Below are 115343 nucleotides of genomic sequence, written 5' to 3' on the forward strand. Positions count from 1 at the left end.
GCGAACGGTGAATCGGTCCCGCGCAGTACTGGTGCGTCAGGAACCGGCAACGGCGGAACCTTACTCAGGCCTGCCATCTGCGCCGAGGCTTTTCGCACCAAATCCACGACCTCCATCTCCTGGTTAGCTTTCCCTTCAACAGGGAAACCTGGCAGGTGGTAGCTGTAGTGGCCGGTATGCTCCTTGTGCCAGTAGAAGCCCCCCTCATGGCGATGCCCACGGAAGCCCCAGATGAATCCCCCGACTGCCTGCGCGCCACTGAACTCGCTATGAACAATTGACTGCATAATGTCGTTGAGTTGCGTATGGTCAAGCAGGCCAAATTCCCCGACCAGATAGGCTTTCTTACCGCCAATAGCGGTCAGGTCTTTACGCACCTGATCGGGATGATTGTTATCGGCATTGGTGTAGTAATGATTGCTGACGATATCGACGTTCGGATCGCTTAACGCAAATTCGTTAATCTTCTTGTAGGTACCATCAACGATCAGCTGATTTGGCGCCCATTTGCGGATCCACGCCGCCGTCTCATGCAGGAACGCGGCATTGGTGTCCTCCAGTTCGTTGCCTGTTTCCCAGGCCATGATCGCCTTCTCATCAGAATAAGCACGCCCCGTCACGGTGTTCGTACGGGTGATAACCTGGCGGATAACGTCCTGATAGGCTCTGTAGGTTTTGCTGTCGGTGCGGTAAAAATCTTCTGGCTTTTCATTGTAGAAGGCCGCAAGTTGCTCACGTCCTCCCCACCACCACCAGTGATCGATAAAAGGTAAAATCAGGCGTAACCCCTGTTTGTCGGCTTCGGCGATCATGTTGTCATAGACCTTCATCGCTTTTTCATTAAGCCGAGGCATACCATCCGTGCTTTGCGGGGCCAGGATGTGCGTTTCGCGTTCACAGGCAGTATCGTTTTCCTGTTGAACGGAGAGCACATAAACACGCTGCGCTTTCGCCCCTGTTGCCACCATGGCTTTGATCCAGTTCGCCTGTTCTTCCGGCGTCGGCCATTTGAAATATTGCCCCCAGCCGCGCGGGTCAGCTTTACAGACACCGCGGGCATCATCTTCGATGCGATGCAGTTCCGGTGCGTGAATGCCAGCAAAACGGAAGGTCGTTTCACCGTCCATTAGCTTCGCGCCATCACGCGTAATGAAGTGCTCGAAATGCGACTGTTCTGCCGCCATCGCTCCCGCGCAGCCCAGCGCAGAGAGCAGTGAAACTAACAATATTTTTTGGATAGGTTGAATCATTTTATTCTCTCCTTAGAACCACACTTCAGCCTGAACGCCGAAGTTCACCGTGTCACTCTCACCGCTGCGGCTATAGCCACCGGCGGAGAGAGTGTTGGTATCCCAGTTATAGTTACCGTCCAGGGCATCAGAGACGCCTTTATCCCACTTCGCGTAGGTTACAAAGAAGCGCAACTGTGGCCGATTCCAGTATCCCGATTCAAAGGTCAGCGTCGGGGCGATGGTCACTTTGGTCAGACCACCTTTGCCTTTCCCGTTGACGCCTTTATAGTTTTCGTCATCGAGATATTCGTAGCCCAGCTCATACTGCATGGCGAAGTTTTTGGTTATCTGATGATATGGACGCACTCCAGCAACCCAACTGGTACGGCCCCAACCATCAGCATCGCTGCTCCACCAACGGTAGTTTTTGTCTTTCTGGTAATAAGCAAAGGTCGATATATCGACACTGCCCAGAGAAGCCATGCTGTCCAGGATCACACGCCAGGATTGGGTATCATCCAGGTTTGCCCAGCCCCAGCCGTTTTTGCCCAGCGAGTCACCCGCCGCTAGCCCCCGGCCGTACTGCATCACCACTTTGGAATATCCCCCCGTCAGACCCCAGAAACCTTCAAAGTTGTAGACCCCTGTAACGCCATAGCCTTTTTCGGCAGAGGTAGGGTGGTTTTCATTGCGGTTCATGTGGTGGCCAATCAACTCCAGGTCAAAGCCCGTGCCGCCAATTTTCTTCAACCACAGGTTGAGAGAGTAGTCATCCGGGTACCCCTGATCGCCTTTATCTACCGGGTACGCTTTGGCTTCATCTGTAGTAGAAAAGGCGTAAACGCCCGCATCGAAACGCGCGAAGCCAAGATCGAGATTGTCAAAACCGCCGCCCGTACCGTTGTACTGAATGTACTCCCAGTCAAACTGGTGGCTGGAGGTGTTCGAGCTGCTGTAACGTTTGCCGCCCCAGAACGTCACATCTGGCGCAAAATCCAGGTTGCTTAATTCCACGTACCCTTCACGGAACTGTACCTCTTTGCCGTCATCGTCCTGACAGTTCCAGTCGGAGGTGCATTTGCTCTGATGGGTAATATTGGCCTGAATTTTGGCAACCGGACCGGCGTCAGATTTCAGCGTCACCTGCGGGATCAGTTCAATCTTCGTATCTTCTTCATTGCCGAGACGCCATTTGCCGTCCGGCATCAGGCCGACAGAGTCAGCACGGTTGCCATCGGAGTTCGCCAGAATGCCCGAACGCATATAACCGTGCAGTTTAAAGTCGTACTGCTCTGCCTGCGCGATACCGCAGACAGCCGCGTTGATGAGAAGAGCCAGAGGTATTAATCGGTTCAACCTGTTCATAAATTTCCTTTTTCTTTTTCTGAGTGAAAGAGCGTCTTATGGCGCGACTGGAAATCTACGGATCAAAAATGGAAATGTACATTCAATTATGGAAAGCGCTTTCCGTAATTGCCGGTTTAAATCACATAATCAAAAATAATGGGAAATAAATCGTGATGCTGATCACACATATTCGAAGGGGAGAATTTAAAAGCCAGCGGCTTACGCGCGCTGGCTGGAAAAGATAAGGGAAAGCGGAGGATTATTTGCTTTCTGATTCTACCAGTTGCCGTTCATAAACGTTGAAAAACGGGCGGTAAATCATCCAGGCATTGAAGAATGCGAACAAACACATAAACAGATTCTTCCAGCTGCCGTTTGCTGACCAGGCGGCACCCAGCGGGGCGGGCATCGACCAGGGTAACATCGCAACCGCGCGGTCAAGCACCCCAAGGTGAGTAAGATACCAGGCAAGACAAGCATTTATCACTGGAACACAAATAAATGGAACTAAAAACAACGGATTAAGGATGATCGGAAAGCCAAAAAGTACCGGCTCATTAATATTAAACAACGAGGGAATAAGCCCGATTTTACTGACGCTTTTTAACTGACGCGAGCGACTACGCAGGGCCATGAAGATCAGCGGCAGCGTTGAGCCAATCCCACCGATTAGCAGATAAAAATCCCAGAAACCCTGCAGATAGATATGAGGTAGAGGCGTCACGTTATTCGCCAGCGCCTGTTGGTTTTCAAAGAGATAAGTCATCCAGAAAGGGTTCATGATACCGGTGACAATCAATGCGCCATGTATGCCGATAAACCACAGTAAGTTGCAGATAACAATAGAAATAATAAGAGCGGTGAGCGTATCTGAGGCGATGATGAGCGGACGAAAAGCTTCGCTTATCATGTCCGGTAAAATCATGCCGGTGTTCTGCTTCAGAAGTGCATTAACCAGGGTAATAGAAAGCATGATGGCGAGGAGAGGCATCAGAAGCTGGAAACCATTGCGCGTCATCACCGGAACCTCCTCCGGCAGGCGGATACACCAGCCACGCCGGTAAAAGAGCCGCATTACTTCAATCGTGTAGAAGCTTGATATTAAAGCGCTAAATATCCCAATCCCACCGAGAAAAGCATTGCTGTTATCCGTCTCTTTGAAACCGATAAATACCAGAAAGGCCAGGCATCCCGTCAGGCCAGAAAGCCGTTCCGGCAGCTGATACTGCTTGCCCAGACTGGCACTGGCGCCAAACGCAATAATCAACGCTACGAGCCCAATGGTCAATTCAAACGTCGGCAGCAGCATCGGCCGAATGGCCTGATATGCCGCGCCATACCACGCACCGGGATTAACGGCAAATGGCGGAAAGATAAGGGGAACCATCACGCTACCCACTATGACAAACGGCATCGCCAGCGCAAAGCTGTCCCGCATCGCTGTTATGTGGGGGCTGCGGGTGAGTAGGTTGGCAAAAGGAGTAACGCGCTGCTCAATCAGTGTCACAGCAACATTCATAAACTGAATGCTCATGGCGAGGCCTATAGAGGACAGGAAAGTTCGGCGATCATCCCCTACATCCCGACAAAGTAAAAGCCTGCATCAGGTGATCGCGCTCACATTTAATGGATCCGCATACGGAAAGCGCTTTCCGTTTTGAATCCGTAAAGATTATAGTCCGCTCATCGTTATTACCTGGTCAGGAGTTTTTATGAAGAAAATCATGCTTTGCTGTTCCGCCGGAATGTCTACCAGCCTTCTGGTTAAAAAAATGTTGGAAGAGGCTGAAAAACGCAGCTTGTCCGTTGATATCAAAGCCTTTGGGGTCGCGGAGTTTGAACAACAGGTGGGGAATTATCAGGTGGTGCTGCTGGGACCACAGGTGAAGTACATGCAAAAAGATCTTCAGAACAAAGCCAACCCCTATGGAATCAAGGTCGAGCCCATCAACATGATGGATTACGGCATGCAAAAGGGAGGCGCAGTTTTAGATTTTGCCCTTTCACTGATTGAAAAAAATAACTAAAGGACATCAACATGAGCGCCCTGTACTCTAAATTAATCAGCGTGATAGAGCGAAAAATCACGCCTATGGCTGGTGCAATTGGCCAGCAAAAGTATGTCACTTCGATCCGTGACGGGTTTATTCTTGCCCTGCCCTTTATGATTGTCGGCTCGTTTATGCTGGTGTTTATATTCCCGCCCTTCTCACCAGATACCAGTTGGGGCTTCGCCCGCGCCTGGTTGCAGTTTTCATTAGACCATCGTGAAAACCTGATGTTGCCGTTTAACTTCAGCATGGGGATTATGACAATATTCATCTCAGTGGGTGTGGCTGCTAGCCTGGCACGTCATCATGGGCTGGACCCGCTGACGTCTGGGATGCTGTCGCTGATGGGCTTTTTACTGGTCGCTGCGCCCTTAAAAGATGGCATGGTATCAACAGCCTATTTTTCCGGGCAGGGCATTTTCACCGCACTGCTGGTGTCGATTTATACTACCGAACTGTATGCTTTTCTGCGTCGCAATAATATTACTATCCGTCTGCCGCCTGAAGTGCCGACCGGTGTAGCCCGCTCGTTTGAGATTTTAATTCCGGTGCTGGCGGTGGTACTGACGCTGCATCCGCTGAATCTGTTCATCGAAGCGCAGCTCGGGATGATTATCCCGGAAGCTATTATGTCATTGGTGAAACCGCTGGTCGCGGCTTCTGATACATTGCCTGCCATTTTGCTGTCTGTTTTGGTGTGTCAGATCCTGTGGTTTGCGGGTATCCACGGTGCGCTGATCGTTACCGGCATCATGAATCCATTCTGGATGGCAAACCTCTCTGTAAACCAGGCCGCGATGGCCGCAGGAACGGCGATCCCCCACATCTATGTGCAGGGGTTCTGGGATCACTATCTGCTGATTGGCGGTGTAGGCTCTACGCTCCCGCTGGCGCTTTTACTTATGCGCAGCAAAGCTGTACATCTTCGCACCATTGGTCGTATGGGCGTCGTTCCCGGCCTGTTTAACATTAACGAACCGATTTTGTTCGGTGCGCCTGTGATTATGAACCCGCTGTTCTTCCTTCCATTCGTCCTGGTTCCGATGGTCAATGCCACGCTGGCATGGTTTGCGCTGGATTTGGGTCTGGTCGCACGTGTGGTCTCAATGACACCCTGGACAACGCCAGCCCCAATTGGTGCCTCATGGGCCGCCAACTGGGCATTCAGTCCGGTCATCATGTGCTTAATCTGCATGGTAACGGCGGTCATTATGTATTACCCATTCCTGAAAGCTTATGAAAAACAGCTTCTTAATCAGGAGTCTGGTGAAAAAGAGCAGGCCCAGCCTGTGGGTCAATCTGAAACTGCATAAACGTATTTACTGCCAGAGGATGTTATGGAATTAGAAGAACAAATTATGGGCATCATCATTAATGCCGGACAGTCCCGCAGCCTGTGTTTCGAAGCACTTCAAAGCGCTAAAGCAGGAGACTTTGCCGATGCGGATGAAAAAATGAAACAGGCGCAACATTTCGCACGTGAAGCGCATCTGGTGCAAACCCAACTTATTGAAGCCGATGAAGGCGAAGGCAAAACCAAAATGACGCTGGTGATGGTACATGCCCAGGATCACCTGATGACCTCCATCCTCGCCAAAGAGCTCGTCACCGAGCTTATTGATATCTACAGAACTCGTCATTGAGTGTTGCGTGATTTAAGAGAGGCAATGCCTCTCTTCTTTTTTCAGGAGAAGCATTATGTACCATCTCGGCCTGGACATTGGCGGCACCAAAATGGAAGCCGTCTTGCTGGACGCTACCGGCACTGTTGTCCTGCGTGAACGCCGTCCAACTTACAAAGACAACTACCGGGGATTTCTGGATAACCTGACAGAGATGATCAATGGCATCCGGTCCGCCACGCAGGTCGGCTTTACGGTCGGCGTAGGTTTACCGGGGGCGATCGATCCTCTGAGCGGACTCATTAAAAACTGTAACTGTCTGGTGCTCAATGGCGAGAATTTAAAGCGCGACCTGACGGTGTTGCTCGATCAGCCCGTCTTTCTGGCCAATGATGCCGACTGTTTTACCTTGTCTGAGGCCGTTGATGGGGCGGGTAAAGGATACGGTACGGTGTTTGGCGTCATTGTGGGTACAGGCTGTGGTGGCGGTGTGGTGGTCAACGGCCAACTACTAAGTGGACCCAATGCGATTGTGGGCGAATGGGGTCATAATCCGCTTCCCGGCTGGCGCTACGAACTGGATGGCCCGGTGGAGCCCTGCTATTGCCAGCATGTAAACTGCGTGGAAAGCTATATCTCAGGCACTGGCTTTAGTCGTCGTTTCAATGCTCGTCATGATACAGCCTTCAGTTCGGAGGTCATTATGGCAGCGGTACACGAGAAGGAGCCTCGCGCGGTGGCGCATTATCATCACTTTATCGATGCGTTTTCCCGGAGTATTGCGGGTGTCATCAACATCCTTGACCCCCATGCCATCGTTCTGGGAGGAGGACTGTCGAACGTGGAAAGCCTGTACCAGGATCTTCCAGAGGCCGTTGGCAAATACATTTTTTCACCGACATGTCGAACTGCCATCGTTAAAGCCAGGTTTGGCGATGCCAGCGGCGTTCGCGGTGCGGCATGGTTGCCTTTACGGAGCACAGGCAACTGAACCAGGTGACTAAATCCTGCCCGTACTTATGTTATTATAGGGAGAACACCGTAATACAGACGACACCATGACAACCATTGATGATGTTTCAAAATTAGCCAATGTTTCCCGGGCTACCGTTTCGCGCGTGCTGACCGGAGCACGTGGCGTTCGTGAAGAGAGCCGCGAGGCCGTATTACGGGCGGTAGAAGAACTCAATTACCGTCCCAGCTTTGCTGCGCAAAATCTGGCGAGCAATACGTCAAATCAGGTCGGTATGGTTCTCCCCGCCCATGAGGCTGATTTTAGCGCAACTCTGTTGCCGCAACTGTCCCTGGCGGTTAAAAATCTGAATAAGTCGCTGATTATTCAATACGTTAATAACGTATCAGAACAGCAGGCCGCCATTGAAAGTCTTCAACATCAGTGTGTCGCCGTCGTGACGCTGGGGAAACCCAGCCGCGAGGTTGCCAGCAACGTAATCGCTTTTGATGATTCTTCGGCTAAAGGCACTGGCCAGGGCTACAACTACGCCTTTGCCACCGAAAGCGCCTGTCGATACGTACTGGGAAAAGGACATCGTAACATTGCCCTGCTGATGGAAGCTGAAGATGACGCTGCCAGCAAACAGATGCTGGAAGGGTATCGCAGCGTATTACAGAACTACTCTCTGCCGTTTAACCGCCAACTGCTGGTCATGGCGAACAACAATATTGAGCAGGCGCTGCTGACATTAATTAATAGCTTTACAAAATATACGGCGATCATTGCCAAACGTGACAGCTATGCCGCTGAAGCAATGCGTTTACTGCGTGATTTTAATGTTGCTATACCCCAGGAAGTATCGCTTGTGAGTCTTGAGGATTCACCGATGGCCTCTCTGCTGTATCCGCCTTTAACATGCATCGCTTATCCTGTTGAGCAGTTACTGGAAGAGTGCGTAAAACGTATTAAGGCGCTTATAGATGGGCATACGCTTTTTGTTCCGGAAGGACGCACCTTAGTAGGCAGGCTGGTTGTACGATCGTCGGTGTCAGAAGTCACCACCTGATGATGTTTTTATAAATATATCTTATTTTTAAATTTCCTTACGGGCATCAGGCAAGCGATGCCCGTAAGTTATAAACGTGTACCGCTGGCTATTTTACAGATTGGCTGAAAATCGGATGTGAAGCTTTTTGGTAAATCTGGTGCGCAATATTGCCTTCAGTTGTGATGTATCCCCTCACCTGTCCCGCCAGAATGGCGACGGGCAGCGTCATGTTTTCCGCTTCAATGGTCCGGAGCCTTTGCTCAGTCTGTCCTCACGATGCTAAGGTAACAAGCGTCGGAAACGACACTCTAAATGGCAAAAACGACATTTCGCAAAGGTAACTATGCTGGAAATTGGTTTGTATCTTTACCCCGGGGTTCAGCAGGCTGCCGTGCTTGGGCTGAACGATCTCTTTGGCGTGGCCAACATGTTTTCCCAAAAATATCAGGCAAATAAAGCGAACCTGCTGAGAGTGACACACTGGCAGCAGCCTGGCCCGAAAGACCTTCCTGTGCGCGTTTTTGATACGGAACCTGAAGCCGACCCGACGTTACCCTCCGCGATGATCGTCCCGCCGACCTTATGCGAGCCTGCCATCATTGACACGACGCCGGCGTTAACGCCATGGCTTACCGGTCTGCACAATCAGGGGGTTATCCTGAGTTCCGTATGCGCTGGCGCGTTTGTCCTGGCATCAACGGGGTTAATGAACGGGCGGAAAATGACCACGCACTGGGCCTATGCCGATTTACTGAGCCAGCGTTTTCCCGACATAGAGGTTGATGTGAATCAGCTCATTATTGATGACGGCGAGATCATCACCGCGGGCGGGCTTATGTCCTGGACAGACCTCGGCTTGCGGTTAGTGCATCGGCTGCTCGGTCCGACCGTGATGATCGACACCGCGCGCATGCTGCTTGTCGATCCACCCGGGCGCGAGCAACGCTATTACAGCGTCTTCTCGCCGCGTCTGACCCATGGCGACGCGGCGGTCCTTAAGGTGCAACACTGGCTCCAGGCAACGCAGGCAAAAGATGCCACCCTGTCGAGCCTGGCGGCGCAGGCGGGATTAGAAGAGCGAACATTTCTGCGCCGCTTTCAGAAGGCAACCGGGATGACCAGCACGGAATATTGTCAGCACCTGCGCGTTGGCCGGGCGCAGGAGCTTTTGCAGTTCAGCAGCGATTCATTCGATCGCATCGCGTGGGAAGTGGGCTACAGCGATCCCGGCGCCCTGCGTAAGATTTTCACCCGCATTGTCGGGCTCACCCCCGGAGAATATCGCCGTCGCTTTAGCGCCAGCCAGGCAAAGGAACAGATGGCATAAAATGGCGATATCACCCCTTATTATGTCGTTTACGCCACTTCAGCCCTATCCCTTTCGCTGTCAAACTTGTGCTTCAATGAGCCATAAAACAGGAATGAGATAATGAAACAACGCGGTTTAATCGTCATCGATCTGCAAAACGAATATCTGCCAGGCGGTAAATTACCCCTGACCGGCATCGAGGCGGCAGCGCATAACGCAGCGCTTGCTATTGCTGACGCACGTTCAAAAGAGATCCCCGTCTTCCATATTCGTCATGAGTTCGCTCATGGCGAAGCACCGGTGTTTGTTCCCGGGACTGAGGGTGTGGAGATCCAGCCAACCGTTAAGCCCGCAGCGGATGAAGCGGTGATCGTGAAGAATTTCGTCAACGCCTTCCGGGACACTGACTTAAAAGCGCAGCTGGATGCGAAAGGCGTTGAAGAGGTGATTATCGTGGGGGCGATGAGCCATATGTGTGTGGATGCCTGCGTGCGGGCGGCGGCAGATATGGGCTACCCGGTCACCGTCCTGCATGATGCCTGCGCCACCCTTGACCTGTCTTTTGGCGGCGTCACTGTACCGGCGGCACAGGTTCATGCTGCGATGATGGCCGCATTTGAGTTTGGCTATGGCAAAGTCCAGTCAACATCAGACTATCTGTCTGCATAATCCCGTGCCAGCGTCCCTTTTCAGGGACGCTTTTTAATAAGTGGGGTTAAAGGTTGACGGGCATCTCATAGGCATCCGCAATCAGTTCCGTCGAGCGATAAATTGCCTCCTGAGAGTGCCCCAGATTCAGCAGCATAATTTCATCAGCATCAATGCGCTGTTGCCAGACGGCCAGCTGGTCAACCACCTGGTTACCGGTGCCGCTCATGATTTTGGCATTCCACATTTTAATCAGCTGCAACTCTCCCGAAGAATAACCGTAGTTTTCGGCTTCCTGCGGCGTTGGGACGATAAATGAGCGGCCTGTGCTCATGCGCATCATCGCGTGGGAATAGGCCCATGCCTGACGCCGGGCTTCATTCTCATCATCCGCTGCCATCACACCAAAACTGGCAATAACATAAGGCCGGTCAAGATTTGCAGAAGGACGGAAGTTCTGGCGATAGACCTTGATGGCCATCATGACGTTCTGATCGGCCAGATGCGCAGCAAACGCAAACGGATACCCCATTTGCGCCGCCAGCCGGGCAGAATAGTCGGACGAACCCAGCAGCCAGACGGGGGGACGCTGATACGCGCCTGGCACCCCATTTTCTTTATCCTGCAGCGGGCCGGGAACGGCATACACGCCTGCCTTTTGCCACGGATGCCCTTTCGGGAAATCGCCTTTCAGGAAGTGCATTAACTCATCAAGTTGTTTCGGGAAACTGTCTGCCCCTACGTCACCGCGCCGCAGCGCCGACGCGGTGGCCATATCGGTTCCCGGGGCACGCCCGACGCCCAGATCAATACGGCCCGGCGCAAGGGAGGCCAGCAATCCGAACTGTTCAGCCACCACCAGCGGCGGAAAGTTAGGTAACATCATCCCGCCCGCGCCAAGCCGGATATGGGTCGTTTCACCAATTAACCGCGCCAGCAATAACGGCGGCGAAGGGGTAGTGACGCCAGGCATAGCGTGGTGCTCCGCAAGCCAGTAACGGGTAAAACCACGCTTATCAGCCAGACGGGCAAGCCGGATGCTCCCCGACAGCGCCTCATGCGCCGTTACCCCTTTTCCCGCCATAGCGAAGTCCAGCACGGAAAGTGGAACCGGAGCCCCGCCCCGGCGCGTACCAAAAATGACCTGATTCACACTGTCGTTCCTCAAAATGATAAGGCGGCTACGTCTGGATGACGTAGCGCAGAGGAGACAAATTTTGCGGAGAATAACGTCAGGGCACAATTGACCTGAATGACAATATTAGAAACTATTGGGCCAATCGCTGGGATATGTTCAGGCCTGTGTACCGCGCCGCTGACAGAAGGTACGCCGGTATTCTGAAGGCGAGGTGCCCAGATGCGCCGTAAACTGCAGACGTAAAGACATCGGCGTCCCAAATCCCACCTCAGAAGCAATGCACTCTACCGGCAGTTCGGTGATTTCCAGCAGCTGCTGGGCACGCGCCACGCGCTCGGCATTTAACCATTTAGTGACGGTCGTGCCGGTTGTGTCGCGAAAGCGACGGGTAAATGTACGGCGGCTCATTTTCGCCACGCCCGCCAGCGTATCGAGGGTTAAGGGTTCAGACAGATGTTCCCGGGCCCACTCCAGCACTTCAACCAGGCGTCCGACGCAGGGCAATTGCGGAACCGGTTGTTCAATATACTGGGCCTGCCCGCCCTGTCGGTGCGGCGGCGTGACCAGCTGGCGGGCGATCCGGTTAGCCATATCGGAGCCATGCTGCTGGCGGATCATCTCAAGGCAGCAATCAAACGCCGCAACGGTGCCAGCGGAGGTCACAATATTGCCATCCGTCACATACAGCACATCCGGTCGGAACTTCGCGTCAGGAAAACGGCGGGCAAAAATCTCCCGGGCAACCCAGTGGGTCGTCGCCTCCCGCCCGGCAAGCAACCCGGCAGCGCCAAGGACAAATGCCCCCAGGCAAAACCCGACTATCGGTTTCCCCTGCGCATTGGCGGTTTGCAGCGCCTCAATGATGTCGTCTGGCACCTCTTCTTCCGGATCTTTCCAGGCCGGAACCACGATAATATCGGCCTCCTCCATCGCCTCCAGACCGGATGAAACGCTAATTGGTAGCCCTTGATCGCTGATGATTAGCCCCGGGGACTGCGCGCAGTACTGCACATCATAGGCCGGGAAACCTGCGGGCTTATTCACAACGCCGAAGGCAACGGCAGGTACAGAAAGCTGAAACAGACTGACTCCTTCAAAAGCCAGGACCACAATACGAACCGCAGACACGGAAACCTCGCAGACAAAAAAGGGATATAAAGGACAGCAGAGCCCTGTACCAATAACATACTTCGCCGCCTGTCCGCGACCTTTCGCAAGGTGCGGACAGGGGTAGGGAGAGAGGTTTATTTACAGGCCACCAGATCGGCCATTTGTTCAGCATCAGGCAAGCCGACGATTTGTTGCAAAGCCCGCGCCTTATTCAGGTAATAAATGGCAGGCGTACCGCTGGCCCCTGTCTGCTCCATAAGCTGCTGATTCTGCTGTATCTGCTTAAACACGGCGGGCGGCGTGTTGCCTTGCAGCGCCGGTTTAATCTTTCCGTCGCTACTCTCAAGGTCATGCCAGGCTTTAGCCGGATCCTTCGCGGAGAGGATTGCCGCCGCATACTGCGCGCTGTCCGGGCGGATCACGCCAACCAGCAACGTTTTGGTGCTGATACTTTTATCTTTGATAAAAGGTTGGGCCTGATGCCAGAACTTGTTGCAGTAGGGGCAGAAGGGATCGGAAAAAACCACCACCTGGCACTTCGCGTCCGCGCTGCCTTCCGAAATCCCCGGCGCGGCGGTGAGCTGCTTCCACATTTCGCGCCCGGCGGGAATATAAATCTCATCATTGATGATTTTCTCGCTCAGGTTATTGCCTTGCGTATCATACATATAGCCTGAAACCACATGCTTTTTATCCGGGGTAAGGTAGAGCGTTACGCCCATATCCTGATATTTACCCAACCACCCTTCCACGCCTCCGGGGGCGCTAAACGGCTTAATAATTTCAATGCCCTGCTTCTCCATTTGTTTAACAGGTTCGGGCAGGTCAGCGGTCTGCGCCTGAGCGGTAGCGCTAAGCAGCAGAATTAACAGTGTCAGGATCTTGTTCATTATTTTTCCTCAGTAAAATCAGGAGACGGGGCCGGATTCGCCCTCGTCAGCGTGGTCAACAGCGCGTCTTTGCTCAAAAGGGAAGGCAGGACATGCCCCTGCGGAATGGCAGGGCCAAAAATGGCGTTAAAAGGAATGCCGCTGGCGCCGTAGCGGCGCAGGAACTGCTCGATTTCAGCAGAGGGCTGACTCCAGTTTCCCTGCAACAGCACAACGTCGTCGCGGTTTAAGGCAGCAATCACCTCAGAGCGATGAAGCACCAGGACTTCATTAACCCGGCAGTTCAGACACCAGTCGGCGGTAATATCCACCAGCACGCGCTTTCTGGCATCCAGCGCCTCACTGAGCGCCGCTTCACTGAGCGGTTGCCAGTTCAGAGGGGAGTCGGCCTTCCCCTGGGGCTGGGGAGCCAGAAAAGCATACAGTCCCGCGCCAAACAGCACGCCAAACACCAGGCTGCGCAGATTCTCTTTGTGGTTCGGCATGGCCTGCGCGCAGCGGAAAAGGAAAAACGCCACCATCAAACCGCCGCCGATCAGCACATAGCGTGCGCCCCACTCTTTCACCAGCAGCGACATCAGCCAGAGACAGGATCCCAGCATCAGGAGCACCAGCACCAGGCGCAGTTTTCCCATCCAGGGGCCGGGTTTAGGCAACCAGCGCGCCACGCCGGGGGCGATGCTGATTACCAGCCAGGGAAGACTCATCCCAACACCCAGCACCAGGAAGATGAGCCACAGCTGATGCACGGGCGCGGCTAACGCGAAGGTCACGGCAGTACCAAGGAAAGGTGCCGTGCAGGGTGTGGCAAGCAGGGTCGCAAAGGCGCCTTCAAGGAAACTCCCCCCGATGCCGTTACCACCGGCGGTAGCCAGCCGGGTGGAAAGCCCGGAAGGGAGGCGGATCTCAAGCAGACCTGCCAGGCTGAAACAGAAGATCCACGTCACCAGCACCATGGTGGCAATGAACCAGGGGCTCTGGAACTGGAAGCCCCAGCCAATCCAGGCACCGGACAGCCGCAGGCCGGTGATGACTGCCGCCAGCACCAGAAATGAGAAGATGATCCCGGCCGCGGTTGCCAGAAAACGCAGCCGCGTCTGACGGCGGCTACTCTCAGCCAGGGTCATCAGCGAAGCGAGTTTGATCCCGAGTACAGGCAGGACACAGGGCATCAGGTTCAGAATAAGCCCGCCCGCTAACGCCACAACCACGATCTGCCATAGCGTGGTGGACGGGCTGATATCGACCCCGAGCTGCTGGCTCTGCGCACCATTGCTGACCAACAGAGGGAGCTGCTGTAGCCGGGACGCATCCAGCGGGTTGCCCTGCTTATCGCTGACGCTAAACCGGGCGGTCAGCGTATCACCGAGGATCTCTGTCTGCGGTGGCGACAGATTCGCCCCGGCCGGGTTGTCAGCAAAAAGATCGGGCCGCGACCAGCCTTCCGGGGTGGTCAGTTTCACAATCAGCGTGTCATTGTCCGCGACGACAGATTTAACCGCCACCGGGCCGTTATCTGGCGGAACAGCGCGCATCGCGTTGTCCCAGGCCTCGGCAAAGTGCGCTGACGGACCGGAGGCCAGGTCGATATCCAGCGGGAAGGAATTGACCACGCAGAGATTGCTGCACAGCGAAAGCGTCAGTTTCCCGCGCAATCGCTGGCGCTCATCGATGGCAACGTCCAGCGGAAACACGACGCGGCGATCGTAGCCGACGGAACTGAAGCCAGCAGAATCAAACCGGACGGGTCGGGGCCAGTGCCACTGCGTTTTTGTCTGCGGCTCCCATGCGATCGCGGGCCGAAAGCCGCCATCGCCGGGCGTTCGCCAGTAGGTTTTCCATCCTTCATTGGGGGTCACGTCCAGCAGCAGACGTACTTTCCCCTCTGCGGGCGCATCGTGCCAGACATGAACCTGAGCATGTAAATTGTCAGGCTTTATCGGCCAGCCCGGTACCGCGGCTGAGGCCGCAGACAGGCTGAATAACAGGAACCACAGGCTCCTGAAAAAGGTTTTCATATGTTTTCTCCGTGAAAAAGTGACTAAACAGGAACGTCCGGTTCAGTCATTCACGGAAAACGCAGTTCTTAAGATGTATTCGAAGTAAGGGGGGGCGGAAAAAGATCACCGGTCTCGGCAAGACGCTGATTTTAAGCAGCACCGCTAAAACAAGAACCAGCAGACCGGGTAAGAGCAGAATGGTATCGAAATGGAGGGGCTGCGCACTAAGCAGCGAGTGGGCGCTCAGCTCACAGGGTGACAACCCTGGCGACGTAAGTTCCTGCGGGCTGGTGTCAGCAGTCAAAGAGAGCGCGGCGGCTTTGACCTGCATGTGATGCAGGATACTGGCCCGCTGGGTCAGACAGATCAGCATGACAAAACAGGCAACCACCAGAAGCGCGACCGCTTTAAGTTGCCTGTTTTTATGTTGAGTCGGACCCGTCAGGATAGTCATGGGCAATGAGAATAGTGAGCGACTCGCCAGCGGGCAAGCGGCAATTTGTAAAGTAATGCCAGCCCGGGCGTTCCGGCAGGGGTCAGTTTCACCCTTCACGCAGGATCTCTTTCACCCACTGGCTGAAGGCCACAATCCCCGGTCGGTTCAGGTTTTCACGCGGCATAATGAGATCATATCCATGCCCGGCTGGAATTTCCTGTTCAAAGGGCATAACCAGATCGCCCGCGGCAACGTACTTCTTAATCAGCCGCTTTCTGCCCATCGCCACCCCGCATCCGCTGACCGCCGCCTCAATCGCCATCTGACAATTGTTGAAGCTCATAAAATTCTCTTCCACCGGCAGGGGCTGGTTTGTGACCTGACACCATTCGCGCCACTCTGAAAAGACGTCCTGCGAATCCACTGACTCAGAAGCATGGATGAAGGGGATATCCGCAGGCCAGTCACCGTTAGCCAGGAGGCTATTTTTTAACGCCGGCGAACACACAGGAACCAGCGCCTCGTCGGCCAGGCGCTCACAATAGAGATCCGGATAGCGGAGATTGCTGTAGTAAATCGCAGCATCTACCCGTTCCAGATTGAAATCCACCAGCCCTGCCCTGACCCGGAAATTAATATTCAGCCCAGGCCACCGCGCCCGGAATTCGGCTAAACGCGGGATCAGCCACAGGAAAGCAAACGTGGGGGGAAGTCCCACAGAGAGTGTGCCGCGCAATCCCTGGACGCGAATATCTTCGATTTCATCATTAATGCGCTTAAGGGACATGGACAGGACGTTCAACAGTCGCCCCCCTTCATCGGTAAGCTGCAACTTGCGGGTCAGGCGGAGAAACAGCCTGAACCCCAGCAGGGTTTCGAGATGCCGTATGCGTTGGCTCACTGCGCCCTGGGTCAGGTTGAGCGTTTTCGCGGCCCGCGTAAAGCTGAGATGATGCGCGGCTATTTCAAAGGTATGCAATAGCGCCAGCAGATTTTCCTGAGCTAACATAGTGATAATCTCCGTCCGGTAGCCTTTATGCATTAAATGAGCTAATGCATACCCCTGAAACGATCGTTTGTCCAGCCGTGCTCGCTGCCTTTTAATCGTGGTGACAAAGACATCATAAAAAGGAGCACGAAGGTGAAAGATCTAAAAATCGTGGTTATCGGTGCCGGTTCGAGTTACACCCCGGAGTTAATGGAAGGCATCATCAAGCGACAGCATGAATTTCCGGTCCGCGAGTTGTGGCTGGTGGACATCGAAGAGGGTCGGGAGAAGATGGCTATTATCGCCGGCCTCACCCGACGAATGCTGGAAAAAAATGGTCTGGATATTCCGGTTTTTGAAACGCTGAATCGTCAGGAAGCCCTGAAGGATGCCGATTTTGTCTGCTCCCAGTTCCGGGCCGGTTGCCTGGACGCGCGTATCAGCGACGAGCGTATTTCACTGAAATACGACATGATTGGCCAGGAGACCAACGGACTGGGCGGGTTCGCTAATGCGTGCCGCACCATTCCTGTCGCCCTGGAAATTGCGGCCGAAATGGAGCGACTCTGTCCCGACGCCTGGTTGCTTAATTTCACAAATCCCTCAGGAATGGTCACCGAAGCCATTCTTAAACACAGTAAAGTGCGTACGGTTGGGCTGTGTAATGTGCCGGTCATTATGCAAAAAGGGATTGCGAGTTTACTGGGGGTCAATGACGTCAATGACTTTATTCTCCAGGTAGCCGGGCTTAACCACTTTATTTTCGCACGTCATATCTGGCATGAAGGCCGCGATAAACTGACTCAGGTAATCCAGAACATTTCCGCAGGCAACGACCCGCTGATCCCACGTAATATTCCCCCTTTCAAATGGCCGGAGGGTTTGCTGGAAAACCTGGGCATGATCCCCTGCCCTTATCTGCGCTACTACTATATGAGCGACGACATGTATCGCCAGGAGTTGGGCGAGGCGCAGGGCGAAGGAACCCGTGGCGAAGTGGTGAAAGCCCTGGAAAAACAGCTCTTCGATATCTACCGTAACCCCGAGCTGGCTGAGAAACCGAAGGCGCTGGAGGGACGTGGCGGTCAGTATTACTCAGATGCAGCATGTGAACTGATGAGTGCGATCTACAACGATAAACGTATCATTATGCACGTTAACACGCGCAATAACGGCGCCATCGCCGGCCTGCCGGATGACTGTGCCGTTGAGGTGAGTTCCCTGATCACCCGCTCTGGACCTATTCCGCTGAACGTCGAACCTTTCCCGGAGGATACGCTGCGCCTGATCCAGCTGATGAAGAGCTTTGAGGCACTGACGATCGAAGCGGCTATTACCGGCGATCGCCACACGGCGTGGCGTGCGCTGGTCATTAACCCCTTAATCAACAGCGGCCAGGTGCTTGAAAAGGCGCTGGCGGAGGTTATCGAGCATAACAAAGCGCTGATGCCTGCGTTCCACAAACACCCTTAAATTCGCAGAACCTGTAAAACGGCTGGCTGCCAGTCAGCCGTTTATTGCTTTTCATTAGCAATCTCTCTTTTTCACCTTTCCTGATACGCAGATTATTTTTATTTAAATAACTCACATCAAAAATAATAACCACAACACAATAAAGACAATCAATAAAATATCTCAGAAAGCAATTGGGCCAAATGCCGTTAATATCGGGACAATATTATTAACGTCGCCCAACAAACAGAGATCATAGTCACAAACCCACGATCGGAGAATTGTTTCACTCATCGAAATAAATGCAGAATCCCTTTACCATCCGGGCATCAACGGTGTTTTCATTCGTTATCATTCATTTACTTACAGGCAAAACGCAGGGACCAAGAAGATATATGCAAAACAACAACATGCTTTTTAAATATAAATTGCTGGCAATATTGTGCGCATCGGCGACATTAACGGCAAACGCCCAAAATATGCCTCAGCCTGGCCTCGGACATATAACGGCTCCCCTGCTGACACAGGATGGCTATCAGTTTAAAGATCTGAATCGTGACGGAAAGCTTAACCCGTATGAGGACTGGCGTTTAACTCCCGCGCAGCGGGCAGAAGATTTAACCCGGCGAATGACGCTGCAGGAAAAAGCCGGTCTGATGATGCATGGCACAGGGCCCGTAAGCGAAAATAACTTCGGCAATGGTGATGTCTACGATTTGAACGCTGCCCGGAAAATGATCGTTGATGCGCATATCAACAGCATCCTGACGCGGCTTGGCGGCAAAAACCCGCGTCGTCTTGCCGAACAGAACAACCATTTACAGGAAATTGCAGAGAGCGGCCGGCTGGGTATTCCGGTGACGGTCAGTACCGATCCACGAAACTCTTACCAGGCGCTGGCCGGTATCAGCAATCCGGCAGGTAAATTCAGCCAGTGGCCGGAACCCATCGGGATTGGTGCCGCCGGGAGCGAAAGCCTTGCCAGACAGTTTGCCAGCAGAATTGGCCAGGAGTACCGCGCTGTGGGGATCACCGAGGCCCTCTCTCCTCAGGCTGATATCGCCAGCGAACCGCGCTGGGCGCGCATCAGCGGAACGTTTGGCGAAGATCCTGAGCTGGCAAGGAAACTGGTCCGGGGTTATATCACCGGCATGCAGAACGGCAGCCAGGGGCTCAATCCGCACGGCGTAGCGGCCGTGGTTAAACACTGGATGGGTTACGGTGCCGCCGAGAACGGCTGGGATGGTCATAACGCCTATGGCAAAAACGTCGTTTTCAAAACCAATAATCTCGAAGACCATATCGTGCCTTTTAAAGGCGCTTTTGAATCCCGGGTTGCGGCAGTGATGCCCACGTATTCGGTGTTAAAAGGCGTCAACCTGAACGGTAAATCCCCGGAGCCGGTAGCCGCAGGCTACAGCCATTTTCTGTTAACCGATTTACTGCGGGGCGAGTACAAATTTAACGGCGTGATTATCAGCGACTGGTTAATCACCAACGATTGCGATGACGAATGCGTCAATGGCGCTCCCGAGGACAAAAAGCCGGTCACAGGCGGCATGCCCTGGGGTGTGGAGTCCTTAACCAAAGAGCAGCGGTTCGTTATGGCAATCGACGCGGGGATCGATCAGTTCGGCGGCGTCACGGATTCAGACATCATCACCGGGGCCGTCGAAAAAGGCCTGGTCAGTGAAAGTCGCATCAACCAGTCCGCTAAGCGCATCCTGAGGCAAAAATTTGAACTTGGCCTGTTCGAGCAGCCTTACGTCGATGCTGCAAAGGCTGACGATATTGTGGGCCGCGAGGAGACGCAGAAAGAAGCTAACGAGGCGCAGAGGCACTCTCTGGTTCTGTTACAGAACAAGAATGTCCTGCCCCTCAAACCGGGAACCCGCGTCTGGCTTTATGGCGCCGAAGCGGCTGCGGCAAAGAATGCCGGTTTGATTGTGGTCGATCGCCCGGAAGAGGCGCAGATCGCGGTAATGCGCACATCCGCACCTTTTGAACAACCCCATTACAATTACTTTTTCGGTCGCCGCCATCATGAAGGCTCCCTGGAATATAAGGCCGACAGTGAGGTCATGAAAACCCTGAACGCTGTCGCCCGCAAGGTGCCGGTCGTGATGACAATGTATATGGAAAGACCGGCGGTACTGACAGACGTCACCGATAAAACGCAGGCGTTTATTGCTAACTTTGGCCTGAGTGACGAGGTGCTGTTTTCACGCCTGACATCGGATGCCCCTTATTCAGGCCGCCTGCCCTTTGCGCTGCCTTCGTCTATGGAGGCCGTGCTGAAACAGGACCCTTCCGTACCGGGCGATCTGCACGCTCCGCTGTATGCGTTAGGTTTCGGGCTTTCACGCTGATACGCAGCGTTTAAACAGGTCTGTGATTGCCTCCTGTAGCCGTAGGCGGGAAACTGCTTACGGCTTTTTGATTGTAGGTAGCAATCTACAACGGATTCAGACGCTGCCGCCTGATAAATAGCGTTCAGGCCGCTTTGTGCCAGAAGCGGACGCTTTCTCTCAGCCTGAATCTGATCAAATGCCAGAAGTTATATTTTGTGCGCTGCAAATCGGCTTTCTGGTAATCCGGCAAAAAAAGGTGACCGAATGCTGAAAAGCGCACCGTCATAAGCGGTTGGCTCTGCGAGACCTACCCGGGCACTGGTACAATAAAGTGTGTTGAGTGACGAACCACCAAGCACCGGGCAGGTTGTCTGGAGGGCTGGAGCAGAAAGAATGCTGTGTATTTCTCCCCCCGGACTGTATCGGACAACCCGACTGCCGCCCCATTCTGCGTTCCACAGATAGCCCTGCGCATCAATGCAGGAACCATCAGGCGCGCCGCCGCCTTCGATTTTGGTGAACACGCGCTGGTTTTGCAGCGAGGGGTAATCGCAGCACATTATCCGACCCTGCATCGAGTCACAGTAATAGAGCGTGCCACCATCGGGGCTGAAACAGATGCTGTTCGGTATAGCGACATCGGGCAATGCAAACGTCTCAACAGTCAGCGTTGCCGCATTGAGTCGATGAAACTTACCGATGACTTTAACGGGATACTCGTCATCCATCGTCCCGAAGACAAAATTACCGGCACGGTCGCACCGTCCATCACCTATACGGGTGCCGGTGTCTCCCGGTGAAGCAGCCACAGGGGTAATTAATCCGCTGTTGAGATCATAGAAAGCCAGCCTTGTCGCGAATCCCATCAGCAGAATGTGATCCTGTTCAGTCAGGGCAAAGGAGCCAAGACGTTCAGGCAGCGACCAGCGCATCACAGCATCATTACCTTCTTCTATGGCAAGAAGTTCACTGGCTTCAATGTCAGTCCAGTAGAGCCTGCGGGTTCTTTCACACCACAGCGGGCATTCTCCCAGCGTATTCCTGACCTCAGCTGCAATTGAAAACATGTTAATCCTCCGGATATAAAAGATCGTACTGCACGATGGCAAAAGTGGATAACGCAGTTACTGCAGAAAACGTGCAGAGAGCCGATCGCCGAAAAGCATGACAGCAAGTCCGAGTAGCATGACAACCATTCCCCCCAGCCTGACTAACGAAACCGGGCGCTGCACAGCGCCCAGCAAGCCAAAATGGTCAATCATCTGCGAGGAAAGTAACTGTCCGACAATCGCCAGCCCGAGCAGAGCTGAAAATCCTATTTTCGGCGCCAACACGACATAGCTGAACAGGGCACATGCGCCTATCAGGCCGCCCGCAAGACTCCAGAGGGGTTGTGACGGGATCGCCGCCAGCGATGTCATTAGCCCGCCCCTGAGCAGTGCGTAAATCCCCAGACTGAATGCGCCCGCCGTAAAGGAAAACAGCGCCGCAGTGACCGGATCACCTTCCAGTCCCCTTGCCAGCTGGCTGTTCAGGGTTGTCTGCAGGGTGATCCCCAGACCTGCGGCAAACGCGATTACGTAATAAATCATGCTTTTCATCCCGGTCAGTCTGCCTGCTCCAGCGGCAGGAAGGCGTCAGCAAAAATGTCAGGCTGGTAGCCAGAGGCGGCAAACAGGTGCTCACGCGACTCATCAATCGCCGCACGCAGTCGCGCGCTGTCTACGCCTAGCACCTTACCGTTCTGTTTAACGATGCGCCCGCCGATCATGACGGTATCGATATTGCTGCGCTCGGCGGCATGTACCACCGTGCCAAAGGCATTTCCGGACGGGTACAGGTTGAGATCACTGGCGTTAATCAGCACCAGGTCAGCCTGCTTGCCTGGCGTCAGGCTGCCCACTTTGTCCTGCAGCCCTGCACAGGCCGCACCATCAAGAGTCGCGGCTTTAAGGAGTTGCGCCGCCGGAAGCGTTTTCAGCGTTTGTTCAGCATCGCAGCACGGCTGCTGATGCATGCCCATTACCCGCTGCAGGTAAAAGGCGACGCGCATCTCCATAAACATGTCGGTGCTGTACGACGTTTCATTGTCCACGCTCAGGCCAGGCTTGATGCCATGACGCTGCGCGGCCTCAATGGCGAACATCCCGCTTTCGATGCCATAGTGCGAATCTGAGCGTGGGCAGACGTTTACCCGCACACCCGCTTCCCGCAGAATTTCCCATCCCCGGTCAGGCAGCGCTGTGCAGTGATTGAAAATATTGTCCGGCCCCAGAAGCCCCTGCTGATGCAGCGACTCAAGTTCAGCCCCCATCTCAGCGCCAAAGAACTCCGTGACAATCGACAGCCCCAGCCTGCGGGCCTCGGCCCACAACTCTGGCTCCAGCTGGGCCATGACGGCGAGAGTGACCAGGCTTTCGGGGTTGTCGGTGAAATACTTCTCCTGCAGACGCTGCCAGTTTCCTGGCCAGTGCGCTTTATCCCATTCGCCGGCTACCGGTGCACCGGAGGCATGAATGGCGCGAATACCGGTATCAAGCAGGGCCTCGACGGCGGCATCTGCATGCGCTGCAGTTCGGCTGTTGTGCGAGTTATCAATCATTGTGGTGATGCCCGCATCAATAGCGCCCAGCGCCGTCAGCAGGTTGCCGACATAGATATCGGCAGGACGGTAATATTTAGCGAACGAGAAGTGTGTGGCGTTGCTGTAGTCGTCCAGGCAGGTGGCGTTTGGATTAATGCGGCGCAGCTGTCCTTCCCATGCATGACGATGAGAATCGACCATTCCCGGCATGGCAATCATGTTGGTGGCATTAATGATATGCGCACCCGGCACATCAAGGTTCTGGCCCACGGCGGTAATCGTTGAGCCGTTGATGAGAATATCACCACGCTCAATGTTACCGATGTTCTCGTCCATGCTCAGTATCGTCGCGCCACGAACCAACGTAGCCTGTGAAGTGACATTTTGATTGTTAACAATATTTCTGATGTAACCGGCCATAAACTTGTCTCTTTCCTGATCAATGGGGAAACGATACGCCACACCATTAGCCTGAAAAAGATGCGTAAAGTGTTTTCATAATTCATAATTCTCGAACAATCAGACTCACTTTTACCCGGAGCAGAACGATGGATCGGATTCAGGCTATGCAGGTTTTCACGCGGGTTGCTGAAGCTGGGAGTTTTGTTCGCGCGGCAGAAACACTTTCACTGCCTTCTTCCACCGTTACCAGCACGATTAAAAACCTGGAGAAATACCTGCAGGTGCGCCTGCTGAACCGCACGACAAGACGGGTCAGCCTTACTCCTGAAGGCCTGCAGTATCTGGCGCAGTGCCGGGAAATCCTGTCGCTGATTGAGCATAGTGAATCCAGCCTGACTGATTCCCTCAGACGCCCTCAGGGGCGGCTGCGGGTTGATATGCCTGGTGGGATCGCCCATTTCATCGTCATGCCCCACCTGAAAGACTTTTACCGGCTTTATCCGGATATTTACCTGATGATTGGTGTGAGCGATCGGCAGGTCGATCTTGTGCAGGAAGGGGTTGATTGCGTCATACGAACCGGTGAATTAACGGACTCCACACTGGTTGCCCGTCCGCTTGGCCGGTTTCGCTGGGTAACCTGCGCCTCACCGGACTATCTCAGGAAGTTCGGTGTCCCTGAGACGCCTGAAGCGTTGTCACAACATCGGGCGATTCATTACTTTTCCGGTTCTGGAAGACGCACTAATGAACTGCGTTTTACACGAGGCACTGAGGCCTTTTCTGTTCCGGTTGAGGGGGATGCAGCCGTTAACGAAACGGGACTCTACATCAGACTGTGTCTTGAAGGTTTTGGGCTGGCGCAGCTCGCTGAGAATGTGATTTCGGAGAATCTGCAGCAAGGCAAACTGATCGAGGTTCTGGCAGACTGGCAGCCCCCCTCCGTGCCGGTAACGATGCTCTATCCGCATCAGCGTTTTCTCTCTCCCGCCGTGCGTGCTTTTGCTGACTGGATCTCCGGACTTTTCAACGAAGGCTCAGGTGAGAAAGGTCTTTCCGGTAAAAGACGGCTCCGGTAAGAGGACGGCTCTTCAGTACGACAATTAATAACCCCCTCAGCAGAGGAACTGAACGTTCCCCTGCTGTGTCTGTGAATTCAGCCCGGCTGCAGTGCAGGTTCCAGGTGAGCGTTTCGTCCGGCAGCCATTCCGGTGCAGGCGCCTGCGACTGCGATTGCTGCGGTCATCAGTAATGGCACCGTCCAGCCTCCGGACAACTCCTGTACTTTGCCCAGCAACAGCGGACCCATCGCCGCCATCAGATAACCGACACTCTGCGCCATGCCTGACAAGGCGGCAGCATCACCCGCGTTTTTAGTACGCAGCCCGATGAATGTCAGACCCAGCATCATGCTGGCACCTGAGCCGAAGCCGAGAAGCGCGGCCCACAGCATCGCCATACCCGGCAGATACAGGATGCCGATAAAGGACACTGCGGTTAACAGGCTGACGCCAGCAGCAGCTAATTTCTGATCGTTGAGACGACGCAGCGTGGCCGCCAGAATCAGGCCGGGAATGGCGGTGGTCAGCTGAAGGATGCCGTGTACCTCACCAGCCTGAGCTGAGGAGAGTCCACTGTCCGTTAGAATAGCTGGCAGCCAGCCGACCGCAACATAAAACGGCATCGCATTCAGGCCCATAAACAGGGTGACCTGCCATGCCAGAGGCGAGCGCCAGACCGCGACGGTCGCTGCTTTTTTCTCACCCGCTGCTGGCAGCTGATGCTTATTCGTTAACTGGGGCAACCATAAAAGCAGCGCAAGGAACGGTGCTATAACCAGCATGGCTAACGCGATGTTCCATCCCCAGCTCTGCGTCAGAGGAATGACAATGGCTGAACCAATGGCACCCGCGGCACCCATGGTGATGGAATATGCCCCCGTCACGGAAGCCACTCTGCCAGAAAAGTCACGCTTGATAAGGCCAGGCAGCAGGACATTGCCCAGGGCAATCCCGATACCTATCAATACTGTTCCGCCATAAAGCGCCCAGACACTGCCTGTGGAGCGAAGCAGGATGCCCGTTGAAATCACGGCCAGAGCACCAAAAAGGGTGCGTTCCAGACCGTACTTGCGGGAGATGGATGCGCTCAGGGGAGAAAAGGCGGCAAAGGCCAGTAAAGGTAGCGAGTTAAGCAACCCAACGGCTGTGATACTTAGCCCAAAATCATGGCGAATAGACTCTAAAACGGGTGCGATAGCGGTAAAAGGAACACGCAGGTTAATGGCGATAAAAAGGATGCCGGTCACAAGTATGACTGAAGACCACTTGTTCGTCGTGTGGGACATAAATTTTGCTTTCTCTGGAAAAAAGAAAGACTTTAAAGAAAGCATGAGTTACAGAATATAGATAACCTGACAACATATAGCTAAATCATGCCAGTTAATAAAAAAACCGTGACCTCGCCGGAGGAGTTTAACGCCGATGCTTTCAGTCAGGCTGCTATTGCCCTGCATGTATCATCGTCAGGCGAGTATGCCGGGCAGAGTCCGCACACTCATCGCAAGGGACAACTTATTCTCTCTTTGCGCGGTGCAGTGAGCTGTGAGGTTGAGGATGCGCTGTGGCTTGTTCCACCGGGACATGCAGTCTGGGTTCCGGGTGAAATCCCTCATAGTTGCCGGATTACGAAGAATGCAGATACCTGCTTTCTGTTTATCGAACCCGGCGCGGCGGTGATGCCGGAAATCTGCTGTACTTTGGCGATTACGCCTCTGGTCCGCGAGCTTGTTCTGTATCTTGCAGAGCAGGGACAGGTTTATTCTCCTGACAGTAAAACCGCCAGGCTCGCAGCAGTGCTGCTGGAACATATTCCGGATGTGCCGGTTAAAGCGCTCCATCTTCCCGTATCGGATCATCCTAAAATCCGGAAAATGGCTGAGGCACTTTTTAATGAGCCTGATGACCGGCGAACGTTAAAGCAGTGGGCTGCTCATCTGGCCATCAGCGAGCGATCTCTGGCCAGACGGATAAAAGAGGCAACAGGAATGAGCTTTGGTCGCTGGCGTCAGCAACTGCATTTGATGATAGCCCTGAGCCATCTTGCAGAAGGTCAGTCCGTGCAGCGCGTCGCCGGAATGCTGGGATATGATTCGGTCAGCGCGTTTATTACGATGTTCAGAAAAGCACTGGGTAAATCACCGACGCAATATTTTTCGTCTCTAAACTAATGCAAAACAACACAAACCGGATTTTTATAAAGAACGCCAGGGTCCGCTTTTCGCTCATAGCTGCCTGTCCCCCATGAATCAAACATAACGCGTTACTTGACATAGCACCGGTAGAGATCCGGCTTTTGGGGTTTTCGGATCTGTGGAAGAGAAGAGAAGCACTGATGCTGGAAATGCACTAATGGAATGTGATTGTTGCTTAATGGGGATTATTGCTTTTTATAGCACTATAAATTTTTTTATTGCCGAAATTGTGTTTAACGATGCGGACAGGGAGCGCTGGCATAGCCTGTAAGTAAGCCGGTACTTTACCGCCTTCTGCTAAAGGGAATTTAAAGATCCGAGAAGAGCCGGCGCAGCAGAGCGTTCATACAGCGACGCTGACCGGGCTCATTCCGGCTGCTTTTACAGGATTAGCGCCACCACACTTCAGCCTGTATTCCCGCACTGAACTGATCGGATTTTTGCCGGGCGAAAGAAAAATCGTCGATAGCATTATCCAGTACCTTCAGATAGGTACCATAGAAGCGTATTTCGGGCCGGGATTTGAGTATGCTGGTATCCACCTTGAGAGCATGATAAAGCGTTGTCTTATAGCCTGACTCCTTATAGGACCCCGAACTCAGTTTATTATTCTGATTGAAATAGCCTAATTCCAGCCCGGTCTGATTAAATTTATCCCAGATCCATGCCGGCCGGGCAACCATTCTCAGCGAGCTGAAATCCGTATGGGCTCCCGTATCCCGGCTGTATAGGTCTTTACCGATGCCATAGACCAAGGTGTTTGCCAGAAGAATATTCTCGGACAGATAGTTTTCCCCCTGGGTAATAAAACGGATGGCTTTTCCGCCAGTGTGTTCTCCCTCATAGTTATTACCGTATGCGTACTGTACATCTCCTGTCAGCTGCATGAATGAACTGGCAAAAGAGTTATCCGCTACCTGAATGACATAATCATTGAAGCTGTTGTCACTGTACGTCTTTTTGGCTATCAGGGAGGCTATCCAGGAATCACGGGGTCTGTATTCTGGCGGGGTATCTGCTGAATCGCCTGAGTTGTTCACAAGATCGTATTTCGCGCTGAGTTCAAGATTCAGCGTTTCGTTAACCGGAATATTTCGCCAGCGAACATCGAGGCTGTTCACGTTGAAAGTATTGTAAAATGCGTGGCTGACCGGATCGATAACAGATACGTCCTTACGTAACAGGGCCAGATTAACCGCACCGGCCGACAAGGGAAAATTCTCAATTCCCGCTCCCGTAGCAGCATCAGATTTGTAGGCTTTCCAGTCCAGCATCTGGATTTCATAAGGCGGGAGCGAACGCCGTCCGGCCCAAAGACCGCTGTCCGGATACGCAGGAATAAAACCTTTCGTATCAAGGAAGAGATCAAGAAACTGCATGCGGCTGTCCCCGGACCCGAAAGGCGCCGAACTGTCTGACTGGCTGGAGTTCCCGTCAAATTTGACCACTGCCCTGGCGGTTCGCCCGTCCTGATCATAAACTTTCTGACCAAATGTGAGGGAATACCATCCTGTGTATTCATTACCGAAACGTCCCAGAGAGCCAATGGCAAATGACCTTGGCGATCCGCGATCGGATGTGCCCCAGCCTCCGCGCAGATAGCCTGTATAGGTAAAGCCAATATCATCCCTGATACGTCTGGTAAGGTCATCCAAATCATGCCCGGATTTTGAAGGCTTATTATGAGCTGAAACAGTCTTTTGCGGAGTTGATTTATCCGGCACCGTATTAGCCGTGGCGGGATTACCGTCCGGCATATTTTCAAAGCGGGATTTATAAAATTTCAATTCTGCATTACTTTTTTCAGCCTCCTTTTTATATTGATGCATCTGGGTTTCAAGAGCTGCTAACCGTTCTTCGATAGTCATGCCCGTTGCAAATCCGGTGGAACAGTAAATCATTCCTGCTACCCCGGCTAATGAATTCCTGATGAACATAATTAATTCCGGTAGGGTTGAGATAAATAAAACAAGTAAAGGCCCGTTAAATAATCACGGGCCGTGAGTGAATGATTTTACTGATTACTGTTCCAGAGAGGCCCCGTTAGTACGGATAACTTCCTTATACCACTCAAATGAATCTTTTTTCCGACGAACTCCGCTCCCGTGCCCCATGTCATCAAGATCCACATGAATAAAGCCATATCGTTTTGTGATCTGTGAGTTCGCGGCGCTTATCAAATCAATAGGACCCCAGCACGTATAGCCAATTAATTCCACGCCTGAATCAATTGCCTTTTTAGCTTCTCTCAGATGCGCCCTGAGATAATCAATCCTGTAAGAGTCATGAATGCTGCCGTCGGGCTCCACCGTATCCCGCGTTCCTAACCCGTTTTCGACCACGAAGAGCGGTTTTCTGTAACGGTCGTACAGCTCGATTAAAGAAACCCGTAAACCTATGGGATCAATCTGCCAGCCCCATTCGCTGGATTTCAGATGGGGATTTTTTACGCCAAGGGTGGTATTACCGGGAGTACGTTCGAGGTCGGGATCGTCAGATTCGCATCTCGTCATATAGTAACTGAAGGACAGAAAATCCGCCGGGTTATCAGCAAGTGTCTGCACGTCACCCTCTGCAAAGGGCAGGGTGATCCCTCTGTTAGCAAGCATTCTGAGCATCATTTCAGGATAGCGGCCGTGCATCTGCACATCAGAATAAAACATGTTATTCAGATTTTTAAGCTGTGACGCAGCAACATCCTCAGGACGGCTGGAATAGGGATATGTCATCGTTTTGGTCAGCATGCAACCGATTCTGGCGCCTTTACACATATCGTGGCACAGACGGGTTACCAGGGCGGAAGCAACAAACTGATGATGTAATGCGTTATAGCAGGCCTGTTCAAATGAAATATCACCGCAGTTATCTTCAAGCACACCGGCCGTGGTAAACGGATGGCGAATGATTGAATCAACTTCATTAAATGTCAGCCAGAGCTTGACTTTATTACCGTATTCAGAAAAGCATGTCCGACAGAATCGTGTAAAAAGACTAATGACACGACGATCCTGCCAGCCATTATATTTAAGTGAAAGCGCAGCGGGCATCTCATAATGATGCAGTGTTACCAGTGGCTCGATACCTTGCCTGATTAATTCATCGAAGAGATTATGGTAAAAATTTATACCGGCCTCATTGGGTTCGGATTCTTCACCTGTCGGGAATAATCTTGTCCATGCAATTGATACTCTGAGAACTTTAAATCCCATTTCGGCAAAAAGGGCGATATCATTTTTATACTGGTGATAAAAGTCGATGCCACGCCGCTTTGGGTAAAACTCTACACTATTGTCACTCATGGCATCCTGAACGCTCCGTGTAGTGAACTGATGATGAGAGGCAAAATTTTTGACATCTATATTTGGCTTATACGTCATCAGATCGGAAACAGATGCACCTTTACCATCAATATTCCAGGCACCTTCAACCTGATTGGCCGCGATTGCGCCTCCCCAGTAAAAATTATCAGGAAATTTAGACATAAGAACCCCGCGTTACTTGAACGTTATTGAATGAATATAATGTAAGTGAGTTTTATATTGGCACTGTCACTCTGCTGTTTTATCTTTCCACAACACCACGGCACATAACATTGAAGATATAAAAGAAATGGCAAAGCCAATACAGGCATGTACGATATTCATTGGATCGGTCGGGCTTACGAATTTCGCCATACTGGCAATACCCGGGGTGACGGCAACATGAGATGTGACCAGATTCAGTCCGACATACAGCCCTCCCGTCAGACAGCCAAAAAGCACGCTGTATAAAATCTTTTTATGCTGAATGGTAACCCCATACAGGGCCGGTTCACTGATACCACAAAGTGCCGATGTTCCTGTGGAAAATGCAATTGCCCTCATTTCCTTATCTTTCGTTTTTAAAGCTATTGCAAACATGGCGCCAGCTTCAGATATGTTGTGAGCCAGCGATGCTGCACCGTAGAATGGCTCAACACCTGTCGTACTGTACTGGTTGACAACATACGGGATCATGGGTTTGTGCATACCCAGGGTCACCATAAAGGGCAGTGCCATTGCCATAAGCGTAATCGCAGCCCAGCCAAAATGGCTGAAAAGCCACAGAACACCGCCAGATATATAGCTACCGAGCACGTAACCCGCAGGCCCAAGAACGAGAAGCGATACCGGGACTGTAGTCAAAAGTGACAACATGGGAACAAGAAAACCGCGGATGACTTTCGGTGATACTTTTGTCCATATTTTTATCATTCCTGAAAGAAAAAGAATCGTCAGGACAAAAGGAAATACTTGTGCATTATACGCTACGTTTTCAATATCAAAGCCGAAAACAGAAATACCCTCCTTTGTCATGCCCATCAGTGATGGCAGTAAAAGAGGACATACAGCGGCTATCGCCAGAATTTTATCGATATTGAGCTTAGTGGCAGTCGTTACCGCAATCATCAGTCCTAAAAAATAAAACACTGCATCAGCGACTGAGTTCAGTACCCGGAAGGTGTCTGACGATGCCTGAACCCAGCCTGCGGTAGAAAGTAATATCAGCATGGCCTTTAACATACCCGCCCCGGTAATAGCAGGGATAAGCGGCTGAAAAATACTTATAAGAAAATCGATTGCGATCTCCTGAGGCTTCGCTTTTGGTTTTTCTTCCGCCGGCGTGTCACCCACCTGTGACAAAGGTGCCTGTAAGTTTCTGGGCCTGAAAAGCATTTTTTCAATATCTGAAAAAACTTCGTTAACATTACTTCCCAGAACAACCTGGTACTGACCTCCGCTATTCACTACCGCAATAATACCTGCTCTTTTTTTCAGTGTAGCGGTATCAGCTTTCGTTGCGTCATTCAGTTTAAAACGCAGGCGCGTTGAACAATGCACGACATTTTCAATATTATCGTGACCACCAATATAATAGAATATATCAGAGGCTAATTCTTTAGTAGACATGATATTCCTTAGATAGAGTTTTTTTCTTGCAGTAACCGGTTTACATGGAGTGTTAAAAAAATTTTTTCATCATGCGTTAATTTAACCTCATAAGACATTCTGAAGTAATCATCTATTTCAACAGCGATTGAATTCGCCGTTGGCATTTTCTCCAGGATTTCGTCATAAATTGACGTGTCCTGCTCCAGTGTTTGCCCATGGCCGAAAACTCTGATGGAAAGATATTTAAGGTGAGTGACTATTCTGTTGTAATTTAGAGAATTACCCTGTTGAATATTGCAATTGTTTTTCTCAAGAATGGAGAGTACATCTTTTATCACCTTTGCACTTCGCATGGTTTCTTTCATTTGAGACTGATTGCATGCATTCGCAAAATGCAGGGCGATAAAACCGGCCTCATCAACAGGCATAGTGGTTTTCAGCCTTACATTCATCAGGGCCAGGGCTTTAAGCGCTGTGGCGTATTCTTTACCATAAAAGCACTTTATGTCATTCAGCATAAGATTTTTTATTTCTTCGCCTTTTTTATGTCGCTTCACGGCATAGTGAATATGATCGCTTAATGCGAGAAAAAGACTTTCTTCATTTTCATCGAAACGAAGTTCTTTCCTGGCAAGCTCAACAATATCTTCAGCCACAGAGAGGCATACTGGTGGAATGGACGAAAGTATATGCAAAAAGGTGTCGGTCATACTGTCGCCACGTTTTACAAACTGGTTGTCGATCAGGGAGGCGTCCAGTTCATCACCGAATTTTTTATTGAAGCCAATGCCTTTTCCTAAAGCGACACATTCCTCGCCAGTTTCGTTTCTGAACAGCACGGCATTGTTACTTAAAATCCTGATGACCTTCATACTATTTCCTGTCATTTTTTAAAGGCAAAAAAAAAAGACCTGTCGAAAAAACCAATAGATTTGGTTGTTTCGACAAGTCTCGCTCTCGCACTTATGCCAGATCACGTCCCCGTTCTGGCTACGCTATATTTATTCCGCAGGTATTGCAATGGTAATAAGTGGGTAATTGTGATTTTTATCACATGTTTTATTCTATATGTGTTATCGGCTGCGATGTAGTTTAATACTGAGACCTGGTTTACCTGGTTCGACGACCGTCCATTATGGCCCGTTCGCCGATGAAAATGATTTAGTTGATGTCTGTGGATGCGCTATCCAGCTCGAATTTCACCTGAATGTCACCCGTGTGGCTGAAATGGCCAGCGCCTGCGTGAATGCGACCTACCTTCTGCAGATTGCTGATTTTCTCACCATTCTGCTTGTACATGATGACGAAGCTGTGGCGGGGTGCCCAGTAAACAATATCGCCCAATTCATAACCGCTGGTCTGCGTTTCGTTTGCAGGCAGGGCATCCGGGAACCGGTAGCACATTTCGCGTCCGTAAAGATCTTCCATGGGCAGCGTCAGCGGAAAGCGAGAGACCAGCGCCCGGGTAGTGGCATTGTCATAAAATGTTGCCGTCATCACCTGGTCACCTGCGGTGATCTTGACCCGGATACCTTCAGCCTCAGCTCCCAAAGATGAAAATGACACGGCCGTCAGTGAAGCCAGAGCAAGCATGACTGGTTTGAACATAAAACTCTCCGTTGTTTTTATATTTTCAGGAATAACGGCACTTAAGCAGTGCCGTTCAGAAACATTATTTATCTGATTTCAGATTGGCGTTAAAGAATGAGACCAGCTTGTCCCACGGGATGAGTTCAGTGCGATCATACAGGTCGATACGGTTAGCGCCCTTAATCTCTACAAGCTCCTTCGGCTCTGCGGCCATTTTGTAAGCTGTATCGGTATAGGTGCGGGATGGTGCAGCATCACCCACGACAAAGAGTATTGGTCGCGGTGAAATGGACTCGATATCGATAAACGGATGGAAGTTCATGAATTTCGCATAGGTCGCCGGTGTTGAGCGGCGATTGTTAGATGCCACCTTACCGCGCTCCGTCAGATAAAAGTCATTGGACTCTTTACCTTCGATGAACACCGGATCGTTCTGCCCGGGACCATAAACGGGTTGCCCGGTTTCAGCGGTTTTGTAGCGTTGTTCTGCTGCAATCGCCAGGTCCTTGTTTCTCATTTCCACGGTCCGCTCATGGTTCAGACCGGTACGGAAATATTCGCCCATATCGTACATGCTGACGGTGGCAAGCGCCTTAATGCGCGGGTCTATTTTTGTCGCGGCGATGGCAAAGCCGCCGCTACCGCAGATGCCTATCACGCCAATTTTTTCACGATCCACAAATGCGCGCGTTCCGAGGAAATCAACGGCAGCGCTGAAGTTTTCTGCATAGACATCAGGCAGCACGGCCCCACGCGGCGTACCCGCACTCTCACCCCAGAAAGACTGGTCGAAGGACAGCGCAACAAAACCGGCTTCCGCCATTTTGGTTGCGTAGAGGTCAGCAGCCTGCTGTCTTACTGCGGCAAAAGGATGGCCGACAATAAGGGCATCATATTTTTTACCGGCCTCCATAGTGCGGGGAGTAAATAACGTGCCGGTGACTTCCATACCGTAAATATTTTTGAATTTAACGGTTTCAGTCTTCACCTTATCGCTTTTATAGAAATTATCCGCACCGTGGGACATATCCGCCGCGACGGCAGTGTTTGCCCCCATACCCAGAGCGACGCTGAGTATCGTCAGTGCGGCCAGGGTTTTTAATTTCCCTTTTGAATGCAATTTCATATTACCTCCTGAATTAAATAACGGTGTTAAGACAAACGGAGTGAAAAATCCGGAGAGCAATAAACCTCCGGACAGCAGGACCTGTTCAGGCCGGATTTTGTTTACTCTGGCCCGGGCGTTTTAACAGCAGGAATGCCACCACAGCGGTAGACAGCACTGCCAGCGCGCCGGCCAGAAATATCGCGTTCAGTCCCAGGTGGCTTCCTATCCAGCCGAGCGCAGGGCTGCCGATCGCCATTGCCACGTCAAGAAATGCTGTGTAGATGCCCATCACCATGCCGCGGTTCTGGGGTGTTGAACCACTGATGGCTTCAATACCGAGGCCCGGGTAAACCAGTGAGTAGCCAAAACCGGCTAAGGCAGCACCTGTCGTCGCAATCAGGGACGTACCGGCAAGCCATATCAGGAACAGCCCGGCGGCCTGTACGAGCACAAAAATCAGCGCAATACGCGCGCCACCAAAGCGATCTGGCAGATGGCCCGCAACGGTTCGGGCAGCAATCAGCGCAACGCCAAAGGCAGTGAATGCCATCCAGACGGGCTGCCAGTTCATGGCGCTGTAATACAGTGAGCTGAAGGCCAGAATGGTGCAGTACCCTGTGCTGGCCAGTGCCGCGCCCAGCCCCGGTAACCAGACGGCGTGCATGACGGAACCAAAGGTTGCCTGTGCGGCATGGGGATGGGGCGCTACCGCGGGCATGCGGGCGAGATATGCCAGTACCAGCAGCGGAAGCAGGAGCGTCAGTAGTGCGATCGCCTCAAAGCCGAAGGCATCAAACAACATCGTGCCCACCGGCCCGCCGAGTGCCATAGCAGCAAACATTGCGGTGCCCACCCAGGCGATAACCTTACCTGCGTGCTCTTTATCCACGAGGGCCAGACCCCATGCCACGGCGCCGGTAATGATGAAGCTTTCCGCCCCCCCAAGGATCGCGCGCCCGGCAAGCAGTACACCCACTGACAGTACCGGCATGCCGACCAGCCAGAGCGACACCTGGTACAGTAGCCCTGAAACGGCCGCGGCGATGAGCCCGGCCACCACGCCCTTTTTGGCGCCGCGCCTGTCTGAATAACTCCCGGACCACACCCGGGAAATCAGCGATGCCGCAAACTGTGCCCCGGCGACCAGGCCCACGATAAACGTCCCGAAGCCCAGGTCATTTTTGACATGCAGCGGCAGGACGGGAAGTGCCACACCGATAATAATAAAGCCGACCAGTACCGCAGCCATTACCGGCATCAGCGCTGCGAAAACCCGGGTACCGGAGTTATTGTGAGAATGTTTTACAGGCATTTAATGCAGCCCCTTACCTTTTAATGAACAGAATGTCGTTTACGTATTTCGTTTTTAGGGCACGATGTGGCCCGCAGAAAATTCCGGTTTGAATTTCCTGTCTACAAGGAAGCGTTAATTGATACAGCTCTTTTTATTTCTGGATGATATAAACCATCCGGAAATAATGCAGGCGTCAGCTACCCGCCTGTTGATGGTTTAATAAACCTGCACGGTCGGCCGGAAAAGTATTTCGTTAACATCCACGTCGTCAGGCTGGCTGATAGCAAATGCAACGACCCGCGCAAAAGCCTCTGCCGGGATCGCATTCTCGTAGGTTTTCGACATACCTTTCGCAATATCTTCGTCGGTGATGGTTTTAGTCAGTTCGGTATCTACCGCGCCGGGAGAAACAATAGTTGTGCGGATATTCCAGGGCTTCACTTCCTGACGCAGGCCTTCTGAAATAGCGCGGACGGCCCATTTGGTACCGGCATAGACTGCTCCGCCGGGCCCAACTTTGTGTCCGGCTACTGATGATACGTTGATAAACTGTCCGGACTTCTGCGCTTTCATATACGGCAGCGCGGCGGCAATACCGTAAAGTACACCCTTAATGTTCACGTCGATCATCCGGTCCCATTCATCCACCTTCAGCTTGTCGAGCATGGAACTCGGCATTAAGCCGGCGTTATTGATGATGACGTCAATACGGCCGTGCAACTCTACCGCCCGGTCAGCAAGGGACTGGACCTGTGTACGGTCCGTCACGTCGGTGCGGAGTATGGCTCTGGCATCCAGCCCCAGTTCGCCGGAAAGTTGCTCAAGCTTCTCCATACGGCGCGCCCCCAGGACCACCTTTGCGCCCAGTTTCGACAGGTGTCGGGCTGTTTCTGCTCCCAGGCCGCTGCTGGCACCGGTGATGACGATGATTTTGTTTTCGATACCCTGAGACATATTGTCCTCCTGTAAGGAATGGTTATTTCGACTCACGCTGCTCAAACACCGTTTTGAAAACCGGCGCGGCGGAAAAAGCATTAGGCCAGCCGGTGTAGTAGGCAAGGTGACTCAGTGCGCCTGAAGCCTGCTGCCGGGTCAGGCCGTTATTCATTGCCCGGTTAAGGTGCGGCGGAATTTGCTGTACCTGCCCGTTTGCAATCAGGGCAGACAGGGTCACCAGACTTCTGTCCCGTGGTGCAAGCCCGGGACGCAGCCACAATTCCCGGAAAAGCACGTCGGTGGTGTCGCTGACAAGCCCCGGCACCGCGCTACCGATACTCTGTTCCACGCGTGCAGCGCGAGCTGCTTCCGCTTTTTCATCGATCGGCAGCAGCGCCTCCTCCGAGCGAGGAAGCTGTTCAGCGTTAATTCCTTTTTGCAGGAATATCTCTTTCGTTACCGCAGCAGCCGCAATGGCATTGCCCCAGCCGGCATAGAACGCCAGCTGCGTGATGGTTTCGGAAAGCTCAGCCGGCTTAACACCGTTTTTCAGCGCCAGCTCCAGCTGCTCCGGTAAAAGCACGGTCTGATTCCGGGCAATAACCGCTGCAACGGTAACGAGGCTGCGATCACGTGGCGACAAATCGTTTCTTTTCCAGAGGTCTCCTGCCAGCCTGGTGCTCGCATAGCGTTCGAGTGCGGGAGATACTGCCTCTGTGTCGGTGTCTGACAGCGGGCCCCGCTGTGCCCCCGTTTCTGCAATGGCGCCAGCCGATCCGAGAGAAAGCGCCAGCGCAACTGCCGTTGAAGTTTTCATCTGACCTCCGGATTACTGATACTGTTCGTCGGAGACGGGCTCCTGCCAGTCCACGTTTTTACCGTCCACCATATACGTCATGGCCAGATGGCTCATGGGGGACGTCGCCGTGGCGCCATGCCAGTGGCGAACGGTCGCAGGGATCCAGACGACATCCCCGGGGGCTATATCCTGACGAGCCTTACCTTCTTCCTGAACCCAGCCTTTGCCTGCCGTGACGATCAGCAGCTGCCCGGCGGGATGGGTATGCCAGGCCGTGCGCGCACCCGGGGCGAAATCCACCTGGCCCAGATTGGCACGCGTGGACTCGTTTGGCGGCAACAACGGGCTGACAACTGCATGACCCGAGAAGTTATCGGCCTTGCCGACGACAGAAGGGGTCTGCCCGTTACGACGGATTTCGATACTTTCGGCAGAAACCTGGGTGGTACCCAGTACGGACATGGCTGCTGCAGCAATAATCGCTTTCATCTTTCACCTCGCTGGTTACTTTCGGCTAAATGGGTGTCTGCTTACGTAAAGTCCACAACAAAACGATAACGAATGTCTTTTGCTTTGATTCGCTCAAAGGCGCGATCTATCTGGTCGGGCTTTATCAGCTCGATATCGGCCACAATGTTACGGCGGGCACAGAAATCGATGAACTCCTGAGTTTCTGCCATGCCACCCATCAGTGATGCTGAGACCTGCCGACGCTGAAGCCACAGCCCGGAACCGCGGACGTCTTCTATCGGTTCACGGGCTCCGACGATGACGTAGGTACCATCCAGGCGAAGCATATTGGTAATCGGATGAGTGGGGACGCTCGTCGGCACTGTTGATATAAGAAAATCAAACTGGTTCGCATAAGGCTTCAGGGCGTCAGCATCGTTCCAGACAACAGCCTCCCGGGCCCCCATTTTTTTCGCGTCCGTGACTTTTCCTGGAGTGGTGGTGAATACCGTAACATCAGCCCTGCGCGCGACGGCCAGCTTGACGGCCAGATGCCCGAGCCCGCCCATGCCAATAACCCCGACCCGTTGCCCGGCTTCAACCGACCAGTGCTCAAGGGGTGAGAAGGTGGTGATGCCGGCGCACATTAACGGTGCCGCAGCGGCAAGATTCATTCCCGGTGGGATGCGAACGGTGAAACGTTCGGGGATCACCACGCGCTGGGAAAAACCGCCATAGTTATAGCCGCCCGAAATTTTATCCGGCGAGTTGAAATTCAGCGTCCAGCCTTTCAGGCAGTACTGTTCCAGATCGTTAACGCAGCTCTCGCATTCCCCGCAGGAATCAATCATGGCACCGGCACCCGCAATATCACCCGGCCGGAATTTCGTCACGGCGCTTCCGATGGCGGCGACACGCCCTATGATCTCATGCCCCGGTACACAGGGATAATTGGTGGCAGGGTAAGGCGCCCCCCATTCCTGCCTGGCGATATGGATATCTGAATGACAGATAGCACAGTACATAATGTCGATGAGGACATCGTTCGGGCGAAGTGCCCGGCGGGGAATTTCCAGGGGAACAAAGGGTCCCTCCGGATCCCTGTTGCCCCAGGCACGAACGCGCCAGGGTCCGTTACCTGCCTGAGCGGCAGATTCCTGCGCCTGTACCTTTCCCGGCATGACCGCCAGCGTCGATGCTGCAGCAAGGCCGGCCCCGGCCATCAGAACCTTTCTCCGGGTCGGGGACGCTGGCGCATCCAGATGACTATTGTCTTCACATTTTCCGCACATCATTAACCTCCGTTTATCTGCCGTCTTGTTTCATAGATTATTGGCGCATCCGCAATCGGGATTGTGGCATCGGGAATGCTGACGTTTTTATTGCATTTCAGTCATCAGGCCTGATTAATTAGTGAACGGAAGAAAGTATATCGGAGGACTTATTAAGTGATTAGAGGTTAATATGAGATTGAAATTATAAGGAGAGCTTCTTAATGTCCGATCAGAATCTCAATGACCTTGCTGCCTTTATGGTGGTTGCGAGGGAACAAAACTTTACGCGTGCGGCAAAACGGCTGGGCGTTTCACAGTCCGCGCTGAGCCAGACGGTTCGCGGGCTGGAGGCGCAGCTGGGCCTCCGGTTGCTCAACCGAACCACCCGACGGGTTGTGCCCACCGAAGCCGGAGAGCGGCTAATGGCCTCCGTCGGGCCTCAGATTGAGGATATCCAGCGCCAGTTGATGGTGCTGAGTGAGCTACGGGATAAACCTGCGGGTACGATACGGCTTACGGCAACAGAGTACGCAGCAGAGTCGGTTCTGTGGCCGGCGGTATCCCGCCTGGTAAAAGCCTATCCGGATATTAAGGTTGAAATCCTGACGGATTACGGTTTGACCGATATTGTAAGAGATCGCTTCGATGCCGGAGTGCGACCCGGTGAAACCATTGCAAAAGATATGATTGCCGTTCGTATCGCGCCTGATATGCGCATGGCGGTTGCCGGTTCTCCAGCCTATTTCATTGACAGGCCTGCTCCGGTGATACCTCAGGAACTTACCGAGCATTGCTGTATCAATCTTCGCCTCTCGGGGCATGGAGGACTGTATGCGTGGGAATTTGAGAAAGACGGGCGAGAACTGAATGTGCGGGTTGACGGCCAGCTGGTCTTCAATACCGGAAGTATGATACTCAGGGCAGCGCTAGAAGGGCGGGGTCTTGCTTATCTGCCTGAAGGGCAGCTGGAACCTTATCTGTCATCAGGACAACTGGTTCGCGTTCTGGAAGAGTGGTGTGAACCTTACTCCGGGTACCATCTATACTATCCAAGCCACCGCCAGCCAACGCCAGCTTTTAGCTTGCTGGTTGATGAATTACGCTTCTCAACCCGTAAACAGTCATAGAATGATAGAGTGCTACCTGCAGGTATAAATCTGTCCGGTAAATGAAGGCTCGCTTCTGGCAAGAAGTGGGCTGTAACCTCGTCTTAACAAACAGTTCCCCTTCGTAACTCATGACCTACCAGCGCAGTCCTGCTCACTTCAAGAGACCACCCGATGGCAAAGATCCGACTTTACTTTTTTTCGGATCTCAGGAAGAGATAAGAGAGACTGATGCGGAAGAGTCCTTACAGGAGTGGGATTATTGCCGCTGATAGATTCCTAACAAAAATGTTAAATGAAACAACGTTTATTGCTTATTCAGGGGAAATCTCTTTCAGTGATTTAGTTCACATTTTTATGGATGCTTGTTGTATTAAAAATCTATCGAATTATAGATTCGTGATGACGAAATGAATTTTACTCCTGCAGGTGAAGGGTTGCTGGAATGGCACTCAATCATCAGTGCGGGCAGAAGCAGTGGAGTTGAGTGGTATATTGTTGAGCATGATGCACCAAAAGAACCCTGGACTATCATTACGACCTCACGTCATAACCTTGAGGAAATGCTTCAAAAACATCCATAACAGATTATGAAACACAGGCTCAGGTGATTTGCGGATCCCTGAGCCTGATTCAGGCCGAGACTACATGCGTTAATTCTATTTCTTCTCGCAGAATCTCGATGAGTTCTTTTAGCCCCTGGGGAACTTGTCTATGACCTGAATAGTACAGATACATCGGCTCTTCCAGAGGCGCCCATTCCGGAAGGACAATCATGAGCCTGCCGTCACGAATATAATCACGCACCCGCTCTTCAAGGCAGTAAGCAATACCGACGCCGGACAGCGCCAGCTCAATTGCCAGCGTCGTTTCGCTCACACAGAGCTGCCCTCTGACGTCAATCACGCGATAGTCTTCTCCTTTACGGAATTCCCATTTGTAGATGACGCCCTGCCCCGTTCGCAGCTGAATGCAATCATGCAGCCGCAGGTCCTCAGGCACCGCAGGTGGGGTATGCTGATAAAGATAGCGTGGCGATGCCACCGCTACCCATCTGAGCTCTCCCCCGAGTCGGACTGCAACGAGATCTTCAGGAACGGTCCCGCCAAAGCGGATCCCGGCATCAAATCCTTCCTGGACGATATCGACCATCCTGTCATCAACGCTGATTTCGAGCTCCACTTCAGGATATTTGCTGATAAAGCGCGGAAGATGTCGCGCCATGATGAGGCGTGCTCCGTCACTCAGCACATTAAGCCTGAGCTTTCCCACGGGCCGATCGCGCATACGGTTAATTTCCTCAAGCGCATCGCCAATTTCTTTAAATCCTGTTTCAAGGCGTAATGCCAGGCTTGCGCCCGCTTCGGTCGGAGAGACCGTACGGCTTGTTCTGTTCAACAACCTGACACCCAGGCGCGTCTCGAGATTGCGTATGGTATGGCTCAGCGCAGAGGTGGTTATTCCCAGTTCTATGGCGGCCCTGGTAAAACTGCGCCTTTTCTCAGTGATAAGAAATGCATTGAGCTCGGCAAGATCGCTTCGGGTGAGCGTGGTAGACAGTCTGGAGGACATGGCGTTAAACCGTTGATTAAAATTCAATGCAATGTCAAATGACATTGAATGGAATCGTTCCTGAAGGATGGTAAGTTTAGATTCATTCAACAAAACGTTGCAACCCGATGCTACGGCAAACTAACAGTTTTTCATTCCCGGGAGATTTCCGCGTGTTTCATATCTGGACCCTCATTCCAGCGCTTTACGTGCTGTTTCGGTTTATCAGGCCGCTTCCCGCCCCGCTTTTGGCAAAAATAGCCGTCGCAGGCGCAATGATTGTGGCCTCCGAGTTTCATTTGCTCACGAAATTATTTACGGGGAATATGTTTTCTCCTGAGATACCAAAACCGCTGCTGCTGCTTACCACCTGGCTTTTCGGTATGACCGTTTTTATGGCTGCCCTGTTAGTACTGCGTGACATATTCTGGATACTGCACCGACTGGTATCAGGACGCCGGATGAAATGGCATAGGGCTTTCTGGTTTATCCTGCCTGTTCTGGCGGCCATGCTGACAACGCTGGCCCTGAAAAATGGTACAGCGGCTCCTGAAGTGAAAAAGATAGACGTCACGCTCAGGAGCCTGCCCCCCCGTTTCGAAGGTTACCGGATAGTTCAGCTGACGGATTTGCACGCCAGCAGACTGCTGCCGCGAAGCTGGATACAGGATGTTGTTACCCGCACCCGTAATCTGGATGCGGATATGATTGTGGTTACCGGGGATATGATTGATGGCTGGCCAGAAGCGCGTTTCTCCGACATTGAGCCGCTTGGCCAGCTGCGGGCTAAAGACGGCGTTTTTGCCGTAACGGGCAATCATGAATATTACTTTGGCGCTGAAAACTGGGTCCAGGCCTTTGAAAAACTGGGTCTGCATTTTCTTAATAATGCCGGTTACCGTGTAAGCCGTGGTGGGGACTCTCTGTATCTGTCGGGCGTGACGGATGCCGTTGCGCCATCATACGGCCTGCCGGGTCCTGATCTGCCCCTGGCCCTGGAGTCTTCCCGCCCGGGTGAAACCGTCATCCTTCTTGACCACAGGCCTGAAAAGGCTGACCTGGCCGCAGAAAGCGGGGTTAGCCTTCAGCTTTCCGGGCATACACACGGCGGTATGATCGCCGGACTGGACAGTCTGGTCGCATCGGCTAATAACGGTTTTGTGTCCGGGCTCTACGAAGCAGGTTCCATGAAACTTTATGTCAGTAATGGTTCCGGCATCTGGAACGGCTTTCCTTTCCGGCTTGGGAAACCTGCCGAAATAACGCTTATCACCCTGCATGGCGAAACCAGCAACTGAATTGTTGAATAATACTCATCGTTACTGACTATCTGATTCATCAATAACGGGAAGGAAGGTCTTATAGTTTACTCCAGTTCAATATACCACTGCCTGTTGCCGTTCTTTCCGGAACGTTGTGACTCATAAGCTGCATATAGCTGAGAGCCGTTACCCGACAGGTAGCGGTTCTTCTTTTTTGCATCCGGCAGTGAACGGGATCAGGAGTCATAGTCAATGTCTGAACAAACGCTTTCACGGCAGGATGAACGTATTCATCCACCTGTTGGTCTTTTTCCGGCCATGCTTGCGCTGGGCGCGGGGGGATTGTGCATCGGAACGGGCGAGTTTGCGCCCATGAGCCTCCTGCCGGATCTTGCGCGGGGAACCGGCGTTTCAATCCCTGCTGCGGGAGGCTATATCAGCGCCTATGCTGCAGGCGTGGTGGTCGGTGCCCCGGCGATTGCGGTGCTTGGCGCGCGCCAGGCCCGTAAAACTCTGCTGCTGATACTGTTAATTATTGCGCTTGCAGGTTATGCCCTGAGCGCACTGGCTACGGGCTATAACGCCATGCTGGCAGCGCGCTTCATTTCCGGTATGCCCCATGGTGCCTGGTACGGCGTATCCGCGCTTGTGGCGGCCTCAATGGTATCACCCCAGCATAAAGCCCGGTATATCGGTTACGTTATGCTGGGACTGGCCGTCGCGAACGTTGCCGGCGTTCCGCTTGTCACATGGGCGGGCCAGACGCTGGGCTGGAGAATCTCTTTCTGGATAGTGGCAGCGGGCCTGGTGCTGACGTCCATAATGGTTATGCTTTTTGTTCCATCCGTGGCGGCCGACAGGTCCGCTTCACCGCTGAAGGAACTTGGCGCGCTGAAGAGCCCCCGGATCCTGATGACGTTTGCCGTCGCGTCAGTCAGCTTTGCCAGAATGTTTGCCGTATACAGCTTTATCACCCCGGCGCTGACGGAAGTTGCCGGATTTTCAACCTCAGCCGTACCATGGATTCTGGTTCTCTGGGGTGCGGGCATGGTTGTCGGCAACATAATCGGTGGCAGGCTGGCGGACATTGCGCTGATCCCATCCATATTCGGCATCATCGCCTGGAACATCGTCTTTCTGGGTCTGTTTCCCCTTACGGGAGCGCTCCAGACCCCGGTTCTCTTCGTGCTGTTTATGCTCGGGTGCGGATTTTCCCTCGTGCCGGCGCTTCAGGCCCATATGATGAACATTGCTGGTGAGGCACAGACTCTGGCTTCGTCCCTGACGCACAGCGCGTTTAATATTTCCAATGCGCTTGGCGCAGCCGGGGGTGGGTTTGTTATCGCTTCGGGGGGAAGCTGGATCTCTACGGGTTGGGTGGGGGCTGCTTTTTCCCTGTCAGCACTTCTTCTTATGTTCTTATCGGTACGCATTACTGACGGGAGTAAATCATGAACGATAAAGTCATCAGTACAGGTAACGTTGCCGTAATAACCGGTGCGGCGAAGGGTATTGGCGCCGCTGCGGCAAAGGAGCTGGCCCGAAAAGGCATGAAGCTTTGCCTTTTCGATCGGAACAGAGAGGCGCTTGAGCAGCTGGCTGGCGAACTGGCGACTGAAACGCTGCTTGTCACTGGCGACATAACCCGTCACGAATACCAGCTGCAGCTCAAAGACACCGTTTACAGCACCTGGGGAAAGGTGAATCTGCTGTTTAACAATGCCGGCGTGAAGATAGCAGCCGGAGCCTGTGATTCCCCCAATCTCTGGCGACAGCAGATGGAGGTCAACCTGCTGTCCATGGTCGCTACACAGCATATTTTTCTGCCAGAAATGTTAAAAATGGACGAGAAAGGGGCGATCGTTAACCTCGGTTCGAAGGAGGGCATTACCACCCCGCCAGGTTTCGCAGCCTATAACGCCTCAAAGGCAGCCGTAAAGGTACTGACAGAACAGCTTTCTCATCAGCTTCTGAAGGAAACCGGCACCAGGCTCACCGCGCATCTTCTGGTACCGGGCTATACCTGGACCGACATGAACGATCCCGGCATGGACGAGCGCAGCGGCAAAAAGCCTGATGAAGCGTGGACGGCGGCGCAGGTCATTGACTATTTCCTCCCACGCTTTGAACGGGGTGACTTCTATGTCATCTGCCCTGATAACGCTGTGACCAGTAAGATGGATGCCAGACGGATTATGTGGGCCGCTCAGGATATGCTGGACAACCGCCCGGCCCTGTCGCGCTGGCACCCTGATTGGATGACGGCTTTTGAACGCTGGATGAAAAGCTGATGTGTCATCGGTAGCCTGCTCTGTGGCTGGTTGCCTAAAATATGAAATGAGGCCGTCAGCAACCATGCTTTTGGCGTTGTATTTATGCTGTTGAAAGAGGCGCCGGGCTGATGCCCGGCGCCGTGCGGATTTACTTTTTTGTGGCAGAATCTGGTTCAGAAATGATTAGGTGCAGGGTTGGGGTCTTTTAACCCACAGATACCTCGACCCGCGCGCCTAATCTCCGGGCTAGCCCCCTGGCGCCGTCGCGCATCACCCTGTCGTGGTTCCAGCGAAAAATGGGGCCTGCCAGCGGGGCAAGCACGTTCATCCAGCGAGCGTTGGTGCGGATATCCCAGTCATACCGGACGATCGTCTCCCGCCCCCGCTCGGTCAAAGACCACAGGCCACGCCCTTCCACCTCGCCGCTGGCTTCCCCTTCCAGCAGGCATAACGGCTGAATCGTTAATACATGAATATCAAAGGTGATGCGATACGGGAGCGCGCCCTTCCAGGTATAGCGATGCAGGGCCCCGATCCCCCGGACATCACCTTTCTTGATTTCGATAACCTGCACCAGACTTCCCCACCATTCGGGCCATAAATCTGGATGAGACAGGATCTCCCAGACCTCCTGGACCGAAGCCTCAACCCGCCAGACGGTGGAAAACTGATAGTCAGCCATAGCGCTCTGCTCCCGTCAGGGGGTGAAAAAATCAGGAGGGAAACCCACGTCGATCGCCATGGCCTCCATCAGCACGGTTTCCAGTAATTTGCCCCCCAGCCCGTAGCTGACCACCTTGGCAGGCAATGTGGATTGTTTATCAAACCAGACCTCATAGCGATGAACCGCATCGACGGCCTTACCTTCGGGGCCGACCACCGACAGATGCAACGTCGGTTTCCCGGCGAGGGCCTCTTCACCGACGAGGGTGTTTGTGCCGCCCTGTTGCAGACGACGAATATTATTCAGCAACACGCCAATGTCGGACCGATCCACCCGATGACCATTTTCATCCGTTATCAATGAATCCGTGGGGGACAGGTTGAGAACCGGAAAGGTCCCCGCGCCGAAGGGCCACAGCTTCACCTTGCCATTGTCCGGGTTATAGATGAGCACCGCCCCGGCATGCGGGGTAGAAAAATCCATCCGCACAGAGCCCGGTTTACGGTAGCTGTAGCGGATGACTTTGGTTTCATCCCGGGCGGAGACGGAACGCACCATTACCTGATAAGACTGGAGCTGGGCAAAACGTTGCAGGGCGCGCGCAACGGGATCGGGGGTGGTTGAGCCCTGCAAAAAGGCCGCGGCCACCACCATCCTGTCCGCGGCGTGCGCAGGCTCGTGAAAGCTGAAGAGCAGCAATGCTGTCAGCATTACTGCCACAGAGAGATAGCCGCTGATGATGGTCTCCTGAAATAACATGACCGGGAATAGGATCAGTATGTCGGATAACCGTTGAATGTGCCCAGCATCGCGCGGCGGTAAAAAATGACGGACTGGCAGAGTTCAGCTAGTCGCAGAGCAGGGATTGTTTGACCTGGGTCGCTATTTTTTGTCGGCTCTCCTCTGTCGCCGGGTTAAAAACCACCATCGCCAGATCCGGCCGCCCCTCCACCGCAAAGGTCGAAAACTCAAGGTCTATCGCCCCGGCCTGCGGATGATAAATCCGTTTTACGCCCTCAGCATGGCTGGCGACATCGTTGCTGCGCCACCAGGCATCGAATTCGGGGCTCTGACGGGAAAGCTCGGCAATCAGGTTTTCGGTTTCCGGCGATGTTCCCGCTCGCGCCACGTCAGCCCGAAAGGCGTTAACCACCAGCCGCGCTATCGCCTGCCAGTCATCCTGCGCACGGCGTACTTGCGGATCGGTGAACAGCCGGCGCAGAACATTACGTTCCGAGGCGGGCAACCGCGAATAATCGGTTAAAACGCATGCGGCAGCACGATTCCAGGCAATGACATCCCATGCGACGGTTTTGACGATCGCGGGGATGCTAAAGGCATCAAGAACCCGTTGCAAACGCGGCGTGATATCAGCAGAAATGGTGAACTGCGTATCGGGTGGATGGCCAAAGGCCAGAATAAACAGGTGCTCGCGTTCCGGTGAGGTCATGCGCAGCCCGCTGGCGATACGGTTAAGCACTTCCCGCGACGGGGCGCCGCCACGCCCCTGCTCAAGCCAGGTGTACCAGACTGGGCTGATACTGGCGAGCTGAGCAACCTCTTCACGGCGCAAGCCGGGCGTACGCCGTTTGCCCGCCATAAAGCCAAACGCGGCGGGATCGAGACGCAAACGCCGCGCCCGCAGGAAATCACCCAGTGACTGCATTGCCGTGTGCATCGTCGTCATCCTGTTAGGGTTTATACCCTGATAATGTCTCTACTTTTCTCGTCTGACTATAGCGCTACTCTGTTCCGGAACCCTAATCTGGAGGTGTGTTATGCGAATTTTCCTCACCGGCGCAAGTGGATTTATTGGCGCCCGGATCCTTACTGAACTGCTGGCGGCCGGACATCAGGTAACCGGCCTTGCCCGCACGGACAGCAGCGCGCAGGCGCTCAGCCATGCGGGTGCCGACGTTCATCGCGGTACGCTGGATGAACCCGATACGTTAGCGGCGGGAGCGCAGCACGCTGATGCCGTGATCCATACGGCTTTTGATCATGATTTTCACCGTTTCGTCGAGAACTGTGAGAAGGACCGGCGGGTTATCCGCGCCATGGGACAAGTGCTGCAAGGCAGCGATCGTCCATTAATCATCACCTCCGGAACGGGCATCGGTGATGACGACGCCGCGGCCATTGCCCGGGAAAATCAGTTTAAAGCCGGGAATCATAACCCCCGCGTAGCAACCGAACTTGAGGGCAATGCGCTGCTCGCTGAAGGCGTTAATGTCCAGGTTGTGCGGCTGCCGCAGGTTCATGACACCCGGCGTCAGGGCCTCATCACCTGGTACATTCAGCACGCGATTGAGAAAGGCGTGGTTGCCTGCATTGGTGAGGGAGATAACCGCTGGTCGGCGGCGCACGTCAGCGATGTCGCTGCGCTGTACCATCGGGTGCTGGAGCATGGCGAAAAGGGTAAGCGCTACCATGCCGTGGCTGAAGAAGGGGTGCCCCTACGGCAGATCGCGGAAACCGTTGCCCGTAAGCTCAATCTGCCCCTGATATCGCTCCCGCCCTCAGAGGCTGAGGCGCATTTTGGCTGGCTCGCTATTTTTGCCGCCTCGAACCTGCGAGCATCATCGGCCTGGACGCGTCAGCAGTTGGGCTGGCATCCCACCGGCCCCGGCCTGCTCGACGATCTTCAGAATCTGGATTACGCGCCGCTATTAACGTCCCGATAGCCGCTATCCCCAGGGTCACCGTTGCGGCGCCGGCGGCAGGATCTGGCCTCAGCGCGGAAGTAGTTGCTGCATGGCCAGACCCGCCAGCCGCACGGTTTCCTGCAGACGCGCCAGGCTATCCCCCGCCCGGGCTTTCGCGGAGAGGCCAGACATCAGCGTACTGATAAAGTCCGTCAGCCGGACGGCCTCCTGCGGGTACCGGGCGGCAATATAGTCCCGAATGCTATTTTCAGCAGCCGTATGCAAACCGCACGCCGCCTCACGCGCCTCGGGGTCGTTGCAATGGGTGCCTTCCACAACCAGGCACCCGGCAGCCGTCGGATCGGCAACGTAGCGTCTTGCCGCCTCGTTCAGGACGTCCATCAAACAGTCAGCCACCGGACGGTCGTGACGCAAAAGCGACGTAAAGGGGATCGCGCCGGTGTGGTTATAGCGCGCCAGGACGCGGGTATACAGCCCGAATTTACTGCCAAAGGCCGCATAAAAACTGGGCGGATTGATGCCGAAGGCTTTTGTCAGATCCGCAATACTGACCGCGTCATAACCCCGTGAGTGAAACAGGTATTGCGCCGTTTCAACGGCCTGCTCAGGATCGAACCGGCGGGGACGTCCTGGGGTACGACTATTTTTTGTAGTGACCACTACATTACTCCTTGACGGCACGGATGGCCGACACATATTGTAATGCTCACTACAATATCATGAGGAGCGTGTTATGGCTGCATTACAAAAGAGATCGGTACTGGTTTTGGGGGGGAGTCGTGGTATTGGGGCGGCTATAGTCCGGCGTTTTGCTTCCGAGGGCGCGTCGGTGGTTTTCAGCTACGCCGGGTCGCCAGACGCCGCCGCGCAGCTCTCCGCTGAAACCGGAAGTGTTGCGGTGCAGGCCGACAGCGCCGACCGGGATGCGGTAACAAAGCTGGTGCGTGACAGTGGGCCGCTGGATATTCTGATCGTCAACGCGGGGATCGCTCTCTTCGGCGATGCGCTGGAGCAGGACAGCGATGCCGTCGATCGTCTGTTCCGTATCAACATCCACGCGCCTTACCATGCTGCGGTCGAGGCTGCCCGGCAGATGCCGGACGGCGGACGCATTATTGTTATTGGTTCAGTCAATGGCGATCGCATGCCCGTTGCGGGGATGGCTGCCTATGCGGTCAGTAAGTCCGCTCTGCAAGGGCTGGCGCGCGGCCTGGCACGGGATTTTGGCCCACGCGGCATTACGGTCAACGTCGTGCAGCCCGGCCCCATCGACACCGATGCGAACCCGGAGAGTGGTCCGATGAAGGAGCTGATGCACAGCTTTATGGCCATTAAACGGCACGGACGTCCGGAAGAGGTGGCAGGCATGGTCGCCTGGCTGGCTGGCCCGGAAGCGTCATTCGTGACCGGAGCCATGCACACTATTGACGGCGCGTTTGGGGCGTAATCTTTCAGAGGGAGAGTCGGCGAGGCGCTTGACGAAGCGCTTTCTGACCTCCTTATAGCCATTATTTTCATAAAAATTGTGCGCCCTGACTCTTCTTTCACTGCTTGAAAGCTCAATCTGCGTACAGCCTTTATCAAGGGCGTGTTGCTCAGCGGCGAAAAGGAGTTTCTGACCAATGCCTGCCCCCCGTGCCGACTCATTGATCACCAGGGCGGAGAGCAAAGCCCACAGGCCACCCTCATGCACAGGGGTGATAAAGTTCACCACAATCACGCCGCAAACGTCCTGCTCTGCTTCAGCCACTAACACGTTGTAATCGGTCTTCGCGTCGTTAATGTGTCGTTTCAGGTTCTCAGGATCTGTCTGGTAGCCCAACTGCAGAAAAAGCGTTTGCAGGGAGGGGATGTCTTTTAACGCTGCTGCCCTTATTAAGGCCATTGCCATAAACTCCTTAAGTTAAGTTCAACGAAACTATCCGAACCTTACTCATCAACGCAAGTTCGCGCTCCAACAAACCGTTCTGGAAAACCTCATCATTCTGTGGCAGTCGCCGGGCTACGCTTGCCCAGCCTACGGACTGCATTCATTAGATTGACTTTTTTTACTACCGGTCGATATTATGAAACAAATCGGTCAATATAACACCTCATCGGCTCTCTATCATTCAGGAGAAACAGCATGTTCACCGGCTTGTGTGCTTTCCCGTTAACCCCTGTCACCGCCAGCGGCGTGGATGAAGAGGGGTTCCGTAACATTCTGGCCCGCCTGACGGCAGCCCGGGTGGATTCACTGGGCATTCTGGGGTCAACCGGAAGCTACGCCTTCCTGACCCGGGAGCAGCGCAAGCGTATCGCCACGCTGGCTAATGAGCTTGCCGGAGATATTCCCATGATGGTCTGCGTGGGCGCGGTCAGCACTGATACCGTTTTACGTCTGGCAGAAGACGCGCAGGCGGCGGGTGCGGATGCCCTGCTCCTTCCGGCGGTCAGTTACCAGCCGCTCAGGGATGACGAGGTGTTTGCCCTCTTTGAAACCGTCACCCGACATGCTTCAGTCCCGGTCTGCGTCTATGACAATCCTGGCACCACCCATTTTACCTTTACGGATGAACTGCACGGGCGCCTGTCGTCCCTGGACGGCGTGCGTTCGGTCAAAATCCCCGGCGTCCCGGATACGCCAGCCGCTGCCGTCGATCGCGTCGCGGCGTTACGCCACCGTCTTCGCCCCGGCGTGACGATCGGGATCAGCGGGGATGCGTTTGCCGGGTTGGGATTAAATGCCGGCTGCGAGGTGTGGTATTCCGTCTGCGGGGGCTTATTCCCGGAGACGGCAAAACAGATCGCCCAGGCCGCGGCGATGAACGATCCTGCCCGCGTCACGGCCCTGACCACCCGCCTGGAGCCCTTGTGGGCGCTTTACCGTAAGCATGGCGGAAGCATCCGGGTGATTGCCGCCGCCGCAGGCGTGCTGGGGCTGACCGATACCGACTGCCTGCCCCGCCCTCTGCAGCCGCTGCCAGCGGAAGATATCGCAGAGATTGCCCGGGTAATAACCGAGCTGGAACTGAAATAACCCCCCTCCGGGACCGGGTCAGAGGTTAATACGATCCTGTCGACGCCCGACGTCCCGGCATCATTACCAGCAGCGCCAGCGCTAACGGCACCAGAGAGCCCCACAACACGGCGTTCCAGCCGTACAGATTCAGCAGTACCCCTGACGAAAACGACCCGAGGATCATCACGCCAAAAACGACGAAATCATTCAGGGACTGGACCCGGGTCTTCTCCTCCGGCCGGTGATACTCAATGATTTTCGCCGACGCGCCAATAAAGCCGAAGTTCCAGCCGATCCCCAGTAAAATCAGCGACAGCCAGTAATGGACGATCTCCGTGCCACCAAGCCCGGCGAAAACCGATCCGGCGCTAATCACCAGCCCCGCAGCCGCAACCCGCATGGCGCCGAAACGGTCGATAAGCTTGCCGGTAAAAAATCCCGGTCCGTACATGGCGATCACATGCCACTGGATCCCCAGATTCGATGCCTGCTGAGAAATACCGTGCATGTGCATCGACAAGGGCGCGGCTGTCATCAGGAAGTTCATCACCATATAGGTGACAGCGGCGCTGAATACCGTTCTCAAAAAGCCGGGTTGACGCACGATCTCGCCCAGAGGACGCCCGGCGGAGGGCGCTGCCGCCGCTGCGGGCTCTGCCGGGATCACCCCCTTCAGGATGAAGGCAGACATTACTGCCACCAGCGCCTGGCGAGCCTGTTCGGCTTTGTCCTGACGGTTACAGCGCGACATGGCAGCTTTACCGGCGCCGCTCAGGAGCTGGGCGTGACGCCTGCCGCCGTAGGACAGCTTGTCCGCTCGCTTGAAGCCTGGGTCGGGCACCCGCTGCTAAACCGCACCCGCACGGGCAAAGAACGGCTTACCCTGGTGGATGACGCGCAGGAGGCGCTGCAGGATATTACGCAGGGGCTGGCTAACCTGGAGGCAGGTTTAAATAAGCTGCGAGGCCGCCGGGCGCGATCGGTGGTGGTGCTGACCGCGTCACAGGTGCTGGTGATGAACTGGCTGATGGATCGTCTCAACCGCTTTGCGGAAAGCCATGAAACTATCGATCTGCGGCTCAACGTGACCGAAAAGCTGATGGATGTCTCCCACGGCGAAGCCGATATCGGCATCCGCTGTGGTCAGGGGGACTGGCCCGGTGTGAACAAGACCTGGCTAATGGATGAAGAAGCCGTGCTGGTCTGCAGTCCACGTCTGGTGCCGCCCCAGAAAGTCGCCTGCGGTGAATGGCTCGCTACGCAAAAATTAATTCATGACGACACGCCTCATCCCGGCGCAGATTTTCCTTCCTGGGAGGCGGTGCTGAGCGCGATGAAGGCACCCGACGTCCGGGAAAGCCGGTTGCCTATTAATTCGACCTCCGCAGTGATACTGGCGGCGCTCAGCGGTCGTGGCATCGCCATTGTTCGTCGCGCTCTTGTCAGTCAGCTGATTGAGACCGGACAACTCGTCCAACTGCATCCTGACCATCGCTGGCCGCTGAAATGGTCCTATTACGTGGTTACCCCCCAGCAGTCTGTCATGCGCAGCGAAGTAAAACGCTTTCATGACTGGCTGGTGCAGGACGTGATTGCCAGTAGTGCGCAGTCCCGGACGGTTTAAATCAGAGCGTCATCATCATTTCATGCCACGCCATTCCGCCGTGATCGGACGCCGAGGGCTTGATATAGCGGTAGCCAAAATGGGCGTACAGATCGACGTGGCGATCTTTACACATCAGGTGGATCGTCTTTTTGTTCATCGCCTTCATGCGTGACACGAACTCACGCATCAGCAGTGACGAGTAGCCTTTCCCCTGAAAATCCGGATGAACCACCACGGACATGATCACCGCGTTTGGCGCATCCGGATCGTGGCCCACCAGCTCTTTAAACGCTTCATCGGACATCACCACTTCCCCTGCACAGCCCGCATTAATGAATCCGATGACGCTGCCCTCCAGCTCTATACAGAGGAAGCCTTCCGGGTAGCGGTTAATGCGGGTGGCAATTTTCTCACGCGTTGCCGCTTCATCCCCTTCGTAGGATGTGATTTCAATTTCATAGCAACGATCAACGTCAGCTGGGGTTGCCTGGCGGAATACCGGGGTGGTCATATTATTGCCTCTTCATCATGTTGTGAGCGACAGGTTACCTTTTTTCTGACAACCGCTAAATCCCCCCAAACTGCGGGCCGAGCGGCAACGTAATCACACCGCTCTCCGCCCCAGTGGCTATACCGCTTGACGGCGAAAAATCTACGCCCCGTTCCGCCAGGATCGTCATGACCTGTTCAAACTCCGCGGGCCCGACGGGCCGGGGCTGCCAGAACGTCTGCTGATTATCAAGCAACACCGGATGCAAGCAGAGCTTCGGCTGTTCGCCGCCCACCTGTAGCCGCACGATAAAGCCGTAAGGGGGAACGTTGCGCTGGCGGTATTCGCCATTGCTGTTAAACACGCCATTACCGATGCTGTAGACCACCCACGCATCGCCCAAACGCTCAATCTCGCCCAGCATATGCGGCCCGGAACCGATAATCAGATCTGCCCCTGCACGCGTCAGCCTTTTTGCCAGCGCTCGCTGTTGTTCACCTGTCCAGCGATAATCCATGCCCCAGTGAGCAAGCACGATGGTTGTCGCCGGATTATCACGCGCTTTTTCTGCACGCAGTTGCTCAATCAATTCGCCGCTGATGCAGGCCGCGCCCGCCCGACGCGGCTGCGCATAAAACGCGCAATCCTGCTCCATATACAGCCGGAACCAGTACGCGCTATAAAATTTAAACACTTTCCCGCCAACCGAGATCACCAGCGGCGCGCTCGCCTGGCGAGCATTTAGACCGCTGCCAAAGCTGACGATATCCTGCTGGCGGAACGCGGCCAGGGTCTGTTTCAGCCCTGCTTCGCCGGCATCCATACTGTGATTATTCGCCAGCGCCACCGCATCCACGCCCGCACGTCGTAGTGCTGCCGCAGAGCGTTCAGGATCGCCGATCAGGCAGAAGGGTTTGCGCCCCTGCAGGCTCTGTGTGGTGGCTGTCCCCAGCGCGGCTTCGAAATTAGCAATAGTGTAATCGCTCCGGGCGATCAGCGGCCGAAGCCCCTGAAAGGAGTAATCGTAGCCATGGTGCTGGAGCGCATCATCAATCCCCTTCTGCTGGCGCTGTCGGGTATACCACTCGCCATAGTAGGTATCGCCAATGAGGGTAAAAACTGCCGCCTTTTTATCCAGCGAGACCGTTCTGTCATCCCGTTCTTCGGTGACGGATGTCTCTGTGCCTTCCGCCTGCGCCAGCAATTTATCAAGCTGATAATCCAGATGGAACGCATCGCTGGCACCCGCCACGCAGGCGAGCCAGACCTGCTTTCCGATACGCTGGATCGCAAACCCCCAGCGCGGAGAGCCGCCAGAGGTATAGCTGTAACCGGCACGACCATCCATCTGCATATTGGTCGTTTTACGGTACAGTTTGTCGCCAAAGGTCATTTCACTTTCAGCAAACCAGTGCAGGAGATGGGGATAATGCTGATAGAAATGGCGGATCATCAGAGCAATATCCTGCAGGGTCGTGCACTGCCCGTCGCGCAGACGCCCCGAGACGCTGTGCAGTCGGGTCCGGGTCATTCCTATGGCATCAGCCTGTTTCTGGATCCCTTCTCGCGCCGTCTGGTTATCACCAAACAGATACTCACCAAGATTAATCGCCGCGTCGCGGGCATTCTCAATCAGCATGGCCTGCACCAGCGACTTCACCGTCAGGCTGTCGCCCTTTTTCAGACCCAGTGACGGCCCCTGCTGTAGCACCTTTGCCGCAATTTCCCGGACCGGGACTCTCTCCACCAGCGAGAGTTTTCCCTCCTGCAACCGTTGAGCGCACAGCAAGGCCAGCAGCAGTTGACTCAGATGCCGGGGGGTTAGCGTATCCTCCACATGCCGGGCTACGGGCGTCTCGCCCGTTGAAAGATTAACCAGCAGGGTAGCGCAGCTCTGTACCGGCCGTGGCGCCTGAGTCTGTTCGTGCAGTAATTTCACGACCTCACCAAAATCCGATTCATAGGGATCGCCTTTGACCAGCACGATATCCCCCTCACGCAGCGTCTTCAGCACAGACTCCACCATGGCGCCAGCCTGCATAAAATGCCCACCCGCCCGCGCGGGTGGCAGGATTTCATGGAGATAACGCATCTCCTCGCCATGAACAAAGACCTGGTGAAAACCGGCGGCTGACAGCGGTTCCGCCAGCGAACGGTGAACTTCCTCTGCTTTATCGTTCAGGTTGATAATGCGTGCCAGCACCGCAATTAAGCGCCCCCCTTTTTCCGCAGCCTGGCGCGCGGCAAAATCGAACGCATTGAGCATCGACAGGTATTCTGCGCTGTAGCTGTCATCAATCAACGTTACGCTGCCGCCTGCGGGAACGGGCAGTGACGAGATCTGCATTTTCCGGCGTTGGTTACGAAATGCAGCAAGCTGTTTGCCGATTTGCGCGGCCTCCAGTCCCAATAGCCTTGCCGCTATCATCACCGCCACCGAGTTTGTTGCAATCCCCTTCCCCGGCTCATCGAGACGATAACGGATCGTTTCGCCCTGCAGGCAGATGCCGATATCAGACCCCTTCATATCCGACACAAACCAGGTCACGGGCACATCTGCCAGCGGGTGAAAGCCGTAGCTGATAACGTTCGCGCCATAGCGCACCGCATCCTGATGCACCTGTTCATATTCCGCGATATCACGATTCACAATGGCATAGCCGCCAGGAATTATGCCGTTACAGACCCGGGCCTTATGCCGGGCAATATCCTGGAGCGTGCGGTTATTTTCACGCACCTGAGTGATACCCACTTCCGTGATAATACAGATATGCGGTTTTATACGCAGACCCACGCCACCATTGCGCATCCACAATGCAGAAATAGCGGCCTCAATAACCACATAGTCAGGGTTAACGCCTGCGCGTGCCAGCGTCAGCGAAACACCCGTACGCGAGTTATTATTGCCTTGCGTCGTCACGACCGATCCCGCAGAAGAGAGCACGGCGCTGAGCATGTCTTTGGTTGAGGATTTACCGACGGTGCCGGTTATCGCGACGGCTTTTCCATTAAACCTGCGCCGCGCTTCGGTCCCCAGTGAAATAAGCGCCTCATACGAATCCTCAACCAGAAACTGCGGAAAATCGGGCGGCAATTCGGGAATATAGCGTTGCACTACTGCGCCACAATAATTCGCATAGTGCTTTTTCAGATAATCATGGGTATCGGACCATCTGGCGTAAATTCCGGTATTACCGGTTCCTCTTAGCCAGGTATCGACATCCATGGCAACAAAGAGACGGGGAACGCCTCTGCCACGATCGGATGAAAAAATGGCAATATCCTCCGCGTGCCACCCCGCCGTGGTAGATACAAGCCATTGTCCTTTCAACAAATTTTCGAAATCAGCTGCCGTCCATCCTGCATGATTGTTCACTGATATATATCCCTTATTATTAAAAACGACATCCCTGTTAATTTGCTATTAACGTTGGTGTTGCTCATTATTTTTGCGCCAACCAACGGAAATATTTTCTACAGTAGACATGACAATGGGGGCAATCAAGTTGCGGGGGAACGGCGACTGTTTATTGAATAACCATTTCAGATGTAAGTGTTTATAGTGATTCAGAATATCTTTTTTGTAAGAATTTTCGGACCTGACAGAAAAGGCGGGAAATATCCCGCCGCACTGGGTGTAATAATCGCCGTGTTATACACCTGAATGTATTTCACGGAGAGCCGTCCTGTTAATCCGCCGATTTGACGATATAGGTCACCACGCCAAAGATATCGAGCGAATCTTCGCTGCCTACGACGATGGGCGAATAGGCGCTGTTCATCGGGTTAAGCTGCACCCGGGGTCTGAGCTGGAGGCGCTTTACCGTAAACTCCCCCTCCACCGCCGCGATCACAATATCCCCGTGCTGCGCCGTTCTGGCGCTGTCGACAATCAGCAGATCGCCGTCGCCAATGCCGGCATCAATCATCGAATCCCCGGCCGCTTTCACGAAATAGGTCGAGCTGGGGTGCTGGATCAGCAATTTGTTCAGGTCGATACGCTGTTCCACGTAGTCCTGCGCCGGGCTGGGGAAGCCGCACGGCACAACATCGCTGAAAAGGGGTAGCGCGATCACCTCGCGCAGCGCTGCAAGTTGGTAAAACACCATGATTCGTTCCTCGAATACTGTTTTTATATACAGTAGTCGTAGCGAAGAGCGCAGGCAAGTCACGGTGCAGCAGCGGCTGTTTATTGCTTAACCGCTTCGCTTATAAGTGATTAATGTGTTTGAGAATATTGATTTTGTAAATATTTCAGGGCGTTGCATGGACGGCTCCCTCTCTCTTGCGGGAGAGGGGAAACGCCGGGCGGCACTGCGTTTGCCCGGCCTACGTGCTCCTCAGTTAATCAACGCATCAATCGCCACGCGCCCGTCCGGCGTTTGCAGCCAGCGCGGCGCGTTGAGCGTATCGGCGTAGAAGTTCACCAGCTCATACAGCAGCCCTTCTATCACGCGCGCCATCTCCGGCGGCAGAACGTTGCCGATCAACAGCTGCGTGAGGGTCTGACAATACAGGCCAAGCTGGTCGCTTTCCGGTTCGAATGCAGGCAGGCGCGAGGGCAGATCGTTAAGGGTGAAGCGGCCCACCAGGTGCGGCGGGATAGGCTCGTTGAGCGTTGGTTGCAATAACGCGAGACAGGCAGAAAGTCGGGCGCAGAGCGCCAGCTTTTCAGCGGGATCGTCGCTTTCCAGCAGGGTATGGGCAAAGCGTTCGCAGTGGTTCGCCAGCTCGGTGAAGTCGGTGTTATGGGAGAACGGTGTGGTAAATAAAGCGTGATCAAGAGTTGGGGTTGTAGCCATAGTGGCAATCTCCGATTAAGTAATGTCATCGATAAAATTTGCCAGGGTTCCAATCCCGACGCCTGATTTTGCAGGCGCAACAGGAAGATACTGCGGGGAGAACGAGGCGACAAGCCTGCAAAACCATTCCCGGAAGACGCCTCGCAAAAAATTTAACGCAATAGAGAAATATCATAAAGATAAACAACTTACAGCAGCGCACTGGTCCGGCTGAAAATCGCTGAGGCGTTGACCGCAGGCCGGGGCGAGGCGCATGGATGCGCCGAGAGGGCGTGACCTACATGGATGTAGGATCACGCCCGCCCCGATAGCCGGAGGGAATAAGCCGAGGGCACCGCGAAGCGGCGATTTTCTTTGCCGGGAGCCGGGGTAGCCAGGGGGGAGGCGGCGAGCCCCCCTGGCACGTTCACGGGTTCGGGCATATCAGAGAAGCAAGGAACGTGAAGTGAACGGAACCACCTCCGCCGCCGCATGTTCCCCGTCACCCTAACCCTAATCCTCAATGGAGAGGGAACAGTTCGTGCAAATCTTCTACCTTCACCGGGCATATTTCCGCGAGCCGATCACACATAAAATGACCCCTAAGGTGATCACCATCATCAACGGACTCACCCGCTCATGCAGCAGCGTGGCGGACAGCGCCAGCCCCAGAAACGGCTGCAACAGCTGCAACTGCCCGACGGCGGCGATCCCACCCCGGGCCAGCCCTTTGTACCAGAAGATAAACCCGATCAGCATACTGAATAGCGACACATAGCCGAGCGCGCTCCAGGCCGGAAAACCGATGCCGCTGAAGGATGCCGGCATCGTCAGCAGAGAGGCCAGCACCATAAAAGGCAGCGCCAGGATCAGCGCCCAGCTGATCACCTGCCAGCCGCCTGACTCGCGGGTGAGCGCGGCTCCCTCCGCATAGCCCAGGCCGCAGACGATCACCGCCGCGAGCATCAGCAGATCGCCCGTCAGGGAGAGCGCGGCAACTTGCGAAAGCGCAAAACCCATCACCAGCAGGCTACCGAGCACCGAGAAGATCCAGAAGGCCCGGGCCGGACGCTCCTTGCCGCGCAGCACCGCGAAAATAGCGGTCATCAGCGGCAGCAGCCCAAGGAACACAATCGAATGGGCGGCGGTGACGTGCTGCAATGCCAGGGCTGTCAGCAGCGGAAAGCCGACCACCACGCCCAGCGAGACCATCATCAGCGGCACAATCCGGGCGGCTGGCGGGCGTTTTTCCCGCGATACGAGGATCAGCATCAGGGCCAGCCCCCCGGCAAGAGAGGCCCGGGCAAAGGTCAGGAAAAAGGGATCAAAATCCTGCACCGCAACCCGTGTGGCGGGCAAGGAGCCGCTGAAAATCACTACCCCCAGCAGGCCGTTAAGCCAGCCTGACAGCGCGTTTTTATCTACCGCCATATTCATTACCCTTACCTTCCCAGTCTTGAGCCTCTGTTGAGCGGATGGTAGTCTCGCCAATCTAATACAATCAAATTATTGTCATGGATACATTTGATGAAAGCCCGCTACAAAGGGATCGTGGATCGCTACGCCGCGTTGATTCGGACTACCCAGATCCCGGCAGGCACCCGCCTGTCCACGCACCGCACGCTCGCCACCCAAGAGCATATCTCCCTTGCCACCGCGACGCGGGTCTATGCCGAGCTGGAGAAGATGGGGCTGGTCAGCGGCGAAACCGGACGCGGAACCTTCGTCAGAGAGATCCTGTTGCCCTCGGGCCAGGGGATCGATCAGCAGGCGATCGCCACCGATGTGCTGGATCTGAACTTCAACTATCCCGCCCTGCCGGGCCAGGGGGAGCTGCTGCGCGAGGCGCTCCGGCAGGTCGCCGCCGGAGGCGATATCGAATCACACCTGCGCTATCAGCCGCATGCCGGCAGGCAGATCGAGCGGGAGATCGTCGCCGCCCACCTCGCAGGGCCACATTTTCAACCCTCTGCGGATAATGTGCTGATCGTGAACGGGGCCCAGCATGGCCTGACTGTCGCAGTGATGGGGCTGCTTCGGCCCGGTGACGTGGTGGCGGTGGACGCCCTCACCTATCCCGGCTTTAAGGCCCTGGCGGCGCTCTATCATCTGGAGCTTCTCGCCATCCCCTGCACGGAAACCGGCCCGGATCTGGCGGCGTTACGCCAGCTCTGCCAGCGGCGTCACGTGCGGGCGGTGTACACCATGCCCACCCTGCACAACCCGCTGGGCTGGGTGCTGAACCATGAGCAGCGCAGAACCCTGGCGGATATTGCCCGCCAGCACGACCTGCTGATCGTCGAAGACACCGCTTACGGGTGGCTGATCCGCCGTCCACCGCCGCCCGTCGCCAGCTTTGCCCCGGAACGCACAGTGTATGTCACCGGCTTTTCAAAAAATGTGGCGACCGGTCTGCGGGTCGGGGCGGTGATCTGCCCGCCGGATCTGCGCCCGGCCCTCGAGAGGGCCATCCGGGCCACCACCTGGAATACGCCATCGGTAATGACCGCCATGGTCTGTCACTGGATCCAGGACGGTACCGTGTCCCGCTTTGAAACCCTGAAAAGACGCGACGCCCGGCAGCGGCAAACCGTTCTGAAAGCGGTGCTGGGGGATCTGCCCTGCATTACCCATCCCGATTCGTATTTTGCATGGCTGCCGCTTGCGGACGAGGCCAGAGCCGATCGGGTCGTGAAGGCGCTGATGGACAACCATATCTCCGTCTCGACCGCGGAGCCGTTTTCAACCTCCGGCACGGTGCCGCAGGCGATCCGCATCGCCCTTGGGTCGGTGACGATCGAAAATTTACGTCACGCGCTCTTGCAGGTCAGAGCGGCGGTGGAGCTGGAGCAGAGTCGTTAAGCCGGATTGCTTCTTAAGACTCGTCTTAATTTACCCGGGAAAGTCAATTTTTCTGGCGCTTGATCACAGTAAATATCTCCCCTGAAATAATTCGGACCACATGTAACTTTTGCTAACTTATTTATTAGCGTCGATATATTCTCCATCACCTGCAAAAATGCCTAAAATATATTCAGACGGAGCACAAAAACGCGCCGAAAGGCTTATTGAAGTTTCTGCCGTTCTGTCTACATTTATTTCTGCACACATTTGAAGAGGTTAATTTCCTCTCAGTAAATATTCTCAACGAAACACTGGAGACATGTTATGACTAAACATCGAGGCGGTTCCGGCAATTTCGCAGAAGACCGGGAACGTGCATCCCAGGCGGGCCGCAAAGGTGGACAGAGCAGCGGCGGGAATTTTAAAAATGACCCGCAGCGCGCATCTGAAGCGGGAAAAAAAGGTGGACAGAATAGCCGGGGCGGCGGCCGCAAACCAGCGGCATAAGCTCCAAAATATATTCTCTCTCTGACCCATTTTTGTCAGACAATATATTTGAAACGGCGAGAAAGGTATAAATACCTGACCTTTAACAGGCAGTTCGATGAATTATGCGGAGGTTATATGCTGCATTTGAGAAGAAGAGTTCGCAACGCACGTAATAATCATCGCACCAGTGATGATGTCGGCTGGATAATTCCGGGTGACGCTGAGCGTACCCGTTCACCGGATAGCGGCCCGGCACTCCAGCTCAGAAGAGACAATGACGCCAGCAGTGAGGTGAGGCTCAGCCAGCGTCAGTCGTATCTGGTCAACGCCATGGCGAACCGCGATCTGAAGTAAACAGCTGTTAAGTGATGTAGAACGTGTTGTGCTTTGTTATTCGCCCGGCCTTCCCCGCCGGGCTTTTTTATGCCCGCAGCGGCAGCCCGGCACTCTCTCTGGCGCGCAGCACCGTCAGGAGGGTAATCAGCGCCGCCGCCATCACATACAGCGCTGGCGAGAGCGGATTACCGGTCACGATCGGCAGCCAGGCCAGCAACCACGGCGTCACTCCGCCAAAGAACGCCACCGCAAGGTTATAGGCAATCGCCATGCTGCCATAGCGGACCCGGGTCGGAAACAGCTCCGCCATCGCCGCATTGCTGGCGCCGTCAAAGGCGGCGATGCACAGCCCCACCAGCAGCAGCCCCAGCACCGCAGGGAACACCGCCCCACTTGCCATCAGCTTCATGGCCGGCCAGGCGACGAGGATCAACCCAAGGCATCCCGCCAGCATCAGCGGTTTACGGCCCAGCCGGTCCGACAGGTAGCCCATAAAAGGCACCAGCATGGCGACGGTCAACAGCCCGAGGGTGGTGATGGTATAGGCATCCAGCGCCGGGTAGTGCAGCGTCGCCACCAGCCAGGCAGGAATAAAGGTTTGCAGCATCCAGTGCACCACCGCCTTGATCGCCACAAACCCGATGCAAAAGCCCAGCGCCCGCCTGCCGGTGGTCACGGCCCTGTGCAGCGGCGCAGCTTCCGTTTGATGGTTATTCAGCAGCGCCTGAAATTCAGGGGAGTCCTGAAGATTGTTGCGCAGATACAGGCCAATCCAGCCCAGCGGCCCGGCTAACAGAAACGGAATGCGCCAGCCCCAGTCGTTCATCGCCGCCTCCCCCAGCCCCGCGGTTAACAGCAGCACCAGGCCCGATCCGGCGACAAAAGCCATAAAGCCGAAGCTGTCTGTCCAGCAGGTGAAGTAGCCCCGGCGGTCAGCGGGGGCATACTCGGCCAGAAAAGTGGTGGCACCTGCGCTTTCGCCCCCGGCGGCAAACCCCTGGATCATCCGCACCAGCACCAGCAGGCCCGTGGCGAGCAGCCCGGCCTGCGCGTAGGTGGGCAGTAACCCGATGGTAAAGGTAGCGCCGGAGGTCAGTAGGATCACGGTAGCCAGCACCTTGCGCCGTCCAATCCTGTCTCCGAGGGAGCCAAACCACAGCCCGCCGAGCGGACGTATCACAAACCCGGCACCAAACACCGCGAACGAGGAGAGCAGCGCCGACGCCGGGTTGTCGGTATGGAAGAACTGCATGCCAATGATGGTCGCCATCGTACCGTAGAGCCCGAAATCGAACCATTCGACAAAATGACCGATGCCGGTGGCGAGCAGCACCTTACGCAGTTGAGGGGCCACAGGCTGCTCTTAACGCTTTTTCGGCATCATGCGCAGCAGGGTGTTGTCTTTCCAGAAGTAGTGATGAAGCAGCGCGGCAAAGGCGTGAATGCCGATAATAAAGTAACCCAGGTTCGCCAGGGTGACGTGCCAGGCTTTCAGCGTGTCCACCAGGTCGAAATTGCCCTCGGCGGCGTGGGGCATCCCCAGGCCAAAGGCAAACCAGGTATTGCCCCGGTTATACATCATCACCAGGCCAATCAGCGGCAGGGCAATAAACAGCAGATAGATGGCAAGGTGGCCCAGATGGGATAAGCCGATATACATCGGTTTTGGCTTAGGCACGATCGGCGGCGCGGGGTACTTAAGACGCACCAGCAGACGCGCCACCATCAACACCAGAATAGAGATACCGCAGGAGACGTGGATCATGTTGATCAGCGGGCGGTCGCTGCGGGGGAAAAAGCCGCGAAACTCCATGGCACAGTAGGCCACGATCACCAGCAGAAAAACCAGCCAGTGAATTGCAATTTGCAGGCCGGTGTATTTATTGCGCATAGTCTTTCCTGATAAAGGCTAATAAAAAGGTAAAATAACCAGCTTCAGTTAAAAATTCATTAACTTTTGTCCCCGCGTTTTCAAAAACTTCCGCGCAGATGAGGCATCTTCAATTGCCTCGCTGGGCTTCCTGGTCTATTCCTGGATGAGTTCAACGTCCCGTACATCATTCAGGAGAACATCATGAGTAAGATTGGCATTAACGGATTTGGTCGTATTGGCCGACTGGTTCTTCGTCGGTTACTGGAAACTCAGGACAGTAATAGCGTCGTGGCGATTAACGATTTAACGTCACCGAAAGTGCTGGCCTACCTGCTAAAACACGACTCCAACTACGGCCCCTTCCCGTGGAGCGTGGACTTCACGGAAGACTCCCTGATCGTCGACGGAAAATCCATTTCGGTGTATGCCGAAAAAGAGGCGAAACACATTCCGTGGAAAGCCGCCGGGGTGGATCTGGTGGTGGAGTGCACCGGGTTCTACACCTCGCAGGAGAAGTCGCAGGCGCATCTGGACGCCGGAGCGAAAAAAGTGCTGATCTCCGCCCCGGCCGGGGAGATGAAAACCATCGTCTTTAACGTCAATGACGACACCATCGACGCCAGCGACACCATTATCTCCGTCGCCTCCTGCACCACCAACTGCCTGGCACCGCTGGCGAAGGTACTGCACGACGCCTTTGGCATCCGGGCGGGCACCATGACCACCATCCACGCCTATACCGGCACCCAGGCGCTGGTGGATGGCCCGCGCGGCAAAGATCTGCGCGCCTCGCGTGCCGCAGCGGAAAACATCATCCCGCACACCACCGGCGCGGCGAAGGCCATCGGGCTGGTGATCCCTGAACTGAGCGGCAAGCTGAAGGGCCATGCCCAGCGCGTGCCGGTCAAAACCGGCTCCGTGACCGAGCTGGTGTCGATTCTGGAGAAAAAAGTGAGTGTGGATGAGATCCACCAGGCGCTGAAAAAGGCCACCGAAGGCAATGAGTCCTTTGGCTATACCGACGAAGAGATTGTCTCGTCGGATGTGATTGGCTCGCACTTTGGTTCGGTCTTCGACGCCACCCAGACGGAAGTCACCGACGCGGGCGACGTCCAGCTGGTGAAAACGGTGGCCTGGTACGATAACGAATACGGGTTTGTCACCCAGTTGGTGCGGACTTTAGATAAGTTTGCTGCCCTGTAATCACGCCGCGGACAGCCCTGCTGTCCGCATCCTGTGAGTCGGTGCTGGTTTTCATTTTGTTAACCCTGATATAACAAAGGCTTTCCAGAGAGGGAGCCTTATCATGGAAGCATTGAGCCGCGACACATTAGAACAACAGATGGCGCAAGCCGTGGGCCGTTCGGCCACCTTTACCATCTGGCCCGATAATGAAGCCCCTGGCGCACGCACCAGCGACGCCGTTTTTACCCGTGAACCCCGCCATACCGGGACCTCCGACTACGATCGCGCCGTCACCGGCATCCGCGCGCCGGAGATCGCCGTGTATGCCCCTGCCCGCCCTAACGGCGTGGGTATTCTGGTGGCGCCCGGCGGCTCTTATCGCCGCGTGGTGCTGGATAAAGAGGGCAGCGCGCTGGCCGCGTTCTTTAATGCCCGCGGTTATACCCTGTTTGTGATGACCTACCGCATGCCGGGAGATGGCCATGAAGAGGGGGCCGACGCGCCGCTGGCCGACGTGCAACGGGCGATGCGCGTGATCCGCGCCGGGGCAGCGGAGTGGAAGCTGGATCCGGCCCGCATTGGAGTACTGGGTTTCTCTGCGGGTGGGCACGTGGCAGCGAGCCTCGGCACCCGGCACGATGAAGCGGTCTATGCCCCGGTGGACGCCGCCGACGCGTTCCCTGCCCGTCCGGCCTTTATGGCGCTGGTTTATCCGGTGATCACCATGCGTGACGCGCATCATCATTCGGGTTCACGTCATGAGCTGATCGGCGATAACCCGACAGAGGCGCAGATCGGTCGCTACTCGCTGGAGGAGCGCGCCACCCGCGACGCCCCGCCAACCTTCCTGCTGCATGCCGCCGACGACCCGGCGGTGAAAGTCGAGAATAGCCTGGCGATGTACAGCGCCCTGCGCCGCCTGGGCGTGCCGGTTGAGATGCATCTCTTTGAGCGTGGAAAACACGGGTTTGGCATCCGCGATGCCCAGGGCCTGCCGGTAGCCGTCTGGCCGGAATTGATGATGAACTGGATTGAAACAAAGGTGTAGCCTGCATCGCCGGGTGGCGGCTTCGCCTTACCCGGCCTACGTGTCCGATGCGGTTATCGGTTTTGTAGGCCGGGTAAGCGCAGCGCCACCCGGCGTTTTTATCAGGACTGCAAATAGACCACCTGGGTCTGCAGGTACTCATGCAGACCGTGTTTGCCATCCGCTCCGCCGATCCCGGATTTACGCCAGCCCGCGTGGAAGCCCTGCATCGCTTCAAAGTTCTCGCGGTTGATGTAGGTTTCACCGAACTTAAGCCCTTTGATGGCTTTCATCGCCACGTTCAGATCCCGGGTGTAAATCGACGACGTCAGGCCATAGTCGCTGTCGTTGGCCATTTTCAGCGCCTCTTCCAGGGTGTCAAACACCACCACCGGCAGCACCGGCCCGAAGGTCTCTTCGTGCATGATGGTCATATCCTGACGTACGTCGAGCAGCAGCGTTGGCGGGTAGTAATAGCCTTTCCCCTCTGCCGCCTTACCGCCCAGCACCACTTTTGCCCCCTGCTGCACCGCCAGAGCCACCTTCTGCTCCACGCGCTCCAGCGCCGCAGCGTTGATCAGCGGCCCCATGGCGATGTCGTTGCGCTCGGCCGGGTTGCCAAACTGCACGGCTTTCATCGCTTCGCCCAGACGGTTCACAAAGCGGTCGTAGATGCCCTTCTGCACATACACGCGCTCGGCGCAGTTGCAGACCTGCCCGGTGTTGATTACCCGGGAGTCGACAATCGCTTTTACCGCCAGCTCCAGGTCCGCATCGTCCATCACGATGGCCGGGGCTTTACCGCCCAGCTCCAGGCACACTTTAGTGATGTTCTTCGCCGCAGCGGCCATGATCTTCTCGCCTGCGCCCACGCTGCCGGTCATGCTGACCAACGCCACTTTCGGGTTGCCCGCCAGCTCCTGACCCACGGTTTCACCGCGGCCCAGCACCAGGTTAAAGACCCCTTTTGGCAGACCAATCTCGTCAACGATTTTGGCAAAGGCGATAGCGTTGTTCGGGGTGAACTCGCTCGGCTTAATAACGATGGTGTTGCCGGTCAGCAGCGCCGGGCCCAGCTTGCGGGCGATCAGGAAGAACGGGAAGTTCCACGGTAAAATACCGGTGGTCACGCCAAGCGCCCGTTTGAACAGCAGGATGTTTTCGCCCGGACGATCGCTCTGGATAATCTCACCTTCGTAGCGACGCGCCCACTCGGCCATATAGTCGAGATAGTCGGCGGTGAACGCCACTTCCACCTCCGCGAGCTGCTGAATTTTGCCGCCTTCGGCCACGATCAGGGCGCTGATTTCGCTGGCGCGTTCACGAATGCCGGCGGAGATTTTACGCAGCCAGCCCGCGCGCTGGATAGCGGGCAGCGCCTCCCAGTCGGCCTGAGCGCGCTCGGCGGCGTCGATGGCCTTGCGGGCATCTTCAGCGCTGCCGTCGGGAATACGGGAAATGACCTCTTCGGTGGCCGGGTTGATCACATCAATCCAGGCATCACCCTGCCAGGCTACAAACTGTCCATCGATATACATAGGATGTTGTACGGGTACTGTCATGACCTGCTCCTGTAATTGCACTGTTTTTAACAAGTAAAATTATTGTTAAAAACTACAGTTCCCGACCCGTAATCACAGCCTATCGCGCTGTTTTTGTGAGACATCTCATAAAAGAAACGGGTCAGCAGGAGGAAAAAATCACAATTCGACAACAAAGGCTGCCCGTTTGCGGGAAAGTCATCGCAAACGGGCAATGGATTACAGCAGGGAGCGGCTGACCAGCGCTTCGGTGAGAATGACGTCGTTACGCAGGATCTGCCAGGCGGCCTCCACCTCCGCGGGAATATCGACATGGACGATGAAATCGCGGCCGAGCGGGCCATAGCCATTAATGTCATCGCGCAGGCGCGGAAGTTCACCCAGCACCAGCGACAGATAGCGTTCTATCGGCCACAGCCCCTCGCCGCCGCCGCGGAATACCAGCCCGTCCTCGCTGTTCTGCAGCTGCGGTACGATGCCGGGATGGCTGGTCCATTCCGGGGCATCCGGCTTATCGCGCCACACCCGGGCAAAGGTTGCCATAGTGCGGCGCTGCATGGTCGGATCCTGCACCACAATCCCACGTTTCACCCGCAGCTGATGATGCTGGATCGTCGCGGCGCTGAAACGGGCATTTTCACCGCAGTTGGTGGACTGATCTTCCACCAGCAGGCGCTCGGGCGGAATATGCCAGAACTCCCGGGCGATCTCCGCAAGGATAGTGGCTTCGGCTTTGCCGGTGGTGCGCACCCTGTTATAGCGCGGGTGTCGCGCAATGGCGGCGTATAAAAAGGTGGTTGAATGGCCGATACCGCCGCTGATCAGCAAGGGGATGGCGAGCGACGACGCCAGACGACAGGCCGCGTCGATGGAGGGGATCACCGCATTACCGGCCAGCACCACCAGATCCGGCTGCAGCGCGGGCGGATTGTAGGGCAGGTTATTTTCAGCGAGCCAGGCCCCGACGGTATTGACCGCGGCCAGCGTTTTATCGGGCAGAGACGGGAAGATTGTGAGACTCATCGTTACCTCCTTCCAGCAAGTAAGCTCAGAGTAACGCATAGGCTACTGGTTAACAGAGGATCCCTCTGAAATATTTTCGCTCACATTTGCGTAACCTCGCATGATCATATTCACTTGAAACAGACTTTGCGTCAGACGTAGAATCATTAGCCCACTAACTATTCACAAAAAATATAGGTAATTATCGTTATGCGCCTGCCCCAGCGCGACCCCTATGCTCCTCGCGAGTGGCAGCCTCACGAAAAGCCAATGCTGTTAGGCTCCCCGTCTACGCCCCTGCACAGCACCCCGAAGCGCATCGCCTACGGGGTGGTGGGTCTGCTGGTCTGTCTGACCGGGGCGCTGGGCAATGCGATGGTCGCGGCCAACCTGCAAAATTTGCAGGGCACCTTCTCCGCCTGGTCCACCGAGATCGCCTGGCTGCCGGCGGTGTACGTGATGACCAACGTGTCGATCAACCTGCTGCTGGTGAAGTTTCGCCAGCAGTTTGGCCTGCGCGCCTTCACCGAAGGCTTTCTGGTGCTCTATGTGCTGGTGACCTTCTTTCACCTGTTCGTCAACGATCTCAGCTCGGCCCTGATGGTGCGCGCCGCCCACGGGATGGTGGCTGCGGCTCTCAGCTCGCTGGGGATCTACTATCAGATCCAGGCCTGGCCGGCGAAACATCGTCTGAAGGCCCTGACCATCGGCATCACCGGTTCGTCGCTGGCGATCCCCATAGCGCGGCTGTTCTCCACCGAACTGCTGCAGCTGGACGAGTGGCGCGGGCTCTACCTGTTTGAACTGGGCCTGGCGCTGATCTCGCTGGGCTGCGTGATCGCCCTCAAGCTACCCCCTGGTGACCGGCGCAAGGTATTCGAGAAGAAAGATTTCATCACCTTTATCCTGCTGGCCCCGGGAATGGCGCTGCTGTGCGCGGTGCTGTCGCTGGGACGGCTCGACTGGTGGTTTGAAGCGCCGTGGATCGGCTGGTCGCTGGCGGGCTCGCTGGTGCTGATTGTCTCGGCGATTGTGTTTGAACATAACCGTAGCAACCCGCTGCTCAACACCCGCTGGCTCTCCAGCGGCAGCATTGTGCGCCTGGGGTTGATCATGCTGCTGATCCGCATCGTGCTGGCGGAACAGAACACCGGGGTGATCGGCTGGTTGCAGTATGTCGGCCTGCAGAATGAACAGATGACTCATCTGGCGTGGTCGATTTTTGCCGGGATCGTCTGCGGCATCGCCGCCAGCTGCCTGACCATCAAACCGACCAAACTCGCCTGGCCGATTATCACCTCGCTGGTGCTGATGATTATTGCCTCGCTGCTCGACAGCCAGTCCACCAGTCTCACCCGTCCGGATCAGCTGATGCTGAGCCAGTTCCTGCTCGGGTTCGGCAGCGCCTTCTTCCTCGCCCCGGCGATGCTGGCCGGAATTGGCGGCGTGGTTGCCGATCCGCGTAATCTGGTCAGTTTTTCGGTGCTGTTCGGCATGAGCCAGAACATCGGTGGTCTGCTGGGTTCTGCCATTCTGGGCACCTTTCAGACCTGGCGTGAGAAGTACCACTCCGGTCTGCTGGCCGAGCAGCTCACCAGCCTCAATCCGCTGGTGAATGAGCGGTTGCAGATCTACAGCCAGATGTACCGGAGCCAGATTGGCGACAGCGCCCTGCTGAGCACCCAGTCGGCGCTCCAGCTGCAGAACGCCAGCACGCTGGAGGCAAATATTCTCGCTTACAACGATACTTATCTTCTGACGGCTGGCATTGCCACCGCCACGCTGGTCTGGATTATATGGCGCTTGCTGCGGCTGCGCATCACTGCCCGTCTGGCGCTGAAAAAGGCCACCGGCAGTCAATAACGGTTATAAATAATAATGATTAATGTGTTTTATCAGGAGTGGTTATGAGTCAGCAGGATGCCTCCAGAGAGCAGGCCAATACCCGTAATAATCTGCGCGTGGTGTCGGTGTTCGCCGCCGCCGCGATCGGCATCGTTGGCGTGCTGGTGATCCTCTACGCCTGGCAGCTGCCGCCCTTTACCCGTCACGTTCAGTTCACCGATAACGCCTACGTGCGCGGCCAGACCACCTTTATCAGCCCGCAGGTCAACGGCTATATCACCGAAGTGAAGGTGCAGGATTTTGAGCAGGTGAAGAAAGGCGACCTGCTGCTGCAGATCGACGACCGTATCTACCGCCAGCGGGTGCACCAGGCTGAAGCCCAGCTGGCGATGAAAATCGCCACCCTGAACAACAACCTGCAACAGCGCAAAAGCGCCGAGGCGGTGATCCAGCGTAACGAGGCGGCGCTGAAAAACGCCCGCGCGCAGAGCCAGAAAACCCAGGCCGACTTAAAACGCGTGAAGGACCTTACCGCCGACGGCTCGCTGTCTATCCGCGAGCGGGATGCCGCCCTGGCGAGCGCCGCTCAGGGCAGCGCCGATATCGACCAGGCCAAAGCCACCCTGGAGATGTCGCGCCAGGATCTGCAAACCGCCATCGTCAACCGCGCCGCGCTGGAGGCCGACGTCGAGAACGCGAAGGCGGCCCTGGAGCTGGCCCAGATCGACCTGCAGAACACCCGCATCGTTGCCCCGCGTGACGGCCAGCTCGGACAGATTGCCGTGCGCTTAGGTGCCTATGTGACGGCCGGAACCCACCTCACTACCCTGGTGCCACCGCAGCACTGGGTGATCGCCAATATCAAGGAGACCCAGCTGGCGAACCTGCGCGTCGGCCAGCCGGTGAAATTCACCGTCGACGCCCTGAACGACAGAGCCTATGAAGGCCGGGTGCAGAGCATTTCCCCCGCCACCGGGGTGGAGTTCAGCGCCATTACCCCGGATAACGCCACGGGGAACTTCGTCAAGATTGCCCAGCGCATTCCGGTGCGCATCGAGGTGCTGGGCAAGGCGGAGGACGCGGCGCGGCTGCGTCCGGGGATGTCGGTACAGGTAACGATTGATACCCGGGAGGCAGAATGATCCGCCGCCCGCTCACCGCCCTGCTGATTACCGCCCTCCTGAGCGCCTGCCAGTCGGTGGATGTCGCCCCTGCAAAACCGACATTGCAGATCCCCGCCCAGTGGCGGGCCAGCACCGGCCCCGCCAGCCCGGCAGAGCAGCAGTGGTGGCGCAACTTCCACGACAGCCAGCTCAATCACTATGTCGATCAGGCCCTGCGCAACAACAGCGACGTGCTGATCGCCCGGGAGCGGATCAACGAGTATCAGGCCCGGGTGTATGCCAGCGACAGCAACCTGTTTCCGACCCTGGAGGCCGATCTGAATGCCGGTCGCGCCCGGTCCCAGTCGGCGGCCACCGGTTTGCCCACCTATGGCGCACTGTACAAAGGCAGCCTGACCGCCAGCTATGACGTGGACATCTGGGGCGTGAACCGCCGCACCGCCGATGCCGCTCAGGCGACCCTCGAGGCGCAAAAAGCCGCCGCCGCCGCGGCAGATCTGACGGTGGCCTCCTCGGTAGCCTCGGGTTATGTCACCCTGCTGGCCCTGGACGAGCAGCTCCGGGTGACGCAGTCGACCCTCAAAGCGCGGGAAGAGGCCTTTAACCTGGCGCAACGGCAGTATCAGACCGGGTACAGCTCGCGTCTGGAGCTGATGCAGTCCGACTCCGAGCTGCGCTCGACGCGGGCGCAGATCCCGCAGGTGCAGAATCAGATAGCCCGTCAGGAGAACGCCCTGACCCTGCTGCTGGGGGGCAACCCCGGGGCCATCGCCCGTAGCGCGGATTTCGACACCCTGACCCCGCTGCGTATCCCGTCGCAGCTGCCCTCATCGCTCCTTAATCGCCGTCCGGATATTGTGCAGGCGGAACGCCAGCTGATCGCCGCCGATGCTACGCTTGCGGCCTCGCGCGCCAGCCTGCTGCCGTCGATCAACCTGACCGCCACCGGATCGATTCAGGATCGCACTCTGCCCGGCCTGCTGGACAACCCGCTGGAGCTGTGGAGCATCGGCGGCAGTATTCTGGCCCCGCTGCTGAACCGTCAGGCGCTGAACGCCCAGGTGGATATCGGCCAGTCGCAGCGTAACCAGGCGCTCTACAGCTATGAAAAAACCGTGCGCAACGCCTTTAAAGAGGTCAACGACAGCCTGGATGCCATCACCCGCTACGGCGAGCAGCTGACCGAGCTGGTGGCGCAGCAGGCGGTCGCCCAGGAGACGCTGCGGATCGCGCAGAACCGCTATAACAACGGCTATTCGTCCTATCTGGACGTGCTGGACGCCCAACGCACGCTGTTCTCGGTGCAGACCAGCGTGGTGCAGGCGAAAAATAACCTGCTGCTGGCACAGATCGATCTGTATAAGGCGCTGGGGGGTGGATGGTCTGAAAACATGCCCGGCGGCGCTACGCTTACCGGGCCTACAGGATCGTAGGCCCGCGCAAGCGTAGCGCCGCCGGGCAAAGCTCTCACTAAGGGGTCAATCTATGCAACAACAGTGGTCTGCCGTAGATAATTACATGATTTCCGAGCTCATTCCTCAGGATGAGGTCCTCCAGCAGGTGCTTGATAATAACCAGCGCGCCGGTTTACCGGCGCACGACGTCGCCGCCAATCAGGGGCAACTGCTGGCGCTGTTTGTACGCATGACCCAGGCCAGGCGCATCCTGGAGATTGGCACCCTGGGGGCCTACAGCAGCATCTGGATGGCGCGCGCCCTGCCGCCGGACGGGAAGCTGGTGACTCTCGAGGCCGATCCGGTGCACGCGAAGGTTGCGCGCCAGAATATCCATCTGGCGGGGCTGGATTCGCGTATCGAGCTGATCGAAGGCCCGGCCCTGCTCTCCCTCGAACGCTTCGACAACATCCCACCCTTCGATCTGATCTTTATCGATGCCGACAAACCGAATAATCCGGGCTATCTGGAGTGGGCCCTGCACTACTCCCGGCCGGGAACGTTGATTATCGGTGACAACGTGGTGCGCGACGGGGAGGTGATTAACGGCCAGAGCGATGATGCTCGGGTGCACGGTGTGCGGCGGTTTATCGAGATGATCGGGGATAACCCGCGTCTCACCGCGACGGCGTTGCAGACGGTGGGCGTGAAGGGGTGGGATGGGTTTACGCTGGCGATTGTGAACGGGTAACAACCGCCGGGCGGCGCATTCGCTTGCCCGGCCTACAGGTTTCGTAGGCCCGGTAAGCGCAGCGCCACCGGGCATGGTTTTAGGCTGAGATCTGCTCCATCGCCTGCAAAATACGTTTGTCGGAGATCGGATACGGCGTTCCCAGCTGCTGGGCAAAGAAGCTGACGCGCAGCTCTTCGATCATCCAGCGGATCTCCTGCACATCTTCGTCATCGCGCCGGGCGGGTGGCAGCTTGTTGAGCCACTGCTGCCAGCGCTGCTGCACGCTCTCTACCTTCAGCATCTGCGCCCGGTCGCGGTGCGGATCGACGGCCATCTTCTCGAGACGTTTTTCAATCGCCTGCAGATAGCGCAGGGTATCCCCTAACCGCTTGTAGCCGTTGCCGGTGACAAACCCGCGATAGACCAGCCCGGCCATCTGGGCCTTGACGTCCGACAGCCCCAGCGCCATGGTCATATCCACCCGCCCTTTCAGGCGTTTGTTGATATTGAACACCGCGGTGAGAATCTGTTCCACCTGCTTCGCAATGTTGACCACCGTCTCGTTAAGCTCGGCGCGCACCCTGTCGTGCAGCTTCGCAAAGCCCTCTTCGGTCCACACCGGGCCGCCTGCGGCGTTGATGAGCTGGTCCACGCCGCAGGAGATGCAGTCGTCGATCAGATCCAGCACCTTGCCGTACGGGTTAAAGTAGAGGCCCAGCTTGGCTTTGTTCGGCAGCTTCTCGTGCAGATACTTGATCGGCGACGGGATGTTCAACAGCAGTAAACGGCGCAGCCCGCGCCACATCGCCTGCTGCTGCTCCTGAGGGTTATCAAACAGCTTGATCGCCACGCTGTCGCGCTCGTCCACCAGCGCCGGCCAGGCTTTCACCTTGTAGTTGCCGCGCTTCTGCTCGTAGCTTTCCGGCAGTTGACCAAAGCTCCAGATATGCAGCCCGCTCTGCTCGATACCGTCGTCGGCCACGGCAGAGAGGGTCTCCTGCACTTTGCCTTTCAGCGCCTCTTTCAGCTCGGTGAGGGAGCGCCCTTCCTGCAATTTCTTGTTCTTCTCGTCCACGACGCGGAAGCTGATTTTCAGGTGATCGGGCACCTGATCCCAGTGCCAGTCCTCCCGGTCGATAGTCACGCCCGTCATCCGGCGCAGCTCCCGCTCCAGCGAATCCAGCAGCGGCAGCTCCAGCGGCGTCACGCGGCCTAAAAACGCCTCGGCGTAGTTCGGGGCAGGCACAAAGTTGCGGCGCACCGGCTTCGGCAGGGATTTGATCAGGGCAATAATCAGCTCCCGGCGCAATCCCGGAATTTGCCACTCAAAACCGCTCTCTTCCACCTGGTTCAGCAGCGGCAGCGGGATGTGGACGGTCACGCCGTCGGCATCGGTGCCCGGTTCAAACTGGTAGCTCAGGCGCAGCTTGAGATTGCCCTGATGCCAGAAGTTCGGGTAGTCGAGCTTGCTGACCTGTTCCGCCCCCTCTTTGATCAACATGCTTTTTTCAAAGTTGAGCAGATCCGGGGTCTCGCGGCTGACCTTTTTCCACCAGCTGTCGAAGTGGCGAGCCGATACCACATCGTGGCTGATGCGCTGGTCGTAAAACTCAAACAGCGTCTCGTCATCCACCAGGATATCGCGGCGACGGGTCTTGTGCTCCAGCTCTTCCACTTCGCTGCGCAGCTTCAGGTTTTCACGGAAGAAGGCGTGACGGGTCTGCCAGTCACCCTCCACCAGCGCGTGGCGGATAAACAGCTCGCGTGACAGCACAGGGTCGATCTGGCTGTAGTTGACCTTACGCGCGGCCACGACCGGCAGGCCGTAGACGGTGACCTTCTCGGTCGCCATCACCGCGCCCTGGGCACGCTCCCAGTGCGGTTCACTGTACGAGCGTTTCAGCAGATGCTGGGCCACCGGCTCGACCCACTCCGGATCGATGCGCGCGGCAATGCGGCCCCACAGGCGGCTGGTCTCCACCAGCTCGGCCACCATCGTCCACTTCGGCGGCTTTTTGAACAAACCGGAGCCCGGGAAGATGGAGAACCGGGCGTTACGCGCGCCGGTAAACTCCTGCTTATCGGCATCTTTCATCCCGATATGCGACAGCAGACCGGTCAGCAGCGCGATGTGAATTTCGCGATACTCCGCCGGCTCGCTGTTCACCGGAATGCCCAGCTCCTTCACCACCTGACGCAGCTGGGTATAGATATCCTGCCACTCGCGCACCCGCAGGTAGTTGAGGAAATCGAGCTTGCACTGGCGGCGGAACTGGTTTGACGACAGGGCTTTCTGCTGTTCGCCGATGTAGTTCCAGAGGTTCACAAAGGCGAGGAAGTCGGACTCTTTGTCATGGAAGCGGCGGTGCTTCTCGTCGGAGGCCTGCTGCTTGTCCATCGGGCGCTCGCGCGGATCTTGGATGGAGAGCGCCGAGGTGATGATCATCGCCTCACGCACGCAGCCGTGTTTTTGCGCCTCCAGCACCATCCGCGCCAGACGCGGGTCCACCGGCAGCTGGCTGAGCTGACGACCCTGCGGGGTCAGCTTGTAGGCCGTGGCCTGCTCGTCGGTGGTGATCGCCCCCAGCTCTTCCAGCAGGCGCACGCCGTCCTGGATATTGCGTTTATCCGGCGCTTCGACGAACGGGAAGGCGGCGATGTCGCCCAGCCCCAGCGCGGTCATCTGCAGGATGACCGATGCCAGGTTGGTACGCAGAATTTCCGGGTCGGTAAATTCCGGACGCGACAGGAAATCGTCTTCCGAATAGAGACGAATACAGATCCCTTCCGAGACGCGTCCGCAGCGGCCTTTACGCTGGTTGGCGGAGGCCTGGGACACCGGCTCAATCGGCAGGCGCTGCACTTTGGTGCGGTAGCTGTAGCGGCTGATACGCGCCGTGCCGGGGTCGATGACATATTTAATGCCCGGTACGGTCAGCGAGGTTTCCGCCACGTTGGTCGCCAGCACGATGCGGCGGCCGCTGTGGGACTGGAACACGCGGTTCTGCTCGCTGTTAGACAGACGGGCATACAGCGGCAGGATCTCGGTATGACGCAGGTCGCGCTTGCTCAGCGCGTCGGCGGTATCGCGGATTTCGCGTTCGCCGCTCATAAAGATCAGAATATCGCCCGGGCTTTCGTTCCCCAACTCGTCCACTGCGTCGAAGATGGCCTGTAGCTGGTCGCGCTCGGTATCGTCGGCGTCTTCGACCATCGGGCGATAACGCACCTCTACCGGATAGGTACGACCGGAGACTTCGATGATCGGCGCATTGTTGAAGTGGCGCGAAAAACGTTCCGGGTCGATGGTGGCCGAGGTGATGATCACTTTCAGATCCGGGCGACGCGGCAGCAGTTCCCGCAGATAACCCAGCAGGAAGTCGATGTTCAGGCTGCGCTCGTGCGCTTCATCGATGATGATGGTGTCGTACTGCATCAGCAGACGGTCCTGCTGAATTTCGGCCAGCAGGATCCCGTCGGTCATTAGCTTGACCATAGTGTTGTCGCTGACGTGATCGCTGAAGCGCACCTTATAGCCGATACAGCCGCCCGGCTCGGTTTGCAGCTCCTCGGCAATACGGTTCGCCACGGTACGTGCCGCCAGACGCCGCGGCTGGGTGTGGCCGATCAGGCCTTTGATCCCGCGCCCCAGCTCCATACAGATTTTCGGCAGCTGGGTGGTTTTACCCGAACCTGTCTCCCCCGCCACAATCACCACCTGGTGGTCGCGCACGGCTTCGAGAATTTCCTGTTTCTTCTGGCTGACGGGCAGGTTTTCCGGGTAGGTAATCGCCGGACGCGCGGCTTCGCGCAGCACGACCTTACCCGCCGCCTGTTCGATCTCTTTCGCCATCTCCTGGTAGATAGCCTGTTGTGCATCAGGATTTTTAACCTTCTTGACCCCATGCAGGCGGCGGGCAAACCGCTGTTTGTCACGCAGCATCAGCGGATCCAGCTGTTGCATCAGCATCGGGAAGGTTAATTTCTGTTGTTCTGTCATAGCGTTAACGGGCAGTGCACTGCCGGATAAAATCTCTTTTTAATGATTGATATAGAGTACCACATCGACGGTTTTTACGCCTTATTCAAAAAATTCGAACATAGACTTCGATATATTGCGCTATCCCTGCGACAGGATTGTGAATAGAGTGTCAGCAAGCAACGGGGCAACCCCCCTCATCAAATACAAAAAAGGAATCACCCATGAGCAAAGTATTAGTTCTTAAATCCAGTATTCTGGCAGGGTACTCTCAGTCTGGTCAGCTGTCTGATTATTTCGTTGAGCAGTGGCGTGAACAGCACAGCGGTGACGAAATTACCGTCCGCGATCTGGCCGCTCAGCCAATCCCGGTACTGGATGGTGAACTGGTTGGTGCCCTGCGTCCGAGCGATGCGCCACTGACCCCACGTCAGCAGGAAGCGCTGGCGCTGTCCGATGAGCTGATTGCCGAGCTGAAAGCGCACGACGTGATCGTGATTAACGCCCCGATGTACAACTTCAACATCCCGACGCAGCTGAAAAACTACTTCGACCTGGTGGCGCGCGCTGGCGTAACCTTCCGCTACACCGAGAAAGGCCCTGAAGGCCTGGTGACCGGTAAACGTGCGATTGTGCTCTCCAGCCGCGGCGGTATTCACAAAGATACCCCAACCGACCTGATTGCGCCGTACCTGTCCGTGTTCCTGGGCTTTATCGGCATCACCGACGTGAACTTTGTGTTTGCTGAAGGTATCGCTTACGGTCCGGAAGTGGCGACCAAAGCGCAGAACGACGCGAAAGCCGCGATCGACAGCCTGGTGGCTGCATAAGATTTCTCACTCCCACCGCCTGGTGGGAGTTTTTTTATTTCCCCCTGCCTTCCCCGCATCTTTACGAGACGCCTCGTAGAATCAGCACGCTTTTCAGCACGATATCCCCACACTTCATACAATGCCGACGAGTAGCAAAGGTCATTTGAGTTCACTCGAGCTCTGACAGCAAAATATTTATGGACCTGTACTATGTACACCATAAGGTGTACATGGTACCTTACATGGAGTGAGAATCGTGTGCCATTCAATAGAATTTATCGAGACATCACTGTTTACTCGGCAGATCAAACAGATTGCTACAGATGATGAACTCCTGGCGCTACAGAGAGAGCTGATTGCCTTTCCGGACAAAGGGGATGTCATCCAGCATACCGGTGGGCTTCGAAAAATCCGGATGGCAACGGGTACTCAGGGGAAAAGCGGCAGCGCCAGGGTGATTTACCTCCTGGCGACACGGGAGATTATCTGGCTGGTGCTCGCTTATCCGAAAAGCGCCAAAGAGAATCTGACTGATGCGGAAAAGGCTGAACTAAAAAAGCTGACAACCTTACTGAAAAACGAGGTCTAAAATGAATTTTTTTGACGAGCTGAAAACGTCCCTGGAAGAGGCAGTCGACATCAAAAACGGCACCAAAGCCCCTGCCCGCGTTACCCGCTATGAGATTGCCGATGTCAAAGCGATCAGAGAGCAGCTTAACGTTTCCCAGGCGGAAATGGCAAAAGCGCTGGGCACCAGCGTCGATACCATCAAAAGCTGGGAATCCAGACGGCGTAACCCAACCGGCCTTGCGGCAAAAGTACTGGCCACTATCCAGGCGAACCCCGCATTCTTTTACGAACTGGCTGCACATTAAATGGTCGTTTTTACGCCAGCAAAGCGGAGCGGGAAATACCGCAGCAGAAATGAAAAAGCCCCAGCGCTATATTGCCGGGGCTTTTAGGGTACTACCAAATTAATAATTAACATTCATCAACTTAATTACACACTTCAACTTCAAAGATGTACGTATTCTCACAGGATTACCGATAAAACAAGTTAACGCTACCTCCTCTGATAAGTATGTGAAATAACATCATGTCCTGTCGTGTACATCACCCACGCGATATATACTCTTGATGCGTTGCCTTAATTGCGTCGCGATATTCTTAACGCCATACTTACGTCCCCGGATCGCGACCATTACTCTTTGAAACAAGGCCTTACATCATCGCGCTGACTTCCCCATCATGCGATTGTACTGATTTACTGCATGGCCTGAAAGCGTGTTCCACTGGTGTTTACTTATTACCAGGACCCAAACTACACTACTTCGTGGCCTTTATCGCATCTCATTACTGCTTTATTACCGCACCGTTAAGCATTTATTTCTCTCCGGTGCTGAGTTCTAATTTACTCATTATAGATGCACTGTCAACACCCGAATCACGCACTGTTATATTTTATTGTTTAATATCATTAAAACAGATAATTACGTGCTCGCGATCTCGTTTGGGAAGGCGTTTAGCCGCTCAGCTGGACGATTTCGGGCGCAGATTCTCATCAAACACCAGCCGCTTACGATCCGGCTCCACCTCGTGCAGCGGCTCGACCTGGTGCATCGTCTGTTTGCAACGTTCAACCAGCGTCTGATACTCCCGGGTGCCCTGCTTCTTCCACTCTTTTTCCTGCTCGCTCAGGACGCGAATCGCTTTGGCCGGGCTGCCGATGATCAGATGGTCGGCTGGCATTTCCGCTTTCGCTTTCACAAACGCGGCGGCGCCGACAATGCTGTTTTCGCCAATCACCGCCCCGTCGATGATCACCGCATTCATCCCCACCAGCGCATTCCGGCGGATGATGCAGCCATGCAGAATGGCACCATGACCGATGTGCCCCTCTTCCTCCACCACCGTGTCCTGTTCCGGGAAACCGTGCATGATGCAGTTATCCTGAATATTGGCCCCGTCCTTCACCACAATACGACCAAAATCACCGCGCAGGCTGGCGTTGGGCCCCACGTAGACGCCCTTGCCGAGGATCACATCGCCAATCAGCACCGCGGTCGGGTGGACATAACTCTCTGGCGGAACGACCGGGGTCATCCCATCGATTTGATATACAGGCACATTACCTCCTTTACGCAGGCGTCAGGCCGCCGAAGCGTTGCCAGTATGAAGAGCCCGGCGATGGCAGTTCGCCAACGCTGGTCTCCCCTTTATCACTGACAAACGCCAGCGCGCCTGGCGCCACGCGCTGATAAATGTTGATGCACAGCTGGCGGGCCGTCTGGCCTGCCCAGTGCGATGGGAGTAACTCTTCCGGCAGGAGCGGGTCCTTGAGCACCACCCGGCGGTAAAAATGGATAAGTAAAAGCTGGATCTGGAAGCAGCGTTCCGGCGTCAGCTCCTCCGGGGTGGCTTCACGCAGCAGCGGCAGCAGCGGCCGGAACGAGTCGATGAAGGTTTCATACATGACGTTCTGCTCGCTGAGCTGCCAGCACTCCTCCACCCGCGAGCGCAGCGCGGCGCGGGAGAGCGCCAGCGGCGAGTGCGCCTCAAAGCAGATCACGTTCTCGGCCACGCCCGCCTCGTGCAGCAGGGTCTGTACGTCCGCCAGCTGTTGCGACGGCGAAGCCATCAGGCTGGGCGCCAGAGTGCCGAAGCCCTGCCAGATGAGCTGTTTTTTCACATCCGCCAGCGTGGCTTTGTCCATCCCTTCGGACAGCAGCAGCAGCCATTTGCCGTCCCAGGCCGGAAGCTCGGCGCGATAAATTTTCGCCTCTGCTCGCCGGGTCAAGCGCAGCCCTTTGTCGCTTAGCCGGTAAAAGCTGCGTCTGCCGATGCGGATCACATCCAGCCAGCCCTCCTTGTTCAGGCGGAACAGCGCGGTGCGCACGAAGCGCTCGCCAAATCCCATCCCTTCCAACAGGGCCGCCAGGCTACCCAGCCAGACTTCCCCGCCGCGATGGGAGAGCGCATCACCGTACAAGGAGGAGATCAACGACGTGCCGCTGACGGGAACGGAGCTGACCGCGTGCTGAATAAAGGCGTCGAGTTTACTCATGTGATTCATTCTGTTGTGATTATTATTCCGGATGAATCATAGCATAGCGCTAAAAGCCTGACCCTCCCCAATACGGAGAGGGTCAGCAGGCGGGGGTTAGCCGTTGGCGGCGGCCTTGCGCAGGTCGAAGACGCGGCAGGCTTTGCCTTCGGAACGCGGGATGCTGCCGCAGTTCACAATGGTTACGTCGGTGGAGATCCCCACCATCGATTTGATGCGGTGGCGCAGCTCATGGCACACATGGCAACGCTGTTCGTGGGTCAGCGTCAGGCTGCTCTCTTTCAGCTCCACCTTCACCGAAAGCGAATCAAGATGGCCCCGTCGATTCACCTCCAGCTGGTAGTGCGGCGACAGATGTTCGAACTTGACGATCTCCTCTTCCAGCTGGGACGGGAAGACGTTTACGCCGCGGATGATCAGCATGTCATCGCTGCGACCGCTGATGCGATCCATCCTGCGCATGGTGCGGGCGGTGCCCGGCAGCAGGCGGGTCAGGTCGCGGGTGCGGTAGCGGATCACCGGCAGCGCCTCTTTGGTCAGGGTGGTGAACAGCAGTTCGCCCTGCTCACCGTCGGCCAGCGGCGTGCCGTCGTTCGGGTTGACGATCTCCGGGTAGAAGTGATCTTCCCAGATGGTCGGGCCGTCGGCGGTTTCGATACACTCCATCGCCACGCCCGGGCCCATCACTTCGGACAGGCCGTAGATGTCGAGCGCGGTGATCCCCAGGCGCTTCTCGATTTCACGGCGCATCGCCAGGGTCCAGGGCTCGGCGCCAAAGACGCCGACGCGCAGGGAACATTTACTGGCATCGCCGCCCATCTGGCGCTCCAGCTCTTCGATCAGGTTCAGGCAGTAGGACGGCGTCACCATGATCATGTCCGGCTGGAAATCACGGATCAGCTGGGCCTGTTTCTCGGTCTGGCCGCCGGACATCGGGATCACCGTCGCGCCTAACCGCTCGGCCCCGTAGTGAGCACCCAGCCCGCCGGTGAACAGGCCATAGCCGTAGGCGACGTGAATTTTGTCCTTCGCGCTGCCACCGGCGGCGCGCAGGGAGCGAGCCACAATGTTGGCCCAGTTATCAATATCGTTTTGCGTGTAGCCGACCACGGTCGGTTTCCCGGTGGTGCCCGAGGAGGCATGAATACGCACCACCTGCTCCATCGGCACCGCGAAGGTGTCGAACGGATAGTTGTCACGCAGATCCTGTTTGGTGGTGCACGGGAACTTGCGAATGTCCGCGAGCTCTTTGAAATCGTCAGGATGGACCCCCGCCGCATCAAACTTACGTTTGTACATCGGGACATTGTTATAGGCGTGTTCCAGCGTCCACTTCATGCGCTGGGTTTGCAGGGCCTGCAGCTCATCCAGGGAGGCGGTTTCGATCGGGTCAAGCTGAGTGACCGCTGTCGTTGTCGTTGTCGCTGCTGTCATTGTGATTGTCATTGTAGGGTACTCACTTTTTATAATTGTTCAGACACGCTCAAGGATCATGGCAATGCCCTGACCGACACCAATGCACATCGTGCAGAGCGCATAGCGCCCTTTACGACGATGCAGCTCGTTGCTGGCGGCCAGCGCCAGACGGGCCCCGCTCATTCCCAGCGGATGGCCCAGGGCAATGGCGCCCCCGTTAGGGTTCACATGGGGAGCATCGTCCGGCAGCCCCAGCTCGCGCAGCACGCCCAGCGCCTGCGAAGCAAAGGCTTCGTTCAGTTCGATAACGTCCATATCGTTGATGCTCAGACCGGCGCGCTCCAGCACGCGGCGGGTGGCAGGCACCGGGCCCAGCCCCATCAGGCGCGGTTCAACACCGGCAGTCGCCATCGCCACGATGCGGGTACGCGGCGTTAAGCCCTGCGCTGCGGCCATCTCTTCGCTGGCGATAATCAGCGCCGCGGCACCGTCGTTCACGCCGGACGCGTTGCCCGCGGTGACTACGCCCCCGGCGCGGAACGGCGCTTTCAGCCCGGCCAGCATCTCCAGGGTGGTGTCCGGGCGCAGATGCTCGTCATGCATGACTTCGGTCACTGCCCCTTTTTTGCCTTTAATCATCACCGGGACGATCTCCTGGGCCAGGATGCCGTTGGCCTGGGCCTGGGCGGTGCGCTGCTGGCTGCGATAAGCAAAGGCATCCTGGTCCTCGCGGGAAATCCGTAACAATTCTGCTACATTCTCTGCAGTTTCCGGCATGCTGTCAGAACCGAATTGCTGGGCCATGAGCGGGTTCACAAAACGCCAGCCGATGGTGGTATCAAAAATCTCATTCTGACGCTGGAAGGCGCTGGTGGCTTTGCCCATCACGAAGGGCGCGCGGGACATCGACTCCACGCCACCGGCAATCATCAGGTCGCCATCACCGGCACGAATGGCGCGGGCGGCAAAGCCCAGCGCATCGAGGCCGGAGCCGCACAGGCGGTTCAGCGTAGTGCCGGAGACGGTCTGCGGCAGCCCGGCCAGCAGCAGGGACATTCGCGCCACGTTGCGGTTGTCCTCCCCCGCCTGGTTGGCGCAGCCAAAAATCACGTCATCAATACGTTCCGCGTCCAGCCCCGGGTTACGCACCAGCAGCTCGCGCAGCGGGATAGCGCCCAGATCGTCCGCGCGCACGCCGGACAATGCCCCGGCATAGCGGCCGATGGGGGTACGGATCCCGTCACAAATAAAGGCGTCACGCATTATGCTTCTCCTGTAATAGTGCCGCCGATGCGGTGGGATTTCCCACGGAACAGGGCAACGGTTTTCTGCTGTTGGTTAACAATTTCAATGTCGTACACGCCGGTCTGTTTCCCCTGATGGCGCACCTGCGCGGTGGCGGTGAGCCTGTCGTGGGCAAAGGCCGGACGCACAAAATCGATGGTGCAGCCCGAGGCCACCGCCGCCAGCCCCTGGCTGTTGCAGGCGTAGGCGAAGGCGGTGTCGGCAAGGGTAAACAGCTGGCCGCCGTGGCAGCTTTTGTGGCCGTTGAGCATCTGCGGCGTGACGGTCATGGTCAGTACTGCCATGCCCTCATCCATCTCAATAATGTCGATGCCATAGGCCTGGGCGCAGGCATCGTTTTCATACATGGCGCGGGCGTTGCGCCAGGCGTTATGACTCATAGCTACTCTCCAGAAGCGCACGCTGGCGCAGCAGGGATGACGGGCGATAGCGTTCTTCACCGTAGTGGCGTTGCAGGTTTTCCAGCAGGCGCAGCAGACGCTGCCAGCCAAGCTGTTCTCCCCAGGCCAGCGGGCCGCGCGGGTAGTTCACCCCGAGGCGCATGGCGGTATCGATATCCTGTTCACTGGCGACCCCTTTTTGCAGGGCGTCGAGCGCTTCGTTGACGATCATCGCCACCGTGCGCCAGATCAGCAGGCCGGGATAATCGGCCACCTGCAGGACGCGCTTGCCCTGCTGTTGCAGGTGCCACACCGCTTTCAGGGTGGCGGAGGCCGGATTGCTGGCCGCAGCCGCAATGACGGCGACATCCCCTTCCTGACGATCGCACACCACTACCGGCTGACCGTAACGGTTCGCCAGCGCCTGGGCGGTCTCGCCCTGGGTCTCGATCAGCAGCAGGCCGTCAATTTCGGTGACACCGTCACTTCCCCGCTGGACCTGCATCGCACTGTAGGTATCGCTGACGGGCTCCAGCCAGTTCACGGCAGGCTTCTCGCTGCGCCAGCTGTAGACGCCCTGCCCGCTCTTCCTGCCGAAGCGCCCGGCCAGCACCAGCTCCTGCTGCACCAGCGACGGCAGAAAACGGCGCTCCTGCCAGAAGGCGTTGAATACCGAACAGGTGACGGCGAAGTTGACGTCCTGGCCGATCATGTCGGTCAGCTCCAGCGGCCCCATCGGGAAGCCCGCGCCGTCGCGCAGCGCGGCGTCGATAACTTCCGGGGCGGCAACCTGCTCTTCCAGGGCCCGCCAGGCTTCGGCATAGTACGGACGCGCCACGCGGTTGACGATAAAGCCCGGGGTGGACTGGCAGCGCACCGGCTGTTTACCCCAGTTCACCGCCAGCTGGCTCAGCTGTTCCACCACTTCGCCGGAGGTCGCCAGCCCGCTCACCACTTCCACCAGCTTCATCACCGGGGCCGGGTTAAAGAAGTGCAGCCCGGCCACGCGCTCGGGGTGGCGCAGGTCGGCGGCAATGGCGGTAATGGAAATAGAGGAGGTATTGCTGGTCAGCAGCGTTTTGGCCGGGCAGATCTCCGCCAGTTCGGCAAACAGCGCTTTTTTGACCGCCATCTGCTCGGAGGCAGCTTCGATCACCAGGTCGGCCGCCGCCAGGGCGTGAATATCGGTCACCGGCATCAGGCGCTGGAGCGTCTGCTCGCTCGCCTGAGCGCTCAGCTTGCCGCGCGCCACGCGGGACTCAAGCCGGGTGCGGATCCCGTCGATGGCGCGGGAAATCGCGTCGGCATTGATGTCATACACCAGCACCGGATGGCCGTAGCTGGCCGCCACTTCGGCGATCCCGGCCCCCATGATGCCGCTGCCAATCACCGCCACGGTATGAATTGTCGTCATCTTATTTCCCCGTAAACTGCGGCGCACGTTTGTTGAGGAAGGCGCTGACGCCTTCACGGTAGTCGGCGCTGCGTCCGGCCAGGCGCTGATAGTCGCGCTCCAGATCCAGCTGGGCATCAAGGGTGTTGGTTTCGGCGGCGTTGATCGCCTGCTTGATCAGCCCCAGACCAAAGGTCGGCTGCGCGGCGAGATGCATGGCCAGCTGGTGGGCGGTGTCGGTGAGTTCGGCGTCATCCACCACCTGCCAGATCATCCCCCAGGCATGGGCCTGCTCGGCGCTGATTTTCTCCCCCAGCAGGGCCAGGCCCATGGCCCGGGCGCGGCCGGTCAGGCGCGGCAGCAGCCAGGTCCCGCCGGAATCCGGCACCAGACCGAGCTTGCTGAAGGCCATCACAAAGTTCACCGAGCGGGCGGCAATGACGATATCGCAGCCCAGCGCCAGGGTGGCTCCGGCTCCGGCGGCCACGCCGTTGACCGCGCAGATCACCGGTTTAGGCAGTTTTGCCAGGCGCTTAACCAGCGGGTTGTAAAATTTCTCCACCGACATCCCGAGGTCCGGCGCGGGGCTGTTCGGGTCGACGTTGCGGTCGTTAAGATCCTGCCCGGCGCAAAAGCCGCGCCCGGCCCCGGTCACCAGCAGGCAGCGGATGCTGTCGTCGCGCTCGGCCTGGGTCAGGCACGCCGCCAGCTGCTGATGCATCTCCTCGTTAAAGCTATTGAGACGCTCCGGGCGGTTCAGGGTGATCGTCATGACCCCCTGCTCAACGTGACTCAGAATGAAATCCATGGTTAGCGTCCTTTAAATTCGGGGGTGCGTTTTTGCAGGAAGGCATCAATGCCCTCGCGGCGATCGTCGGTGGCCGCCAGCAGGGTAAAGAGCTGACGCTCCTGGGCCAGCCCGGCCTGCAGGGCCACCTCCTGAGACTGGCGTAACGCCTGCTTCGCCGCCTGCAATGCCAGCGGCGAGTGGCGCGCCATCAGCCCTGCCTGCCGGAGGGTATATTCCAGGGTCAGGGATTCGGGATAAACGTCGCTCACCAGGCCCGCGGCCAGGGCCTGACGGGCGGTGATGCTTTCGCCGGTCAACACCATTTTGCTGGCGAGGGATTTGCCGACGCTGCGGATCAGGCGCTGGGTCCCGCCCGCGCCCGGCATAATGCCAAGCGTAATTTCCGGCAGACCGAAACGGGCATTCTCCCCGGCAATCACCACATCGCACAGCAGCGCCAGCTCGCAGCCCGCGCCCAGCGCGTAGCCATTCACGGCGGCAATCAGCGGTTTGCTGAAGGCGTTGATCCGCGCCCACAGCTGCGGGCGAATGTCGTTCAGGGTGGCGGCCAGATCTTTTTCGGCCATCTCGTTGAGATCGGCCCCGGCAGCAAAGCAGCGTTCGTTGCCGGTAATTACGCACACCGAAACCTCGCTATCGGTTGCCGCGGCTTCGAGGGTGGTCGCCAGCTCGCTCAGCACGGCATTGTTCAGGGCGTTGCGCGCCGCCGGGCGGTTCAGGGTCAGGTGCAATACCCGCCCCTGACGGGTGATAATCAGGTCGCTCATGCCATCCCCTTCGCGTCGAAGTCCACCACCACGTCGCTGGTCAGCGGCAGGGCCTGGCAGCTCAGAACGTAGCCCGCCGCCAGTTCGTCCGGCTCGAGGCTGTAGTTGGTGACCATGTCCACCTTTCCACGCACCACTTTGCATTTGCAGGTGGCGCAGACCCCGCCTTTACAGGCGTACGGCAGATCCGCGCCCTGACGCAGGGCGGCGTCGAGAATGCTTTCGTCGTCAGCGGTGAGGACGATCTCGCGGTCGCGTCCGTCCTGACGTACCGTCACTTTCTGCCCTTCCACCTGCACGGTGTGGGCGCGTTTCACGCTGGTGCCCGGGGTGTTAAAGCGTTCCAGATGCAGCGATTTTTCCGGCATCCCCAGCGCTTTCAGCGCCAGCTCAGCTTCGTCCATCATTGCCGCCGGGCCGCAGATAAAGGCTTCGTCAAACTGGCTGAAGTCGATTAAGTGTTTCGCCAGCGCCTGGAGCTTTTCACCGTCGATGCGGCCATGCAGCAGCTCGCTGTCCAGCGTCTCCTGGCTGAAGATGTTTACCACCTGGAGGCGCGTCGGGTAGCTGTCCTTCAGATCGGCCAGCGCCTGGCGAAACATCATGCTCTGGCTGCTGCGGTTGCCGTAAATCAGGGTGAACTGGCTGTTCGGTTCGGTTTTCAGGGTGCTGGAGATGATCGCCAGCATTGGGGTGATGCCGGACCCGGCGGCAATCGCCAGGTAGCAGCCCTCCCGCTCTGCCAGCGGCTGGTAGCCAAAATGGCCCTGGGGCACCATCACCTCCAGCGCCATCCCCTGTTTGATCTCATCCCGGGCATAGCGCGAGAAGCGTCCGCCGTCGATGGCTTTCACCGCCACGCTGATCTCGCCCGGCTGAACGCTGCGGCAGATGGAGTAGCAGCGACGCAGCTCTTCGCCCGCGAGATGGGCCTTCAGGGTCAGATGCTGGCCGGGACGGAAGCGATACGCCTCCTGCAACGCCCGGGGAACCGCGAAGGTGATGGTCACCGCATCGCGGGTTTCGGGTTCTACTTTTGCCACCGTTAAGGAATGAAACGTTGTCATGGCGACCTCAGATACATTTGAAATAGTCGAAAGGTTCCCGGCAGCTGTCGCAGCGATAAAGCGCCTTACAGGCCGTGGAACCAAATTCACTGATCATGGTGGTGCGGGTGCTGGCGCAGCGCGGGCAGGTCACCTCGGCGGGCAGATGCGCATGGCAGCTATGACCGGCCGGGGGGCTGATGCCGTACTGGCGCAGACGCTCCCGGGCGTCCGGGGTCATCCAGTCGGTGGTCCAGGCCGGATCGAGCTGGATGGTGATCTGCACCGGGGCATAGCCGTGGGCGGTCAGCGTGTCGCGGATCGCGCCCATCAGATGGTCGGTGGCCGGGCAGCCGGAGTAGGTCGGCGTAAAGCCGATGGTCCAGCCTTCACCCTGCGGGGTAACGCTGCGCACCATGCCCAGATCGGTAATGGTCAGCACCGGGATCTCCGGGTCCGGGATCTGGCTCAACAGGGACCAAATCTGCGGGACGGCGGCGGGTGTGAGTTCGACGGCATGTTGCATAGTGCTCTCCTGCGTTACCACTGCTGCCCGGGATAAACGCGCTGCAAATACTGCATCTCTGCCAGCATCGGTCCCAGATGTTCGGTGTGCAGCCCGTTACGGCCGCCGCTGCGGTAGGCGGACTCAGACGGCACGCTCAGCGTCGCCGCGTTCAGCCCGGAAAACACTTCCGCTTCCCACGCTTCGCGCAGGCTGCGGGGATCGACGGCGATACCTTCCGCCACCAGGGCCTGGTCAATCTCGTCGGCCTCGAACAGCTCGGCGGTAAAGCGCCACAGGTCGTTGACCGCCTGCTGCATTTTCTGCGCCGAGACGGCGGTGCCGTTGCCCAGGCGTTCCAGCCAGCCGCGGCTGAAGCGCAGATGGTAGCGGGCCTCTTTGATGGATTTGGCGGCAATGGCGGCCAGCTGGGGATCGCGACTCTGGGTCAGACGGGTAAACAGCGCCACGTGCCAGGCGTCAATAAAGTACTGCCGGGCAATGGTGTCGGCGAAGTTGCCGTTCGGCTGCTCCACCAGCAGCAGATTACGGAACTGGCGCTCGTCGCGCTGGAAGGCCAGCGTGTCTTCATCGCCCGCGCCTTCCAGTTCGGCGGCGTAGGTTAAGAAGTTGCGCGCCTGGCCCAGCAGGTCGAGGCCGATATTGGCCAGCGCGAGGTCGATCTCCAGCTCCGGGGCGTGGCCACACCAGGCCCCCAGACGCTGAGAGAGCACCAGACCGTTATCACCGAGGCGCAGAACATAGTGCGTTAACATTTTCATCCCCGACCTCACATGTGCTCGATGCCATCAGGGATGGTGTAGAAGGTGGGATGGCGATAGACCTTGCTCTCCGCCGGATCGAAAAACTCGCCGCGCTCTTCCGGCTGCGAGGCGACGATTTCGCTCGCCTTCACCACCCAGATGGAGCAGCCTTCGCTGCGGCGGGTGTAGGCATCGCGTGCGTTTTCCAGCGCCATGCGGTCATCGGCGGCGTGCAGGCTCCCCACGTGACGGTGGGACAGCCCCTGCTTGCTGCGGACAAAAACTTCGTATAAAGGCCAGTATGTTTTGCTCATCGTGATTCCCCTTACGCGACCTTGCGGGCGTGTTGTTTTTCCGCGTGCGCCAGGGCGGCTTCGCGCACCCACGTCCCCTCTTCCCAGGCTTTATTTTTGGCGGCCAGACGCTCGTGGTTACATAGGCCACGGCCGTTGATGACCTCGTCAAACTCCTGCCAGTCGATCTCGCCAAAACGGTAGTGACCGCTCTCGGCATCGAAGTGCAGATCCGCATCCGGGACGGTCATCCCCAGCATCTCCACCTGCGGCACGGTGTTGTCGACAAAGCGCTGACGCAGCTCGTCATTGCCAAAACGTTTGATCTTCCAGGCCAGGCTGCGGGCGCTGTTCGGCGAGTTGTCGTCGTTCGGGCCAAACATCATCAGCGCCGGCCACCAGAAACGGTTAATGGCGTCCTGCAGCATCTGGCGCTGGGCCTCGCTGCCCTGGGCCAGCGCCATGCAGGCCTCAAAGCCCTGACGCTGGTGGAAGCTCTCTTCTTTACAGATTTTCACCATCGCCCGGGCATAGGGACCGTAGGAGGTCCGGCACAGCGCCACCTGGTTAACGATGGCCGCGCCATCCACCAGCCAGCCAATCACGCCGATATCGGCCCAGCTCAGGGTCGGGTAGTTGAAGATGGAGGAGTACTTCATCTTGCCGTCGAGCATCTTCTGGTAGATGTCTTCCCGGGCGCAGCCCAGCGTCTCCGCCGCGCTGTAGAGATAGAGACCGTGCCCGGCTTCGTCCTGCACTTTCGCCAGCAGAATGGCCTTGCGGCGCAGCGTCGGGGCGCGGGTGATCCAGTTGCCTTCCGGCAGCATGCCGACAATTTCGGAGTGGGCATGCTGACCAATCTGGCGGATCAGCGTCTTGCGGTACGCGTCAGGCATCCAGTCCTGCGGCTCGATGGCCGTCTCTTGCGCGATTCGCTGTTCAAAGCGTTGTTCTTCCGTCACGTCATCACCCTTATGATTCGTATAAACAGTAAATTTCACTCATTGATGAATCACTTCGTTTCTTAAAAGTTACACAAAGGTTAAATATAACCCCAAGGAGTGTTTGCTTATTTTGTGATGTGGCTCGCAAGCCTTTTGCGAAGCCCCTTTGGTGGTAGGAAACCTGGAACGGGAATAGCCAGACAAGATCACAATGTTAACAAAACATTAAAACATCACTTGCATTTTATGATTCATAATCAAACTATCTATAGCGAAATAACGAACCACCTGGAGAGAAACATGCAGCAGTTAGCCAGCTTCTTGTCCGGCACCTGGCAGTCTGGCCGGGGCCGTGAGCGCACAATTCAGCACGCCATCAGCGGCGAAACCCTCTGGCAGGTCACCAGCGAAGGGCTGGATATGGCCGCCGCGCGTCGTTACGCCATTGAGAAAGGCGGTGAATCACTTCACGCCATGACCTTCATCGAGCGCGCCGCGATGCTGAAAGCGGTGGCAAAACATCTGTTAAGCCAGAAAGAGGACTTCTATGCCCTCTCCGCGCAGACCGGGGCGACCCGCGCCGATAGCTGGGTGGATATTGAGGGCGGGATCGGCACCCTCTTCACCTTCGCCAGCCTCGGCAGTCGTGAACTGCCGGACGATACCCTGTGGCCGGAAGATGAACTGATCCCCCTGTCGAAAGAAGGTGGTTTTGCCGCCCGTCACGTCCTGACCTCGAAATCCGGGGTGGCCGTCCATATCAACGCCTTTAACTTCCCGTGCTGGGGAATGCTGGAAAAACTGGCCCCGACCTGGCTGGCGGGGATGCCGGCCATCATCAAACCGGCCACCGCCACCGCCCAGGTCACCCAGGCGATGGTGAAAGCGATTGTCGACAGCGGCCTGGTGCCAGACGGGGCCATCAGCCTGATCTGCGGCGGTGCGGGGGATCTGCTCGACCAGCTCGACAGCCAGGACGTGGTGACCTTTACCGGCTCCGCGGTCACCGGCCAGATGCTGCGCGTACACCCGAACATCGTCGCCCGTTCGATTCCCTTCACCATGGAGGCCGACTCCCTGAACTGCTGCGTGCTGGGGGATGACGTCACCCCGGAGCAGCCGGAATTTGCCCTGTTTATCCGTGAAGTGGTGCGGGAGATGACGGCTAAAGCCGGACAGAAATGTACCGCCATCCGCCGCATCATCGTGCCGCAGGCGAAGGTGGAGGCCGTCAGCCAGGCGCTGGTCGCCCGGCTGGAAAAAGTGGCTGTTGGCGACCCGGCGCAGGAAGGGATAAAGATGGGTTCGCTGGTCAATGCCGAACAGCGTGCTGACGTGCAGGAGAAAGTGGATGCCTTAGTGACGGCGGGCTGCCAGGCCCTGTTGGGCGGTAAAGCCGACCTGCACGCCGCCGGGGCCTTCTTCCCGCCGACGCTGCTCTTCTGCCCGCAGCCGGACGAAACCCCGGCGGTGCACGCCACCGAAGCCTTTGGCCCGGTCGCCACCCTGATGCCGTATCAGACCCGCGAACACGCCATGGCCCTGGCCCGCGCCGGGGAAGGTAGCCTCGCCGGGACGCTGGTCACCGCCGATCTGCGTCTGGCGCGTCAGTTTATCGCCGGGGCCGCGCGCGCTCACGGCCGTATCCAGATCCTCAACGAAGAGTCGGCCAAAGAGTCCACCGGCCACGGCTCCCCGCTGCCGCAGCTGGTGCACGGCGGTCCCGGGCGCGCCGGCGGCGGCGAAGAGCTGGGTGGTCTGCGGGCGGTGAAACATTACCTGCAGCGCACCGCGATCCAGGGCAGCCCGAGCATGCTGGCCGCCATCAGCCAGCAGTGGGTGCGCGGCGCCCAGGTGCAGGAGGATCGCGTCCATCCGTTCCGCAAATATTTCGAGGAGCTGCAACCGGGCGACAGCCTGCTGACCCCGCGCCGCACCCTGACCGAAACCGACATCGTCAACTTTGCCTGCCTGAGCGGGGATCATTTCTACGCCCACATGGACAAGATTGGCGCGGCGGAGTCGATTTTTGGCGAGCGCGTGGTGCACGGTTACTTCCTGATCTCCGCTGCCGCCGGGCTGTTCGTCGATGCGGGCGTCGGGCCGGTGATCGCCAACTACGGCATGGAGAACCTGCGCTTTATTGAGCCGGTTAAACCGGGCGATACCATCCAGGTGCGTCTGACCTGCAAGCGCAAAACGCTGAAGAAACAGCGCACGGCGGAAGAGAAACCGACCGGCGTGGTGGAGTGGTCGGTGGAGATCTTCAATCAGCACCAGCAGCCGGTGGCCCTTTACTCCATCCTGACTCTTGTCTCCCGTCAGCACGGCGATTTTGACGCCTGATCCCCCTCCCTCCGGGTAACGTCACGCACGTTACCCGGCTTCTGGCACATCTGACAAAACATCTGGCAAATGCAGGCAAACGGTACGCACAGCGTTATTGCTATGTTGGCATTGAATAAACCGCGCGCAGAACAGCGGTCCCGAGTGGATAACAACACATACAACAGAGGTTAATCATGGGAAGCTCCTCAATCTTTTCTCCACGTAAAACGGCGCTGGCCCTGGCCGTTGCTTGTCTCTTTTCCGGTCAGGTGCTGGCTCACGGTGGTGAAGCGCATATGGTCGAGATGGATAAAACCCTGACCGAATTCGGCGCTGATGTGAAATGGGACGACTATGCCCAGATCTACACCATCACCAAAGACGGGGCCTTCATCAAAGTGAAGCCAGGTGCGAATACCGCCATCGTCAACGGCAAGTCGCTCACCCTGCAGGCGCCGTTAGTGATGAAAGACAATAAGGCCTGGATCTCTGATACCTTTGTTAACGATGTGTTCCAGTCCGGCCTCGACCAGACCTTCCAGGTGGAAAAGACACCGCACCCGCTGAATGCGTTATCCCCGGATGAAATTAAACAGGCCGTCGGGATTGTGAAAGCCTCGCCGGACTTCAAACCCAACACCCGCTTTACCCAGATTGCGCTGGCCGAGCCAGACAAAGCCAAAGTGTGGGACTTCGTGCTGAACGGCACGGCGGTGGATGCGCCGCGTGAAGCCAATATCACCATGCTGGACGGCAAATTCATTATCGAAGCGCGGGTGGATTTGAAAGATAAGAAAATCCTGCACTGGGAGCCGATCAAGGATGCGCACGGCATGGTGCTGCTGGATGATTTTATGGCGGTACAGAAGATCGTCACCGGCAGCCAGGAGTATGCCGACGCGCTGAAAAAACGCGGGATCAACGACCCGAGCAAGGTGATGACCACTCCGCTGACCGTCGGCTATTTTGACGGTAAAGATGGCCTGAAGCAGGAAGATCGCCTGCTGAAAGTGGTGAGCTATCTGGATATTGGCGACGGCAACTACTGGGCGCACCCGATTGAAAACCTGGTCGCGGTGGTGGACCTGGTCGAGAAGAAAATTATCAAAATCGAAGAAGGGGCGATCGTCCCGGTGCCGATGGAGCCCCGCCCTTATGACGGCCGCGACCGCGAGCCGGTCGCGCATAAGCCGCTGGAGATCACCGAGCCGGAAGGCAAGAACTACACCATTACCGGCAACATGATCCACTGGCAGAACTGGGACTTCCACCTGAGCCTCGACTCCCGCGTCGGGCCCATCATCTCCACCGTCACCTTTAACGACAACGGCAAAAAACGCCAGGTGATGTACGAAGGATCGCTCGGCGGGATGATCGTGCCTTACGGCGACCCGGACGTCGGCTGGTACTTCAAGGCCTATCTGGACTCTGGCGACTACGGTATGGGTACCCTGACCTCCCCGCTGGTGCGCGGCAAAGATGTGCCGTCCAACGCCGTGCTGCTGAATCAGACCATCCCGGATTACACCGGGGCACCAATGGAAATCCCACGGGCGATGGCGATTTTCGAACGCTACGCCGGGCCGGAGTATAAGCACCAGGAGATGAACCAGCCGAACGTCAGCACCGAACGTCGTGAGCTGGTGGTGCGCTGGATCAGCACCGTGGGGAACTACGACTACATCTTCGACTGGATCTTCCATGAAAACGGCACCATCGGCATTGATGCCGGGGCAACCGGCATCGAAGCGGTGAAAGGCGTGACGGCGAAAACCATGCACGACCCGAGCGCGAAAGAGGATACGAAGTACGGCACCCTGATCGACCACAATATCGTCGGCACCACCCACCAGCACATCTATAACTTCCGTCTGGATATGGACGTGGATGGCACGAACAACAGTCTGGTGGCGATGGATCCGGAGGTGAAGCCGAACACCGCCGGCGGCCCACGTACCAGTACCCTGCAGATCAATCAGTACAACATTGATACCGAGCAGCAGGCGGCGCAGAAGTTTGACCCGGGCACCATTCGTCTGCTGAGCAACACCAGCAAAGAGAACCGCATGGGCAACCCGGTCTCTTACCAGATCATCCCGTACGCGGGCGGTACGCACCCGGTCGCCACCGGCGCGAAATTCGCCCCGGACGAGTGGATCTATCACCGCCTGAGCTTTATGGATAAACAGCTGTGGGTGACCCGCTACCATCCAAACGAGATGTACCCGGAAGGGAAATTCCCGAACCGCTCTACCCAGGACACCGGTCTGGGCCAGTTCAGTAAGGACAACGAGTCGCTGGATAATCAGGATAACGTAGTATGGATGACCACCGGCACCACCCACGTGGCGCGCGCGGAAGAGTGGCCCATCATGCCGACCGAGTGGGTGCATACCCTGCTTAAACCCTGGAACTTCTTCGACGAAACCCCGTCTTTGGGCAAGAAGAAAGAGGCGCAGTAACAACCAACCGGGCATATTGCCCGGTTTTTTTACGCCTGTGCGGTTTGCGGTGTCGGGTGGCGGCTACGCCTTACCCGACCTACAAAACCATGATTTCGTAGGCCCGTGCAAGCGCAGCGCCGCCGGGCAATGCCGGGCGGCACTATGTTTACCGACCTGGCAAGAAGCCTTGCGCTCGCCGGGCTTTTTATTTCTGCTGGCATTCCTGCATTTGCCGCAGAAGCGCCCAAAGAAACCGCCGCCTCACCGTCGTTGACCCGCTGGTGTCGGCGGAAACGGCGAAAGTCGGGATGGATCTCTATTTTAAAAACCGCGGGCAGAAGCAGGTGGTGGCGGTGATCTACACCCACAGCCACATAGACCATTACGGCGGCGTGCGCGGTGTGGTGGACGAAGCCGATGTTAAAGCCGGGAAGGTGAAAATCTACGCCCCGGCCGGCTTTATGGAAGCCGCGGTGGCAGAGAACATTATGGCGAAGATCCGCGAGCCGCTGGGCTATCAGGCAGAATCCGGCCCGTGGCGTAACTTCTATCTCACTGGCGTGCTGGAGCTGGAAAACGGCGTGCTGAACCACACCGCCAATGCCGAAGCGACCAATGCGGATGCGACCATTACGCTTAACCGCGACACGCTGAATAAAATCATCCTCAAGGAGACGACCCTGAAACAGGCTGAAGAGAGCGGTGCGCTCACCCGGCCTACGGATTGTGCGGTTTGCTGCCGGGTGGCGGCTTGCCTTACCCGGCCTACGAAACCGTAGGCCCGTGCAAGCGCGGCAGCGCCGGGCATCAATAACGCACGCACACCGATTTAGTTTCACACCAGCCGTCCAGCCAGTCCGGGCCGAAATCGCGGCCGGTTCCGGACTGCTTCATGCCGCCGAACGGCAGGTTGGCGTCGATCAGGGTGTGGCTGTTGATCCACACCGTGCCGGCCTGCAGGCGATCGCTGTACTCCAGCGCTTTACTGATGTTTTGCGTCCAGACGCTGGCGGTCAGGCCGTATTCGGTGTCATTTGCCAGGCGCAGGGCCTCTTCACCGTCGGCGACGCGCACCAGGTTCACTACCGGGCCAAACACCTCTTCGCGGGTCAGACGCAGGCTGGCGTCCGGGTTGACTACCAGGGTCGGCGAGACGTAGTACCCCTCGCCATTCGGGCCGCGGTTACCGGCGATCAGCTCGGCCTGACGCGACTGCGCTTCGTCGAGGAAGCTCTGCACTTTGTCGCAGTGGGCACGGGACACCAGCGGGTTGATGTGCGCCTCCTGGGACATACCCGGCCCGACGCTCAGGGATTTCACCGCTTGCTCAAAGCCGCTCACCACGGTGTCAAACAGCGGCGCTTCGATGTAGATGCGCGAACTTGCCGCACAGACCTGCCCCTGGTTCAGGAAGCTGCCGGTCATCAGCCCTTCGATAACCCATGACGGATCCGCATCTTTCAGGACGATGGCCGGGTTTTTACCGCCCAGTTCCAGGGTCACGCCCATCAGGCGGTCGGCGGCGGAGCGCGCAATCTGTTTGCCGGTGGCGGTTGAGCCGGTAAAGCTCACTTTGGCGATATGCGGATGGTTGGTCAGCGCAGCGCCACACACCGCCCCACTGCCGGTTACCACGTTGAAAACGCCGTCCGGGATCCCGGCTTCGCTTGCCAGCTCCGCCACGCGCAGCAGGGTCAGCGGCGTGGTCTCTGACGGCTTGATAACGATAGAGCAACCCGCGGCCAGAGCGGGCATCACCTTCCACATGCCGATCAGCAGCGGGAAGTTCCACGGCACAATCCCGGCCACCACGCCAATCGGCTCTTTGCGGGTCCACGCCTGATAGCGGGCCCCCTGCGGCATCGGAATAGAAAGATCCAGCGTTTTACCGGAAATTTTAGTGGTCAGCCCGGCGGTGTAGCGCATCCAGTTCAGGGTGCAGCCCACTTCAAAAGCGCGGGAGATGTTAATGGATTTACCCTGCTCCAGGGTTTCAAGCTGGGCCAGCTCTTCGGTGTGCTGCTCCACCAGATCGGCAAAGCGCAGCAGAATACGTTCACGTTCCGCGGGCAGTTTGCCTGACCAGCTGCGGGCCACGAAGGCGCGCCAGCCGGACATCACCGCGCGGTCCACATCCTGCGCGCTGGCATCGGCCGTCGAGGCAATCACCTGGCCGGTGGCCGGGTTAAAGATCTCCAGACGCTTTTCGCTGTCGGAGGCGGACTGGCGTCCCTCAATCCAGAGGCCATGCTGGCGATCCAGAAATTGCTGCACGCTGTGCAGTACGGCGACCTGTGTATCAGACATAGCGATTCCTTATTATTCGCAGGGTGTCAACGCAGTCTAAGATGGCTTTGCCGAATGCGCTTTTATCTCTGTGACATTCGCTTTGTCCGCTGTGACAGGCACCGCAAAACGCGACAATATCGCCGTTTCGCTCTGCTGTATGGCGGAGTTTTTTCCGGGATTTCGCCCCAGGTCACGGGCAATTGGCAACATAAATGCAACAATGTTTAAACATTGACGACGTAGCGGGTAAGACGATGGCATGTGCAAACGAACAGGACAAATACCAGCACTGGCTGGCGCAGATTAACCAGGTTTGCGGCAGTTTTGCCGCCCGGCCCATGTCCGGCGAGTTTTATGGCGAGCTGGAATCAACCTGGACCGGCAACCTGAAACTCAGCACCGTCACCGCAGGCGGCGTGAACCTGTTTCGCTCCCGTCAGGAGATCAAAACCAGCAACGACGCCTGGTTCTACACCGTGTTTCAGCTGGAAGGCGAAGCGGGGCTCGAGCAGGACGACCGTCAGATCGTGTTGAACGCCGGGGATATCACCCTGATTGACGCCTCCCGCCCCTGCTCAATCTACTGGCCGGAAAAATCACGCCAGATCTCGCTCCTGCTGCCGCGTCAGATCCTCGAGCAGCACTTTCGCTTTCAGGAGGTGACCTGCGCGCAAAAGCTCTCCCGCAGCCTGCCCACCGTCCAGCTCAGCTACCGCCTGCTGCAGGACAGCATGAGCAACCCGGCGTTGAGCGAAACCGAAAGCGAAGCCGCGCTTGAGGCGATGGTCTGCCTGCTGCGGCCGGTCTTGCAGCAGCGTGAAAGCGTACAGCCGCGCAAAGAGCGCCAGTTTACGAACGTGCTGACCCTGATCGACGACCATATTCAGGCCGAACACCTGCGCCCGGAGTGGATCGCTTCGGAGTGTGGAATGTCGGTGCGGAGCCTGTACCGGATGTTTGCCGAGAAAGGGCTGGTGGTGGCGCAGTACATTAAAAATCGTCGTCTGGATCTGTGCGCGCAGATGCTGCGCGGCGCCCGGGACGATGAAAAGCTGGCGGGCATTGGCTACAGCTGGGGGTTTACCGACCACAGCCACTTCTCCACGGCCTTTAAGCAGCGTTTTGGTATTTCGCCCGGCGAATACCGCAAACGCCACCGCTGATCACTTCTGCAACCACTTGCCGTTAATCCCCTGGACATACTCGCCGGGGTTGGCGCGCGCGACCAGCTTTGTCCCGGCCATTTTCGCCACTTCATCCACCGGAATATTATTGCTGTCGGCCAGTTTCTGATAGCTGTCGGTGCGGGCCTTGTTAATCTGCTCCACCAGCGCCAGCGTCTCGCGATCCTGACTCCGCGGCGCGATATAGCCGCTCAGGGTTTCACCAACCCGCCCGGCACTGCGGGCTTCGTTGAGGGTCAGCGCCAGCGCGGGCGCGCAGAGCCCCAGGGTTAACATCATCAGCGCAATCAGTTTTCTCATGGCAGCCTCAGAACAGATCGCTGCGTGATTTCAGCAGCGTCTCCACGTCTTTATCCACTTTGATGTGGATTTCATGTTCAATTTTGACGTTCATGTTGATGGTGATCGGCTCTTTCGACGCCGCGACTTCGATCCTCGGCGTGCAGCCTGTCAGCGTCAGTATCACAATCGCGGTGAACCCACCGGCCAGCTTTTTCATGGTTGTTCCTTACATTCCTTGCCTGTCGGGCAGCGGTTATCCGGTAATGCTGCGTGTTGCTCCAGCCAGGTCTGCAGATTGTCGCCAAAACGCAGGCTGCGCCAGAGGGTAAACAGGTTCTCCTGATGGGTGTAGTTGAGGTTGACGGCTTGCGTCTGGCCCCCGGAGCGGCTGGCGCCACGGAGGGTTGACGCCAGGGTTAATTCACCCAGGTTATCTACATTGAGTTTTGTCCACGACTGCGAAATTTCCATATAGCGAAGCCAGTTAATCGCCCCCGCCGCCCCATTGTCTTTGACCAGCGCATCGGCGGTGTCTTTATCAAGACGCAGGGTCATCGGGCCTGAATTGGTCAGCCAGCCATCTTTGATGATCCACCTGTCGTTGTCCAGCCAGAACGGCAGCGCCCCGCTGAACGGCCCGGACATCGCAAACTGTTTCGGGTTAACGGCGCTAATCAGCTCGCTGGAGGAGATATTATTCACCCGCAACAGGGCCGCGTCGTGCTGCGGCATCCGCAGCTGCTGCATAGTCACTTTGCCGCCCAGCAGATCCACGCTCACGTCAGTCAAAAGCAGCGGGTTCGCCTCGCTCCAGGGGTAGTCTCCCTGCAGATCGGCGGTGATGTTGCGGGCCGTGACCTGATTGATCACTTCGCCAATGCGCAGCGTCACCGGGCCATGAGTACCCAGCGACCAGGTGCCCTGACTGAAGCGGAACGGCAGGACAAAATCGACACCATTCACTTTGTTATCCGGCATCCAGACGCTGCCGCTTTTAACTACCCCGTGGCCGCCGGCCTCAAAGCCCTGATCGGCCGCAGCGGAGAACGCCACCTGGGCATACAGCTCCCCTTCGCGCAGGGTCATTTTCCAGTCCGGCGGGACCAGCGGCTGGAAGACGGTCAGGGACTGCTTCGGCCACCAGGCCTGGCCACGCAGACGCTCCCCGTCCCAGCGCCCGTTCAGCTGTACCGGGCCGATCGCTTCGGCGTTGAGGGTGCCTTTGAACTGGAACAGGGTCGGGTCGCTGCCATCGACGCTGAATTTGACCGTCGACGGCGGTAGCACGCTGCCGCCGGTGAAGGTGGTTTCCCCGGCCTCAAAGGCTAACGCACCGCTGAAGTGCGGCCGGGCGGGATCGCGCTGCCAGCGGATCGGACTCTCCAGCACCATGCGCGGCGCGCTGGCATGCATGGAGCCGTACTTCAGCTGGTCGAACCCGGTTGAGAGTTCGCGCAGTTCAATCATGCTGTCGCGCCACTCGCCTCTGCCCGCCACGTCCCAGCGGGCCTGCATCGGGGTAAAGTTGCCCTCGCCCCAGTAGCGCCACTGCCACAGGCCGCGATCCGGCAGAAAGTCATTCGCCCGGCCATCAAGGTGCAGGGTGAAATCCCCCATCTCCTGCTCGTGGGCGCGTAAAATGGCCTGCAGGCGACCGTCTATGCCGTTGCGGGTCAGCGCCACGCCGGCCAGCGGCCAGCGTACTTCGTCGATATTGAGGGAGTCGATGATCCTGCCGCGGGAGCGCAGCAGCGCCCCCGGCGCAAACGCCAGACGGGGCTCGGCCAGGCTTCCGCTCAGCATGGCGGGCAGCATGGCATACAGAATGAGGTCATTTTGTTTAGCCACGCCGGTAAGCTGTAGCGGCATGGCACTGTTATCGACGCTCAGCTTGCCGGGACCAAAGGTGAGAACCGCGTTGCCTTTCCCGGCATCGCCCCGGGTCAGAACGTTCATCCGCCCGCTGATAACGGCGTTTTCCGTGCCCTGCTGCCAGTTATCGATTTTAAGCCCCAGGCGACCGCTCAGAGGTATTCCGGCTTGATCCCAGCGCCAGCGCCCGTCGCTGATGATCAGCTGTTCGGGAGTGATCTGCCAGGGGAGATCCAGCAGCGGCTCGCCGCTCTCCCGCTCAACCAACACCAGCTGGCCCTGATTGTCCTGCCATGCCAGATCGGCATCCACCAGCGACGGGAGCTGCGGCACCGAGAAGGTCGCCGCCGCATGTCCCTGCACCGGCAGGCCGTCCGGCACCAGCGGCAGGGTAAATTCCCCCACCAGGGTCACCGGCTGCGGATTATCGGGCAGATTGAGCGTGACGTCGCTGACGGTCAGGGAACGCCCACGGAGAGTGCCACGCAGGCTAAACCGATCCCCGTGGTAAGTAATATCCTGTCGCGACGGGGTCAACGAGGCGGTTAATTTCCCCTGCCATTGTTGCCAGGGAGAGAGCGTAAGACGATCGATATTCAGCCAGGTATTCGGCAGTAGCGACTGCCATTCGGCCAGGGTTCGCGGTGCGGCGGGTGCAGGCTCGCTGGAGGGGATTTTGCTCAGGCAGGCGCTGTTGAGATCCAGCCCGACGATGTCGATTTTCCAGCGGCTCGGGTGGCTGAGCGTAGCGTCTTCGACACGGGCGATTTCGCAGTCGTCAACCAGATAGCGCAGATCGGCAATCACCAGCGCGTTGCGGGTCAGGCGCGGGCTTTTTTCAAAGGCTATCCGGGTACCGGCGGGCAGCCAGATGCCGGCAAGCGTAGGTAGCCACTGCGCAAGGGTTAGCAGCAGCGTCAGCGGCAAGAGAACGATCAGCAGCAGTAGCGCGATTGCGGCTTTATATTTACCCCTCATGGGCAGTTAATATCCTGATTTAGCAAAAAAATTAGCCGACAGTATCGAATATTGTGGCATGTTTCGTCAGGCAGGTGAAGCGAAGGCCTGTTTAAGGATAGATGTGATAACCCTGAATGTGAGCGTTTTTACGCTTCGCGCAAACCCGTTCAGGAAAATAAAAAACCGCCCGGAGGCGGTTTAGAAAAGCGGTGTATGAAGCTATCTTCTGATCACATCCGGGTCATCAGGATCCAGCGGGTCATTGACGTCAGGTATGTCATCACCCGTCAGGGGATCATCTTCATCTTCGTCTTCATCAAAAAGCGGATCGCTTCCGCCGGGAAGCGGTTCATCATCAGGAACAGGATCAATATAATCTGGACGATCAGCCATAAAGCCTCCGTCAAACTGTGCTATGAAAGGTTATTTCGATTTACCCGGTTTCTGTTTGCTCTTTTCGTCTTGATTCTTTTGCGGCTGCTTAGGTTGTTCTTTAGAAACATGTTGTACGGTGGATTTCATTTTGAAACTCCAGTTGTAGATGCAGCAAGTCGCCACCCTAAAACTATAAGTTACGCTTATATTTATATCGAGCGCGACGGCAGACAATTAGATATAACCCTCTGTTTTTAATTGCTTTATCGAGAGAAAAAGAGAGTTCACCTCCCCCATCACGGGTTGTCGCGGGATGGCGCTGCACAAAAAAGCGGTTCAGTTTGAAGATCATAGGGTTATTGTGCAGAGATGTTGTAAAATCATTATCAGAACTTATTGAATTCAATAATATTTTAAAATTTGTATGATTATTTTAATCATGCTAACGTAGTTCCAAAATCACTGGAGAAAGTCTTATGAAACTCGCGGTATATAGCACAAAGCAGTACGACAAAAAGTATCTGCAACATGTTAACGAGGGATATGGATTCGAACTTGAATTTTTCGACTTTCTGCTTAACGAAAAGACGGCCAAAACCGCGCACGGCTGCGATGCGGTCTGTATTTTCGTTAACGACGATGGCAGTCGTCCAGTGCTGGAGGAGTTAAAAAAACAGGGCGTGAAGTACATCGCTCTCCGCTGCGCAGGCTTCAACAATGTCGATCTTGAGGCGGCCAAAGAGCTGGGCCTTCAGGTCGTGCGCGTCCCGGCCTACTCCCCGGAAGCGGTGGCTGAACATGCCATTGGTCTGATGATGTCGCTGAACCGACGTATTCACCGCGCTTATCAACGTACCCGTGATGCCAACTTCTCGCTGGAAGGGCTGACCGGTTTCACCATGTACGGCAAAACTGCCGGGGTGATCGGCACCGGTAAGATCGGCGTCGCGGCGCTGCGGATCCTGAAAGGCTTCGGTATGCGCCTGCTGGCGTTCGATCCGTATCCGAGCGCCGCCGCGCTGGAGCTCGGCGTGGAGTATGTCGATCTGTCGACCCTGTATGCGGAGTCAGACGTCATCTCCCTGCACTGCCCGCTGACCGCAGACAATTACCATCTGCTGAACCAGAGCGCGTTCGACCAGATGAAAGATGGCGTGATGATTGTTAACACCAGCCGCGGTGGCCTGGTGGATTCTCAGGCCGCCATTGAGGCGCTAAAAACGCAGAAAATTGGTGCGCTGGGGATGGACGTGTACGAAAACGAACGCGATCTGTTCTTTGAAGACAAGTCTAACGACGTGATCCAGGATGACGTGTTCCGCCGTCTTTCCGCCTGCCACAACGTGCTGTTTACCGGTCATCAGGCGTTTTTAACCGCCGAGGCGCTGATCAGTATTTCAGAGACCACGTTGGGTAACCTGAGCCAGCTTGAGAAAGGCGAAGCGAGTCCGAACGCGCTGTTCTGAGTGAACATCCCCCTCTCCCTTCGGGGAGAGGAAACACCTTCCCGCCCTGTTTTCAGATTATCCCGCAAGACAATTCCCGCCAGCGCAATAGACTATGCATTAGCTATTTATGAAGTGAATATATTGAGAATAACCATGAAAACGCTCGTCGCGGTAACGATCCTCAGCATGGCGCTGGCAGGCTGTGTCAATCCAGGGAAAGCCTCTGTTCAGGAAGAACAGCTTCAGCAGCACCGCTTTGTGCTGCAAAGTATTAACGGCACCGCCATCAACCCGGCCAATACACCGCCGGAGATCGCCTTTGGTGAAGACCTGGCGGTGTCAGGCGTGATGTGTAACCGCTTCAACGGCCAGGGCAAGCTGTCTGATGGCGAACTCAAGGTCAAAACGCTCGCCATGACGCGTAAGCTCTGTACCGAGCCGCAGCTCAATGACCTGGATCACGCCATCGGCACTATGCTGCGCAGCGGCACCCAGGTCGATCTGACGGAAGACGTGTTAACCCTCGCGACGGCGGAGACGACGCTGGTCTTTAAACGCGCAGAGTAATTAGTACGCGCCGCAGGATCCGACGGCAAGCGACTGTTCACTGCAGCGTTTGCCGTTCGGCAGCGCGCACATGCCGATGGCCGAGCCATCCAGCTGACGCGCAACGGACAGCGACCCGCCAATCATGGCGCAGTTTGCCTGACCGGAACTGGACATCGCCGCCCTCATCCCCGGCGCGACGTGCGCGGCGGTAGCCTGCTGTACAGGTTCATTGCTACAGGCCGACAGTAACAAAGCGGCACACCCAACCCAAAATGCTGCGCGCATAATCTCTCCCCATATTGAATTGCAAAACCTATGCATAATAGGCACCCCACGGCCTGCCGTCGAGAGCCGAAGCGCGGTTTTCTGCGCTGTCAAAACAATTGCAGACTATTTTCAGGCAAAAGTTTGATCAAACCATTGATGGCACTAATAAGCAGGACACAAAAGCGAAAATCGTTTCAGCGGCCCTTTGCTAAAATAAAAAGATAACTACAGGACTTGTCGATGTGTCACGGGTCTCTCTTTCTTTGCGCAATGTAAGGGTGTCATATGCAAACTATTGACGGGAATGGCGCAGTCGCGTCCGTCGCGTTTCGCACCAGTGAAGTGATCGCCATCTATCCCATTACACCCAGCTCGACGATGGCTGAACAGGCCGATGCCTGGGCCGGTAACGGGCTGAAAAACGTCTGGGGTGATGTTCCTCGCGTGGTCGAAATGCAGTCCGAAGCCGGGGCGATTGCTACCGTCCACGGCGCGCTGCAGACCGGGGCGCTCTCCACCTCCTTTACCTCGTCGCAGGGGCTGCTGCTGATGATCCCGACGCTGTATAAGCTGGCGGGCCAACTTACCCCCTTCGTGCTGCACGTCGCGGCGCGCACCATCGCCACCCACGCCCTGTCGATTTTTGGCGATCACTCTGACGTGATGGCCGTGCGCCAGACCGGCTGCGCCCTGCTCTGCTCCGGCAGCGTGCAGGAGGCACAGGATTTTGCCCTGATCTCCCACATGGCGACGCTGAAAAGCCGGGTGCCGTTTATCCACTTCTTCGACGGTTTCCGCACCTCGCACGAAATTAACAAGATTGTGCCGATTTCCGACGACACCATCCGTAACCTGCTCCCGCAGGCAGAGATCGACGCCCACCGCGCCCGCGCGCTAAACCCGGAACATCCGGTGATCCGCGGCACCTCCGCCAACCCGGATACCTACTTCCAGTCCCGGGAGGCCACTAATCCGTGGTACAACGCGGTCTATGACCACGTGGAGCAGGCGATGGCCGATTTTGCCGCCGCCACCGGACGCGAGTACAAACCGTTCGAGTATTACGGCCATCCGCAGGCGGAGCGCGTGATTGTGATCATGGGTTCCGCCATCGGCACCTGTGAAGAGGTGGTGGATGAGCTGCTGAGCCGGGGCGAGAAAGTGGGCGTGCTGAAAGTGCGCCTGTATCGCCCGTTCTCCGCGAAACACCTGATGGCGGTATTGCCGGAGAGTGTGCGGTCGGTGGCGGTGCTGGATCGTACTAAAGAGCCGGGTGCCCAGGCCGAGCCGCTCTATCTGGACGTGATGACCGCTCTGGCCGAGGCCTTTAACGGCGGCGAGCGCGAAACGCTGCCGCGGGTGATTGGCGGACGCTATGGCCTCTCGTCAAAAGAGTTCGGCCCCGAGTGCGTGCTGGCCATCTTTAACGAGCTGAGCGCCGCGAAGCCGAAGCCGCGCTTTACCGTCGGCATCTATGACGACGTGACCAACCTTTCCCTGTCGCTGCCGGAAAACACCCTGCCCTCCACCGCCAAACTCGAAGCGCTGTTTTACGGTCTGGGCAGCGATGGCAGCGTGTCGGCCACCAAGAACAACATCAAGATTATCGGTAATTCCACGCCGTGGTATGCCCAGGGCTATTTCGTCTATGACTCGAAAAAGGCCGGTGGCCTGACGGTTTCCCATCTGCGCGTCAGCGAGCAGCCGATCCGCTCGGCGTATCTGGTGTCGCAGGCCGATTTCGTGGGCTGCCACCAGCTGCAGTTTATCGACAAATACCAGATGGCCGAACGCCTGAAGCCGGGCGGGATTTTCCTGCTCAATACTCCGTACAGCGCCGATGAGGTCTGGGGGCGTCTGCCCCAGGAAGTGCAGGCGGTACTGAACCAGAAAAAAGCGAAGTTCTATATCGTTAACGCGGCAAAAATCGCCCGTGAATGCGGCCTGGCGGCACGTATCAATACCGTCATGCAGATGGCGTTTTTCCACCTGACGCAGATCCTGCCGGGCGACAGCGCCCTGATGGAGCTGCAGGGCGCGATCGCCAAAAGCTACAGCAGCAAAGGCCAGGAGCTGGTGGAACGCAACTGGCAGGCTCTGGCGCTGGCCCGGGAGTCCCTTGCCGAAGTGCCGCTGCAGCCGGTGAATGCCCACAGCCCGAACCGCCCGCCGGTGGTCTCCGATGCCGCCCCGGACTTTGTCAAAACCGTTACCGCCGCGATGCTGGCCGGTCTCGGCGATGCCCTGCCCGTCTCCGCCCTGCCGCCGGATGGCACCTGGCCGATGGGCACCACCCGCTGGGAAAAACGCAATATCGCCGAAGCGATCCCGATCTGGAAAGAGGAGCTGTGCACCCAGTGTAACCACTGCGTGGCGGCCTGCCCGCACTCCGCGATCCGCGCCAAAGTTGTCTCGCCTGAGGCGATGGAGAGCGCTCCGGCCAGCCTGCACTCGCTGGATGTGAAATCTCGCGACATGCGCGGTCAGAAATATGTCCTGCAGGTAGCGCCGGAAGACTGCACTGGCTGTAACCTCTGCGTCGAGGTCTGCCCGGCGAAAGATCGCCAGAACCCGGAGATCAAGGCCATCAATATGATGTCGCGCCTTGAGCATGTGGAGGAAGAGAAAGTCAATTACGACTTCTTCCTCGACCTGCCGGAAATCGATCGCAACAGCCTTGAGCGCATCGATATTCGTACCTCGCAGCTGATCACCCCGCTGTTTGAATACTCGGGCGCCTGCTCAGGCTGCGGCGAAACGCCGTACATCAAGCTGCTGACCCAGCTGTATGGCGATCGGATGCTGATCGCCAACGCCACCGGCTGTTCATCCATCTACGGCGGCAACCTGCCGTCAACGCCCTACACCACCGACGCTAACGGCCGCGGCCCGGCGTGGGCGAACTCACTGTTCGAAGATAACGCTGAGTTTGGTCTGGGCTTCCGCTTAACGGTGGATCAGCACCGGGTGCGCGTGATGCGCCTGCTGGAGCAGTTTGCCGATAAGATCCCGGCAGAGCTGAACAGCGCCCTGCACAGCGAGGCCACGCCGGACGTGCGTCGTCAGCAGGTGGCTGAGCTGCGTCAGCAGCTGGCGGGCGTTGAAGGGGCAGAACAGCTGTTAACCGATGCCGATGCGCTGGTAGAGAAATCGATCTGGCTGATTGGCGGCGACGGCTGGGCGTATGACATCGGCTTTGGCGGGCTGGATCATGTCCTGAGCCTGACCGAGAACGTCAATATTCTGGTGCTGGATACTCAGTGTTACTCCAACACCGGCGGCCAGGCCTCGAAAGCGACCCCGCTGGGGGCGGTGACCAAGTTTGGCGAGCACGGCAAACGCAAGGCACGCAAAGATTTGGGGGTCAGCATGATGATGTACGGTCATGTGTATGTGGCGCAAATCTCGCTGGGAGCACAGCTGAACCAGACGGTAAAAGCCATTCAGGAGGCGGAAGCTTATCCTGGTCCGTCGCTGATCATCGCCTACAGCCCTTGCGAGGAGCATGGCTACGACCTGGCATTAAGCCACGATCAGATGCGCCAGCTGACGGCAACCGGCTTCTGGCCGCTGTACCGCTTCGACCCACGTCGGGCCGATGAGGGCAAACTGCCGCTGGCGCTGGATTCCCGTCCACCGTCAGATGCGCTGGCAGAAACGCTGATGCAGGAGCAACGCTTCCGTCGCCTTAACGCCCAACAACCCGAAGTGGCAGAGCAGCTCTGGAAAGATGCCGCCGCAGATCTACAAAAACGCTACGACTTCCTGGCGCAGTTAGCCGGAAAAGCCGAGAAATCGGTAAGCGAATAACCTTTAAAGCCCGGCATGTCCGGGCTTTTCTTTGGGCATAAAAAAACCCGCCAGTCATGTACTGGCGGGCGATCCTGCTCACAAATAAATAATAGTTTATCTATTTAACGTGGATTCAATAAATAACGGACAAGAGGTTTTAAGACATATAACGCAGCCAAGTTTAGCGCGTCATCGCAATGAGAAATAATTTTTATTTTATATGGTTTTATTAAATACATTCACGAGAATTATCACTATTTCTTCGGCAGCAAATGCTTGAGAATTTACTTACTTAGTAACAATTATGTTTTATCGCGGATAAGAGAGAGTGATTTAGCATGAGACCTCTTTCCAACACAGAAAGTTCCATGGAAAGTTAAAAAATTATTAACTATAAAAACAGCATAAGGAATAGTCACAATGCAAAGAAAAGTACTGGCTCTGATGATCCCAGCCTTGTTAATGGCTGGCGCAGCAAATGCAGCTGAAATTTATAATAAAGACGGCAATAAATTAGATCTCTACGGTAAAGTAGACGGTCTGCATTATTTCTCCGACGACAGCACTGCTGACGGCGACCAGACATATATGCGTCTCGGCTTTAAAGGCGAAACCCAGATCAACGATACGCTCACCGGCTACGCCCAGTGGGAATATAATATTCAGGCAAACAATACCGAAGGTTCTTCTAACCAGTCCTGGACGCGTCTGGCATTCGCTGGCCTGAAATTCGGTGACTATGGTTCATTCGATTACGGCCGTAACTACGGCGTCCTGTACGACGTGGAAGGCTGGACCGATATGCTGCCAGAGTTTGGCGGCGACTCCTACACCAAAGCAGATAACTTCATGACCGGCCGTGCGAACGGCGTGGCGACCTACCGTAATACCGATTTCTTCGGCATGGTTGAAGGCCTGAACTTCGCCCTGCAGTACCAGGGCAATAACGAAGGCACCGGTAATGGTAACGAAGGCACCAACAACAGTAAAGACCGTGGCGTACGTAATGAAAACGGTGACGGCTTCGGTATCTCTACCTCTTACGACTTCGGCATGGGTATCAGCGCAGCAGCGGCCTATACCTCTTCTGACCGTACTAACGATCAGGTGAAAAATACCACTGCGGGCGGCGACAAAGCTGACGCCTGGACCACCGGTCTGAAGTATGACGCCAACAATATCTATCTGGCGGCCATGTACTCTGAAACCCGTAACATGACCCCATACGGTAACGGTGACAACGGAAATACCGTTGCAGAAAAAACCCAGAACTTTGAAGTGACCGCTCAGTACCAGTTCGATTCCGGTCTGCGTCCGGTGGTATCTTACCTGCAGTCTAAAGGTAAAGACCTGGACAACGGTCAGGGCGATCAGGATCTAGTTAAATATGCTGAAGTGGGGGCGACTTACTACTTCAACAAAAATATGTCCACCTACGTTGATTATAAAATCAACCTGCTGGACGAAGACGATCGGTTCTACAAAGACAATGGCATCGGCACCGATGACATCGTCGCCGTCGGTCTGGTTTACCAGTTCTGATGAAATTAGCCCGCGTTACGACGCGGGCTAACGCTTTATATCCCTTTCAGCATTACGTTCAAATCTTGTTGCGCCGTTCGGCCTTTCTGATACAAGATAAATCTCATGTCTGCCGGGCTGTAGAGGACTCGCTATTATGAACCATCATGCTGTTAAATCTTCGCGCATCGCCTCGATTGCCTACGATAAATGCAACGAAACGCTGGAAGTCCGTTTTCGGGATCACAGTGCCTGGCAATATCAGCCCGTACCTGCGCGCATTTTTAATGATTTTCTGCATGTGGTTTCAAAAGGGCGTTTCTATGACGGCGTGGTAAAAGGCAAATTTAAAGAGAGAAAAATTGCCTGAGCGCACATCCCCTGTGCCCATGACCTTTCCAGATGAATAGCTACGCTAGCTGTCGGCAGTGCGGTAGCTCAGCACGCCAGCCACACCGCCGCCGCCATCATTGGGATGATGCCTTCCCTCCATTACCAGCACCTCCGGGAAATCAAACGGCGAGACGCCTTCAATGCAGGCAACGTTGACGCCATACTGCTCCGGATTAGAGCGCCGCTGGTGGAAGGTGTAGATCCCACAGACCGAACAAAAATAGTGTACCGCCGCCTGGGTGTTAAAACGGTACTCGGTCAGCAGTGATTCGCCCTGAACAATCTCGATACCCGATAAGGGCGCGGAGACGGCAATGGCCCCGCGCATCCGGCAGAATGAGCAGTTGCAGCGCCGGATGGTGTTGAACCCGTCCGAGAGTTCAACGGTAAACCTGACCGCTCCGCAGTGACACTGGGCAGAGACTTTGTTCGCCATAACAGACTCCTCTCAGGTAAGCATGACCCACACAGGTGGCGTGACGGAACGCCGCGTACCGGCTAAGTGTAAGTCAGCCTCCAGGTTTGCGCTGCCGTCACCGGCGGCTGAACTCCTCCGCACTCTTTTTCAGCCAGGCTTCCTGAAAGAGTTGTTCTGAATAGGTGAGTTTCATGACGGAGGATAAATAGGGCGCATCAAGCTCAATTAAATCATTTTCATTCTGGTATTTGGCATATTTGTCCCCGGCAAAGGAGATCTGTTTTTTCACCGCCACGTATTTATGCTCGAGCATACTCTCAACTTCATCAAACCGGTGCTTATCCAGCTCAAGCATAATGGCGGTGATCCGCCCCGACTTATTGAAGATAACTGCATTATTTTTGGCGCCCTCTAATCCCAGCTCGTTATTCGGAATAGAGAAAATATCGCCGTCGCTCCACTTACTACGCCCCTCGTGCTGGGCGGTGGGATAGGCTTTGATGAACTGCTGCAGCGTGGTTTTACCTAACGTCAGCCCCATCGCCGTCGTGTTCGCCTTTGCGGATGAAAACACTGCTATTAAAACAAACAAGCCCAATAGTAATTGCCACTGTTTACCCATCGTTAGCACCTCATCGTATCAGTCGTGTTTTTGCTGACCATCGCCTTCAGTACCTGTCTCTTCTCTATCGTACAGAATTGATCTTCAACAACACATGGGCCTTTTTGATGAGTGCGCAAGGCCGATACAGCACTAGTTACTGAGCCAGGGTAGAAGGTTGTTAGGGTGGAACGTGCCGGGGCGCAGGCATAAAAAAGCCACCAGCAAATGCCGGTGGCGTGGGCATGACCTACGGTCAGCTATTTTTTGACGGGTTGGGGCTTTTTATCGCCCGATTCCGGGGCCTCGCGCGGGTCATCTTTTTCGACATACTGCATGACTACCTCCCGTTTTTGTAGATGGACTACAACTATAGCCTTGTTGCGTAAAACCAGCCAGGCGGCAGGCGTTTGCTGTAAAACGTGCTGACATTCACCGCCGTAATCCGTACCATACACGCCATACTTTTTCATGTTGACCTGCTGCCCCCCATCTTTGCGGTGGGCCGCCTGGGCGGCTTTAGCCACAAACGAATTGAGCCACTATTAAATGTCGCAAAATCAAGAAATTAACAAAAAAGACCAGTACAACCTCAACAAACTGCAAAAGCGTCTGCGCCGCAACGTCGGTGAAGCCATTGCAGATTACAACATGATTGAAGAAGGCGACCGCATTATGGTCTGCCTGTCTGGCGGTAAAGACAGCTATACCTTGCTGGAAATCCTGCGCAATCTTCAGCAAAGCGCGCCGGTCAATTTTTCGTTAGTGGCCGTCAACCTGGATCAGAAGCAGCCGGGCTTCCCGGAGCATATCCTGCCGGAATACCTGGAGCAGCTGGGCGTTGAGTACAAAATTGTCGAAGAGAACACCTACGGCATCGTTAAAGAGAAGATCCCGGAAGGGAAAACCACCTGCTCGCTCTGCTCGCGTCTGCGTCGCGGCATTCTTTATCGTACGGCCACCGAGCTCGGCGCAACCAAGATTGCCCTCGGCCACCACCGCGATGACATTTTACAGACGCTGTTCCTGAACATGTTCTACGGCGGCAAAATGAAAGGCATGCCACCGAAGCTGATGAGCGACGACGGGAAGCACATTGTGATCCGTCCCCTTGCCTACTGCCGCGAAAAGGACATCGAGCGTTTTTCCGAGGCCAAAGCCTTCCCGATCATTCCGTGCAACCTGTGCGGCTCCCAGCCGAACCTGCAGCGTCAGGTGATTGGCGATATGCTGCGCGACTGGGACAAACGCTACCCGGGCCGCATCGAGACCATGTTCAGCGCGATGCAGAACGTGGTGCCTTCGCACCTGAGCGATATCAACCTGTTTGATTTCAAAGGGATTAAGCACGGTTCAGAAGTGGTGAACGGCGGCGATCTGGCATTCGATCGCGAAGAGATCCCGATGCAGCCCGCGGGCTGGCAGCCGGAAGAGGATGATACTCAGCTGGATGAGATGCGTCTGAACGTTATTGAAGTGAAGTAATCTTTAAGCGTCTCAGCGCTAACGCTGAGACGCTCTTCCGCCCGCTTATTTCAGCAGACGAACCTTGCAGTTTTTGCCTTTGATCTTGCCGTTTTGCAGCTGTTTCCACGCTTTTTGCGCCACCGACTGACGTACCGCCACGTACACATGTGCCGGGTGCACCACGATTTTGCCAATATCAGCGCCGTCGAGGCCAATATCACCGGTCAGCGCGCCCAACACATCACCTGGACGCATTTTGGCTTTTTTCCCACCGTCGATACAGAGCGTCGCCATTTCGGCGGCCAGCGGCACAATACCGACGTTTGCCGGGGCATCGACCCAGTTCAGCTTGATTTGCAGCATTTCTGCCAGGATGTTAGCCCGCTGCGCCTCTTCCAGGGCACAGAAGCTGATCGCCAGACCGCTGTTACCCGCACGGGCAGTTCGGCCGATGCGGTGTACGTGCACTTCCGGATCCCAGGCCAGCTCGTAGTTCACTACCAGCTCCAGAGATTTGATATCCAGACCGCGGGCGGCTACGTCTGTCGCTACCAGCACGCGGGCGCTGCCGTTGGCAAAACGCACCAGGGTCTGATCGCGGTCGCGCTGCTCAAGGTCGCCATGCAGCGACAGCGCGCTCTGTCCGGCCTCGGTCAGGGCATCACACACCGCCTGACAATCTTTTTTGGTATTACAGAACACCACGCAGGAGGCGGGCTGATACACGCTGAGCAGCTTTTGCAGCAGCGGGATTTTTCCCCGCTGGGTGGTATCGAAGAACTGCTGTTCAATCGCCGGGAGGGCGTCGACGGTATCAATTTCGATGGCGATCGGGTTTTGCTGTACGCGCCCGCTGATGGCGGCAATCGCCTCGGGCCAGGTGGCCGAAAAGAGCATGGTCTGGCGCGACGGCGGGGCAAAACGCGTCACCTCGTCGATGGCTTCGCTGAAGCCCATATCCAGCATCCGGTCGGCTTCGTCCAGCACCAGGGTCTGGAGCGCGTCGAGGGAGACCGTACCTTTCTGCAAATGATCAAGCAAACGCCCCGGCGTGGCGACGATGATGTGCGGCGCATGCTGTAAAGAATCGCGCTGGGCGCCAAACGGCTGGCCACCGCAGAGGGTTAAAATTTTGGTGTTTGGCAGAAAACGCGCCAGGCGACGTAACTCTGCCGCCACTTGATCCGCCAGCTCGCGCGTTGGACAAAGCACCAGCGACTGCGTCTTATAAAGGCTGGCATCAATATGCTGTAACAGGCCAAGACCAAATGTCGCCGTTTTGCCACTGCCGGTTTTCGCCTGTACGCGGACATCGCGTCCTTCCAGGATCGCTGGCAGCGCGGCAGCTTGTACAGGGGTCATCGTCAGGTAACCCAACTCGTTAAGATTATCGAGTTGGGCGGCAGGCAGTACGTTCAGCGTTGAAAAAGCAGTCACAGTTATTCTCGCGGTAAAAAACTCACAGTCAGCAGGCGCGTATCCTCGCAGATCTCCGCCTTTGATGCGACATTTTAATCGGGACTTCATCCGGTGGCGGATCCGGCATCGGCTGCGGGCGTGGGATCGGTTCAGGAACGGGCACTGGATCGACGGGTATCGGATCCGATTGCCGGGTTTGTTGCAGCAGCAGTGTCAAGAGCATAGCCATATTACCCTCCAGAAGAATGGATTGTCTCTTTTAGGGTAGTCGCTGCGGGGTTGCAG

General features: G+C 56.4%; 105 protein-coding genes and 2 pseudogenes (1 of these 107 running past the window's edge). 42 read left to right on the forward strand and 65 right to left on the reverse strand.

The window, feature by feature from the left end; all coding sequences use genetic code 11:
• The 3 genes from ACP4QI_RS11600 to ACP4QI_RS11610 form a co-directional block, all read right to left on the reverse strand.
• Positions 1–1250: the 5' portion of a CBM35 domain-containing protein gene (locus tag ACP4QI_RS11600; protein ID WP_426494581.1), read on the reverse strand. Its footprint begins 946 nt before the window's first position; the window shows 1250 of its 2196 coding nt (coding positions 1–1250); the start codon lies at positions 1248–1250; its stop codon lies beyond the left edge, outside the window.
• Between the two features lie 12 nt (positions 1251–1262).
• Positions 1263–2597, reverse strand: a complete 1335-nt coding sequence (locus tag ACP4QI_RS11605; RefSeq protein WP_426494580.1) for a maltoporin — start codon at positions 2595–2597, stop codon at positions 1263–1265.
• A 241-nt stretch (positions 2598–2838) separates the two neighbouring features.
• Positions 2839–4113 carry a PTS sugar transporter subunit IIC gene (locus tag ACP4QI_RS11610; protein WP_426494579.1) on the reverse strand — a complete coding sequence of 425 codons (1275 nt, stop codon included), beginning with the start codon at positions 4111–4113 and terminating at the stop codon, positions 2839–2841.
• 178 nt (positions 4114–4291) lie between these two features.
• Here ACP4QI_RS11610 and ACP4QI_RS11615 point away from each other — a divergent pair, with 178 nt between their 5' ends.
• From ACP4QI_RS11615 to ACP4QI_RS11645, 7 genes are all read left to right on the forward strand, one after another.
• Positions 4292–4606 carry a PTS sugar transporter subunit IIB gene (locus tag ACP4QI_RS11615; protein ID WP_156263874.1) on the forward strand — a complete coding sequence of 105 codons (315 nt, stop codon included), beginning with the start codon at positions 4292–4294 and terminating at the stop codon, positions 4604–4606.
• Between the two features lie 11 nt (positions 4607–4617).
• Entirely contained in the window at positions 4618–5943 is a 1326-nt protein-coding gene (locus tag ACP4QI_RS11620; RefSeq protein WP_285125782.1) for a PTS sugar transporter subunit IIC, read from the forward strand.
• Between the two features lie 24 nt (positions 5944–5967).
• A complete protein-coding gene (locus tag ACP4QI_RS11625; RefSeq protein ID WP_156263876.1) occupies positions 5968–6273 on the forward strand; it encodes a PTS lactose/cellobiose transporter subunit IIA in 306 nt (101 codons plus the stop codon).
• A 55-nt stretch (positions 6274–6328) separates the two neighbouring features.
• Positions 6329–7243, forward strand: coding sequence for an ROK family protein (locus ACP4QI_RS11630; protein ID WP_426494578.1), 915 nt, complete (start codon positions 6329–6331; stop codon positions 7241–7243).
• A gap of 67 nt (positions 7244–7310) precedes the next feature.
• Entirely contained in the window at positions 7311–8273 is a 963-nt protein-coding gene (locus ACP4QI_RS11635; RefSeq protein ID WP_156263878.1) for a LacI family DNA-binding transcriptional regulator, read from the forward strand.
• 325 nt (positions 8274–8598) lie between these two features.
• Complete coding sequence (locus ACP4QI_RS11640; protein ID WP_285111791.1) at positions 8599–9582, forward strand: GlxA family transcriptional regulator; 984 nt, start codon at positions 8599–8601, stop codon at positions 9580–9582.
• A gap of 102 nt (positions 9583–9684) precedes the next feature.
• Entirely contained in the window at positions 9685–10233 is a 549-nt protein-coding gene (locus ACP4QI_RS11645) for a cysteine hydrolase family protein (protein ID WP_142489614.1), read from the forward strand.
• Between the two features lie 46 nt (positions 10234–10279).
• Here the strand turns inward: ACP4QI_RS11645 and ACP4QI_RS11650 are convergent, their stop codons facing one another.
• The 6 genes from ACP4QI_RS11650 to ACP4QI_RS11675 all read right to left on the reverse strand — a co-directional run bounded on the left by ACP4QI_RS11650 (position 10280) and on the right by ACP4QI_RS11675 (position 16795).
• Entirely contained in the window at positions 10280–11365 is a 1086-nt protein-coding gene (locus ACP4QI_RS11650; RefSeq protein ID WP_285128683.1) for an LLM class flavin-dependent oxidoreductase, read from the reverse strand.
• A 141-nt stretch (positions 11366–11506) separates the two neighbouring features.
• Positions 11507–12478, reverse strand: coding sequence for a GlxA family transcriptional regulator (locus ACP4QI_RS11655; RefSeq protein ID WP_142489616.1), 972 nt, complete (start codon positions 12476–12478; stop codon positions 11507–11509).
• A gap of 116 nt (positions 12479–12594) precedes the next feature.
• The gene (gene dsbG / locus ACP4QI_RS11660) at positions 12595–13350 is read right to left on the reverse strand and encodes a thiol:disulfide interchange protein DsbG (protein ID WP_285128681.1); all 756 of its coding nucleotides are present in this window, start codon (positions 13348–13350) and stop codon (positions 12595–12597) included.
• Positions 13350–15368 (reverse strand): protein-disulfide reductase DsbD family protein, encoded by a 2019-nt coding sequence (locus ACP4QI_RS11665; RefSeq protein ID WP_426494577.1) that lies wholly within the window; start codon positions 15366–15368, stop codon positions 13350–13352. Before ACP4QI_RS11665 ends, dsbG begins: the two co-directional genes overlap by 1 nt.
• A gap of 46 nt (positions 15369–15414) precedes the next feature.
• On the reverse strand, positions 15415–15903 hold the full coding sequence (locus ACP4QI_RS11670; protein ID WP_426494576.1) for a copper-binding protein: 489 nt from the start codon (positions 15901–15903) through the stop codon (positions 15415–15417).
• Positions 15893–16795, reverse strand: coding sequence for a LysR substrate-binding domain-containing protein (locus ACP4QI_RS11675; protein WP_285111874.1), 903 nt, complete (start codon positions 16793–16795; stop codon positions 15893–15895). The genes ACP4QI_RS11670 and ACP4QI_RS11675 overlap by 11 nt, the downstream gene beginning before the upstream one ends.
• A 132-nt stretch (positions 16796–16927) precedes the next feature.
• Between ACP4QI_RS11675 and ACP4QI_RS11680 the strand changes: the two genes are divergently transcribed.
• The gene (locus ACP4QI_RS11680) at positions 16928–18247 is read left to right on the forward strand and encodes a 6-phospho-beta-glucosidase (protein ID WP_156263886.1); all 1320 of its coding nucleotides are present in this window, start codon (positions 16928–16930) and stop codon (positions 18245–18247) included.
• Positions 18248–18855: 608 nt separating this feature from the next.
• On the forward strand, positions 18856–20595 hold the full coding sequence (locus ACP4QI_RS11685) for a glycoside hydrolase family 3 protein (RefSeq protein ID WP_445730289.1): 1740 nt from the start codon (positions 18856–18858) through the stop codon (positions 20593–20595).
• Between the two features lie 188 nt (positions 20596–20783).
• Here ACP4QI_RS11685 and ACP4QI_RS11690 read toward each other — a convergent pair whose 3' ends face one another.
• Genes ACP4QI_RS11690 through ACP4QI_RS11700 form a run of 3 tightly spaced genes read right to left on the reverse strand, consistent with a single transcriptional unit; the run spans position 20784 to position 23581 of the window.
• Positions 20784–21644 (reverse strand): SMP-30/gluconolactonase/LRE family protein, encoded by an 861-nt coding sequence (locus ACP4QI_RS11690; RefSeq protein WP_426494575.1) that lies wholly within the window; start codon positions 21642–21644, stop codon positions 20784–20786.
• Between the two features lie 57 nt (positions 21645–21701).
• Positions 21702–22169 carry a DMT family transporter gene (locus ACP4QI_RS11695; protein ID WP_325827128.1) on the reverse strand — a complete coding sequence of 156 codons (468 nt, stop codon included), beginning with the start codon at positions 22167–22169 and terminating at the stop codon, positions 21702–21704.
• Between the two features lie 14 nt (positions 22170–22183).
• Positions 22184–23581, reverse strand: a complete 1398-nt coding sequence (locus tag ACP4QI_RS11700) for an amidohydrolase family protein (RefSeq protein WP_426494574.1) — start codon at positions 23579–23581, stop codon at positions 22184–22186.
• Between the two features lie 128 nt (positions 23582–23709).
• On the opposite strand from ACP4QI_RS11700, the gene ACP4QI_RS11705 reads away from it, so the two are divergent.
• Positions 23710–24642: a LysR family transcriptional regulator gene (locus tag ACP4QI_RS11705; protein ID WP_426494573.1), complete on the forward strand. Its 933-nt coding sequence runs from the start codon at positions 23710–23712 to the stop codon at positions 24640–24642.
• A gap of 77 nt (positions 24643–24719) precedes the next feature.
• On the opposite strand, the gene ACP4QI_RS11710 is transcribed toward ACP4QI_RS11705, so the two are convergent.
• On the reverse strand, positions 24720–25910 hold the full coding sequence (locus tag ACP4QI_RS11710; RefSeq protein WP_426494572.1) for a CynX/NimT family MFS transporter: 1191 nt from the start codon (positions 25908–25910) through the stop codon (positions 24720–24722).
• 87 nt (positions 25911–25997) lie between these two features.
• On the opposite strand from ACP4QI_RS11710, the gene ACP4QI_RS11715 reads away from it, so the two are divergent.
• Complete coding sequence (locus ACP4QI_RS11715) at positions 25998–26792, forward strand: AraC family transcriptional regulator (protein ID WP_200020414.1); 795 nt, start codon at positions 25998–26000, stop codon at positions 26790–26792.
• Positions 26793–27205: 413 nt separating this feature from the next.
• On the opposite strand, the gene ACP4QI_RS11720 is transcribed toward ACP4QI_RS11715, so the two are convergent.
• The 11 genes from ACP4QI_RS11720 to ACP4QI_RS11770 all read right to left on the reverse strand — a co-directional run bounded on the left by ACP4QI_RS11720 (position 27206) and on the right by ACP4QI_RS11770 (position 39126).
• Positions 27206–28753, reverse strand: coding sequence for a carbohydrate porin (locus ACP4QI_RS11720; RefSeq protein WP_445730290.1), 1548 nt, complete (start codon positions 28751–28753; stop codon positions 27206–27208).
• Positions 28754–28837: 84 nt separating this feature from the next.
• Positions 28838–30298, reverse strand: coding sequence for a glycoside hydrolase family 1 protein (locus tag ACP4QI_RS11725; RefSeq protein WP_426494571.1), 1461 nt, complete (start codon positions 30296–30298; stop codon positions 28838–28840).
• A gap of 66 nt (positions 30299–30364) precedes the next feature.
• Positions 30365–31744, reverse strand: coding sequence for a PTS transporter subunit EIIC (locus ACP4QI_RS11730; RefSeq protein WP_426494570.1), 1380 nt, complete (start codon positions 31742–31744; stop codon positions 30365–30367).
• Between the two features lie 8 nt (positions 31745–31752).
• On the reverse strand, positions 31753–32598 hold the full coding sequence (locus ACP4QI_RS11735; RefSeq protein ID WP_426494569.1) for a PRD domain-containing protein: 846 nt from the start codon (positions 32596–32598) through the stop codon (positions 31753–31755).
• 289 nt (positions 32599–32887) lie between these two features.
• Positions 32888–33334, reverse strand: a complete 447-nt coding sequence (locus ACP4QI_RS11740) for a cyclophilin-like fold protein (RefSeq protein ID WP_426494568.1) — start codon at positions 33332–33334, stop codon at positions 32888–32890.
• A 64-nt stretch (positions 33335–33398) separates the two neighbouring features.
• Positions 33399–34442 carry an alpha/beta hydrolase gene (locus tag ACP4QI_RS11745; protein WP_426494567.1) on the reverse strand — a complete coding sequence of 348 codons (1044 nt, stop codon included), beginning with the start codon at positions 34440–34442 and terminating at the stop codon, positions 33399–33401.
• An 85-nt stretch (positions 34443–34527) separates the two neighbouring features.
• Positions 34528–35736 carry an MFS transporter gene (locus ACP4QI_RS11750; protein ID WP_426494566.1) on the reverse strand — a complete coding sequence of 403 codons (1209 nt, stop codon included), beginning with the start codon at positions 35734–35736 and terminating at the stop codon, positions 34528–34530.
• A 198-nt stretch (positions 35737–35934) separates the two neighbouring features.
• The gene (locus ACP4QI_RS11755) at positions 35935–36672 is read right to left on the reverse strand and encodes an SDR family oxidoreductase (protein ID WP_426494565.1); all 738 of its coding nucleotides are present in this window, start codon (positions 36670–36672) and stop codon (positions 35935–35937) included.
• A gap of 22 nt (positions 36673–36694) precedes the next feature.
• On the reverse strand, positions 36695–37471 hold the full coding sequence (locus ACP4QI_RS11760; RefSeq protein WP_426494564.1) for a carboxymuconolactone decarboxylase family protein: 777 nt from the start codon (positions 37469–37471) through the stop codon (positions 36695–36697).
• Between the two features lie 12 nt (positions 37472–37483).
• Positions 37484–37942 carry a (R)-mandelonitrile lyase gene (locus ACP4QI_RS11765; RefSeq protein WP_101866598.1) on the reverse strand — a complete coding sequence of 153 codons (459 nt, stop codon included), beginning with the start codon at positions 37940–37942 and terminating at the stop codon, positions 37484–37486.
• A gap of 41 nt (positions 37943–37983) precedes the next feature.
• Positions 37984–39126, reverse strand: a complete 1143-nt coding sequence (locus ACP4QI_RS11770) for an NAD(P)-dependent alcohol dehydrogenase (RefSeq protein ID WP_426494563.1) — start codon at positions 39124–39126, stop codon at positions 37984–37986.
• Positions 39127–39398: 272 nt separating this feature from the next.
• Here ACP4QI_RS11770 and ACP4QI_RS11775 point away from each other — a divergent pair, with 272 nt between their 5' ends.
• Positions 39399–40304, forward strand: coding sequence for a LysR family transcriptional regulator (locus ACP4QI_RS11775; RefSeq protein ID WP_426494562.1), 906 nt, complete (start codon positions 39399–39401; stop codon positions 40302–40304).
• Positions 40305–40916: 612 nt separating this feature from the next.
• Here ACP4QI_RS11775 and ACP4QI_RS11780 read toward each other — a convergent pair.
• Positions 40917–41900 (reverse strand): LysR family transcriptional regulator, encoded by a 984-nt coding sequence (locus ACP4QI_RS11780; RefSeq protein WP_426494561.1) that lies wholly within the window; start codon positions 41898–41900, stop codon positions 40917–40919.
• Positions 41901–42007: 107 nt separating this feature from the next.
• Between ACP4QI_RS11780 and ACP4QI_RS11785 the strand changes: the two genes are divergently transcribed.
• The 3 genes from ACP4QI_RS11785 to ACP4QI_RS11795 all read left to right on the forward strand — a co-directional run bounded on the left by ACP4QI_RS11785 (position 42008) and on the right by ACP4QI_RS11795 (position 45387).
• Positions 42008–43132 (forward strand): metallophosphoesterase, encoded by a 1125-nt coding sequence (locus tag ACP4QI_RS11785; RefSeq protein ID WP_426494560.1) that lies wholly within the window; start codon positions 42008–42010, stop codon positions 43130–43132.
• A gap of 216 nt (positions 43133–43348) precedes the next feature.
• Positions 43349–44551, forward strand: coding sequence for an MFS transporter (locus ACP4QI_RS11790; RefSeq protein ID WP_426494559.1), 1203 nt, complete (start codon positions 43349–43351; stop codon positions 44549–44551).
• On the forward strand, positions 44548–45387 hold the full coding sequence (locus ACP4QI_RS11795; RefSeq protein ID WP_426494558.1) for an SDR family NAD(P)-dependent oxidoreductase: 840 nt from the start codon (positions 44548–44550) through the stop codon (positions 45385–45387). Before ACP4QI_RS11790 ends, ACP4QI_RS11795 begins: the two co-directional genes overlap by 4 nt.
• Before the next feature lie 187 nt (positions 45388–45574).
• Here ACP4QI_RS11795 and ACP4QI_RS11800 read toward each other — a convergent pair whose 3' ends face one another.
• The 3 genes from ACP4QI_RS11800 to ACP4QI_RS11810 all read right to left on the reverse strand — a co-directional run bounded on the left by ACP4QI_RS11800 (position 45575) and on the right by ACP4QI_RS11810 (position 47711).
• Entirely contained in the window at positions 45575–46051 is a 477-nt protein-coding gene (locus tag ACP4QI_RS11800; RefSeq protein ID WP_426494557.1) for an SRPBCC family protein, read from the reverse strand.
• A 15-nt stretch (positions 46052–46066) separates the two neighbouring features.
• Positions 46067–46792 carry a LolA family protein gene (locus ACP4QI_RS11805; protein WP_426494556.1) on the reverse strand — a complete coding sequence of 242 codons (726 nt, stop codon included), beginning with the start codon at positions 46790–46792 and terminating at the stop codon, positions 46067–46069.
• 88 nt (positions 46793–46880) lie between these two features.
• Positions 46881–47711, reverse strand: a complete 831-nt coding sequence (locus ACP4QI_RS11810; protein ID WP_426494555.1) for a helix-turn-helix transcriptional regulator — start codon at positions 47709–47711, stop codon at positions 46881–46883.
• A 100-nt stretch (positions 47712–47811) separates the two neighbouring features.
• On the opposite strand from ACP4QI_RS11810, the gene ACP4QI_RS11815 reads away from it, so the two are divergent.
• Positions 47812–48717, forward strand: coding sequence for an SDR family oxidoreductase (locus ACP4QI_RS11815; RefSeq protein WP_426494554.1), 906 nt, complete (start codon positions 47812–47814; stop codon positions 48715–48717).
• A 48-nt stretch (positions 48718–48765) separates the two neighbouring features.
• Here the strand turns inward: ACP4QI_RS11815 and ACP4QI_RS11820 are convergent, their stop codons facing one another.
• Positions 48766–49359 carry a TetR/AcrR family transcriptional regulator gene (locus tag ACP4QI_RS11820; protein WP_307763780.1) on the reverse strand — a complete coding sequence of 198 codons (594 nt, stop codon included), beginning with the start codon at positions 49357–49359 and terminating at the stop codon, positions 48766–48768.
• Positions 49360–49432: 73 nt separating this feature from the next.
• On the opposite strand from ACP4QI_RS11820, the gene bdcA reads away from it, so the two are divergent.
• Complete coding sequence (gene bdcA, locus ACP4QI_RS11825) at positions 49433–50146, forward strand: SDR family oxidoreductase (protein ID WP_426494553.1); 714 nt, start codon at positions 49433–49435, stop codon at positions 50144–50146.
• Here the strand turns inward: bdcA and ACP4QI_RS11830 are convergent.
• Positions 50096–50584, reverse strand: a complete 489-nt coding sequence (locus ACP4QI_RS11830; protein ID WP_426494929.1) for a GNAT family N-acetyltransferase — start codon at positions 50582–50584, stop codon at positions 50096–50098. The genes bdcA and ACP4QI_RS11830 overlap by 51 nt on opposite strands.
• A 240-nt stretch (positions 50585–50824) precedes the next feature.
• On the opposite strand from ACP4QI_RS11830, the gene ACP4QI_RS11835 reads away from it, so the two are divergent.
• The gene (locus ACP4QI_RS11835; RefSeq protein WP_426494552.1) at positions 50825–51718 is read left to right on the forward strand and encodes a dihydrodipicolinate synthase family protein; all 894 of its coding nucleotides are present in this window, start codon (positions 50825–50827) and stop codon (positions 51716–51718) included.
• A 25-nt stretch (positions 51719–51743) separates the two neighbouring features.
• Here ACP4QI_RS11835 and ACP4QI_RS11840 read toward each other — a convergent pair.
• Positions 51744–52409 (reverse strand): annotated as a pseudogene (locus ACP4QI_RS11840) (MFS transporter); the annotation flags it as partial.
• On the opposite strand from ACP4QI_RS11840, the gene ACP4QI_RS11845 reads away from it, so the two are divergent.
• Positions 52407–53324, forward strand: coding sequence for a LysR substrate-binding domain-containing protein (locus ACP4QI_RS11845; RefSeq protein WP_426494928.1), 918 nt, complete (start codon positions 52407–52409; stop codon positions 53322–53324). The pseudogene ACP4QI_RS11840 and the gene ACP4QI_RS11845 sit on opposite strands and share 3 nt — an antisense overlap.
• 1 nt (position 53325) lies before the next feature.
• On the opposite strand, the gene ACP4QI_RS11850 is transcribed toward ACP4QI_RS11845, so the two are convergent.
• From ACP4QI_RS11850 to ACP4QI_RS11870, 5 genes are all read right to left on the reverse strand, one after another.
• The gene (locus ACP4QI_RS11850) at positions 53326–53817 is read right to left on the reverse strand and encodes a GNAT family N-acetyltransferase (RefSeq protein ID WP_426494551.1); all 492 of its coding nucleotides are present in this window, start codon (positions 53815–53817) and stop codon (positions 53326–53328) included.
• A 55-nt stretch (positions 53818–53872) separates the two neighbouring features.
• Positions 53873–56911, reverse strand: a complete 3039-nt coding sequence (locus ACP4QI_RS11855) for a CapA family protein (protein WP_426494550.1) — start codon at positions 56909–56911, stop codon at positions 53873–53875.
• A gap of 574 nt (positions 56912–57485) precedes the next feature.
• Positions 57486–57905: a translesion error-prone DNA polymerase V autoproteolytic subunit gene (locus tag ACP4QI_RS11860; protein WP_142490102.1), complete on the reverse strand. Its 420-nt coding sequence runs from the start codon at positions 57903–57905 to the stop codon at positions 57486–57488.
• A 231-nt stretch (positions 57906–58136) separates the two neighbouring features.
• Complete coding sequence (locus tag ACP4QI_RS11865; RefSeq protein WP_142489646.1) at positions 58137–58598, reverse strand: hypothetical protein; 462 nt, start codon at positions 58596–58598, stop codon at positions 58137–58139.
• Between the two features lie 537 nt (positions 58599–59135).
• Entirely contained in the window at positions 59136–60014 is an 879-nt protein-coding gene (locus ACP4QI_RS11870; protein ID WP_426494549.1) for a DMT family transporter, read from the reverse strand.
• Between the two features lie 90 nt (positions 60015–60104).
• On the opposite strand from ACP4QI_RS11870, the gene ACP4QI_RS11875 reads away from it, so the two are divergent.
• The 3 genes from ACP4QI_RS11875 (at position 60105) to ACP4QI_RS11885 (ending at position 62264) form a co-directional block, all read left to right on the forward strand.
• Entirely contained in the window at positions 60105–61439 is a 1335-nt protein-coding gene (locus ACP4QI_RS11875) for an aminotransferase-like domain-containing protein (RefSeq protein WP_426494548.1), read from the forward strand.
• A gap of 306 nt (positions 61440–61745) precedes the next feature.
• The gene (locus tag ACP4QI_RS11880) at positions 61746–61928 is read left to right on the forward strand and encodes a con-10 family general stress protein (protein WP_039028538.1); all 183 of its coding nucleotides are present in this window, start codon (positions 61746–61748) and stop codon (positions 61926–61928) included.
• A gap of 117 nt (positions 61929–62045) precedes the next feature.
• Positions 62046–62264 (forward strand): hypothetical protein, encoded by a 219-nt coding sequence (locus ACP4QI_RS11885; RefSeq protein ID WP_142489649.1) that lies wholly within the window; start codon positions 62046–62048, stop codon positions 62262–62264.
• A gap of 67 nt (positions 62265–62331) precedes the next feature.
• Here the strand turns inward: ACP4QI_RS11885 and ACP4QI_RS11890 are convergent, their stop codons facing one another.
• Positions 62332–63600 carry an MFS transporter gene (locus ACP4QI_RS11890; protein ID WP_285128948.1) on the reverse strand — a complete coding sequence of 423 codons (1269 nt, stop codon included), beginning with the start codon at positions 63598–63600 and terminating at the stop codon, positions 62332–62334.
• Between the two features lie 9 nt (positions 63601–63609).
• Positions 63610–64137, reverse strand: coding sequence for a cytochrome b561 (gene cybB, locus ACP4QI_RS11895; protein ID WP_142489650.1), 528 nt, complete (start codon positions 64135–64137; stop codon positions 63610–63612).
• A 183-nt stretch (positions 64138–64320) separates the two neighbouring features.
• On the opposite strand from cybB, the gene gap reads away from it, so the two are divergent.
• Positions 64321–65322, forward strand: coding sequence for a type I glyceraldehyde-3-phosphate dehydrogenase (gene gap / locus ACP4QI_RS11900; protein ID WP_142489651.1), 1002 nt, complete (start codon positions 64321–64323; stop codon positions 65320–65322).
• 103 nt (positions 65323–65425) lie between these two features.
• Entirely contained in the window at positions 65426–66352 is a 927-nt protein-coding gene (locus tag ACP4QI_RS11905) for an alpha/beta hydrolase (protein WP_231312230.1), read from the forward strand.
• A gap of 101 nt (positions 66353–66453) precedes the next feature.
• Here the strand turns inward: ACP4QI_RS11905 and aldA are convergent, their stop codons facing one another.
• Together aldA and ACP4QI_RS11915 are read right to left on the reverse strand one after the other, a co-directional pair.
• The gene (aldA, locus tag ACP4QI_RS11910; protein ID WP_285111739.1) at positions 66454–67893 is read right to left on the reverse strand and encodes an aldehyde dehydrogenase; all 1440 of its coding nucleotides are present in this window, start codon (positions 67891–67893) and stop codon (positions 66454–66456) included.
• Positions 67894–68091: 198 nt separating this feature from the next.
• A complete protein-coding gene (locus ACP4QI_RS11915) occupies positions 68092–68895 on the reverse strand; it encodes a YdcF family protein (RefSeq protein WP_426494547.1) in 804 nt (267 codons plus the stop codon).
• 189 nt (positions 68896–69084) lie between these two features.
• Between ACP4QI_RS11915 and ACP4QI_RS11920 the strand changes: the two genes are divergently transcribed.
• Genes ACP4QI_RS11920 through ACP4QI_RS11935 form a run of 4 tightly spaced genes read left to right on the forward strand, consistent with a single transcriptional unit; the run spans position 69085 to position 73988 of the window.
• Positions 69085–70737 (forward strand): MFS transporter, encoded by a 1653-nt coding sequence (locus tag ACP4QI_RS11920; RefSeq protein WP_370462874.1) that lies wholly within the window; start codon positions 69085–69087, stop codon positions 70735–70737.
• Between the two features lie 44 nt (positions 70738–70781).
• Complete coding sequence (locus tag ACP4QI_RS11925; RefSeq protein WP_142489655.1) at positions 70782–71861, forward strand: HlyD family secretion protein; 1080 nt, start codon at positions 70782–70784, stop codon at positions 71859–71861.
• The gene (locus ACP4QI_RS11930) at positions 71858–73276 is read left to right on the forward strand and encodes an efflux transporter outer membrane subunit (RefSeq protein ID WP_426494546.1); all 1419 of its coding nucleotides are present in this window, start codon (positions 71858–71860) and stop codon (positions 73274–73276) included. The genes ACP4QI_RS11925 and ACP4QI_RS11930 overlap by 4 nt, the downstream gene beginning before the upstream one ends.
• A gap of 52 nt (positions 73277–73328) precedes the next feature.
• The gene (locus ACP4QI_RS11935; protein ID WP_426494545.1) at positions 73329–73988 is read left to right on the forward strand and encodes an O-methyltransferase; all 660 of its coding nucleotides are present in this window, start codon (positions 73329–73331) and stop codon (positions 73986–73988) included.
• 79 nt (positions 73989–74067) lie between these two features.
• Here the strand turns inward: ACP4QI_RS11935 and hrpA are convergent, their stop codons facing one another.
• Positions 74068–77970, reverse strand: coding sequence for an ATP-dependent RNA helicase HrpA (gene hrpA, locus ACP4QI_RS11940; RefSeq protein ID WP_426494544.1), 3903 nt, complete (start codon positions 77968–77970; stop codon positions 74068–74070).
• 203 nt (positions 77971–78173) lie between these two features.
• On the opposite strand from hrpA, the gene azoR reads away from it, so the two are divergent.
• The 3 genes from azoR to nadS all read left to right on the forward strand — a co-directional run bounded on the left by azoR (position 78174) and on the right by nadS (position 79636).
• A complete protein-coding gene (gene azoR / locus ACP4QI_RS11945) occupies positions 78174–78779 on the forward strand; it encodes an FMN-dependent NADH-azoreductase (protein WP_142489659.1) in 606 nt (201 codons plus the stop codon).
• A gap of 238 nt (positions 78780–79017) precedes the next feature.
• Positions 79018–79350, forward strand: a complete 333-nt coding sequence (locus tag ACP4QI_RS11950) for a type II toxin-antitoxin system RelE/ParE family toxin (RefSeq protein WP_426494927.1) — start codon at positions 79018–79020, stop codon at positions 79348–79350.
• A 1-nt stretch (position 79351) separates the two neighbouring features.
• Positions 79352–79636: a NadS family protein gene (nadS, locus tag ACP4QI_RS11955; RefSeq protein ID WP_142489661.1), complete on the forward strand. Its 285-nt coding sequence runs from the start codon at positions 79352–79354 to the stop codon at positions 79634–79636.
• 655 nt (positions 79637–80291) lie between these two features.
• Here the strand turns inward: nadS and paaY are convergent.
• From paaY to paaA, 13 genes are all read right to left on the reverse strand, one after another.
• Positions 80292–80888 (reverse strand): phenylacetic acid degradation protein PaaY, encoded by a 597-nt coding sequence (gene paaY, locus ACP4QI_RS11960; protein WP_142489662.1) that lies wholly within the window; start codon positions 80886–80888, stop codon positions 80292–80294.
• A gap of 10 nt (positions 80889–80898) precedes the next feature.
• Positions 80899–81834 (reverse strand): phenylacetic acid degradation operon negative regulatory protein PaaX, encoded by a 936-nt coding sequence (gene paaX / locus ACP4QI_RS11965; protein WP_142489663.1) that lies wholly within the window; start codon positions 81832–81834, stop codon positions 80899–80901.
• 87 nt (positions 81835–81921) lie between these two features.
• Complete coding sequence (paaK, locus tag ACP4QI_RS11970) at positions 81922–83259, reverse strand: phenylacetate--CoA ligase PaaK (protein ID WP_426494543.1); 1338 nt, start codon at positions 83257–83259, stop codon at positions 81922–81924.
• 39 nt (positions 83260–83298) lie between these two features.
• The gene (gene pcaF / locus ACP4QI_RS11975; RefSeq protein ID WP_231312223.1) at positions 83299–84504 is read right to left on the reverse strand and encodes a 3-oxoadipyl-CoA thiolase; all 1206 of its coding nucleotides are present in this window, start codon (positions 84502–84504) and stop codon (positions 83299–83301) included.
• Complete coding sequence (paaI, locus tag ACP4QI_RS11980) at positions 84504–84926, reverse strand: hydroxyphenylacetyl-CoA thioesterase PaaI (RefSeq protein ID WP_156263921.1); 423 nt, start codon at positions 84924–84926, stop codon at positions 84504–84506. The genes pcaF and paaI overlap by 1 nt, the downstream gene beginning before the upstream one ends.
• On the reverse strand, positions 84916–86340 hold the full coding sequence (gene paaH / locus ACP4QI_RS11985; protein ID WP_426494542.1) for a 3-hydroxyacyl-CoA dehydrogenase PaaH: 1425 nt from the start codon (positions 86338–86340) through the stop codon (positions 84916–84918). The genes paaI and paaH overlap by 11 nt, the downstream gene beginning before the upstream one ends.
• 1 nt (position 86341) lies before the next feature.
• Complete coding sequence (paaG, locus tag ACP4QI_RS11990; protein WP_426494541.1) at positions 86342–87127, reverse strand: 2-(1,2-epoxy-1,2-dihydrophenyl)acetyl-CoA isomerase PaaG; 786 nt, start codon at positions 87125–87127, stop codon at positions 86342–86344.
• Positions 87128–87129: 2 nt separating this feature from the next.
• Positions 87130–87897 carry a 2,3-dehydroadipyl-CoA hydratase PaaF gene (paaF, locus tag ACP4QI_RS11995; protein WP_426494540.1) on the reverse strand — a complete coding sequence of 256 codons (768 nt, stop codon included), beginning with the start codon at positions 87895–87897 and terminating at the stop codon, positions 87130–87132.
• Complete coding sequence (paaE, locus tag ACP4QI_RS12000; protein ID WP_142489670.1) at positions 87894–88964, reverse strand: 1,2-phenylacetyl-CoA epoxidase subunit PaaE; 1071 nt, start codon at positions 88962–88964, stop codon at positions 87894–87896. Before paaE ends, paaF begins: the two co-directional genes overlap by 4 nt.
• Positions 88965–88971: 7 nt before the next feature.
• Positions 88972–89469, reverse strand: coding sequence for a 1,2-phenylacetyl-CoA epoxidase subunit PaaD (paaD, locus tag ACP4QI_RS12005; RefSeq protein ID WP_426494539.1), 498 nt, complete (start codon positions 89467–89469; stop codon positions 88972–88974).
• A gap of 14 nt (positions 89470–89483) precedes the next feature.
• Positions 89484–90230, reverse strand: coding sequence for a 1,2-phenylacetyl-CoA epoxidase subunit PaaC (gene paaC / locus ACP4QI_RS12010; protein ID WP_426494538.1), 747 nt, complete (start codon positions 90228–90230; stop codon positions 89484–89486).
• An 8-nt stretch (positions 90231–90238) separates the two neighbouring features.
• Positions 90239–90526: a 1,2-phenylacetyl-CoA epoxidase subunit PaaB gene (gene paaB, locus ACP4QI_RS12015; RefSeq protein ID WP_032611057.1), complete on the reverse strand. Its 288-nt coding sequence runs from the start codon at positions 90524–90526 to the stop codon at positions 90239–90241.
• A gap of 11 nt (positions 90527–90537) precedes the next feature.
• Positions 90538–91467 carry a 1,2-phenylacetyl-CoA epoxidase subunit PaaA gene (gene paaA / locus ACP4QI_RS12020; RefSeq protein ID WP_231312218.1) on the reverse strand — a complete coding sequence of 310 codons (930 nt, stop codon included), beginning with the start codon at positions 91465–91467 and terminating at the stop codon, positions 90538–90540.
• Between the two features lie 282 nt (positions 91468–91749).
• Between paaA and paaZ the strand changes: the two genes are divergently transcribed.
• The 4 genes and pseudogenes from paaZ (at position 91750) to ACP4QI_RS12040 (ending at position 97000) form a co-directional block, all read left to right on the forward strand.
• Entirely contained in the window at positions 91750–93795 is a 2046-nt protein-coding gene (gene paaZ, locus ACP4QI_RS12025; protein ID WP_426494537.1) for a phenylacetic acid degradation bifunctional protein PaaZ, read from the forward strand.
• A 176-nt stretch (positions 93796–93971) separates the two neighbouring features.
• Positions 93972–96239: a primary-amine oxidase gene (tynA, locus tag ACP4QI_RS12030; protein WP_156263929.1), complete on the forward strand. Its 2268-nt coding sequence runs from the start codon at positions 93972–93974 to the stop codon at positions 96237–96239.
• 242 nt (positions 96240–96481) lie between these two features.
• Positions 96482–96757 (forward strand): annotated as a pseudogene (locus ACP4QI_RS12035) (MBL fold metallo-hydrolase); the annotation flags it as partial.
• A gap of 45 nt (positions 96758–96802) precedes the next feature.
• Positions 96803–97000 carry an alkyl sulfatase C-terminal domain-containing protein gene (locus tag ACP4QI_RS12040; RefSeq protein ID WP_445730320.1) on the forward strand — a complete coding sequence of 66 codons (198 nt, stop codon included), beginning with the start codon at positions 96803–96805 and terminating at the stop codon, positions 96998–97000.
• A 28-nt stretch (positions 97001–97028) separates the two neighbouring features.
• Here the strand turns inward: ACP4QI_RS12040 and ACP4QI_RS12045 are convergent, their stop codons facing one another.
• The gene (locus tag ACP4QI_RS12045; protein WP_142489677.1) at positions 97029–98528 is read right to left on the reverse strand and encodes an aldehyde dehydrogenase family protein; all 1500 of its coding nucleotides are present in this window, start codon (positions 98526–98528) and stop codon (positions 97029–97031) included.
• Between the two features lie 236 nt (positions 98529–98764).
• Between ACP4QI_RS12045 and feaR the strand changes: the two genes are divergently transcribed.
• Complete coding sequence (gene feaR / locus ACP4QI_RS12050) at positions 98765–99673, forward strand: transcriptional regulator FeaR (RefSeq protein ID WP_426494536.1); 909 nt, start codon at positions 98765–98767, stop codon at positions 99671–99673.
• On the opposite strand, the gene ACP4QI_RS12055 is transcribed toward feaR, so the two are convergent.
• The 4 genes from ACP4QI_RS12055 to ACP4QI_RS12070 all read right to left on the reverse strand — a co-directional run bounded on the left by ACP4QI_RS12055 (position 99674) and on the right by ACP4QI_RS12070 (position 103201).
• Positions 99674–99994, reverse strand: a complete 321-nt coding sequence (locus tag ACP4QI_RS12055) for a YdbL family protein (protein ID WP_156263932.1) — start codon at positions 99992–99994, stop codon at positions 99674–99676.
• Between the two features lie 7 nt (positions 99995–100001).
• Complete coding sequence (locus ACP4QI_RS12060; protein ID WP_059307766.1) at positions 100002–100193, reverse strand: YnbE family lipoprotein; 192 nt, start codon at positions 100191–100193, stop codon at positions 100002–100004.
• On the reverse strand, positions 100190–102826 hold the full coding sequence (locus tag ACP4QI_RS12065; protein WP_426494535.1) for a YdbH family protein: 2637 nt from the start codon (positions 102824–102826) through the stop codon (positions 100190–100192). The genes ACP4QI_RS12060 and ACP4QI_RS12065 overlap by 4 nt, the downstream gene beginning before the upstream one ends.
• A 201-nt stretch (positions 102827–103027) precedes the next feature.
• Positions 103028–103201 (reverse strand): hypothetical protein, encoded by a 174-nt coding sequence (locus ACP4QI_RS12070; protein ID WP_185902361.1) that lies wholly within the window; start codon positions 103199–103201, stop codon positions 103028–103030.
• A 458-nt stretch (positions 103202–103659) separates the two neighbouring features.
• Between ACP4QI_RS12070 and ACP4QI_RS12075 the strand changes: the two genes are divergently transcribed.
• Together ACP4QI_RS12075 and hslJ are read left to right on the forward strand one after the other, a co-directional pair.
• On the forward strand, positions 103660–104649 hold the full coding sequence (locus ACP4QI_RS12075; RefSeq protein ID WP_142489681.1) for a 2-hydroxyacid dehydrogenase: 990 nt from the start codon (positions 103660–103662) through the stop codon (positions 104647–104649).
• A 135-nt stretch (positions 104650–104784) separates the two neighbouring features.
• Positions 104785–105198 carry a heat shock protein HslJ gene (gene hslJ / locus ACP4QI_RS12080; protein WP_285128919.1) on the forward strand — a complete coding sequence of 138 codons (414 nt, stop codon included), beginning with the start codon at positions 104785–104787 and terminating at the stop codon, positions 105196–105198.
• On the opposite strand, the gene ACP4QI_RS12085 is transcribed toward hslJ, so the two are convergent.
• Positions 105199–105465: a putative hemolysin gene (locus tag ACP4QI_RS12085; RefSeq protein WP_142489683.1), complete on the reverse strand. Its 267-nt coding sequence runs from the start codon at positions 105463–105465 to the stop codon at positions 105199–105201.
• Between the two features lie 267 nt (positions 105466–105732).
• Between ACP4QI_RS12085 and nifJ the strand changes: the two genes are divergently transcribed.
• The 3 genes from nifJ (at position 105733) to ACP4QI_RS12100 (ending at position 111130) form a co-directional block, all read left to right on the forward strand.
• Positions 105733–109257: a pyruvate:ferredoxin (flavodoxin) oxidoreductase gene (gene nifJ, locus ACP4QI_RS12090; protein WP_285128917.1), complete on the forward strand. Its 3525-nt coding sequence runs from the start codon at positions 105733–105735 to the stop codon at positions 109255–109257.
• Between the two features lie 402 nt (positions 109258–109659).
• Entirely contained in the window at positions 109660–110781 is a 1122-nt protein-coding gene (gene ompC / locus ACP4QI_RS12095) for a porin OmpC (RefSeq protein ID WP_142489685.1), read from the forward strand.
• A gap of 136 nt (positions 110782–110917) precedes the next feature.
• Positions 110918–111130 carry a KTSC domain-containing protein gene (locus tag ACP4QI_RS12100; RefSeq protein ID WP_142489686.1) on the forward strand — a complete coding sequence of 71 codons (213 nt, stop codon included), beginning with the start codon at positions 110918–110920 and terminating at the stop codon, positions 111128–111130.
• Between the two features lie 45 nt (positions 111131–111175).
• Here ACP4QI_RS12100 and ACP4QI_RS12105 read toward each other — a convergent pair whose 3' ends face one another.
• From ACP4QI_RS12105 to ACP4QI_RS12115, 3 genes are all read right to left on the reverse strand, one after another.
• Positions 111176–111589: a GFA family protein gene (locus tag ACP4QI_RS12105; protein ID WP_142489687.1), complete on the reverse strand. Its 414-nt coding sequence runs from the start codon at positions 111587–111589 to the stop codon at positions 111176–111178.
• A 97-nt stretch (positions 111590–111686) separates the two neighbouring features.
• The gene (locus ACP4QI_RS12110; RefSeq protein WP_156263936.1) at positions 111687–112193 is read right to left on the reverse strand and encodes a hypothetical protein; all 507 of its coding nucleotides are present in this window, start codon (positions 112191–112193) and stop codon (positions 111687–111689) included.
• A gap of 239 nt (positions 112194–112432) precedes the next feature.
• A complete protein-coding gene (locus tag ACP4QI_RS12115; protein WP_426494534.1) occupies positions 112433–112645 on the reverse strand; it encodes a hypothetical protein in 213 nt (70 codons plus the stop codon).
• Positions 112646–112721: 76 nt separating this feature from the next.
• Between ACP4QI_RS12115 and ttcA the strand changes: the two genes are divergently transcribed.
• Complete coding sequence (gene ttcA, locus ACP4QI_RS12120) at positions 112722–113657, forward strand: tRNA 2-thiocytidine(32) synthetase TtcA (protein WP_156263937.1); 936 nt, start codon at positions 112722–112724, stop codon at positions 113655–113657.
• Positions 113658–113702: 45 nt separating this feature from the next.
• Here the strand turns inward: ttcA and dbpA are convergent, their stop codons facing one another.
• Positions 113703–115076, reverse strand: a complete 1374-nt coding sequence (dbpA, locus tag ACP4QI_RS12125; RefSeq protein WP_426494533.1) for an ATP-dependent RNA helicase DbpA — start codon at positions 115074–115076, stop codon at positions 113703–113705.
• A 28-nt stretch (positions 115077–115104) separates the two neighbouring features.
• Entirely contained in the window at positions 115105–115287 is a 183-nt protein-coding gene (gene ynaL, locus ACP4QI_RS12130) for a proline-rich small protein YnaL (RefSeq protein ID WP_142489747.1), read from the reverse strand.
• Positions 115288–115343 lie beyond the last annotated feature (56 nt).

Origin of the sequence: Leclercia sp. TB492 (assembly GCF_049974505.2) — a bacterium.
In the GTDB taxonomy this organism is placed as follows: domain Bacteria; phylum Pseudomonadota; class Gammaproteobacteria; order Enterobacterales; family Enterobacteriaceae; genus Enterobacter; species Enterobacter adecarboxylatus_C.

What these genes read in the sequence shown, in the direction of transcription:
- dsbG (WP_285128681.1), bottom strand. Translation starts at nt 13,350, where the DNA reads ATGAACAAGATCCTGACACTGTTAATTCTGCTGCTTAGCGCTACCGCT.
- ACP4QI_RS11610 (WP_426494579.1), bottom strand. Translation starts at nt 4,113, where the DNA reads ATGAGCATTCAGTTTATGAATGTTGCTGTGACACTGATTGAGCAGCGC.
- ACP4QI_RS11770 (WP_426494563.1), bottom strand. Translation starts at nt 39,126, where the DNA reads ATGGCCGGGGCCGGCCTTGCTGCAGCATCGACGCTGGCGGTCATGCCG.
- ACP4QI_RS12065 (WP_426494535.1), bottom strand. Translation starts at nt 102,826, where the DNA reads ATGAGGGGTAAATATAAAGCCGCAATCGCGCTACTGCTGCTGATCGTT.
- paaD (WP_426494539.1), bottom strand. Translation starts at nt 89,469, where the DNA reads ATGCAACATGCCGTCGAACTCACACCCGCCGCCGTCCCGCAGATTTGG.
- ACP4QI_RS11720 (WP_445730290.1), bottom strand. Translation starts at nt 28,753, where the DNA reads ATGTTCATCAGGAATTCATTAGCCGGGGTAGCAGGAATGATTTACTGT.
- ACP4QI_RS11775 (WP_426494562.1), top strand. Translation starts at nt 39,399, where the DNA reads ATGTCCGATCAGAATCTCAATGACCTTGCTGCCTTTATGGTGGTTGCG.
- ACP4QI_RS11710 (WP_426494572.1), bottom strand. Translation starts at nt 25,910, where the DNA reads ATGTCCCACACGACGAACAAGTGGTCTTCAGTCATACTTGTGACCGGC.
- ACP4QI_RS11875 (WP_426494548.1), top strand. Translation starts at nt 60,105, where the DNA reads ATGAAAGCCCGCTACAAAGGGATCGTGGATCGCTACGCCGCGTTGATT.
- ACP4QI_RS11935 (WP_426494545.1), top strand. Translation starts at nt 73,329, where the DNA reads ATGCAACAACAGTGGTCTGCCGTAGATAATTACATGATTTCCGAGCTC.
- ACP4QI_RS11865 (WP_142489646.1), bottom strand. Translation starts at nt 58,598, where the DNA reads ATGGCTACAACCCCAACTCTTGATCACGCTTTATTTACCACACCGTTC.
- paaH (WP_426494542.1), bottom strand. Translation starts at nt 86,340, where the DNA reads ATGACGACAATTCATACCGTGGCGGTGATTGGCAGCGGCATCATGGGG.
- ACP4QI_RS11665 (WP_426494577.1), bottom strand. Translation starts at nt 15,368, where the DNA reads ATGAAAACCTTTTTCAGGAGCCTGTGGTTCCTGTTATTCAGCCTGTCT.
- ACP4QI_RS11695 (WP_325827128.1), bottom strand. Translation starts at nt 22,169, where the DNA reads ATGATTTATTACGTAATCGCGTTTGCCGCAGGTCTGGGGATCACCCTG.
- ACP4QI_RS11615 (WP_156263874.1), top strand. Translation starts at nt 4,292, where the DNA reads ATGAAGAAAATCATGCTTTGCTGTTCCGCCGGAATGTCTACCAGCCTT.
- ACP4QI_RS11740 (WP_426494568.1), bottom strand. Translation starts at nt 33,334, where the DNA reads ATGTTCAAACCAGTCATGCTTGCTCTGGCTTCACTGACGGCCGTGTCA.
- ACP4QI_RS11915 (WP_426494547.1), bottom strand. Translation starts at nt 68,895, where the DNA reads ATGAGTCTCACAATCTTCCCGTCTCTGCCCGATAAAACGCTGGCCGCG.
- ACP4QI_RS11635 (WP_156263878.1), top strand. Translation starts at nt 7,311, where the DNA reads ATGACAACCATTGATGATGTTTCAAAATTAGCCAATGTTTCCCGGGCT.
- paaE (WP_142489670.1), bottom strand. Translation starts at nt 88,964, where the DNA reads ATGACAACGTTTCATTCCTTAACGGTGGCAAAAGTAGAACCCGAAACC.
- bdcA (WP_426494553.1), top strand. Translation starts at nt 49,433, where the DNA reads ATGGCTGCATTACAAAAGAGATCGGTACTGGTTTTGGGGGGGAGTCGT.
- paaG (WP_426494541.1), bottom strand. Translation starts at nt 87,127, where the DNA reads ATGGATTTCATTCTGAGTCACGTTGAGCAGGGGGTCATGACGATCACC.
- ACP4QI_RS11880 (WP_039028538.1), top strand. Translation starts at nt 61,746, where the DNA reads ATGACTAAACATCGAGGCGGTTCCGGCAATTTCGCAGAAGACCGGGAA.
- ACP4QI_RS11620 (WP_285125782.1), top strand. Translation starts at nt 4,618, where the DNA reads ATGAGCGCCCTGTACTCTAAATTAATCAGCGTGATAGAGCGAAAAATC.
- ACP4QI_RS11805 (WP_426494556.1), bottom strand. Translation starts at nt 46,792, where the DNA reads ATGTTATTTCAGGAGACCATCATCAGCGGCTATCTCTCTGTGGCAGTA.
- ACP4QI_RS11885 (WP_142489649.1), top strand. Translation starts at nt 62,046, where the DNA reads ATGCTGCATTTGAGAAGAAGAGTTCGCAACGCACGTAATAATCATCGC.
- ACP4QI_RS11850 (WP_426494551.1), bottom strand. Translation starts at nt 53,817, where the DNA reads ATGACCACCCCGGTATTCCGCCAGGCAACCCCAGCTGACGTTGATCGT.
- ynaL (WP_142489747.1), bottom strand. Translation starts at nt 115,287, where the DNA reads ATGGCTATGCTCTTGACACTGCTGCTGCAACAAACCCGGCAATCGGAT.
- ACP4QI_RS11645 (WP_142489614.1), top strand. Translation starts at nt 9,685, where the DNA reads ATGAAACAACGCGGTTTAATCGTCATCGATCTGCAAAACGAATATCTG.
- cybB (WP_142489650.1), bottom strand. Translation starts at nt 64,137, where the DNA reads ATGCGCAATAAATACACCGGCCTGCAAATTGCAATTCACTGGCTGGTT.
- ACP4QI_RS12055 (WP_156263932.1), bottom strand. Translation starts at nt 99,994, where the DNA reads ATGAGAAAACTGATTGCGCTGATGATGTTAACCCTGGGGCTCTGCGCG.
- ACP4QI_RS12105 (WP_142489687.1), bottom strand. Translation starts at nt 111,589, where the DNA reads ATGGCGAACAAAGTCTCTGCCCAGTGTCACTGCGGAGCGGTCAGGTTT.
- ACP4QI_RS11690 (WP_426494575.1), bottom strand. Translation starts at nt 21,644, where the DNA reads ATGTTTTCAATTGCAGCTGAGGTCAGGAATACGCTGGGAGAATGCCCG.
- ACP4QI_RS11760 (WP_426494564.1), bottom strand. Translation starts at nt 37,471, where the DNA reads ATGAAAACTTCAACGGCAGTTGCGCTGGCGCTTTCTCTCGGATCGGCT.
- gap (WP_142489651.1), top strand. Translation starts at nt 64,321, where the DNA reads ATGAGTAAGATTGGCATTAACGGATTTGGTCGTATTGGCCGACTGGTT.
- ACP4QI_RS11780 (WP_426494561.1), bottom strand. Translation starts at nt 41,900, where the DNA reads ATGTCATTTGACATTGCATTGAATTTTAATCAACGGTTTAACGCCATG.
- ACP4QI_RS11905 (WP_231312230.1), top strand. Translation starts at nt 65,426, where the DNA reads ATGGAAGCATTGAGCCGCGACACATTAGAACAACAGATGGCGCAAGCC.
- ACP4QI_RS11810 (WP_426494555.1), bottom strand. Translation starts at nt 47,711, where the DNA reads ATGCACACGGCAATGCAGTCACTGGGTGATTTCCTGCGGGCGCGGCGT.
- ACP4QI_RS11835 (WP_426494552.1), top strand. Translation starts at nt 50,825, where the DNA reads ATGTTCACCGGCTTGTGTGCTTTCCCGTTAACCCCTGTCACCGCCAGC.
- ACP4QI_RS11765 (WP_101866598.1), bottom strand. Translation starts at nt 37,942, where the DNA reads ATGAAAGCGATTATTGCTGCAGCAGCCATGTCCGTACTGGGTACCACC.
- ACP4QI_RS11755 (WP_426494565.1), bottom strand. Translation starts at nt 36,672, where the DNA reads ATGTCTCAGGGTATCGAAAACAAAATCATCGTCATCACCGGTGCCAGC.
- paaI (WP_156263921.1), bottom strand. Translation starts at nt 84,926, where the DNA reads ATGAGTCATAACGCCTGGCGCAACGCCCGCGCCATGTATGAAAACGAT.
- ACP4QI_RS11700 (WP_426494574.1), bottom strand. Translation starts at nt 23,581, where the DNA reads ATGGCCGGTTACATCAGAAATATTGTTAACAATCAAAATGTCACTTCA.
- paaB (WP_032611057.1), bottom strand. Translation starts at nt 90,526, where the DNA reads ATGAGCAAAACATACTGGCCTTTATACGAAGTTTTTGTCCGCAGCAAG.
- ACP4QI_RS11815 (WP_426494554.1), top strand. Translation starts at nt 47,812, where the DNA reads ATGCGAATTTTCCTCACCGGCGCAAGTGGATTTATTGGCGCCCGGATC.
- ACP4QI_RS11675 (WP_285111874.1), bottom strand. Translation starts at nt 16,795, where the DNA reads ATGTTAGCTCAGGAAAATCTGCTGGCGCTATTGCATACCTTTGAAATA.
- ACP4QI_RS12110 (WP_156263936.1), bottom strand. Translation starts at nt 112,193, where the DNA reads ATGGGTAAACAGTGGCAATTACTATTGGGCTTGTTTGTTTTAATAGCA.
- hrpA (WP_426494544.1), bottom strand. Translation starts at nt 77,970, where the DNA reads ATGACAGAACAACAGAAATTAACCTTCCCGATGCTGATGCAACAGCTG.
- ACP4QI_RS12045 (WP_142489677.1), bottom strand. Translation starts at nt 98,528, where the DNA reads ATGTCTGATACACAGGTCGCCGTACTGCACAGCGTGCAGCAATTTCTG.
- ACP4QI_RS11640 (WP_285111791.1), top strand. Translation starts at nt 8,599, where the DNA reads ATGCTGGAAATTGGTTTGTATCTTTACCCCGGGGTTCAGCAGGCTGCC.
- ttcA (WP_156263937.1), top strand. Translation starts at nt 112,722, where the DNA reads ATGTCGCAAAATCAAGAAATTAACAAAAAAGACCAGTACAACCTCAAC.
- ACP4QI_RS11715 (WP_200020414.1), top strand. Translation starts at nt 25,998, where the DNA reads ATGCCAGTTAATAAAAAAACCGTGACCTCGCCGGAGGAGTTTAACGCC.
- ACP4QI_RS11605 (WP_426494580.1), bottom strand. Translation starts at nt 2,597, where the DNA reads ATGAACAGGTTGAACCGATTAATACCTCTGGCTCTTCTCATCAACGCG.
- ACP4QI_RS11735 (WP_426494569.1), bottom strand. Translation starts at nt 32,598, where the DNA reads ATGAAGGTCATCAGGATTTTAAGTAACAATGCCGTGCTGTTCAGAAAC.
- ACP4QI_RS11925 (WP_142489655.1), top strand. Translation starts at nt 70,782, where the DNA reads ATGAGTCAGCAGGATGCCTCCAGAGAGCAGGCCAATACCCGTAATAAT.
- ACP4QI_RS11730 (WP_426494570.1), bottom strand. Translation starts at nt 31,744, where the DNA reads ATGTCTACTAAAGAATTAGCCTCTGATATATTCTATTATATTGGTGGT.
- nifJ (WP_285128917.1), top strand. Translation starts at nt 105,733, where the DNA reads ATGCAAACTATTGACGGGAATGGCGCAGTCGCGTCCGTCGCGTTTCGC.
- ACP4QI_RS12085 (WP_142489683.1), bottom strand. Translation starts at nt 105,465, where the DNA reads ATGCGCGCAGCATTTTGGGTTGGGTGTGCCGCTTTGTTACTGTCGGCC.
- ACP4QI_RS11870 (WP_426494549.1), bottom strand. Translation starts at nt 60,014, where the DNA reads ATGAATATGGCGGTAGATAAAAACGCGCTGTCAGGCTGGCTTAACGGC.
- ACP4QI_RS11790 (WP_426494559.1), top strand. Translation starts at nt 43,349, where the DNA reads ATGTCTGAACAAACGCTTTCACGGCAGGATGAACGTATTCATCCACCT.
- paaF (WP_426494540.1), bottom strand. Translation starts at nt 87,897, where the DNA reads ATGAGCGACCTGATTATCACCCGTCAGGGGCGGGTATTGCACCTGACC.
- ACP4QI_RS11625 (WP_156263876.1), top strand. Translation starts at nt 5,968, where the DNA reads ATGGAATTAGAAGAACAAATTATGGGCATCATCATTAATGCCGGACAG.
- paaX (WP_142489663.1), bottom strand. Translation starts at nt 81,834, where the DNA reads ATGAATCACATGAGTAAACTCGACGCCTTTATTCAGCACGCGGTCAGC.
- ACP4QI_RS11920 (WP_370462874.1), top strand. Translation starts at nt 69,085, where the DNA reads ATGCGCCTGCCCCAGCGCGACCCCTATGCTCCTCGCGAGTGGCAGCCT.
- paaK (WP_426494543.1), bottom strand. Translation starts at nt 83,259, where the DNA reads ATGACAGCAGCGACAACGACAACGACAGCGGTCACTCAGCTTGACCCG.
- ACP4QI_RS11705 (WP_426494573.1), top strand. Translation starts at nt 23,710, where the DNA reads ATGGATCGGATTCAGGCTATGCAGGTTTTCACGCGGGTTGCTGAAGCT.
- paaZ (WP_426494537.1), top strand. Translation starts at nt 91,750, where the DNA reads ATGCAGCAGTTAGCCAGCTTCTTGTCCGGCACCTGGCAGTCTGGCCGG.
- ACP4QI_RS11930 (WP_426494546.1), top strand. Translation starts at nt 71,858, where the DNA reads ATGATCCGCCGCCCGCTCACCGCCCTGCTGATTACCGCCCTCCTGAGC.
- ACP4QI_RS11725 (WP_426494571.1), bottom strand. Translation starts at nt 30,298, where the DNA reads ATGTCTAAATTTCCTGATAATTTTTACTGGGGAGGCGCAATCGCGGCC.
- ACP4QI_RS11630 (WP_426494578.1), top strand. Translation starts at nt 6,329, where the DNA reads ATGTACCATCTCGGCCTGGACATTGGCGGCACCAAAATGGAAGCCGTC.
- ACP4QI_RS11800 (WP_426494557.1), bottom strand. Translation starts at nt 46,051, where the DNA reads ATGGCTGACTATCAGTTTTCCACCGTCTGGCGGGTTGAGGCTTCGGTC.
- ACP4QI_RS11860 (WP_142490102.1), bottom strand. Translation starts at nt 57,905, where the DNA reads ATGGTGTTTTACCAACTTGCAGCGCTGCGCGAGGTGATCGCGCTACCC.
- ACP4QI_RS11795 (WP_426494558.1), top strand. Translation starts at nt 44,548, where the DNA reads ATGAACGATAAAGTCATCAGTACAGGTAACGTTGCCGTAATAACCGGT.
- azoR (WP_142489659.1), top strand. Translation starts at nt 78,174, where the DNA reads ATGAGCAAAGTATTAGTTCTTAAATCCAGTATTCTGGCAGGGTACTCT.
- hslJ (WP_285128919.1), top strand. Translation starts at nt 104,785, where the DNA reads ATGAAAACGCTCGTCGCGGTAACGATCCTCAGCATGGCGCTGGCAGGC.
- ACP4QI_RS12100 (WP_142489686.1), top strand. Translation starts at nt 110,918, where the DNA reads ATGAACCATCATGCTGTTAAATCTTCGCGCATCGCCTCGATTGCCTAC.
- ACP4QI_RS11750 (WP_426494566.1), bottom strand. Translation starts at nt 35,736, where the DNA reads ATGCCTGTAAAACATTCTCACAATAACTCCGGTACCCGGGTTTTCGCA.
- paaC (WP_426494538.1), bottom strand. Translation starts at nt 90,230, where the DNA reads ATGAAAATGTTAACGCACTATGTTCTGCGCCTCGGTGATAACGGTCTG.
- ACP4QI_RS11745 (WP_426494567.1), bottom strand. Translation starts at nt 34,442, where the DNA reads ATGAAATTGCATTCAAAAGGGAAATTAAAAACCCTGGCCGCACTGACG.
- ACP4QI_RS12070 (WP_185902361.1), bottom strand. Translation starts at nt 103,201, where the DNA reads ATGGCTGATCGTCCAGATTATATTGATCCTGTTCCTGATGATGAACCG.
- ACP4QI_RS12060 (WP_059307766.1), bottom strand. Translation starts at nt 100,193, where the DNA reads ATGAAAAAGCTGGCCGGTGGGTTCACCGCGATTGTGATACTGACGCTG.
- nadS (WP_142489661.1), top strand. Translation starts at nt 79,352, where the DNA reads ATGAATTTTTTTGACGAGCTGAAAACGTCCCTGGAAGAGGCAGTCGAC.
- ACP4QI_RS11685 (WP_445730289.1), top strand. Translation starts at nt 18,856, where the DNA reads ATGACGCTGCAGGAAAAAGCCGGTCTGATGATGCATGGCACAGGGCCC.
- ompC (WP_142489685.1), top strand. Translation starts at nt 109,660, where the DNA reads ATGCAAAGAAAAGTACTGGCTCTGATGATCCCAGCCTTGTTAATGGCT.
- ACP4QI_RS11830 (WP_426494929.1), bottom strand. Translation starts at nt 50,584, where the DNA reads ATGGCCTTAATAAGGGCAGCAGCGTTAAAAGACATCCCCTCCCTGCAA.
- tynA (WP_156263929.1), top strand. Translation starts at nt 93,972, where the DNA reads ATGGGAAGCTCCTCAATCTTTTCTCCACGTAAAACGGCGCTGGCCCTG.
- feaR (WP_426494536.1), top strand. Translation starts at nt 98,765, where the DNA reads ATGGCATGTGCAAACGAACAGGACAAATACCAGCACTGGCTGGCGCAG.
- ACP4QI_RS12115 (WP_426494534.1), bottom strand. Translation starts at nt 112,645, where the DNA reads ATGAAAAAGTATGGCGTGTATGGTACGGATTACGGCGGTGAATGTCAG.
- ACP4QI_RS12075 (WP_142489681.1), top strand. Translation starts at nt 103,660, where the DNA reads ATGAAACTCGCGGTATATAGCACAAAGCAGTACGACAAAAAGTATCTG.
- pcaF (WP_231312223.1), bottom strand. Translation starts at nt 84,504, where the DNA reads ATGCGTGACGCCTTTATTTGTGACGGGATCCGTACCCCCATCGGCCGC.
- aldA (WP_285111739.1), bottom strand. Translation starts at nt 67,893, where the DNA reads ATGACAGTACCCGTACAACATCCTATGTATATCGATGGACAGTTTGTA.